At 71.8% G+C, this 115,343-nt stretch carries 93 protein-coding genes, 1 pseudogene and 1 riboswitch (2 of these 95 only partly in view); of the genes and pseudogenes, 32 read left to right on the top strand and 62 right to left on the bottom strand.

From position 1 onward, the window contains the following. From ACZ5VD_RS28240 to ACZ5VD_RS28220, 5 genes are all read left to right on the top strand, one after another. On the top strand, positions 1-271 hold the 3' portion of the coding sequence (locus tag ACZ5VD_RS28240; RefSeq protein WP_468547539.1) for a protein kinase domain-containing protein. Its footprint begins 1,418 nt before the window's first position; the window shows 271 of its 1,689 coding nt (coding positions 1,419-1,689); its start codon lies beyond the left edge, outside the window; its stop codon occupies positions 269-271. A gap of 202 nt (positions 272-473) precedes the next feature. Continuing rightward, positions 474-1,217 (top strand): FHA domain-containing protein, encoded by a 744-nt coding sequence (locus ACZ5VD_RS28235; protein WP_468547540.1) that lies wholly within the window; start codon positions 474-476, stop codon positions 1,215-1,217. After that, positions 1,214-2,620, top strand: coding sequence for a protein kinase domain-containing protein (locus ACZ5VD_RS28230; RefSeq protein WP_468547541.1), 1,407 nt, complete (start codon positions 1,214-1,216; stop codon positions 2,618-2,620). The genes ACZ5VD_RS28235 and ACZ5VD_RS28230 overlap by 4 nt, the downstream gene beginning before the upstream one ends. 106 nt (positions 2,621-2,726) lie before the next feature. Continuing rightward, on the top strand, positions 2,727-3,347 hold the full coding sequence (locus ACZ5VD_RS28225) for a M23 family metallopeptidase (protein ID WP_468547542.1): 621 nt from the start codon (positions 2,727-2,729) through the stop codon (positions 3,345-3,347). A 264-nt stretch (positions 3,348-3,611) separates the two neighbouring features. Then, positions 3,612-5,462, top strand: a complete 1,851-nt coding sequence (locus tag ACZ5VD_RS28220) for a protein kinase domain-containing protein (RefSeq protein WP_468683687.1) — start codon at positions 3,612-3,614, stop codon at positions 5,460-5,462. 58 nt (positions 5,463-5,520) lie between these two features. Here ACZ5VD_RS28220 and purH read toward each other — a convergent pair whose 3' ends face one another. Continuing rightward, the gene (gene purH, locus ACZ5VD_RS28215; RefSeq protein WP_468547544.1) at positions 5,521-7,083 is read right to left on the bottom strand and encodes a bifunctional phosphoribosylaminoimidazolecarboxamide formyltransferase/IMP cyclohydrolase; all 1,563 of its coding nucleotides are present in this window, start codon (positions 7,081-7,083) and stop codon (positions 5,521-5,523) included. Next, positions 7,080-7,718, bottom strand: coding sequence for a phosphoribosylglycinamide formyltransferase (gene purN / locus ACZ5VD_RS28210; RefSeq protein ID WP_468547545.1), 639 nt, complete (start codon positions 7,716-7,718; stop codon positions 7,080-7,082). The genes purH and purN overlap by 4 nt, the downstream gene beginning before the upstream one ends. Positions 7,719-7,972: 254 nt before the next feature. Between purN and ACZ5VD_RS28205 the strand changes: the two genes are divergently transcribed. Beyond that, positions 7,973-8,827: a hypothetical protein gene (locus ACZ5VD_RS28205; protein ID WP_468547546.1), complete on the top strand. Its 855-nt coding sequence runs from the start codon at positions 7,973-7,975 to the stop codon at positions 8,825-8,827. Positions 8,828-8,840: 13 nt separating this feature from the next. On the opposite strand, the gene ACZ5VD_RS28200 is transcribed toward ACZ5VD_RS28205, so the two are convergent. Continuing rightward, positions 8,841-10,697: a cell division protein PerM gene (locus ACZ5VD_RS28200; RefSeq protein WP_468547547.1), complete on the bottom strand. Its 1,857-nt coding sequence runs from the start codon at positions 10,695-10,697 to the stop codon at positions 8,841-8,843. A 96-nt stretch (positions 10,698-10,793) separates the two neighbouring features. Here ACZ5VD_RS28200 and ACZ5VD_RS28195 point away from each other — a divergent pair, with 96 nt between their 5' ends. Beyond that, positions 10,794-11,888, top strand: a complete 1,095-nt coding sequence (locus ACZ5VD_RS28195) for a sigma factor-like helix-turn-helix DNA-binding protein (RefSeq protein WP_468547548.1) — start codon at positions 10,794-10,796, stop codon at positions 11,886-11,888. A 276-nt stretch (positions 11,889-12,164) separates the two neighbouring features. Here the strand turns inward: ACZ5VD_RS28195 and sucD are convergent, their stop codons facing one another. The 8 genes from sucD to ACZ5VD_RS28155 all read right to left on the bottom strand — a co-directional run bounded on the left by sucD (position 12,165) and on the right by ACZ5VD_RS28155 (position 21,313). Next, a complete protein-coding gene (gene sucD, locus ACZ5VD_RS28190; RefSeq protein WP_468547549.1) occupies positions 12,165-13,049 on the bottom strand; it encodes a succinate--CoA ligase subunit alpha in 885 nt (294 codons plus the stop codon). 22 nt (positions 13,050-13,071) lie between these two features. After that, positions 13,072-14,250, bottom strand: coding sequence for an ADP-forming succinate--CoA ligase subunit beta (sucC, locus tag ACZ5VD_RS28185; RefSeq protein ID WP_468547550.1), 1,179 nt, complete (start codon positions 14,248-14,250; stop codon positions 13,072-13,074). A 533-nt stretch (positions 14,251-14,783) separates the two neighbouring features. Further along, positions 14,784-14,930 (bottom strand): hypothetical protein, encoded by a 147-nt coding sequence (locus tag ACZ5VD_RS28180; protein ID WP_468547551.1) that lies wholly within the window; start codon positions 14,928-14,930, stop codon positions 14,784-14,786. Between the two features lie 189 nt (positions 14,931-15,119). Beyond that, positions 15,120-16,073, bottom strand: coding sequence for a hypothetical protein (locus ACZ5VD_RS28175; RefSeq protein ID WP_468683686.1), 954 nt, complete (start codon positions 16,071-16,073; stop codon positions 15,120-15,122). A gap of 234 nt (positions 16,074-16,307) precedes the next feature. Next, positions 16,308-17,471 (bottom strand): VWA domain-containing protein, encoded by a 1,164-nt coding sequence (locus ACZ5VD_RS28170; RefSeq protein ID WP_468683684.1) that lies wholly within the window; start codon positions 17,469-17,471, stop codon positions 16,308-16,310. Next, the gene (locus ACZ5VD_RS28165) at positions 17,468-17,641 is read right to left on the bottom strand and encodes a hypothetical protein (RefSeq protein ID WP_468683683.1); all 174 of its coding nucleotides are present in this window, start codon (positions 17,639-17,641) and stop codon (positions 17,468-17,470) included. The genes ACZ5VD_RS28170 and ACZ5VD_RS28165 overlap by 4 nt, the downstream gene beginning before the upstream one ends. After that, a complete protein-coding gene (locus ACZ5VD_RS28160; protein ID WP_468683709.1) occupies positions 17,638-20,028 on the bottom strand; it encodes a DUF5682 family protein in 2,391 nt (796 codons plus the stop codon). Before ACZ5VD_RS28160 ends, ACZ5VD_RS28165 begins: the two co-directional genes overlap by 4 nt. A gap of 154 nt (positions 20,029-20,182) precedes the next feature. Continuing rightward, the gene (locus tag ACZ5VD_RS28155; protein WP_468547555.1) at positions 20,183-21,313 is read right to left on the bottom strand and encodes an ATP-binding protein; all 1,131 of its coding nucleotides are present in this window, start codon (positions 21,311-21,313) and stop codon (positions 20,183-20,185) included. A gap of 144 nt (positions 21,314-21,457) precedes the next feature. Between ACZ5VD_RS28155 and ACZ5VD_RS28150 the strand changes: the two genes are divergently transcribed. Both ACZ5VD_RS28150 and ACZ5VD_RS28145 read left to right on the top strand, forming a co-directional pair. Beyond that, entirely contained in the window at positions 21,458-22,813 is a 1,356-nt protein-coding gene (locus tag ACZ5VD_RS28150; RefSeq protein WP_468683682.1) for an SWIM zinc finger family protein, read from the top strand. 199 nt (positions 22,814-23,012) lie between these two features. Then, on the top strand, positions 23,013-24,740 hold the full coding sequence (locus ACZ5VD_RS28145; protein WP_468683680.1) for a DUF5691 domain-containing protein: 1,728 nt from the start codon (positions 23,013-23,015) through the stop codon (positions 24,738-24,740). Positions 24,741-24,808: 68 nt separating this feature from the next. Here ACZ5VD_RS28145 and ACZ5VD_RS28140 read toward each other — a convergent pair whose 3' ends face one another. Further along, the gene (locus ACZ5VD_RS28140; protein ID WP_468547841.1) at positions 24,809-25,225 is read right to left on the bottom strand and encodes a cobalamin B12-binding domain-containing protein; all 417 of its coding nucleotides are present in this window, start codon (positions 25,223-25,225) and stop codon (positions 24,809-24,811) included. A 129-nt stretch (positions 25,226-25,354) separates the two neighbouring features. On the opposite strand from ACZ5VD_RS28140, the gene ACZ5VD_RS28135 reads away from it, so the two are divergent. The 3 genes from ACZ5VD_RS28135 (at position 25,355) to ACZ5VD_RS28125 (ending at position 28,458) form a co-directional block, all read left to right on the top strand. After that, the gene (locus ACZ5VD_RS28135) at positions 25,355-25,537 is read left to right on the top strand and encodes a hypothetical protein (protein ID WP_468547558.1); all 183 of its coding nucleotides are present in this window, start codon (positions 25,355-25,357) and stop codon (positions 25,535-25,537) included. Between the two features lie 140 nt (positions 25,538-25,677). Then, complete coding sequence (locus ACZ5VD_RS28130; protein WP_468547559.1) at positions 25,678-26,622, top strand: lipase family alpha/beta hydrolase; 945 nt, start codon at positions 25,678-25,680, stop codon at positions 26,620-26,622. A gap of 291 nt (positions 26,623-26,913) precedes the next feature. Beyond that, positions 26,914-28,458 (top strand): M23 family metallopeptidase, encoded by a 1,545-nt coding sequence (locus ACZ5VD_RS28125; protein ID WP_468683707.1) that lies wholly within the window; start codon positions 26,914-26,916, stop codon positions 28,456-28,458. 127 nt (positions 28,459-28,585) lie between these two features. On the opposite strand, the gene pcrA is transcribed toward ACZ5VD_RS28125, so the two are convergent. Continuing rightward, positions 28,586-31,093 carry a DNA helicase PcrA gene (gene pcrA, locus ACZ5VD_RS28120; RefSeq protein ID WP_468547560.1) on the bottom strand — a complete coding sequence of 836 codons (2,508 nt, stop codon included), beginning with the start codon at positions 31,091-31,093 and terminating at the stop codon, positions 28,586-28,588. A 262-nt stretch (positions 31,094-31,355) separates the two neighbouring features. Beyond that, a riboswitch (cyclic di-AMP (ydaO/yuaA leader) is annotated at positions 31,356-31,525 on the top strand. A gap of 8 nt (positions 31,526-31,533) precedes the next feature. Between pcrA and ACZ5VD_RS28115 the strand changes: the two genes are divergently transcribed. After that, positions 31,534-32,697: a C40 family peptidase gene (locus ACZ5VD_RS28115; protein WP_468547561.1), complete on the top strand. Its 1,164-nt coding sequence runs from the start codon at positions 31,534-31,536 to the stop codon at positions 32,695-32,697. 203 nt (positions 32,698-32,900) lie between these two features. On the opposite strand, the gene ACZ5VD_RS28110 is transcribed toward ACZ5VD_RS28115, so the two are convergent. Further along, positions 32,901-33,254 (bottom strand): hypothetical protein, encoded by a 354-nt coding sequence (locus ACZ5VD_RS28110; RefSeq protein WP_468547562.1) that lies wholly within the window; start codon positions 33,252-33,254, stop codon positions 32,901-32,903. A gap of 513 nt (positions 33,255-33,767) precedes the next feature. On the opposite strand from ACZ5VD_RS28110, the gene ACZ5VD_RS28105 reads away from it, so the two are divergent. From ACZ5VD_RS28105 to ACZ5VD_RS28095, 3 genes are read left to right on the top strand one after another with little or no spacing between them, the layout of a single operon-like run. Then, positions 33,768-34,835, top strand: a complete 1,068-nt coding sequence (locus ACZ5VD_RS28105; RefSeq protein ID WP_468683678.1) for a C40 family peptidase — start codon at positions 33,768-33,770, stop codon at positions 34,833-34,835. Between the two features lie 49 nt (positions 34,836-34,884). Next, positions 34,885-36,618, top strand: a complete 1,734-nt coding sequence (locus ACZ5VD_RS28100) for a DUF4062 domain-containing protein (protein ID WP_468683677.1) — start codon at positions 34,885-34,887, stop codon at positions 36,616-36,618. Then, positions 36,615-39,539, top strand: coding sequence for an nSTAND1 domain-containing NTPase (locus ACZ5VD_RS28095; protein ID WP_468683676.1), 2,925 nt, complete (start codon positions 36,615-36,617; stop codon positions 39,537-39,539). The genes ACZ5VD_RS28100 and ACZ5VD_RS28095 overlap by 4 nt, the downstream gene beginning before the upstream one ends. 2 nt (positions 39,540-39,541) lie before the next feature. On the opposite strand, the gene ACZ5VD_RS28090 is transcribed toward ACZ5VD_RS28095, so the two are convergent. Together ACZ5VD_RS28090 and ACZ5VD_RS28085 are read right to left on the bottom strand one after the other, a co-directional pair. Next, positions 39,542-40,069 (bottom strand): hypothetical protein, encoded by a 528-nt coding sequence (locus ACZ5VD_RS28090; protein ID WP_468683675.1) that lies wholly within the window; start codon positions 40,067-40,069, stop codon positions 39,542-39,544. Between the two features lie 77 nt (positions 40,070-40,146). Further along, positions 40,147-41,454 (bottom strand): RNA-guided endonuclease InsQ/TnpB family protein, encoded by a 1,308-nt coding sequence (locus ACZ5VD_RS28085; RefSeq protein WP_468683674.1) that lies wholly within the window; start codon positions 41,452-41,454, stop codon positions 40,147-40,149. A gap of 28 nt (positions 41,455-41,482) precedes the next feature. On the opposite strand from ACZ5VD_RS28085, the gene ACZ5VD_RS28080 reads away from it, so the two are divergent. Next, complete coding sequence (locus tag ACZ5VD_RS28080; protein WP_468683673.1) at positions 41,483-41,632, top strand: Arc family DNA-binding protein; 150 nt, start codon at positions 41,483-41,485, stop codon at positions 41,630-41,632. Positions 41,633-42,528: 896 nt separating this feature from the next. Here ACZ5VD_RS28080 and ACZ5VD_RS28075 read toward each other — a convergent pair. From ACZ5VD_RS28075 to ACZ5VD_RS28065, 3 genes are read right to left on the bottom strand one after another with little or no spacing between them, the layout of a single operon-like run. Continuing rightward, entirely contained in the window at positions 42,529-43,182 is a 654-nt protein-coding gene (locus ACZ5VD_RS28075; RefSeq protein WP_468683672.1) for a dihydrofolate reductase family protein, read from the bottom strand. Between the two features lie 54 nt (positions 43,183-43,236). Further along, a complete protein-coding gene (locus ACZ5VD_RS28070) occupies positions 43,237-43,962 on the bottom strand; it encodes a LuxR C-terminal-related transcriptional regulator (RefSeq protein WP_468547569.1) in 726 nt (241 codons plus the stop codon). Further along, a complete protein-coding gene (locus ACZ5VD_RS28065; RefSeq protein WP_468547570.1) occupies positions 43,959-45,251 on the bottom strand; it encodes an ATP-binding protein in 1,293 nt (430 codons plus the stop codon). Before ACZ5VD_RS28065 ends, ACZ5VD_RS28070 begins: the two co-directional genes overlap by 4 nt. Before the next feature lie 179 nt (positions 45,252-45,430). Here ACZ5VD_RS28065 and ACZ5VD_RS28060 point away from each other — a divergent pair, with 179 nt between their 5' ends. Then, positions 45,431-46,957 carry a PspC domain-containing protein gene (locus tag ACZ5VD_RS28060; protein WP_468547571.1) on the top strand — a complete coding sequence of 509 codons (1,527 nt, stop codon included), beginning with the start codon at positions 45,431-45,433 and terminating at the stop codon, positions 46,955-46,957. Further along, positions 46,944-47,192: a hypothetical protein gene (locus tag ACZ5VD_RS28055; protein WP_468547572.1), complete on the top strand. Its 249-nt coding sequence runs from the start codon at positions 46,944-46,946 to the stop codon at positions 47,190-47,192. The genes ACZ5VD_RS28060 and ACZ5VD_RS28055 overlap by 14 nt, the downstream gene beginning before the upstream one ends. A 92-nt stretch (positions 47,193-47,284) precedes the next feature. Here the strand turns inward: ACZ5VD_RS28055 and ACZ5VD_RS28050 are convergent, their stop codons facing one another. Together ACZ5VD_RS28050 and ACZ5VD_RS28045 are read right to left on the bottom strand one after the other, a co-directional pair. Further along, positions 47,285-47,815: a DoxX family protein gene (locus ACZ5VD_RS28050; RefSeq protein WP_468547573.1), complete on the bottom strand. Its 531-nt coding sequence runs from the start codon at positions 47,813-47,815 to the stop codon at positions 47,285-47,287. A gap of 195 nt (positions 47,816-48,010) precedes the next feature. After that, on the bottom strand, positions 48,011-49,300 hold the full coding sequence (locus ACZ5VD_RS28045) for a hypothetical protein (RefSeq protein WP_468547574.1): 1,290 nt from the start codon (positions 49,298-49,300) through the stop codon (positions 48,011-48,013). Between the two features lie 154 nt (positions 49,301-49,454). Between ACZ5VD_RS28045 and ACZ5VD_RS28040 the strand changes: the two genes are divergently transcribed. Further along, positions 49,455-50,342 (top strand): DUF4429 domain-containing protein, encoded by an 888-nt coding sequence (locus ACZ5VD_RS28040; RefSeq protein ID WP_468547575.1) that lies wholly within the window; start codon positions 49,455-49,457, stop codon positions 50,340-50,342. A gap of 76 nt (positions 50,343-50,418) precedes the next feature. On the opposite strand, the gene ACZ5VD_RS28035 is transcribed toward ACZ5VD_RS28040, so the two are convergent. Further along, entirely contained in the window at positions 50,419-51,228 is an 810-nt protein-coding gene (locus ACZ5VD_RS28035) for a class II aldolase/adducin family protein (protein WP_468547576.1), read from the bottom strand. Positions 51,229-51,366: 138 nt separating this feature from the next. Here ACZ5VD_RS28035 and ACZ5VD_RS28030 point away from each other — a divergent pair, with 138 nt between their 5' ends. Beyond that, positions 51,367-51,834, top strand: a complete 468-nt coding sequence (locus tag ACZ5VD_RS28030; protein WP_468547577.1) for a pyridoxamine 5'-phosphate oxidase family protein — start codon at positions 51,367-51,369, stop codon at positions 51,832-51,834. A gap of 16 nt (positions 51,835-51,850) precedes the next feature. On the opposite strand, the gene guaA is transcribed toward ACZ5VD_RS28030, so the two are convergent. Further along, the gene (guaA, locus tag ACZ5VD_RS28025) at positions 51,851-53,431 is read right to left on the bottom strand and encodes a glutamine-hydrolyzing GMP synthase (RefSeq protein WP_468547578.1); all 1,581 of its coding nucleotides are present in this window, start codon (positions 53,429-53,431) and stop codon (positions 51,851-51,853) included. 381 nt (positions 53,432-53,812) lie between these two features. Between guaA and ACZ5VD_RS28020 the strand changes: the two genes are divergently transcribed. Next, positions 53,813-54,094, top strand: coding sequence for a chorismate mutase (locus ACZ5VD_RS28020; protein ID WP_468547579.1), 282 nt, complete (start codon positions 53,813-53,815; stop codon positions 54,092-54,094). A 601-nt stretch (positions 54,095-54,695) separates the two neighbouring features. Here the strand turns inward: ACZ5VD_RS28020 and ACZ5VD_RS28015 are convergent. Continuing rightward, a complete protein-coding gene (locus ACZ5VD_RS28015) occupies positions 54,696-55,856 on the bottom strand; it encodes a hypothetical protein (protein ID WP_468547580.1) in 1,161 nt (386 codons plus the stop codon). A 229-nt stretch (positions 55,857-56,085) separates the two neighbouring features. Between ACZ5VD_RS28015 and ACZ5VD_RS28010 the strand changes: the two genes are divergently transcribed. Then, positions 56,086-57,126 (top strand): LAETG motif-containing sortase-dependent surface protein, encoded by a 1,041-nt coding sequence (locus tag ACZ5VD_RS28010; RefSeq protein ID WP_468547843.1) that lies wholly within the window; start codon positions 56,086-56,088, stop codon positions 57,124-57,126. An 83-nt stretch (positions 57,127-57,209) separates the two neighbouring features. Here the strand turns inward: ACZ5VD_RS28010 and ACZ5VD_RS28005 are convergent, their stop codons facing one another. From ACZ5VD_RS28005 to ACZ5VD_RS27990, 4 genes are all read right to left on the bottom strand, one after another. After that, positions 57,210-59,024: a GMC family oxidoreductase N-terminal domain-containing protein gene (locus ACZ5VD_RS28005; protein WP_468547581.1), complete on the bottom strand. Its 1,815-nt coding sequence runs from the start codon at positions 59,022-59,024 to the stop codon at positions 57,210-57,212. Between the two features lie 98 nt (positions 59,025-59,122). Further along, positions 59,123-60,763: a succinic semialdehyde dehydrogenase gene (locus tag ACZ5VD_RS28000; RefSeq protein ID WP_468547582.1), complete on the bottom strand. Its 1,641-nt coding sequence runs from the start codon at positions 60,761-60,763 to the stop codon at positions 59,123-59,125. A gap of 152 nt (positions 60,764-60,915) precedes the next feature. After that, complete coding sequence (locus tag ACZ5VD_RS27995; RefSeq protein WP_468547583.1) at positions 60,916-62,679, bottom strand: serine/threonine-protein kinase; 1,764 nt, start codon at positions 62,677-62,679, stop codon at positions 60,916-60,918. 127 nt (positions 62,680-62,806) lie between these two features. After that, positions 62,807-64,474 carry a LamG domain-containing protein gene (locus tag ACZ5VD_RS27990; RefSeq protein WP_468547584.1) on the bottom strand — a complete coding sequence of 556 codons (1,668 nt, stop codon included), beginning with the start codon at positions 64,472-64,474 and terminating at the stop codon, positions 62,807-62,809. Positions 64,475-64,887: 413 nt separating this feature from the next. Here ACZ5VD_RS27990 and ACZ5VD_RS27985 point away from each other — a divergent pair, with 413 nt between their 5' ends. Beyond that, positions 64,888-66,930: a glycosyltransferase family 2 protein gene (locus ACZ5VD_RS27985; RefSeq protein ID WP_468683670.1), complete on the top strand. Its 2,043-nt coding sequence runs from the start codon at positions 64,888-64,890 to the stop codon at positions 66,928-66,930. 7 nt (positions 66,931-66,937) lie between these two features. On the opposite strand, the gene ACZ5VD_RS27980 is transcribed toward ACZ5VD_RS27985, so the two are convergent. From ACZ5VD_RS27980 to ACZ5VD_RS27960, 5 genes are all read right to left on the bottom strand, one after another. Then, on the bottom strand, positions 66,938-68,611 hold the full coding sequence (locus ACZ5VD_RS27980) for a serine/threonine-protein kinase (RefSeq protein ID WP_468683668.1): 1,674 nt from the start codon (positions 68,609-68,611) through the stop codon (positions 66,938-66,940). Between the two features lie 93 nt (positions 68,612-68,704). After that, entirely contained in the window at positions 68,705-69,868 is a 1,164-nt protein-coding gene (locus ACZ5VD_RS27975; RefSeq protein WP_468683667.1) for a serine/threonine-protein kinase, read from the bottom strand. A 181-nt stretch (positions 69,869-70,049) separates the two neighbouring features. After that, positions 70,050-71,771 (bottom strand): protein kinase domain-containing protein, encoded by a 1,722-nt coding sequence (locus ACZ5VD_RS27970; RefSeq protein WP_468683665.1) that lies wholly within the window; start codon positions 71,769-71,771, stop codon positions 70,050-70,052. A 237-nt stretch (positions 71,772-72,008) separates the two neighbouring features. Further along, positions 72,009-74,840 (bottom strand): protein kinase, encoded by a 2,832-nt coding sequence (locus ACZ5VD_RS27965; RefSeq protein WP_468547589.1) that lies wholly within the window; start codon positions 74,838-74,840, stop codon positions 72,009-72,011. A 185-nt stretch (positions 74,841-75,025) separates the two neighbouring features. After that, positions 75,026-77,320 (bottom strand): serine/threonine-protein kinase, encoded by a 2,295-nt coding sequence (locus tag ACZ5VD_RS27960; RefSeq protein WP_468683664.1) that lies wholly within the window; start codon positions 77,318-77,320, stop codon positions 75,026-75,028. Positions 77,321-77,488: 168 nt separating this feature from the next. Here ACZ5VD_RS27960 and ACZ5VD_RS27955 point away from each other — a divergent pair, with 168 nt between their 5' ends. Next, entirely contained in the window at positions 77,489-78,532 is a 1,044-nt protein-coding gene (locus ACZ5VD_RS27955; RefSeq protein ID WP_468547590.1) for a serine hydrolase domain-containing protein, read from the top strand. 125 nt (positions 78,533-78,657) lie between these two features. On the opposite strand, the gene ACZ5VD_RS27950 is transcribed toward ACZ5VD_RS27955, so the two are convergent. After that, the gene (locus tag ACZ5VD_RS27950; protein ID WP_468547591.1) at positions 78,658-80,394 is read right to left on the bottom strand and encodes a glycerol-3-phosphate dehydrogenase/oxidase; all 1,737 of its coding nucleotides are present in this window, start codon (positions 80,392-80,394) and stop codon (positions 78,658-78,660) included. 301 nt (positions 80,395-80,695) lie between these two features. Here ACZ5VD_RS27950 and ACZ5VD_RS27945 point away from each other — a divergent pair, with 301 nt between their 5' ends. After that, complete coding sequence (locus tag ACZ5VD_RS27945) at positions 80,696-81,904, top strand: nucleotide sugar dehydrogenase (protein ID WP_468547592.1); 1,209 nt, start codon at positions 80,696-80,698, stop codon at positions 81,902-81,904. A 565-nt stretch (positions 81,905-82,469) separates the two neighbouring features. Here ACZ5VD_RS27945 and ACZ5VD_RS27940 read toward each other — a convergent pair. The 4 genes from ACZ5VD_RS27940 to ACZ5VD_RS27925 all read right to left on the bottom strand — a co-directional run bounded on the left by ACZ5VD_RS27940 (position 82,470) and on the right by ACZ5VD_RS27925 (position 86,886). Beyond that, positions 82,470-83,594, bottom strand: coding sequence for a GuaB3 family IMP dehydrogenase-related protein (locus ACZ5VD_RS27940; protein WP_468547593.1), 1,125 nt, complete (start codon positions 83,592-83,594; stop codon positions 82,470-82,472). Positions 83,595-83,719: 125 nt separating this feature from the next. Then, on the bottom strand, positions 83,720-85,228 hold the full coding sequence (gene guaB, locus ACZ5VD_RS27935) for an IMP dehydrogenase (protein WP_468547594.1): 1,509 nt from the start codon (positions 85,226-85,228) through the stop codon (positions 83,720-83,722). Between the two features lie 192 nt (positions 85,229-85,420). Beyond that, on the bottom strand, positions 85,421-86,008 hold the full coding sequence (locus ACZ5VD_RS27930; RefSeq protein WP_468683662.1) for a sigma-70 family RNA polymerase sigma factor: 588 nt from the start codon (positions 86,006-86,008) through the stop codon (positions 85,421-85,423). A gap of 266 nt (positions 86,009-86,274) precedes the next feature. Next, positions 86,275-86,886, bottom strand: a complete 612-nt coding sequence (locus tag ACZ5VD_RS27925) for a response regulator transcription factor (RefSeq protein WP_003948568.1) — start codon at positions 86,884-86,886, stop codon at positions 86,275-86,277. Positions 86,887-87,267: 381 nt separating this feature from the next. Here ACZ5VD_RS27925 and ACZ5VD_RS27920 point away from each other — a divergent pair, with 381 nt between their 5' ends. Next, on the top strand, positions 87,268-87,588 hold the full coding sequence (locus tag ACZ5VD_RS27920; protein ID WP_468547596.1) for a WhiB family transcriptional regulator: 321 nt from the start codon (positions 87,268-87,270) through the stop codon (positions 87,586-87,588). Positions 87,589-87,655: 67 nt separating this feature from the next. Here the strand turns inward: ACZ5VD_RS27920 and ACZ5VD_RS27915 are convergent, their stop codons facing one another. After that, entirely contained in the window at positions 87,656-88,555 is a 900-nt protein-coding gene (locus ACZ5VD_RS27915) for a LysR family transcriptional regulator (protein ID WP_468547597.1), read from the bottom strand. A gap of 80 nt (positions 88,556-88,635) precedes the next feature. On the opposite strand from ACZ5VD_RS27915, the gene ACZ5VD_RS27910 reads away from it, so the two are divergent. Continuing rightward, the gene (locus tag ACZ5VD_RS27910; protein ID WP_468547598.1) at positions 88,636-89,304 is read left to right on the top strand and encodes an MOSC domain-containing protein; all 669 of its coding nucleotides are present in this window, start codon (positions 88,636-88,638) and stop codon (positions 89,302-89,304) included. Between the two features lie 134 nt (positions 89,305-89,438). Further along, on the top strand, positions 89,439-90,212 hold the full coding sequence (locus ACZ5VD_RS27905; protein ID WP_468683661.1) for an SDR family NAD(P)-dependent oxidoreductase: 774 nt from the start codon (positions 89,439-89,441) through the stop codon (positions 90,210-90,212). 575 nt (positions 90,213-90,787) lie between these two features. Here the strand turns inward: ACZ5VD_RS27905 and ACZ5VD_RS27900 are convergent. The 6 genes from ACZ5VD_RS27900 to ACZ5VD_RS27875 form a co-directional block, all read right to left on the bottom strand. After that, positions 90,788-91,540, bottom strand: a complete 753-nt coding sequence (locus tag ACZ5VD_RS27900; protein ID WP_468547600.1) for a hypothetical protein — start codon at positions 91,538-91,540, stop codon at positions 90,788-90,790. A 45-nt stretch (positions 91,541-91,585) separates the two neighbouring features. Further along, a complete protein-coding gene (locus ACZ5VD_RS27895; protein ID WP_468547601.1) occupies positions 91,586-91,753 on the bottom strand; it encodes a hypothetical protein in 168 nt (55 codons plus the stop codon). A gap of 202 nt (positions 91,754-91,955) precedes the next feature. Continuing rightward, positions 91,956-93,581 (bottom strand): chaperonin GroEL, encoded by a 1,626-nt coding sequence (groL, locus tag ACZ5VD_RS27890; protein WP_468547602.1) that lies wholly within the window; start codon positions 93,579-93,581, stop codon positions 91,956-91,958. Between the two features lie 118 nt (positions 93,582-93,699). Then, positions 93,700-94,008: a co-chaperone GroES gene (gene groES / locus ACZ5VD_RS27885; RefSeq protein ID WP_171145943.1), complete on the bottom strand. Its 309-nt coding sequence runs from the start codon at positions 94,006-94,008 to the stop codon at positions 93,700-93,702. 221 nt (positions 94,009-94,229) lie between these two features. Further along, positions 94,230-95,084 carry a polysaccharide deacetylase family protein gene (locus ACZ5VD_RS27880; protein ID WP_468547845.1) on the bottom strand — a complete coding sequence of 285 codons (855 nt, stop codon included), beginning with the start codon at positions 95,082-95,084 and terminating at the stop codon, positions 94,230-94,232. Positions 95,085-95,110: 26 nt separating this feature from the next. Beyond that, positions 95,111-96,025, bottom strand: coding sequence for a polysaccharide deacetylase family protein (locus ACZ5VD_RS27875; RefSeq protein WP_468683659.1), 915 nt, complete (start codon positions 96,023-96,025; stop codon positions 95,111-95,113). 90 nt (positions 96,026-96,115) lie between these two features. Between ACZ5VD_RS27875 and ACZ5VD_RS27870 the strand changes: the two genes are divergently transcribed. Further along, the gene (locus ACZ5VD_RS27870; RefSeq protein ID WP_468547604.1) at positions 96,116-97,291 is read left to right on the top strand and encodes a THUMP-like domain-containing protein; all 1,176 of its coding nucleotides are present in this window, start codon (positions 96,116-96,118) and stop codon (positions 97,289-97,291) included. Here ACZ5VD_RS27870 and ACZ5VD_RS27865 read toward each other — a convergent pair whose 3' ends face one another. The 6 genes from ACZ5VD_RS27865 to ACZ5VD_RS27840 form a co-directional block, all read right to left on the bottom strand. Then, a complete protein-coding gene (locus ACZ5VD_RS27865; protein ID WP_468547605.1) occupies positions 97,292-98,548 on the bottom strand; it encodes an RNA polymerase sigma factor in 1,257 nt (418 codons plus the stop codon). It lies immediately after the preceding gene. Between the two features lie 44 nt (positions 98,549-98,592). Then, a complete protein-coding gene (locus ACZ5VD_RS27860) occupies positions 98,593-98,949 on the bottom strand; it encodes a YciI family protein (protein ID WP_468547606.1) in 357 nt (118 codons plus the stop codon). 160 nt (positions 98,950-99,109) lie between these two features. Then, a complete protein-coding gene (locus tag ACZ5VD_RS27855) occupies positions 99,110-100,513 on the bottom strand; it encodes a VCBS repeat-containing protein (RefSeq protein ID WP_468683658.1) in 1,404 nt (467 codons plus the stop codon). A gap of 67 nt (positions 100,514-100,580) precedes the next feature. Next, entirely contained in the window at positions 100,581-101,621 is a 1,041-nt protein-coding gene (locus tag ACZ5VD_RS27850) for an LCP family protein (protein ID WP_468683706.1), read from the bottom strand. A 118-nt stretch (positions 101,622-101,739) separates the two neighbouring features. Next, the gene (locus ACZ5VD_RS27845) at positions 101,740-103,080 is read right to left on the bottom strand and encodes a glycoside hydrolase family 10 protein (protein ID WP_468683657.1); all 1,341 of its coding nucleotides are present in this window, start codon (positions 103,078-103,080) and stop codon (positions 101,740-101,742) included. Positions 103,081-103,162: 82 nt separating this feature from the next. Next, positions 103,163-104,224, bottom strand: coding sequence for a LacI family DNA-binding transcriptional regulator (locus tag ACZ5VD_RS27840; RefSeq protein ID WP_468547609.1), 1,062 nt, complete (start codon positions 104,222-104,224; stop codon positions 103,163-103,165). 122 nt (positions 104,225-104,346) lie between these two features. On the opposite strand from ACZ5VD_RS27840, the gene ACZ5VD_RS27835 reads away from it, so the two are divergent. After that, positions 104,347-106,656, top strand: coding sequence for a beta-xylosidase/alpha-l-arabinosidase (locus ACZ5VD_RS27835; protein ID WP_468547610.1), 2,310 nt, complete (start codon positions 104,347-104,349; stop codon positions 106,654-106,656). A gap of 84 nt (positions 106,657-106,740) precedes the next feature. On the opposite strand, the gene ACZ5VD_RS27830 is transcribed toward ACZ5VD_RS27835, so the two are convergent. Genes ACZ5VD_RS27830 through tsaB form a run of 4 tightly spaced genes read right to left on the bottom strand, consistent with a single transcriptional unit; the run spans position 106,741 to position 109,271 of the window. After that, positions 106,741-106,998 (bottom strand): hypothetical protein, encoded by a 258-nt coding sequence (locus ACZ5VD_RS27830; RefSeq protein WP_468683656.1) that lies wholly within the window; start codon positions 106,996-106,998, stop codon positions 106,741-106,743. Then, positions 106,995-108,098 (bottom strand): tRNA (adenosine(37)-N6)-threonylcarbamoyltransferase complex transferase subunit TsaD, encoded by a 1,104-nt coding sequence (gene tsaD, locus ACZ5VD_RS27825; RefSeq protein ID WP_468683655.1) that lies wholly within the window; start codon positions 108,096-108,098, stop codon positions 106,995-106,997. The genes ACZ5VD_RS27830 and tsaD overlap by 4 nt, the downstream gene beginning before the upstream one ends. Then, a complete protein-coding gene (gene rimI / locus ACZ5VD_RS27820) occupies positions 108,091-108,573 on the bottom strand; it encodes a ribosomal protein S18-alanine N-acetyltransferase (protein ID WP_468683705.1) in 483 nt (160 codons plus the stop codon). Before rimI ends, tsaD begins: the two co-directional genes overlap by 8 nt. A gap of 41 nt (positions 108,574-108,614) precedes the next feature. After that, positions 108,615-109,271, bottom strand: coding sequence for a tRNA (adenosine(37)-N6)-threonylcarbamoyltransferase complex dimerization subunit type 1 TsaB (gene tsaB / locus ACZ5VD_RS27815; protein ID WP_468547613.1), 657 nt, complete (start codon positions 109,269-109,271; stop codon positions 108,615-108,617). Positions 109,272-109,394: 123 nt separating this feature from the next. Between tsaB and ACZ5VD_RS27810 the strand changes: the two genes are divergently transcribed. Continuing rightward, on the top strand, positions 109,395-109,949 hold the full coding sequence (locus ACZ5VD_RS27810; protein ID WP_468547614.1) for a hypothetical protein: 555 nt from the start codon (positions 109,395-109,397) through the stop codon (positions 109,947-109,949). Between the two features lie 16 nt (positions 109,950-109,965). On the opposite strand, the gene ACZ5VD_RS27805 is transcribed toward ACZ5VD_RS27810, so the two are convergent. The 7 genes and pseudogenes from ACZ5VD_RS27805 to ACZ5VD_RS27775 form a co-directional block, all read right to left on the bottom strand. Next, positions 109,966-110,145, bottom strand: a complete 180-nt coding sequence (locus ACZ5VD_RS27805) for a hypothetical protein (RefSeq protein WP_468683654.1) — start codon at positions 110,143-110,145, stop codon at positions 109,966-109,968. 152 nt (positions 110,146-110,297) lie between these two features. Further along, positions 110,298-110,810: a tRNA (adenosine(37)-N6)-threonylcarbamoyltransferase complex ATPase subunit type 1 TsaE gene (tsaE, locus tag ACZ5VD_RS27800; RefSeq protein WP_468547616.1), complete on the bottom strand. Its 513-nt coding sequence runs from the start codon at positions 110,808-110,810 to the stop codon at positions 110,298-110,300. Beyond that, positions 110,776-112,020 (bottom strand): alpha/beta fold hydrolase, encoded by a 1,245-nt coding sequence (locus tag ACZ5VD_RS27795; RefSeq protein WP_468547617.1) that lies wholly within the window; start codon positions 112,018-112,020, stop codon positions 110,776-110,778. Before ACZ5VD_RS27795 ends, tsaE begins: the two co-directional genes overlap by 35 nt. Then, a complete protein-coding gene (gene alr / locus ACZ5VD_RS27790; RefSeq protein WP_468683652.1) occupies positions 112,017-113,204 on the bottom strand; it encodes an alanine racemase in 1,188 nt (395 codons plus the stop codon). The genes ACZ5VD_RS27795 and alr overlap by 4 nt, the downstream gene beginning before the upstream one ends. 45 nt (positions 113,205-113,249) lie before the next feature. Further along, complete coding sequence (locus tag ACZ5VD_RS27785; protein ID WP_468683650.1) at positions 113,250-114,095, bottom strand: L,D-transpeptidase family protein; 846 nt, start codon at positions 114,093-114,095, stop codon at positions 113,250-113,252. 254 nt (positions 114,096-114,349) lie between these two features. After that, positions 114,350-114,535: pseudogene (locus tag ACZ5VD_RS27780) on the bottom strand (hypothetical protein); the annotation flags it as partial. Beyond that, positions 114,495-115,343: the 3' portion of an NAD(P)H-hydrate epimerase gene (locus tag ACZ5VD_RS27775; RefSeq protein ID WP_468683649.1), read on the bottom strand. Its footprint extends 633 nt past the window's final position; 849 of the gene's 1,482 nt are visible here — the last part of the coding sequence; its start codon lies off the right edge, out of view; its stop codon occupies positions 114,495-114,497. The gene ACZ5VD_RS27775 and the pseudogene ACZ5VD_RS27780, both read right to left, overlap by 41 nt.

The raw sequence follows: 115,343 nt of genomic DNA, 5'->3' as shown, positions 1-115,343 counted from the left end.
GATGCACGAGGACGGCACCCCCGGCGAGACCGTCCCCGAGCCGCCCTTCCCGCCCGCCGAGTCCATCCCCGCGATGGCCCGCTACCTGTGCTGGATCACCCCGCGCCTGGACGACGAACTCCCCGGCGACCGCCGGGTCCTGATCGCCGCCGCGTACCGGACCTCGTACGACACGGTGAACGACGCGGCCGGAGTTCCCCCGAAGAACCGCTCGTACGCCGCCCGCGTCGCCCACTACCTCAAGGAGTACACGCCTCCCGGGAAGAAGTGACCCTGAGAGTTCCGAGGTACCGGTCGGCGGGCGCCACCGGCATGGTGGGGCCCGCCCTCCGCCGTCATGGCGGAAACGACGGCCTTTATCGCACAGCCCCTGCGCATTCGTTCACGACACGCCGATTTTGCGTGCTCTTGGGGGACCTGTGCGCTTCCTTCCTACCCTGAGGCCAGTTCCTTGCCGGGGGAGGGAAGCAGTCATGCACAGCATCATTGTCGTGCCCATGCACAGCACGTGCCCTGACGATCACATCCACCTGGAGCCGGGCGATTCCCTGTCGTTCGGCCGTACGGCCCGATCGCGCGGCCCACATCTGACCATCCCGCACGAGGGCGTCTCCCGTGAGGCCGGGGAGATCACGACCGCGGGCGCCTACTGGCGGCTCAGCAACCTGAGCAGCGCGCAGACCTACGTGGTCGAGAACCCGGAGGGCGCGGGCGAGCACATCAAGGTCGCGCCGGGGCGGCTCGACGCCCCGGTGCCCTTCGAGTTCACCCGCGTGGTCCTGCCCGCCGGAAGCGAACTGCTGAGTTTCGACGTCTGGGCGCCGCGCCACGACTTCCTGGACCGCACCGGCCCGAGAGACGGCGCGCCCACCTCGTGCGCCTTCCCGCTCGACCGCGGCAAACGGTACTTCCAGGTCCTGGTCGCCCTGTGCGCCGCGCGTCTGCGCGGCGAGCCGCACGCCCCGCCACCCACCGCCGAGGAGCTGATCGAGCAACTGCGCCCGCAGTGGCCGACGGTCACCCGTGCGTCGGTGGCGTGGAACATCGACTACCTCGCGGTGAAGCTGCGCCTCAAACCGGCTCCGGACACGGTGCCGGGCGGCGGCCCCCGCTTCAACGGCAAGAAGGAGCGCCTGGTCTCCCTGGCGCTGCGCTTCGATCTCGTACGGGAGACCGACCTGGCCGTGCTGAGCGGGAACGGGGGCGCCGCCCGATGAGCGTCCAGCCGTCCTCGCACGCCGTGCAGGTCCCCCGGGGGTACCGCGTCGGCGCCTGGGAGGTGCGCGACCCCATCGCGTCCGGGGCCTTCGGCAGTGTGTACGCCGCCCGGTGCGCCGAGCCCGCCGAGGGCCTGCCGGCCGAGGCCGCGCTGAAGTTCCTGCCCACGGGCACCCAGACTCCACGCCAACTGCGCCACCTGCGGGAACTCGCCGAGCGGGAGACCGAGTTGCTGCGCAGGCTGCGGCGCCCGCGTCTCGTCCGCATGTACGAGGCGCTGACCGTGGACGACCCCGCCCGCCCCACCCTCGACGGCGCCACCGTCCTCGTACTGGAACGCGCCGAGGGCTCCCTGGACCACCTGCTCGACCAGCTGCCGACGCGGTTGCCGACCCGGTCGCGGGGCCGAGGGAACGACCCGGCCTACCGTGCCGTCGCCGTCCCCGGCGGGCCCTCCCTGGTCGCCCAGATCTGTGAGGGGGTGGCCCATCTGCACCACGCGGGCTGGGTCCACGGCGACCTCAAGCCCGCCAACGTGCTGCTGATGGCGGACGGTTCGGTCCGGCTCGCGGACTTCAACCTGGCCGCCGAGCTGCACGGCACCCACGCCTACTCCCCCGCGTTCACGACCGCCGACTACACCCCGCCCGAACTCCTGTGGGCCGAGGTGGGCGAGCGCGGCCACGTCACCCGCCCCACGGCCGATATCTGGGCCTTCGGCATCATCACCCACCTGGTACTGACCGGCTGTCTGCCGTTCCCCGGAGCGAATCCGGGCGCCCGCCGGGAAGCGGTCCAGCGCTATGCCAAGGGCCGTGACGAACTCCGCCTCTCACCGGAACTCCCGGACGCCTGGCGGCAGATCGTCACCGACTGCCTCGCCCCCACCCACGCCGAACGGGCCCCGCACTCCGCGCAGTCGCTGCTCCGCCGGGTCGAGGCCGTGGCCGGGGCCGCCCGTTCCCCGCGGCTGCCCCGGCTGAAGCCGAGGCGTGGGCCGCATCCGGCCGTCCTCGGCTCGCTCGCGGCGGTGACCGCGGTGTCGCTGGCCGGCGCCGGCCTCCTCGCCCTGCGCGAGCCGGCGCCCCAGGGGTACGAGCGCTGCGACCAGGGCGACGTCTGCTTCTTCACGAAACCGGACGGACAGGGCGAGATGTGCGCCTGGTACGAGTACGACGACGACTGGATCGGCGGCATCGTCGTCTGCGACTGGGCGAAGACCACCAGGCCGAGGTCGGCCTTCAACAACGGCTACACCGGGGACCCGCACGCCGATGTCGAGCTCTTCCGCGAGGCCGACCGGAAGAAGCCGTTCGGCTGCCTCCAGGAACTCCAGAAGATCAATTTCCCCGACCCCGGTGGCCTGGTGATCCGCTCCCACGAGTGGGTGGCGAGCTGCTGAACCCTGCAACGTTCGAGGTACCGCGTTCGCGGCCGGCACCGGATGCTCGACATGCCCTCGCCGAACGACGGACGAGCGGCGGAAGAACCGCAACGGGGAGACACAGATGCAGACAACAGACATGGCCCGACGCCGCACCGCGGCCGTGGCCCTCGCGGCCGGCGCCCTCGCGCTCTCGTTCGGCCTGGGATCCGCCGGTACGGCCACGGCGACACCGGCCCAGGCTCCGGCGGCCGACGTGGTCGCGGCGGCGGCCAAGCCCAAGTTCCAGATGCCGTTCGCCTGCAACACGCACTGGCGGCTCGACGCCTACGGCAGCGGTCACAACCCGGCCCTGGACATCGTGGTGAAGGGCAACACGGGGTCGTCGGGCAAGGCGGTGTATCCCGGCTACAAGGGCACGGTGGCCCGCACTTTCTGGGACCGCGGCGCCGGCAACGTCATCATCGTCAAGCACGGCGGCGGCTGGTACACGGCCTACTACCACCTCAAGGACAAGCACGACAAGTACGTCCAGAAGGGCGACAACGTCACCGCGAAGACGAAGATCGGCCGCGTCGGCGCCACCGGCAGCAACAGCGGCAACTGGGCGCACCTGCACTACGAGCAGCGCTACAAGGCGAGCGGCATCCCGACCGAGGCCCACCGCAAGCCCGTCCACTTCAACGGCAAGAAGTACACCGGGACGGGCAACACCTGGAAGGACGTCACCAGCAAGAACTGCTAGGACGCCCGGAGCAGGTCGAGAAGGAGGGCCCGGCCCTGGTGGGGGACACCAGGGCCGGGCCCTCGGCGTTCTCCGCATGCCCACGCCCCTCCTACGGCCCGCCGGTCTTCCGGCGGGCCGTTCGTCCCGTGGGCCGTTCGTCCGGTGGTGACGGGTGCGGTGGCCGGCCGGCACACCGGGGGGCACCCGCCGCGGGACGGTAGCCTCTCGTCAACTGGCGGGACACAAGCGCGCGTTGTGACAGAGCAGCACATCGGGGGACCCATGTCAGACCACCGGCCGGCGCCGCACTCTCCGGCGTCCGAAGGCGCCGCGTTGAAGCAGGCCGGCGCGAGTCCGCTCCGGCCCACGGACCCGGTGCCGATCGGCCCTTACACGCCCCTCGGGCTGCTCGGCAGCGGCGGCATGGGCCGGGTCTACCTCGCCCGCCCCGCCGACGACGCTCCGGGACTCGCCGCCGTCAAGGTGATCCGGCCCGAGTACGCCGAGGACCCGGACTTCCGGCGCCGGTTCCAGCGGGAGGCCGCCGTTCACGCGCGCGTCGTCACTCCGCACGCGCCGCGCCTGCTCGGCACCGGGTTCGAGGACGAACTGCTGTGGATGGCCACCCAGTACCTGCCCGGCCTCAGCCTCGCCGACGCCGTCCGCGCGGGCGGCCCCCTGGAACCGGCCGGGGTGTGGCGGCTGGTGGCTGAGCTGGGGAAGGCACTGTCGGCGCTGGCCGCCGCCGGCGTCGTACACCGCGATCTCAAGCCGTCCAACGTCATCCTGTCGCTGTCGAGCGCTCACGTCATCGACTTCGGCATCTCGCGGGCCGCGGACAGCAGCGCGATCACCACGACCGGCAACCGGGTCGGCACGCCCGCCTACATGTCCCCCGAGTACCTGCGCGAGGGCCGCTGCGACACCGCCTCCGACGTCTTCTCCCTCGCGTGCGCGATCGTCTACGCCGCCACCGGACACGCCCCGTTCGGCGACGGCACGGGCGTGGATGTCATGCACCGGGTCGCCTTCGAGGAGCCCAAGCACGAGCTCATGGCCGAACTGACGGCCGCCGACCCCCCGTTGGCCGCCCTGCTGTCCTCCTGCCTCGCCAAGGACCCCGTCGGACGGCCGACACCGAAGCAGCTGATCGACGCGGCCACGGACGCCGGTCACGACCACACCTCGTCCTGGCACGAACCGCTGACCACAGCCCTGCTCGCCCGCCAGCAGGGCTGTGAGCTGCTGGAAGGGGACTCCGCCGAGGAGAGCGGCCACTTCCGTCCGCCGACGTGGCAGGTGGCGGCTCCCGAGTTCGGCCCGGCACCCGGTCCCACGACACCGCCGCAGGCGTACGGGGCGCCGACGCCACCGATGCCGTCGGCGCGGCACGGCGGTCCCGGGACGCCCGTGCCATTCGACCCCGCCACCACCCACTCCTCCGGCGCGCACCCGCCCACCGTGCACCCGTCCGGTGAGCACGGCGAGCGCCGCGGGCGGAAGGCGCGCTTCCTCGCCCTCGCGGCCGGTATCGCCGTGGCCGCCGTGGCCGCGGGCGCCTTCTTCCTCACCCGCCCCGGCCTCGACGCGACCGCCTCCGCCTCCCCCACCGCCTCCTCCGCGTCGCCCTCCGGCGTCGAAGCGGCCCCGGCACGTCCCGGTCCCTCCGGCTCGCCTTCCGCCACCGGGGCGAAGGAGACCGCCGACGAGGAGGAGGAGCAGCAGAACGTGACGGACGAGGAGTCGGAGAACGCCGACAGCGCCCCGCCCGGATCCACCGGCGCAGCACAAGCCACCCCCGACGACGACCCGACCGCCCCCTCCGGCGGCGGCAGCACCCCGACCCCCACCGCCACCAGGACCGCGACCGAACCCGTCACCCCGCCCTGGATCTCCCAGTGCACCTACTACTCCGGCACCGAACTCACCAACCAGGGCGACAAGGGCCAACGTGTCGTCCAGGTGCAGTGCATGCTCACCCAGCGCGGCTACAGCGTCGGCGGCGCGGGCGTGGACGGCCGGTTCGGCCGGGACACCACGTCCGCGGTCAAGCTGTTCCAGAGCGACAAGGGGTTGGACGTCGACGGCGACGTGGGCCCCAAGACCTGGGCGGCGCTGCGGAGTTCCAGCTAGCGGAGAGGGCCCGCCGGTCACGACCGGCGGGCCCTCGTAGTTCACAGCGGCGACGGCGTCAGTGGAAGAAGTGCCGCGTCCCCGTGAAGTACATCGTCACGCCCGCCTTCTTCGCCGCCTCGACGACCTGCTCGTCACGGACCGAACCGCCGGGCTGGACAACCGCCTTGACGCCGGCCCCGGTGAGGATCTCCAGGCCGTCGGGGAAGGGGAAGAACGCGTCCGAGGCGGCGTAGGAGCCGGTGGCACGGTCGGTGCCCGCGCGTTCCACCGCCAGCTTCGCGGAGTCGACGCGGTTGACCTGGCCCATGCCGACGCCGACCGAGGCGCCGTCCTTGGCGAGGAGGATCGCGTTGGACTTGACGGCCCGGCACGCCCTCCAGGCGAAGGAGAGCTGAGCGAGCTCGTCGGCGCTCAGCGCCTCGCCCGTCGCCAGCGTCCAGTGCGCCGGGTCGTCGCCCTCGGCCTGGAGACGGTCGGTGACCTGGAGCAGGGCGCCGCCGTCGATCGGCTTCACATCGACGGGGTGGCCGGGGCCGTCCGGGACGCGCAGCACGCGGATGTTCTTCTTCTTGGTGAGGGCCTCCAGCGCGCCGTCCTCGTAGCCGGGCGCGACGATGACCTCGGTGAAGATCTCGGCGACCTGCTCGGCCAGCTCCTTGGACACCGGACGGTTGACCGCGATCACACCGCCGAACGCGGACAGCGGGTCACAGGCGTGCGCCTTGCGGTGCGCCTCGGCGACGTCCGCGCCGATCGCGATACCGCACGGGTTGGCGTGCTTGATGATCGCGACGGCCGGCTCGGTGTGGTCGTACGCGGCACGGCGGGCGGCGTCCGTGTCCGTGAAGTTGTTGAACGACATCTCCTTGCCGTGCAACTGTTCGGCCTCCGCGAGGCCGCCGGTGCCCGCGGTGTAGAGGGCGGCGGGCTGGTGCGGGTTCTCGCCGTAGCGCAGGGTGTGCGAGCGCTCCAGGCTGGTGGCGAGGAAGGAGGGGAACGCGGAGTCGTCGGCCGGCGCGTAGGCGGAGGCGAACCAGGAGGAGACCGCGATGTCGTACTCGGCGGTGTGCCGGAAGGCCTCCGCGGCCAGCCGCTTGCGGGTGGCGAGGTCGAAGCCGCCGTCCTTCACCGCGGCCAGGACGTCGGGGTAGCGGGCCGGGCTGGTGACGACCGCGACCGAGGGGTGGTTCTTGGCGGCGGCGCGGACCATCGACGGGCCGCCGATGTCGATCTGCTCCACGCACTCGTCGGGGGTGGCGCCGGAGGCGACCGTCTCGCGGAACGGGTAGAGGTTGACCACGACCAGGTCGAACGGCTCGACGCCGAGCTCGGCGAGCTGGTTCCGGTGGTCCTCCAGGCGCAGGTCCGCGAGGATGCCCGCGTGGACCTTCGGGTGCAGCGTCTTGACGCGGCCGTCCAGGCACTCGGGGAAGCCGGTGAGCTCCTCGACCTTGGTGACGGGGACGCCCGCGGCGGCGATGCGGGAGGCGGTGGACCCGGTGGAGACGAGCTCCACGCCCGCCTCGTGCAGGCCGCGCGCGAGGTCTTCGAGGCCCGTCTTGTCGTAGACGCTGACGAGCGCCCGTCGGATGGCCCGCTTGTTGCTCTCGGCGGTCACTGGATAACTACCTTTCGTCCCTCGATGCGATAGCCGTTGCGGGCGAGCCGCCCCACGACATCGACGAGCAGCTTTCGCTCGACTTCCTTGATGCGCTCGTGCAGAGCGGCACCCTCGTCCTCGTAGTCCGCCTCCCGGACCTCCACCACGCCCTGAGCGATGATCGGTCCGGTGTCGACGCCGTCGTCGACGAAGTGGACGGTGCAGCCGGTGACCCGGGCGCCGTACGCGAGCGCGTCGCGGACGCCGTGGGCGCCGGGAAAACTGGGGAGGAGGGCGGGGTGCGTGTTCACGACCCGTCCTCCGAAGCGGGCCAGGAACTCCTTGCCCACGATCTTCATGAACCCGGCGGACACCACGAGGTCGGGCTCGTACGCGGCGACGGCCCCGGCGAGGGCCGCGTCCCACTCCTCGCGGGTGCCGTGGTCCTTCACCCGGCACACGAAGGCGGGGATCCCGGCGCGCTCGGCGCGGGCCAGTCCCTCGACGCCCGTGCGGTCCGCGCCGACGGCCACGATCTCCGCGCCGTAGGCCTCGGGGCCGGCGGTCTCGATGGCGTCGAGCAGCGCCTGCAGGTTCGTACCGGAACCGGAGACCAGCACGACGAGGCGCTTGGCCACGGGCTTGGCGGCCACGGTGAGGCCCTTTCTCGGGGGTGCGTTTGTACGGTCGTACGAATGCATCGCGCCCCGGGATACGGGGAAGTCTACGAAGCGGCCGACCGTCAGCAACGATACCGGCACACCGGGCGGCCCCCACGGGACGGGGGCGTGGCCGGAAGGTAGCGTCTGGGGCGAGTGGACTCGGGAACGCGGTCGTTGTGCGGTGCGTTCTCCTCATGACAGCTCAGAACAGCCAGCCGTATCACCTAGGGGAAGACGCTCACTTGATGCCGGACCGCAGTCTGCGACTCCTTTCGCTCCCCCCGCAGTCATCGCAGGGAGGGGAGCGCGGCGGCGTGCTGCTGCGGGAGCGCCCCGCCTCACCGCCCGACGCGCCCTCGGACCAGCAGAGCGGCACCTCGAAACCCACGTCCGCCCCCGCTCCGGGCTCCTCCGACGACAATCCGTTCGCTCCGCCTCCCGAGGGCACCCCGGACCAGCCGTGGCAGCCGCGCCACCCGGCGAACGGCGAGGACGGGCAGGACGGGCGGAGCGCTCAGGGCGGCCCGGGATCCGACGGCTCCCAGGGCGACACCGGCGACGGTCCCGGCGGCGGTCGTTGGGGCAGTCAGTGGAGCGACCGGCAGCCCGGCCGCTCCCCCGGGGGCTTCGGCGAACGCCCCGGTGCCGGCCCCGAAGGACCGAGCGGCGGCGGCCAGGGCCCGGGCCCGGGGATGCGCTGGGATCCGACGGACCCGAGCCAGCGCCGCGCGCGGTACGCCCTGCTGTGCGGCATGTGGGCCTTCTTCTTCGCCCTGTTCAGCTGGCCCTACGTGGCGCTGATGCTCGGTGCGCTGGCCCTGTACTGGGCCATCAGCGCGCTGCGCGCCCAGCCCGGCGCGAGCCCCGACCCGAACACCCAGGCACCCGTGCAGAGCGGTCGCCCGCAGCGGACCGCCGCGGTGAGCGGCCTGGTCACCGCGTCCCTGGCCATCGCCCTGGTCGCCGCGGGCTTCACCGTGAAGCTGGTCTACAGCGACTACTACACCTGCACGAACGACGCCCTCACCAACTCGGCCAAGCAGTCCTGCGCGGACCTCCTGCCGGAGAAGCTGCGGGGAGTGCTGGAAACCAGCAGCTGACGACCGCCCTCCGCTAGGGAGTGGCCGGGGGCTGCTGGGGTTCCACCGACTCCGCCACCGTTTCCGACGCCGATTCCGAGGCTGATTCCGTCACCGAATGCGTCGCCGACGCCACCGGCGACTCCTCCGCCACGGACTCCGCCGAGGCCGCCGACGCCTGCTTCAGCGCCGCCCAGCGTGCCTCGCGCGCCGCGTCCCCGACGTGCCAGAGCGGCTGCGCGGGCCCGGTCGACTCCGCAGGCTTCATGGGCCTCATCGGCTCTGCGGACCGCATCGGCTCCGTGGGCAGGAAGTCGTACGCCTCGAAGGTGCTGTCGTCGGCCGTCACCACGTCCTTCGGCACGTCCTTCGGGATCTCCGCCCGCGGCTTCCCGATCGTCGCGCCACGTTCCCCGGACTCGCCGGCCGCCTCCCGCACCGGTCGCTTCCGGCACCGCCACGCGCGCAGCCCCAGTGCCGTGGGAACCCCCAGCACCGAGGTCCACAGCAGAGCCGCCGCTCCCGTCTGCCACCACACCGGCCCGAAGCGGGCCAGCGCGCCGTCGCCCAGCGGGCCACCGGCGAGCGCCGCGAGGACGGCGACCAGGGCCGCGCACAGGACGGCCGCCAGCCCGGCGGTCTTCGCGGTCCGCCCGTTCGACCAGGCGGCGACCACCGGCCCGCGCTCCACGTCCCCGTCGGCAGCCACTCCGTCGCCGCCTCCCCCGCCCGCCGCCCGCCCCACGAACCACCCCACCGTCACCCCGACCAGCACCGGCACCGCGCCCGCCGCCCAGTGCAGCGGGGTACCGGCGCCGGTCTCCGGCACCGCCGCCAGCAGCGGAAACGGCGGGAGCAGCGGCGCGGGAGCGGACGCGATCGGCGTCACGGCCTGGCCGACACCGAGGGTGAACCCGGGGCCGAGGGCGTAGGCCCCGGCCCACACCACCGCGTTCGGGACCAGGGCGAGGCAGAGCAGCAGAACCGCGAACCGGCCCGACCAGCTCTCCGTGAGCTGAAGGAACGACGCCCGCGCCGCCCCGCCGTGCCACACCAGTGAGGTGGCCAGCAGGACCGCCCCGCCTCCGACGAGCACCGCCGTCCCGGCGCCCGCGGCCCGCGCCGCCGTACCGAGACGGGTCCGGGCGTCGGGGCCGAGGACGAGCCGGCGCGGGCCCGCCGGCAGCAGGATCAGCACGCTGTCGAACACCGCGGGCGGGCGGCCGTACGCCGCCCACACCCCCGTGCCCGCCGCCACCGTCACGACCAGCGGCACGCACACGCTCGTCCAGGCCCACGCCGGCCGCAGGTCGCCGCCCGTGGCGTAGAGCGCGGCGGCGGTGCCGACGGCGAGATAGCCGAGCACGACACCGGACCAGGCCGTCAGCCCCGAGACGGCGGTCCGCGCGGGGACCGCGGTCCGGCTTCCGGGGACGGCGGTCCGCCCCGCGAGGTCGGCGGTCCGGCCCGCGAGGCCTTGGAAGCCTTGGATGCCTTGGCGTCCCGTCGGCCGCTCTTCCTCCTCGCCTCCGTCCGTCGCGTCCCGGGCCGCCCGGTGCGCCAGCCACAGCGGCAGCGCGAGCAGGAGCAGCGGGGTGACGCCGACGGGCGCGGGGACGCCGGAGAGCGTGTCGGTGCGGACGAGTTCGGTGCCGTGGGCCAGCAGCCACAGGGCCGCGGCGACGTGCAGCGCGCCGCCGGGACCGCTGTCGGGGTAGGGCGAGCTGATCCACAGCACCATCACCAGGACGGCGAACGAGCCGAGCCCGAGCCCGGCCGCGACCGCGCCGGCCAGGAGGCCGGCGGCCAGTCCGGGCGATCGGTCGCGCACCCGGGTGAGCAGGGACGACAACAACGGTCGACGTACGGTCATCTGGATCACGACCGTCATGCTCCCAACGACACGCGCTTTCTCGTCGTAACAGGCGAACCTCCGAAGTGTCGCCCAATATACGTTTATGTACTTTTTCGCACGAAAGGGCGGCCGGTGACGCAGAGCTCCGCAACCCCGCTCCCACCGCCGAAGGAGCGCCGACGCCTGCGCGAGGCCGGGGCCCTGACGCAGGATCAGGTCGCGACCCGGGTGGGCGTCACCCGCGAGACGGTACGTGCGTGGGAGACCGGCCGTACGACACCGCGCGGCCGGAAGCGGGAGGCGTACGTGCACCTGCTGGCCGAACTGGTGACCGCCGCCGCCGAGAACCCCGTACCGGCGGAGGACCCCCCGGCACCCGAGCCCGCCCCCGCCCGGAACCCCACTCCCGATGCCCCCTCCCTCACCCGGCCCCTGACGCCCGCTCAGGCCTTCGACGCGCTGTACGCGTTCTGCGCGCCGACCCTGGTGCGGCAGGCCTATCTGCTCACCGGGCGGCGCGAACTCGCGCGCGAGTCGGTCGAGCGGGCCTTCCAACTCGCCTGGCAGCGCTGGCCGGAGGTGGCGGTCGACCGGGATCCGGCGGGCTGGGTGCGGGCGACGGCGTACGAGTACGCGCTCTCCCCCTGGCACCGCTTCCGCCCGCGCTGCCGGCACCCCGAGGCGCCACCCGCGGACGCGTCCGACCGCGTACTGATGAACGTCCTGCTGAAGCTCCCGCCCCCGCAGCGCCGCACCCTCCTGCTGTACGACGGTGTCGGCCTCGACCTGCCGGACACGGCCGCGGAGACGGAGGCGAGCACCCCGGCCGCCGCGAACCGGCTGCTGCGCGCGCGGCACGCGGTCGCCGCGCGGCTGCCGGAACTGTCCGAGCCGACGGAGCTCAACCGGCGACTGGCCGAACTCGCCTCCACGGAACGGCTGCGGGCCGCCAAGCCGCCGACGGTACGGACGGGCAGTGAGCGGCGGGCCCGGTTCTGGACGCGGGCGGCCATCGCCTTCACGGTCGCCCTGATCGGGACGACGGCACTGACGGTACGGACGGCTCCCACCCACTACGAGCCTCCGGTCGCTCCGGGTGCGGAGGTTCAGGGGGTGCCGCCGCGGGTGGCGCCGGGTTCCCTGTCGGAAGCGGAACTCGCCCTGCGGGAGCGGTTGCGCGAGGAGACGGCGAGCGGACCGGAGCGGCTGGTACCGCTGAGCCATTGAGGCGTTGCGGCGTTGAGGCTGCTGAGCTGATGCGTCGTCGGCCGCGGGTCGGTGGGGGCTGGTCGCGCAGTTCCCCGCGCCCCTGAAAAAGCAGGCCCTCCCGGACGCGCCCAGCTTCAAGGGGCGCGGGGAACTGCGCGACCGGCCACGACGTACCCGCCAGCCGCCCGACAACCCGACCCGGCACCTCCGTAACGCGCCGGTGGGCCCGCCCCGGTCTACGGAGCGAGCCCACCAGTGTTCAAGCCGGGTGCTGTTCAGCCGGCCGGGCTGTGCTTAGTTGCCAAGAATGGCGCGGGCCAGCTGCGCCGTCTCGGTCGGCGTCTTGCCGACCTTGACGCCGGCGGCCTCAAGGGCCTCCTTCTTCGCGGCGGCCGTGCCGGAGGAGCCGGAGACGATGGCGCCGGCGTGGCCCATGGTCTTGCCCTCGGGCGCGGTGAAGCCCGCGACGTAACCGACGACCGGCTTCGTCACGTTCTTCGCGATGAAGTCCGCCGCACGCTCCTCGGCGTCGCCGCCGATCTCGCCGATCATGACGATCAGGTCGGTGTCGGGGTCGGCCTCGAAGGCGGCCAGAGCGTCGATGTGCGTGGTGCCGATGACGGGGTCGCCACCGATGCCCACCGCCGACGAGAAGCCGATGTCACGCAGCTCGTACATCATCTGGTACGTCAGCGTGCCGGACTTCGAGACCAGGCCGATACGGCCCGGCTTGGTGATGTCGCCCGGGATGATGCCGGCGTTCGACTGGCCCGGCGTGATGAGACCGGGGCAGTTCGGGCCGATGATCCGGGTCTTGTTGCCCTTCGACACCGCGTACGCGTAGAACGCGGCGGAGTCGTGGACCGCGATGCCCTCGGTGATGACGACCGCGAGGGGGATCTCGGCGTCGATCGCCTCGACCACGGCGGCCTTGGAGAAGGCCGGCGGTACGAAGAGGACGGACACGTTCGCGCCCGTCTTCTCGATCGCCTCGGCGACCGTGCCGAAGACCGGGATCTCGGTGCCGTCGACGTCGACCGTCGTGCCCGCCTTGCGCGGGTTCACTCCACCGACGATGTTGGTGCCGTCGGCGAGCATGAGCTTGGTGTGCTTCATGCCCGTGGAGCCGGTCATGCCCTGGACGATGACCTTGCTGTCCTTGGTGAGGAAGATAGCCATGGCTGTGTCTGTCCCTCTTCCCTTACTTCGCAGCCGCGAGCTCGGCGGCCTTGTCGGCCGCGCCGTCCATGGTGTCCACGCGCTGGACCAGCGGGTGGTTGGCGTCGGAGAGGATCTTGCGACCCAGCTCGGCGTTGTTGCCGTCGAGGCGGACGACGAGGGGCTTGGTGACCGCCTCGCCCTTGTCCGCGAGCAGCTGCAGCGCCTGGACGATGCCGTTGGCGACCTCGTCGCAGGCGGTGATGCCGCCGAAGACGTTGACGAAGACGGACTTGACGTCCGGGTCGCCGAGGATGATCTCCAGGCCGTTCGCCATGACGGCGGCGGAGGCGCCACCGCCGATGTCGAGGAAGTTGGCGGGCTTGACCCCACCGTGCGCCTCACCGGCGTACGCGACGACGTCGAGGGTGCTCATGACGAGACCCGCGCCGTTGCCGATGATGCCGACCTCGCCGTCGAGCTTGACGTAGTTGAGGTTCTTGGCCTTGGCCGCGGCCTCCAGCGGGTTGGCCGCGTCCTTGTCCTCGAGCGCGGCGTGGTCCGGCTGGCGGAACTCCGCGTTCTCGTCCAGGGAGACCTTGCCGTCGAGGGCGATGACCTTGCCGGAGGCGACCTTGGCGAGGGGGTTGACCTCGACGAGGAGGGCGTCCTCCTTGATGAAGGTGTCCCACAGCGTCACGAGGATCTCGGCGACCTGCTCGGCGACCTCGGCCGGGAACTTGGCCTGGGCGACGATCTCGCGGGCCTTCTCGATCGAGACGCCCTCGTTGGCGTCGACCGGGACCTTCGCGAGGGCCTCGGGGTTCTCCTCCGCGACGACCTCGATCTCCACGCCGCCCTGGACGGACGCCATGGCGAGGAAGGTGCGGTTGGTGCGGTCGAGGAGGTACGAGACGTAGTACTCCTCGACGATCTCGGGCGCGGTCTCGGCGATCATCACCTTGTGGACCGTGTGGCCCTTGATGTCCATGCCGAGGATGTCCGTCGCGCGGGCGACGGCCTCGTCCGGGGTGGCGGCGAGCTTCACGCCACCGGCCTTGCCACGGCCGCCGACCTTCACCTGGGCCTTGACGACGGACTTGCCACCGAGACGCTCAGTGGCTGCGCGGGCCGCCTCAGGCGTGTCGATGACTTCACCGGCCAGCACCGGTACATCGTGCTTGGCGAAGAGGTCCCTCGCCTGGTACTCGAACAGGTCCACGCGCTTCCGTCCCTATCAGTGATCTCGCGGTTCGTTGGATGCGTGGGCGTGCCGCGAAGGGCAACGTGACGTCCGCTAGTCACAGGGGATGCGCACACGGTGTCCGAGCACGCGGCATGTCCGTCTCGCAGGTTATCTCTGCTTGCAGGAGGCCCCTAAATCGAGGGTCACACCTGAGCGGTGATACCTGTCACATGATGCCGAGATCACTGGCACCGAGTGCCGGATGTGAGGACGCGCGAGGGCCTGCGCGGACCCGTTGTGGACCCGGGCGGGACAAGGGGAAGGGCCTCACCGGGTTGGGGTTGACCCGGTGAGGCCCCTTGAGCAGCCCCTGAGGGGCGCGAGGCGGACGGTCCCCACCCCAATGGGAACCACCCGGCCTCATCCATGAGGTTCCGGCCGGACAGTCCGACGGCTTTCGGCCGTCCGGGGCCCATGTCCTCATGGAGTCCGGTGGTGGCCGCCGTACCGCCGCCTCGCCGGATGACGTCGTACGACGTCGGTGGCGACGGCGGCGCCGGCGGCCGGGATCAGACGCGGTGGGCGCTGCCGGGGCGCGGGGTCCGGTGCGCCGCGAAGAGCGCGGCGGCATCCGGCACGGAGGGGGAGAGGGAGGGCCCGGGCAGTTCGTCGGCGTCGGCGGCCAGGACGAGGGAACGGCGGGTGGTCGTGGTCATGGGTACGTCAGATCCTTGGGCAGGCTGAGGGACGGTTCCGGAAGCGGAGAAGGGATTCCGGGGGCCGTCGTCCGGAGTCCGGACTCCGGAGACTGAAGACCGGGGAGATCGGAACGGTGTCCGGACGGTCGGGCGGACAGACCTGTTCCACCCCCGCGCGGCAGGTCTACAGCGGGGGAAGTGCCGGCCCTAGCCGGGGAATACGGGAATGTCCCGGTGCTCGTCCCGGGTGCCGTCCGCCGCGGCGGACGCGGCGACGCCGACCACGAGCCGCGGCGCGGCCCGGTTGTCGCCGGTGACGGCATGTGCGTCACCGTGCCGTGGCGTGCCGCTGTCGGCCGCCGACTTGCCGTTCAGCCCACCACCCGGACCAGCGGGGGGCGCGTGACGCACGGGCGCCTGCCCGGCCCTCACGACGTGATGCGCGGGCGTGGCCGCCACCCGATCGGCCGCTACGGCGCCGGCGACGCCCCTCGGTCCATACGTCACACGCGTCGCCGCGGCGGAACGCGCCTGCGGGTGCGGTTCCTTCGTGTCGTTCGTCGCCGTCGGTGTGGTGGTCGATGGTGCCGTCGTCGGTGTCGTCGGTGCCGTCGCGCCCGGCTGGGGCGTGGAGGTGACCGGCGCGGGCAACGTCTGTCCCGGAAGCGCGGGCATTCCGGGTACGGCCGGCCCACTGGGCAGAGACGGCAGTTCGGAGAAACCCGGCAGGTCCGAGAGCTCCGGCAACTCGGAGAGACCGGGCAGGTCCGAGAGCTCCGGCAGGCTCGGTAACACGGGGGATTCAGGCAGCGACGGCAGCTTCGTCTCCGCCTCCGCCAGTCCCGTGACCACGCTGTCCACCGTGTCGACGGCGTGCACGGCGTCCACGGTGCCCACGAGTCGGCCGACCGGCCGTACGTCCTTCGCCCCTTCGACCGGGGCCGACGTCCCCGATGCCGTCGATGCCGTCGATGCCGTCGATGCCACCAATGCCGTCGACGTCACGGAGGGCACACCGTCCGCCGCCTGCGCCTGCTCCCCGCAGAGAAACCCGAGTGCAAACAACCCGCCCACCAGCAGCGCCAGTTGCAGCGCATGCCGCCCGGCCACCGTGCGCATCACGCGCAGAGCGGCACCGGAGAGAGCGGCGGGCGAGGTCAAGAGGGGGAAGGTCCTCCCGTGCGGAACAAGCGACGCGCGACGCGCCGCTGACGGGCGCGACGATCCTGCACGGGACTCCCGAAGTCGCGCAAGCCCCGCGTTACCGATGCGCACTCATGTCCGGTTTGCCACCGAGGCGCAGTCGACAATGCAGGTCAGCGGGTCGACAAATCACCGGTGTACCGCCGGGGTGGGGCAGGGGGACCGCCGGGCCGCACGCCCTTCAACTCCCGCTCACGCACGGTCCGGTATCGGCAGCGGCCGCTTCTCGATCGCCGCCGCCATCACCTCAGGAAACAGATCGGGCGTACAGGCGAAGGCGGGCGCCCCCAGCCCGGCGAGTGCGGCGGCGTGCTCCCGGTCGTAGGCGGGCGTCCCTTCGTCCGACAGCGCCAGCAGCGTCACGAACTGCACCCCCGACGCCTTCATCGCCGCGACCCGCTTGAGCATCTCGTTGCGTATGCCCCCTTCGTAGAGGTCGCTGATCAGCACGACCACCGTCTCCGCGGGCCGGGTAATCTGCGACTGGCAGTACGCCAGCGCCCGGTTGATGTCGGTGCCGCCGCCGAGCTGGGTGCCGAACAGGACGTCGACCGGGTCGTCGAGCTGGTCGGTGAGGTCGACGACCGCCGTGTCGAAGACCACGAGCCGCGTGTTGATCGACCGCATGGACGCCAGCACCGCCCCGAACACGGACGCGTAGACGACGGACGCCGCCATCGACCCCGACTGGTCGATACAGAGGACGACTTCCTTCTTCACGGACTGGGACGCCCGCCCGTACCCGATGAGCCGCTCCGGCACGATCGTCCGCTGCTCCGGCAGGTAGTGCTTGAGGTTGGCCGCGATCGTGCGGTTCCAGTCGATGTCGTGGTGGCGGGGCCGGTTGACCCGCGCGCTGCGGTCCAGGGCCCCGGTGAGGGTGGCCCGGGTCCGGCCGGCGAGCCGCTTCTCCAGATCCTCGACGACCTTGCGCACCACCGCGCGTGCCGTCTCCTTCGTGGTCTCCGGCATCGCCTTGTTGAGGGAGAGCAGCGTGCCGACGAGGTGCACGTCGGCCTCCACCGCCTCCAGCATCTCCGGTTCCAGCAGCAGCGTGGACAGCCCGAGCCGGTCGATGGCGTCGCGCTGCATGACCTGGACGACGGAGGACGGGAAGTACGTCCGGATGTCGCCGAGCCAGCGCGCCACGGCCGGTGCCGACGCCCCGAGCCCCGCCGAACGCTCCCGCCCCGCCTGCCCCTTGTCCCCTTTTCCGTAGAGCGCGGCCAGCGTCCCGTCCATCGCCGCGTCCTGTCCGGACAGCGCGCATCCGGTGCCGTCGGCCGCGTCGCCCCCGAGGACGAGCCGCCAGCGCCGCAGCCGCTCCGTCGCCGGGTCGGTGAGCTCCGTCGTCATCGTGTCGCTCCCCGTCCGCCGCCTGCTTCCCCGTGCCGCTCCCAGAGCGGCACCACCATCGCGGTCGTCGTGACAGCGCTCGTCACCGTCGTCGGGCCGTCCTCCGCCCTGCGGGCCGCTTCCCCCGCCTCGCTCAGCCGGTCCGTCGTCATGATCGTCATGGCTGTCATCCCGCCACCCCCACAAGGTCGTTGTCGCCCGTGTTCCCCGCCGCGCCGCCGTCCAGTCCCAGCAGCAGTCGCACCACCGGCAGCACCGCGTCCGCGCGCCCGCTGTCGAGGTCGGACGCGAAGCCGGGTGTTCCGGCTCCGGCCGCCGCTCCGCTCCCGCGCTGTCCCGGCCCGCGCCGGACCAGCTCGCCCAGGGTTCGGCGTACCCCCGGTTCGTACGCCGAGAACGTCCGCCGCAGCAGGGGCAGTACGTCCGTGAAGGCCTCCGTGGGCACGCCCGTCAGCCATACGTCGACCAGCGCGAGCAGCCGCTCGTCGTGCACGAGCAGCATCCCGCCGCCGGAGCCCCCGCCGACGAAGCCCTCGATCCACGCGGCCGCGTCCCCCGGTGGTGTTCCGGGCGACAGCACGAGCCCCATCAGCCGTGCCGCCTCGTCCTGCGCCAACTCCCCTTCGTCCAGCAGTAGTCGCACGGTCCGCCCGCGGACGACGCCGGGCACGGTGTCCCGCGCGGACAGCACCCGCAGCACTCCGTACCAGCGCGCGCGCAGGTCGCCGTGGGCCGCCTCGGCGGCGACCGCCTCGCCGAGCAGTCCCACCGCGCCGTGCACCGCGTCGACATGGCGCCGCATCTGCTCGGCCGCGTCGGCGTCGAGCGCGGCGCAGGCCGGGGGCAGGCCGACGAATATCCGTTGGGCGAGGCCCGCGGCGACCTCGGTCAGCGCGCCGGTGTCGGTGCCGCGTACGTCGCCGTAGCGGAGGGAGCGGACCAGGGCCGGCAGGGCCTGGGCAAGGTGGCCGACGTCCGCGTCGAGCGCCGCGCGGTCGGCGAGGACCTGCATCACCACGGGCAACGCCTGGGGCAGTTCGGCCAGCAGGCAGCGTTCGGCGAGGGCGGTGACGTCGGCGAGGGCCGGTGCGGAGACGGCGTCCGTCTCGGCCTTGGCGGTCGCGGCGGCGAGTACGGTCGTGCCCCACACCCCGGCTTCGGCGACCCGCACGGCCAGCTCCGGTTCCCACCGCAGCCGCCACGTCTCCCGGAACGTGCCCGTGCTCCCGCGCGACGCCGACGGCTCGCCCCATCCCACGCCCAGCAGGCGCAGCCGGTGCAGCAGCCTGCTGCGCTCCGCGTCGTTGTCCTTGCGCAGGTCGAGCTCCAACTCCCGCTCCAGGGCCTCCGGCTTGAGCCGCAGTCTGCGCTGGAGCCGGTCGAGGTCCCGCTGCAACGGCACCGCGGGCGCGGTCCGCGGCACCTCCCCCAGCACGTCCCCCACGACCAGCCGGTCGTGCACCAGGCTCAGCGGCACGTCCGAGCCCTCGCACATCACCGCCCGCACGGCGTCGGTCGTCTCGCTCAGTCCGGGCAGCGGGCGCCCGCGCATCGCGGCGAGGGTCTCCGCGAGCCGTACCGCCTCGATGACGTGCGCCGAGGACACGAGCCGGTCCTCGTCCCGCAGCAGGCCCGCCACCTTGGTGAGCCACCGCTCGACGGGCCGGTCCGGCACGCCGAACAGATGGCCGTACCAGCCCGGCGAGTCGATGCCCGCGCCGTATCCGCTGTGGCGCGACAGCCTGCGGTACGTCCAGGGCACCCAGGTCATGTCGACCTTGACCTTGGGCAGCCCCTTCACCAGCGCCCGGTCGGCGGCGACGGCGCCCTTCGGCCGCAGCGCGGGCACGTGCCAGGCCCCGCACACCACGGCCACGCTCTCCCCGAACTCCCGCTGTGCCGCCCGCAGCTGGAGCCGCATGTAGGCCTCCCGCACGAGGTCCCGGTCGCGTCCCCCGCTCCCGTACGTCTCCCGCAGCGCCCCCATGGCCTCTTCGAGCGCGAAGAACGGCGCGAACGCGTCCCCGGCTCCGGCTCCCCGGTGCTCGACGACGTCCTCCCACCAGCGCTCCGGGTCGTCATAGCCGGCCGCCTCGGCCAGCACCCCGAGCGGATCGACCCGAACGTCGTCGACGGGCTCCGCGTCCGCCCCGCCCTTGCCGGCCTCGTCCTCCCCGTCCTCTCCGTCCTCACCATCCCTCCCCCACGCCAGCGTGTGGGTGGCCGGCAGGTCGACGAAGCGGGCCGGGACGTCGTGTTCCAGCGCCCAGCGGATCGCGACCCATTCCGGGGAGAACTCGGCCAGCGGCCAGAACGCCGAGCGGCCGGGCTCGTCCACGGCGTGGGCGAGGAGCGCGACCGGTGGCCGCATGTCCTCCTCCGCGGCGAGCGGGATCAACGCGTCGGCCTCGGGCGGCCCTTCGATCAGCACGACCCGCGGCCGGGCCGCCGCCAGCGCCGCCCGCACGGCCCGCGCGGAACCTGGCCCGTGGTGCCGCACCCCCAGCAGCAACGGCCCCGCCACGGGCCACCCGCTCCCCGCTCCCTCGGCACCCACTCCGACGCCCGCCCCCGCACCCACCTCAGCCCCCGTCACACCGTCCCCCTCCCTTCCGATCCCTTCCCAGTCCCAGTCCCAGTCAGGGTCCGAGTGCGGGTCCACCGCGAGTCGTCGTCGGCCGGTCCCGCCTCCCCCGCGCGCCTCGCGATGCTCACGCGCTCACCTCCCGGCAGGCCCGGTAGAAGTCCTTCCAGCCGTCGCGCTCCCGGACGACCGCCTCCAGGTACTCCTGCCAGATGACCCGGTCGGCCGCGGGATCGCGGACGACGGCGCCGAGGATGCCTGCGGCGACGTCCCCGGCCCGCAGCACGCCGTCGCCGAAGTGGGCTGCCAGGGCAAGGCCGTTGGTGACGACGGAGATCGCCTCGGCCGTCGAGAGGGTGCCGCTCGGCGACTTCAGTTTGGTACGGCCGTCGGCCGTGACGCCGTCGCGCAGTTCGCGGAAGACGGTCACCACCCGGCGGATCTCGTCGATGCCGTCGGGCGCGGCCGGCAGGTCGAGGGAGCGGCCCATCTGGTCGACGCGGCGCGACACGATGTCGACCTCGGCCTCGACGCTCTCCGGCAGCGGCAGCACGACCGTGTTGAAGCGGCGGCGCAGGGCGCTGGAGAGGTCGTTGACCCCGCGGTCGCGGTCGTTGGCGGTCGCGATCAGGTTGAAACCGCGGACCGCCTGCACCTCCTGGCCCAGTTCCGGTATCGGCAGCGTCTTCTCCGACAGGATCGTGATGAGCGTGTCCTGTACGTCGGCCGGGATCCGGGTCAGTTCCTCGACCCGGGCGGTCATTCCCTCCGCCATGGCCCGCATGACCGGGCTGGGCACGAGGGCGTCGCGGCTCGGACCGTGCGCGAGCAACTGCGCGTAGTTCCAGCCGTACCGGATCGCCTCCTCCGGCGTACCGGCCGTGCCCTGCACCAGGAGCGTCGAGTCGCCGCTGACCGCGGCGGCCAGGTGCTCGGACACCCAGGTCTTGGCGGTACCGGGCACGCCGAGCAGGAGCAGGGCGCGGTCGGTGGCGAGCGTGGTGACGGCGACCTCGACGAGCCGGCGCGGGCCCACGTACTTCGGTGTGATCACCGTGCCGTCCGGCAGTGTGCCGCCGAGCAGATAGGTGGCCACGGCCCACGGCGAGAGTTTCCAGCGCTCGGGGCGCGGTCGGTCGTCCTGTGCGGCGAGCGCGGCGAGTTCGTCCGCGAAGGCGTCCTCGGCATGCGCCCGCAACGCCACCGGCGGCTTCTCGTCCGGTACTTCCACAGACATCGGTTCCACGGACACAGTCATGGCTGAGGCCCCCTCCAGCTCGGCCGGTTCGGATCTGGTACCACCGTGCACCACGCCACTGACAATGCGTTGTGACCTGCGAAAACGCAGTCGCCCGTCCGCCGCCCGGCCCGATTGTCAGTGCTGGGATCTACCTTCGATGTCATGACTCAGCAGGGGGTGCGCTGGAGCGCGGATCAGGTGCTGGCACTGGCGCCTGACGCCGCATCACGCAAAGCGGGAAGCAAACTCGGCGCGGCCGGGCCGTGGTCCGGGGCGGGGAGTGCCGACGAGGGGACGGTGTGGGGGCAGTGCAAAGGCAGTGGCAGCAGGCCGTATCAGACGGTCGTCGACATCGCGGACGCGTCCGGTCCGGCGTACAAGTGCAGTTGTCCGAGCCGGAAGTTCCCGTGCAAGCACGCGCTCGGGCTGCTGCTGCTCTGGGCGGGCGCGGACGACGCGGTGCCGTCCGCGCAGCCGCCGGACTGGGCCGGGGAGTGGATAGCGGGAAGAAAGAGTCGCGCGACGGAGAAACGGTCGGCGGGCGCGGCCGGTTCCCCGTCCGGCTCCGCTGATCCGGAGGCGGCGCGCCGCAGGGCGGAGCGCCGGGCCGAGCGCGTCACCGCGGGGGCGACGGAGCTGGAGCAGCGGCTGACGGATCTGCTGCGCGGCGGCCTCGCGGGCGCGGAACAGGCGGGGTACGGGCTGTGGGAGGAGACGGCGGCCCGTATGGTGGACGCCCAGGCCTCCGGACTGGCCGCGCGGGTGCGGGAGTTGGGGGCGATCCCGGCGTCCGGTCCCGGCTGGCCGGTGCGGCTGCTGGAGGAGTGTGCTCTCCTCCACCTCCTCGACCAGGGCTGGCTGCGCCGGGAGCGGCTGCCCGACGGCCTCGCGGCGACGGTCCGTTCGCGGATCGGCCTGCCCGCCTCGGCCGACGGCCCGCCGGTGCGGGACCGCTGGCTGGTCCTCGCGCAGTACGACACGGCGGACACACGTCTGACGACCCGCCGGATATGGCTGTACGGCGCCCAGTCGGGCCGTTCGGCGCTGCTCCTCTCCTACGGCGCCGCCGGCCGCGCACCCGACCTGGCGCTGCCGGTGGGGCTGAGCCTGGACGCGGAGGTGTCCGCCTACCCGGGTACCGGGCAGCTGCGGGCGGCCCTGGGTGAGCAGTTCAGCCCGCCGGCTCCCGCGGCGATCCGGCCGCCGGGAGTGACACCGGCCCGGGCGGCCGACCGTTACGGCGAGGCGTTGCGGGACGATCCCTGGCTGGACTCCGTCCCGGTGACGCTGGACCGGGTCGTCCCGGTGCCGGACGGTGACTCCGTGCAACTGGCGTCCGCCGACGAGGACGAGGCGCTGCCGCTCACCCCGGCCGCCCGCGCCCGACCGGGCCTGTGGCGCCTGGTCGCCCTCTCGGGCGGGGCCCCCGTCAAGGTCTTCGGCGAGTGCGGCCACCGGGGCTTCACTCCGCTGACCGCCTGGCCGGAGGGGCCCGGCGAGGCGGTCTCCCTGTGCTGAACCGAAGGGCTTCCCACCAAGGGGACTTCCGCCCAAGGGGCTTCTCCCGAAGGAGCCTCCACCGAATCCGCTTCCGCCGAGCGGTCTTCCAGAAGCGCACCGCACGCCTCACCGGCACCCCATGCCCCGCACACGTCACACCCGTCGTATCCGGCGCACACCTCGTACGTCTCACCCGCCTCGCACGGAAGGGAACCGCATGAACAGGACCTCCGCTGCCCCGGACTCGCCCTCGGACTCGACCACGTCGTCCCCCTCAGCCACCCCCACACCCACGCCGGCTCCCGGCAACTGGGAGGAGCTCGTCACGGCGGCGCTCCTAGGCACCGAGCGGCGCACCCCTCCGGGTTCCGCGCCGGGCCGGGAGGCGCCGGTGGCGCTGCTGGACGCGGCGGCCGTCGAGACCGTACGGCGGCGGGCGGGCCTGCGGCCGGGGCGGGTGGCCCGGCGGCCGGAACCGGCGGCCAAGGATCCGCGCCCGGCGCTGCCCCCGGCGGCGGCCCGCAGGCTGGCGATGCTCCTGGCCGACCGCCCCGGCACGGGCGGCGGTGGCCGCCGGGGTACGGCACCGGATCTGATGGAGCTGCTGCCGCAGTGGCTGGCGGCGGCGAACGCCCGTGGTTTCGCGGCACCCCCCGAGATGCTGCCGGCCGTCCTGGACGCGGCCCGGGGCCGTACGGACCTGCGTCCCGCGGCACTGGCCTTCGCGGGGCCGCGGGCCATGTGGCTGGCCCGGCTGAACCCGGACTGGCGGTTCGCGCTGCGGGCGACACCGGGCGGGGGCGCGGCGCTGCCGTCCTCCGAGGACACCGAGTCGATCCACCGCTTGTGGCAGGAGGGGCTGTTCGCGGAGCGGGTCGCGCTGCTCTCCGCGATCCGCGCTCGCGACCCCGCCGCCGCCCGTGAGCTGCTGACGACGACCTGGGCGACGGAACGGGCCGAGGACCGGCTGATGTTCCTCGACTCGCTGCGCTCGGGCCTGGCCGCGGCGGACGAGCCGTTCCTCGAACAGGCGTTGGCGGACCGGAGCCGCAATGTGCGGGCCACAGCGGCCGAGTTGCTGTCGGCCCTGCCGGGTTCGGCACTCGCGGCGCGGATGGCGGTCCGGGCCGGCTCGTGCGTGGCCGTCGACCACACGGGGGATGCGCCGGCCCTCGCCGTCGAGGCGCCGCACGAGTGCGACGCGGGAATGGAGCGTGACGGGGTCGTCCTCAAGCCACCGGCGGGTCGGGGTGAGCGATCGTGGTGGCTGGGTCAGTTGGTGGAGGCGACACCGCTCGCCTCCTGGTCGGCGCGGCTCGGTGGCCGTACTCCCGGGGAGATCGTGGCTCTGCCGGTCGCGGACGACTGGCAGGGCGAACTGCATGCCGCGTGGTGCCGGGCGGCGGTGCGGCAGCGGGACGCCGCGTGGGCGCGGGCACTGCTCGGGGCGCCCCAGGCACCCGAGGCCGGTGGCCCCGGTGCCGTGTCACTGGCCGAGCGTTCCAAGCTGCTCGGCACGCTGGGCTCCGCCGAACGGGCCGAGTGGGTGGCCGGATTCATCTCCACCCACGGCCTGTCCGAGGCGTTCCAGCTGCTCGGGGTGTGCGCGGTGCCGTGGACGACGCCTCTGGGGCGGGCCGTCGTGGACGCGCTCGACATCGCGCGGGACGCGGGGAGTTACCCATGGAGCTTCAGCGGAGTGATGGGGCTGGCCGAGCGGTGCCTGGACCCCTACGAGGCGAGCCGCCTCGACGGCCTGCAGGCGGTGCCGGACGAGACGGAGGACGCGTCGCCGGGAGCCGGAGGCTACTGGGCGGAGGCCTTCCAACGTCTGGTGACCACACTGCGGTTGCGGGCGGCGATGACCGAGGAACTGACCGCACCGCACACCGCGATACCCCCGGTTCCCGTCCACACCCAAACCCAGCCCCAAGCCCCGGCATAGCTTCGAGCCCAGACCCCTGCCCCAGCCGAGATCCGTGCCCACGCCCCGTCCCGTGCCCAGTCCCAGGTCTAGGCCCCGGCAGGGTGCCGCACGTTCGCGCGGACCCAGTCCACGATCGACTGGGTCGTCGCCCCCGGCGTGAAGATCTCCGCGACCCCCTTCTCCTTCAGGGGTGCGATGTCCGCCTCGGGGATGATCCCGCCGCCGAAGACGAGGATGTCCTCCGCCTCACGCTCCTTGAGCAGGGCGATCACCGCCGCGAAGAGGGTGTTGTGCGCCCCGGAGAGGATCGAGAGACCGATCGCGTCGGCGTCCTCCTGGATCGCGGTGTCGACGACCTGCTCCGGGGTCTGGTGGAGCCCGGTGTAGATCACCTCCATGCCGGCGTCCCGCAGGGCCCGCGCGATCACCTTGGCTCCGCGATCGTGGCCGTCGAGCCCCGGTTTGGCGACCACCACGCGGATCGGACCGGCTGCCACACCCATCACTGCCTCCATGAAGCGACTGCATCCATCCGTACCGCATCCGTACGTACCTACCGAATCCACACGCGCCGAATTCAGACGTACCGAACTGCGTCCCTCCGTACCGACCGGTACCGCATCGACCGGGAAGTGAACGAACGTTATCGCCAGCATCCCGCAACCGGCAGTTTCGCGGTGGATACCGAGGGGGAAATCACACGATGGGACACGTTCGGGAGCCGCAACGAGGTCGTCGCACCGCCGCGCCACAGGCCGCACGGCGTGGCGGTGGGACGCTTCGGCAAGGGCACGAAGAGCACGCAGGGCGAGTAGGGCACGACAGCGGGAGCCTCGTCGCACCACCCTCACCCCCCATGCTCCACTCGTTCTCTGTCGGAGACCTCCGCCGCGTCTCCCCATGAGGGCACACGGGGGACAGAGTTGTCCTTCCGCGTGCCGACAGGAGGTCGGCCATGAAGGTCACCGGGGCAGGCTTGCCCTTTCTCCCCATCTGCCGACGCGTCCTCCAGGGCGTGGTCCCGGACGGCATCCCGGACAGAATCGCGGAAGGCATCGCGAACAGCGTCCCGGAGAAGCTGGCGGGCATGTCCCTGGCACTCCTGAAGGCGACGGCCCTGGAGATCGCGATCCTCGCGGGCCATCTGCTCCTCTACCCCTCCGGTATCACCCAGGAGCGCCGCCCCTCCGTGTCCCCGCTTCCGGCACCGGACGACGCCGACACGCCACAGCTGCCGACGGAGTCGAAGCCCCCGGTCGTCCTGCTGCACGGCTTCATCGACAACCGCTCGATCTTCGTCCTGCTGCGCCGCAGCCTCGCCGGGCACGGCAGGCAGCAGATCGAGTCGCTCAACTACTCGCCGCTGACCTGCGACGTCCGTACCGCGGCGGAGCTGCTCGGCCGGCACATAGAGGAGATCTGCGAGCGCACGGGCAGCAGCCAGGTCGACGTCGTCGGGCACAGTCTCGGCGGGCTGATCGCGCGGTACTACGTCCAGCGGCTCGGCGGCGACCTGCGCGTGCGGACGCTGGTGACCCTCGGCACGCCGCACTCCGGCACCCGGGTGGTGCCGCTGGCGAACGCGCACCCGATCGTGCGCCAGATGCGCCCCGGTTCGGAGTTGCTGGAGGAGCTGACCCGGCCCGCGCCGGGCTGCCGTACGCACTTCGTCAGTTTCTGGAGCGACCTCGACCACCTGATGGACCCGCTGGAGACCGCCTGTATCGACCACCCCGACCTGACCGTGCAGAACGTGCGGGTGAGCGGTGTCGGGCATCTCGCCCTGCCGGTGCACCCCGCCGTCGCGACGGGAATACGGCAGGCGCTCGACACGCCACGGACAGCGACGCATTCCGACTCGCACGTCGGCTCCCACACCGGCGGCCTGACGGTGGCATGACGGCGGTGCGACGGCGGTGCGACCATCGGCGGACTTCCCTCGAAGCAGCGTCTGAGTACCGCCGGAGTACCGCCGGAGCACCGACCAATGTCGAACACTCTTCGAACACAGGGCCAAACCCTCGCCCGCAGTCCCCCGAAACACAGCCGAATGCCCGTTTCCTTCGGACGCGAAACCCGACGAAGATTGTCGTGCCCGCATACCGCCGGGTACAGTCACCGCACTGCTCTGGCAGCCCCTGTTGTCGAGGCGAAAGAGAAGTTGGTGAACGATCGTCACCCGTCGGGGACCATGACCACCCCGGCTTCGGCTTCCGACGCCGCTTCGTCGCCCCATGCGTCGTACGGCACCCAGGAAGCCCAGTACGGCGACTTCACCACGTACGGCGCCTATGACGCCACCGGTTTCGACGGCACGTCGGGCAGCGGTTTCGACACCGCGGGCCACGCTCCCCAGTCCTTCGAGGCCGACCCTCTCTTCGGCAACCTTCCCGGCGACGGCACGGGCTCGTACGACGCCTCGACCTGGTCGACGGGCAGTCACCAGACCCTGAACTACGACGGGTACGCGGCCCAGCACCACGCCGCCTACGACACCGGCGCGTACGACAGCACCGCCTGGACCGGCGAGCACCAGCAGCTCTCCGCGATCCCGCCGCAGGCCACCGGCACCGACACCAGCGGCCAGTGGGACGCGAGCGCCTGGCTCCAGCCCGACGCGCCGGGCTGCCCGGCCGACCAGACCCAGCACTGGGAATGGGGCACGCAGACCTTCGACACGGGCGCCTACGACGCCACGCAGTGGAACTCCGACGGCGGCGGCACCCCGTCCGCGACGGGCCACGAGGAGTACGAGCAGCACCCGACGGCCGCCTTCGAGCAGTCGGCGTACGACGGCACGTACGACGAGGGCGCCGCGCACACCGGAACCTACGACGAAGGCGCCACGCACGACGGCGAGTTGGCCGCCACGGGCGTCATGTCCACCGTGACCGACGGGCTTCTCCTCGACGACCAGGAAGAGGTCACCCCGGCGCCCGCCCCCGAACCGGCCGCGGCCTCCGCCCCGTCCTCGCGTGCCGCCGCCCGCGGCGCCTCCCGCTCCCGCCGCCGTCCGCCGCCCAGGCGTTCCGCCCTGCTGACGGTGGCCGTGCCCTCGGCCTGTGTCATGGGGGTCGCGGGAATCGCCGCCGCGTCCGTCGGCACGCTGAGCGACGACACCGCGGACGCGAGGACGACGTCCGCGTCGGACGCGACCGCCGTCAAGCCGTCCGCCGCGAACAACAAGTTGGACACCCAGCTGGAGAGCCTCTCCGCCGGAGCCGACGACTTCGCCGACCGGGCCAGCCGTACGCAGGAACGTATCGACCTCAAGGCTCAGCAGCTCGCGGAGAAGAAGAGGGCCGCCGCGGAGGCCGCGCGCAAGGAGCGGCTGCGCCCCAAGTACGCGATGCCGGTCGCGCAGCACGGCCTCAGCGCCTACTTCGGCCAGGGCGGCGTCAACTGGATGTCCGTGCACACCGGCATCGACTTCCCGGTCTCCTACGGCACGACCGTGATGGCCGCGACCGACGGCACCGTGCGGACGCAGTGGAACAGCGCCTACGGCAACATGATGATCGTGACCGCGAAGGACGGCACGGAGACGTGGTACTGCCACCTCTCCAGCTACCGCGTCGCCTCCGGTACGACCGTCAAGGCCGGTGACCCGATCGCGTACTCCGGGAACTCCGGCAACTCGACCGGCCCGCACCTGCACTTCGAGGTACGGCCCGGTGGCGGCTCGGCCATCGACCCGCTCCCGTGGCTGCGCAGCCACAGCATCGACCCGACGTAGGTCGCAGACCTCAGGAAGCAGGGCTCAGAGGCTTTACCCAAGCCCCTGAGCCCCGGACCCCGAAGTCCGTGCCCGTGAAGCCCCCGCCCGACTCCTGAGCCCTCGGGCCCCTTCCCGGGGTCGCCTCCTACAGCTTCTCCACCGGTGCGTACCGCAGCAGCAGCCGCTTCGGCTTGGTGTCGCCGAAGTCGACGGTCGCCTCGGCGTTGCCGCCCGTGCCCCCCACGCCCACGACCGTGCCGAGCCCGAACTGGTCGTGCGTCACCCGGTCCCCGACCGCCAGCGAGACGACCGGCTTCTCCGAGGTCCGGCGGGTGGCGAAGCCGGCCGCGCCCGACGCGGCGGAGCGGGAGCGGGACGAGGACAGCGAGGCGGCCACCCCGGACGCCGGACCGGAGGGCATCGGCGCGGTGGCACCGGTCCGCTTCCAGTCGACGTGCTGGGCCGGGATCTCCTCCAGGAACCGCGAGGGCGGGTTGTACGACGGCTGCCCCCACGCGCTGCGCATCGAGGACCGCGTCAGATACAGCCGCTCCCGCGCGCGCGTGATGCCGACGTACGCCAGGCGCCGCTCCTCCTCCAGTTCCTTGGTCTGGCCGAGGGCGCGCATGTGCGGGAAGACGCCGTCCTCCATGCCGGTCAGGAAGACGACGGGGAACTCCAGGCCCTTGGCGGTGTGCAGGGTCATCAGGGTGATGACGCCCGAACCGTCGTCCTCCTCGTCGGGGATCTGGTCGGAGTCGGCGACGAGCGCGACCCGCTCCAGGAAGGCGGCCAGCCCTGCCGGTGTCTCGGTCTCGGCCGCTTCACGGCTCTCCTGCTCGAACTCCAGGGCCACCGCGGCGAGTTCCTGGAGGTTCTCGATCCGGGTCTCGTCCTGCGGGTCGGTGGAGGCCTGCAACTCGGCGAGGTAGCCGGTGCGTTCGAGGACCGCTTCCAGGACGGTCGCCGGGCCCGCGCCGGACTCGACGATCGTACGGAGGTCCTCCATCAGCGTGTTGAACTTCTTGACGGCGTTGGTCGAACGCGACGCCATGCCGTACGCCTCGTCCACGCGCCGCAGCGCCTGCGGGAAGCTGATCTTCTCCCGCTGGGACAGGGCGTCGATCATCGCCTCGGCGCGCTCCCCGATGCCCCGCTTGGGGACGTTCAGGATCCGCCGCATCGGGACGGAGTCCTCCGGGTTGGCCAGCACCCGCAGGTAGGCCAGGACGTCCCGGACCTCCTTGCGCTCGTAGAAGCGGACACCGCCGACGACCTTGTAGGGCAGGCCTACGCGGATGAAGATCTCCTCGAAGACACGGGACTGGGCGTTCGTGCGGTAGAAGACGGCGACGTCGCCGGCCTTCGCGTCGCCCGCGTCGGTCAGTCGGTCTATCTCCTCGGCGACGAACTGTGCCTCGTCGTGCTCGGTGTCGGCGACATAGCCGGTGATGCGCGCGCCCGCGCCCGCGTTGGTCCACAGGTTCTTGGGGCGGCGGGACTCGTTGCGCTCGATGACCGCGTTGGCGGCGGTCAGGATGGTCTGCGTGGAGCGGTAGTTCTGCTCCAGGAGGATCGTCGTCGCGTCCGGGTAGTCCTCCTCGAACTGGAGGATGTTGCGGATGGTCGCGCCGCGGAAGGCGTAGATCGACTGGTCGGCGTCGCCCACGACGCAGAGTTCGGCGGGCGGCAGGTCGTGCTCGCTCGGCGGTACGTCCACCGGGTGCTCGGAGGTGCCCACGAGCTCCTTGACCAGCGCGTACTGGGCGTGGTTGGTGTCCTGGTACTCGTCGACCATGACGTGCCGGAAGCGGCGGCGGTAGTGCTGGGCGACCTCCGGGAAGGCGCGCAGCAGGTTGACCGTCGTCATGATCAGGTCGTCGAAGTCGAGGGCGTTGGCCTCGCGGAGACGGGACTGGTACATGGCGTAGGCCTGGGCGAGGGTCTTCTCGAAGCCGTCGGCGGCCTGGGCGGCGAAGTCCTCCTCGTCGATCAGCTCGTTCTTCAGGTTGCTGATCTTGGCGCTGAAGGACTTGGGCGGGAAGCGCTTGGGGTCGAGGTCCAGGTCGCGGCAGACCAGGGCCATGAGGCGCTTGGAGTCGGCGCCGTCGTAGATCGAGAACGACGAGGTGAAGCCGAGCTGCTTGGACTCCCGCCGCAGGATGCGCACGCACGCGCTGTGGAAGGTCATCACCCACATCGCGTTCGCGCGCGGGCCGACGAGCTGCTCGACGCGCTCCTTCATCTCGCCCGCGGCCTTGTTGGTGAAGGTGATCGCGAGGATCTGTCCCGGATGCACGTTCCGCGCGCCCAGCAGGTGGGCGATGCGGTGGGTGAGCACCCGGGTCTTGCCGGAGCCGGCGCCGGCCACGATGAGCAGCGGGGTGCCGTGGTGCACGACCGCGGCCCTCTGGTTCTCGTTCAGCCCGTCCAGGAGCGCGGCCGGGTCGATCGCCGGGCGTGGGGCGCCGTCGCGGTAGTAGGCGTCCCGGTCCGGGGGCACGTCGAACTTCCCGCCGAACAGATCGTCCGGAACCGGCTCCGGAACGTGATCGTCCTCGGGCGGTGGCGGGTGTTCTTCCTCGTGCTCACCGGAGTGGGTCCGAGGGGCCTGGAGGTTCGCCAGGAAGCTGTCGTCAAAGAGGCTGCTCATCGCTCTCCGAGTCTAGGGCTCCCCACTGACACCCCACCCCCGCCCCGGGAAAACCGTCCGCCCGACGCACCCCTCACCCTTCGGAACGCGCCCCTCACGTTCGGCGACCGACCAGGGCGGACGGGTCGCGACACCCGGCGACCTGACCGAAGGTCACGAAAATGTATCGGGCATATCGAACATCATCCTTCACAGGGACCACACCCGTTGGCTACCGTTCGAGGCAGGCCGTACGACCCCTCCCGGCGAACGTCGCCGGGCCGCACGGCCTCCGCCGAGTCCGACGCGCCGCCGTGCGCCCGGAGCCGGGGACCCACCGAACTTGGGGTGAATCGGCCCGACTTCCCTTCAGGGAACGGCCGTAGGGCACACCTTCCCGACCAATCCGCCCGAACCCGACAGCTAACTCGGTAGGCGGAACGTGGAAGGAGTCGCCTCCCTTGGCGTCGCACCGCAAGTCGCGTCCTTCGGGTACGCGCGTAGCAGGCATACGGACCCCGGCCCTCGCCACGGCCGCCCTCACCTCCGTTGCCCTGCTGTCCCAGACGGCCAACGCCGCCCCGGCCGCCGATGACAAACCGAGCCTCGAAGAGGTCGAGAAGAAGGTCGGCGACCTGTACCGCCAGGCGGAGTCGGCGACCGACAAGTACAACGCGGCCCAGGAGAAGACCGCGAAGCAGCGCAAGCGCGTCGACACCCTCCTCGACGACGTCGCCGAACGCACCCAGGGTCTCAACGAGGCGCGTGAGGAACTCGGTTCGTTCGCCGCGGCCCAGTACCGCAACGGTGCCTCCACCCCCGACACGGCGACCTTCCTGCTCGCGGACTCCCCTCAGGACTACTTCGACCAGACCCAGCTGATGGGCCGGCTGACCAATCGTCAGAAGGGCGCGGTCGACGACTACGTCACCGAGCGGTCCGCGACGATGGAGAAGCGCCGGGAGGCCACGGAGAGCCTGGAGACGCTCACCAAGGCGCAGGGCGACCTGAAGACCTCCAAGGCCACCGTCCAGAAGAAGCTCGCCGACGCCCGCGCGCTGCTGTCTCAGCTGACCGCCGAGGAGAAGGCCCGGCTCGCGGCGATCGAGCAGGAGAAGCAGCGGGAGGCCACGCGCAAGGCGGCCGAGCTGGCGCGGCAGCAGGCGGCGGACCAGAAGGCCCGGGAGCAGGCGGCCACCGCCCGGCAGGACACCGGTACCGGCTCGTCGAGCTCGTCGTCCGACACGGTCCCGGACGCCTCGTACGCCGCCAAGGCCGCGAAGACGCTCGCCTACGCCCGCGCCCAGATCGGCAAGCCGTACGTCTGGGGCGCCACCGGCCCCGGCTCGTACGACTGCTCCGGCCTCACCCAGGCCGCCTGGAAGGCCGCCGGCGTCACCCTCCCCCGCACCACCTACGACCAGGTCGACGCCGGCACCACGGTCTCCCTCTCCGCCGCCCGGCCCGGCGACCTCGTCTTCTTCTACGACGACATCAGCCATGTCGGCATCTACATCGGCAACGGCATGATGATCCACGCCCCGAAGCCGGGCACGTACGTCCGCGAGGAGTCGGTCTACTACGACGGGGAGTCCTCGATCTACCGGGTGGTACGGCCGGCCTGAGGCGGGGCCGGGGACGCGAGGCGCGCGCGTAGGCACGCAAGACGCAGCCACGCGCGCGTAGGGACGAAAAAGCCGGCACGCGCGCGTGCGCGTCCTCCTCGGGGGACGCACGGCGCTCCCTGGCATCGCCCCATGAGCGTGCGAGGGCGGTCACCCTGCTCGTGCTCGACCTGGCCTGGCCTGGGCGGTCGCCGCGGCCGGGGTCAGGTCCACAGCACGGCGATGAAGATGTTCGCCGTGGTCAGCAGACCCACCAGGCCGAACAGGCCCTTGTCCACTTTCTCGTCGTCCCGCTTCACGTAGACGAGCCCGAGGACCACGATCAGCAGGGCCAGCTTCACGCCGATCTTGATGTTGTCGACGGGCTGGTCGTCGGCCTGGTTGAGGCCGACCAGGATCGCGCCGGTGACCAGCATCGTCAGCGCGCCGTGCAGCATCGCCGGGACGAAGCGGGCGGTGCCGCGGCCCATCGCCTTCATCTGGGTGAGGAATCCGCCGAGCAGCGAGGCGATGCCGACGATGTGCAGGCCGACGAAGAGATGGATGAGTACGTCCATGAGGCCGGAGCCTAGTCAGACGGGCCCGCCCCCCTGACACCGACCCACTCCACCGCGCCCCACCCTTGCTCGCTCCACCCGCTTCCCCCGCTCGCTCGGATCTTGCATATATGCGGCCCCTAGCACCCCACTGCCCCCAGGGGTGAGGATTCGGCACATCGGTCATCCCCCTGCACGAAGCCGACGGCTCCGGCGACGGATCACGATCACATGCGGTCACGCGGTGGCCAGCTGGAGGAACTTCCGCACATCGCGTTACCGCACCGTCACCGTCAGGTTTAGCGTCCTCGTCAGGTGACCGGCTCCCCACCGCCGCCCGGGCCAGGGGCGGCAGTCGGCCACCACCGCCGAAAAGATCCGGCGGCGGTCCGCTCCCCTGTGCGGGCCGCCGCCGGACGTGTGACCGCCTCCGGGCGGCCGTACGCCCGCTCCCCGACTTGGCGTTCGTACGGACACGACGAGCATGACGGACATGCCGAACACGGCGGTCGTACGAAAGGACGTGCAGTCCACGTGGCAGCGCACCGCAAACCCCGGCTACGCCCGGTCGTCGGTACCAGGGCCCGCACGGCGGCGACGATCGCCCTCGCGGGCGCGGCGACCGCGACCGGCTTCGACGGGATCGGACACGCCGAGCCGCAGCTCACCCCGGCCCAGGTCAAGGCCAAGGTGGACAAGCTCTACCAGGAGGCGGAGGTCGCCACCGAGCGGTACAACGGCGCGAAGGAGAAGGCGGAGGGGGCCGAGACCCGGCTCGCGACCCTGCGGGACCAGGCGGCACGCAAGACGGAGAACCTCAACTCGGCGCGGGACGCGCTGGGTTCGATGGCGGCGGCGCAGTACCGTGACGGCGGTCTCGACCCCGCGCTGCACCTCGCCCTCTCCCAGGACCCCGACCGGTACCTGGACGGTGCCGAGTTCGCCGAACGGGCCGGCAACCGCCAGGCCTCGTCGGTCGCCCGGGTCCGTAAAGAGCTGCGGGAGATCGAGCAGTTGCGCGGCGCCGCACACATCGAGCTGGCCTCCCTGAAGTCCCACCAGGCGGAGCTGAAGCGCCACAAGAAGACGATCAACGGCAAACTGGACGCGGCCCGCCGACTGCTGACCCGGCTGCCGGCGGAGGACCAGTCGCGACTCGGGGCGACCGGCGACCCGTACCGCGCCTCACGCTCGTCGACGGCGGACCGGGACGGCCTCGCACCCTCCGGCTCCGGCGCCTCCCAGGCCCTCAACTCCCGTGCCGGGGCGGCCGTCTCCTACGCGTACGCCAAACTCGGCAGCCCCTACGTCTGGGGCGCGACCGGCCCGAACGCCTTCGACTGCTCGGGCCTCATGCAGGCCGCGTACCGCTCCGCGGGCGTCTCCCTCCCCCGCACCACCTACGCCCAGATCGACACCGGCAGACGCGTCTCCCGCTCCGAACTCGCCCCCGGTGACCTGGTCTTCTTCTACTCCGCGATCAGCCACGTCGGCCTGTACATCGGCAATGGCCAGATGATCCACGCCCCGAACCCGTCGGCGCCGGTACGGATCGCGCCGATCAGCGAGATGCCGTTCGCGGGGGCCGCGCGGGTGGTGTGAGAAGTACACCCCCACTCCTGTCGGCCGCCTGTACCTTGTTCTGCACCGTGTGAGGAGCGAGGTACGCAGGGTGAAGGTCTATCTGTCGTCCACGGTGTCCGACCTGGAGGCATACAGGACGGCGGTGCTCGCCGCACTGCGCCGGCTCCCGCTGGACGTGGTCGCCATGGAGGACTACGCCGCCTTCGACGAACGCCCGTTGGAGAAGTGCCTGGCCGATGTGGAGAGTTGCGACCTCTACATCGGGCTCTTCGCCTTCCGCTACGGCTTCGTGCCGGAGCGGGGGCCGTTGAACCCGGAGGGGCGGTCGATCACCGAGCTGGAGTACCGCAGGGCGGGTGCGGCGGACCGTAAGCGGCTGATCTTCCTCGTCAAGGACGGCGCTCCCTGGTCGACCGATCACATCGATGCCCTGACCGGCTCCGGCGAGCACCCCGGTGACAGCATCAGGCAACTGCGTGCGGAACTGGCGAAGGACCACGGCGTCGGCTGGTTCAGCAACCCCGACCAGCTCGCGGCAGCGGTGGTGGCGGCCGTGGCGGCCCACCCGCGGCTTCCCGTGGGTGGTGCCGATCCGCCCCGACCCGTCGCGGAACCACCGCACCCCCGACGGCTGACCGGTGACCTGCATCTGCTGCACGCCCCCAAGGACCGGGCCGCCGCCGACCAGTTGGCCGGCGCGCTCCGAGGCCTGTGGAACATCACCACCTCGACCACGGACCTGTTGGCGTCCACCCCCGAGGAGATACTGGCGCTGGACCGTGCGGTGACGTCGGCCCGCACGTTCGGCCTGCTGCTGTCCCCCGCACTGCTCACCCTCCTAGGCGAGAACCCCGGACGCTCCGGCCGGATCCTGGACATGGCCCGAGCGCGCACTCCGGGCCCCCTGTTCGCCGTCACCGCACCGGGCTACGACGACTGGGAGCCACCCGACTTCGCACCCTCGGCGCCGGTCGAGGTCATCGCCGGCTCACCGGCACACCCCTTGCAGAACCACTTGCACGCGGCGCTCTCCAAAGCCGTCGGCCTCTCCCGTCCGGAACCCGAGATCGGCCTTCCCGTCGTCGTGGTGGCCATGACCGACACGGAGGCGGACGGCCTGATCGGTACGCCGGCCGGGCCGGTGGCGGACATCGTGCGGGGCTTCGGCATGTCCCCGCGGTCGGCCCGTGCCCGGTACGGCACGTCCCGGGCGGACTGGAGACCCTTCGGCGAGCAGGGCCGGACCATCGGGCAGGTCCTGGAGAACGCGGTGACCGGGGTGAACGATCCCGACCTGCTCCTGCGCGGCCGGAAGATCAGGCTCCAGCCCTACCTCTTCGATGACCTGCTCTCCTACGACCCGGCCCACTCCCTCGTCTTCAGGGACATAGCCCGCAACGGCTGCCTGGTCGTCGCCGACGAACTCTCCCTCCTCCACCAGGACTTGGAGTCCGCCTTCCTCGCGTCCCCGCTCTACCAGGGCGCCCAGGTCTCCCTGATCACCCTCTCCCCGGGCGACCCGGCCGCCGGCACCCCGCACGAACTGATCCGGCGCGAACTGGCCGGCCGTCTCCGCCACACCGACCACCGCTTCGGCCACCAACTCGACCCGCTCTGCGAGATGAACGTCGCCAGCAGACCCCACCTCGACCGGTGGCTGCGCGCCAGCCTGCCCCAGACCCTGGACGCCTACCGCAACGCCCGCCCCAGCGCCGACAAGGCCCGGCTCCTCGAAGCCGAACTGGGCACCCGCCCCAGCGTTTCGATGGCCCGCCTCATCACGGAAGGCGGAGCGACATGATCGTCACCTTCTACTCCTACAAGGGCGGTGTCGGCCGTTCCATGGCACTCGCCAACATCGCCGACCAACTCGCCCGGAGCGGAATGCGGGTGCTGATGGTCGACTTCGACCTCGAAGCACCCGGCCTGGAGCACTTCTTCCCCATCGACCACGCACGGGTACGCGGCCGGGAAGGCCTGCTCGACCTGCTGCTCGCCTTCAAGTACGCGATGTCCGTGGCCGCTTCGGACGCCGTCGAGGCCGAGGACGACGCCTTCCGCGACCTCGACCGCTACCTCTCCACCATCTACCCGCGGCGCTCCGACGGCGGCTGCCTCGACCTGCTCCCGGCGGGCCGACGCCTGACGGACGAACAGATCAGCCGCTACGGAGCCGAGTTGCGGCGCTTCGACTGGCAGGACTTCTACTACGTCTGGTCGGGCGAGCTGTTCTTCGAATGGTTCCGCCGCACCTGCGCCGAACGGTACGACGTCGTCCTCGTCGACAGCCGTACCGGCGTCACCGAGCTGGGCGGCGTCTGCGCCTACCAACTGGCCGACGTGATCGTCGCGTTGTCCGCGCCCAACCTCCAGAACATCGAGGGCACGGCGATGATGGTCCGGCACTTCCTCTCCCCCCAGGTCCGCGCCGTACGCGGCGACCGCCCCCTGGAAGCCCTGGTCGTCCCCGCCCGCGTCGACCAGAACGACGCCGCCCCCCTCAACACCTTCGCCGAGCGCTTCCGTACCGCCTTCGACCCCTTCACCCCCGCCGCTGTCGCACGAGCGGGCCTGGCGTTCTGGGAACTCCAGGTGCCGTACGTACCGGCGTACGCCTTCGACGAACAGGTCATCACGGACCCGGGCCGTTCGGAGGAACGCCGGGAACTGGCGGACGCCTACGCCAGTTTGCGCAAGGCCATCGCCTTGCTGGCCCCGGCCGACAACCCTCTGGCGGCGCTACGGCCCGTCCCCGCGCCTGCGGCCGCGTCCATGCAAGAGACCAGTGGCTCGTGGAGACAGGTCCCGGTCGAGACGCGCTACGACCCCACCACGCGGTTCGCCTCGGCGGACGTGCTGCTGTCGTACCGCAGCACCGACAGGGAAACAGCGGAGCAGATCCGAGAGTTGCTGACCGTGCGCGGCAGCTTCCAGGTCGCCGAGACACTGCAGGGCCAACGGCTCAAAGAGGCCCTCCGGGCCAAGGTCAGCCTGGTGCTTGTCAGCCCACCGGGCCTGAGCCTTCACCAACGGCACGAACTCGACACCATGGCCGCCCGGCAGGACTCCCGCCTGCTGCCCGTGCTGCTGCCCGACGTCGACGAGGTACCGGAGGAGCTGCGCAGATACACGTATCTCGATTTCCGGGAGGGGCTGGACGAGCAGGGGCTGTTGGACACCGTTCGGGCGGCTCTGAGGCCGCCGGTCCCCCCCGACCCCGAGCCGGCTGGGTCTGAGCGTTGTCCCTATCCGGGGTCGGCGCCCTTCTCCGAGGCCGACGCGGACCTGTTCTTCGGGCGGCGTGAGCTGGTCCGGCAGGTCCTGTACTCCGTGGAGGAGCGCCGGATGTGCACGATCATCGGTGACGCGGGCGTCGGCAAGACGAGCTTCGTCAACGCGGGGGTACTGCCGGCGTTGCGCACGGGCATGCTGCCCGGCAGCCATCTCTGGCCGACCGTCAAGATCCACGGGTCCGGCGGTGCCGCGCAACTGCTGGAGGGGCTGCGTACGCTGCTGGACCGCCCGGCGGACGGCGGACAGATCGGGCCGGAGGACGGCGGACAGATCAGCCCGGAGCACCTGAACCAGGCACTCGGGGAGCGCTTCCGTCGCGTGGTCGTCGTGATCGACCATGTCGAGGAGCTGTTCACGGTGGCCGACGCCCCCGAGCGCGATGCCTTTGCCACCCTGCTGCGGACACTGGTCAGCACGCAGGATTCGGTGGTCGTCGCCATCGCCGTCCTGCGCGCCGATTTCTATGTCCAGGCCCTCGAATACATGCCCTTCCTGATGGAACACCCCACCCATGTCCCACCCATGTCCGAGGCGGGCCTGCGGGAATCGGTGGAGAGGCCGGCTCGGGCCGTCGGACTCCAACTGGAGCCCGGTCTCACCGACCGGCTGATGCGGGACCTGGCCGAAGCGCCGGGCGCTCTTCCCCTCCTGCAACACGCCCTCCAAGAGGCATGGCGTCTACGGGAGGACGGCTACCTCACCCACCAGGCATACGCGTCGAGCGGGGCAATTCAGCTCAGCCTGGCGTACACCGCCGACAGGTTGCTCGCCTCCCTGTCACCGGACGAACGTCGCCAGGCTCGTCAGCTCCTTCTGAGTCTGGTCTCGGTCGACTCCGATGGTCAGCACACGGGACAGGCGATTTCCCTGGCGACCATCGCCGCGATAGGAGCCGGGGACGTGTGTGAGCTCCTGGTCAACGGCCGCCTGCTCGTCATCACCACCGATCCCGTGAGCGAGCCATCCGTGCGGCTCGCTCACCACGCGCTCATGGATTCATGGCCGACGTTCCAGAACTGGATCACGGAGGCCAGAACCGAACTCGAACTCCGCCAACGGCTGTCCGTGGCCGCCGAGGACTGGCACCGCTCCGGCCGGGAACGGGAGGGACTGCTCGGCGAGCGCAGCCTGAGCTTCGTCGAAGGTCGGGCATCGGACATGCAGATCGCGTTCGGGGCGCTTGAGAAGAACTACCTGGCAGCGTCGAGGGCTGATGCCAAAAGGACACGCACCACGAATTACCTGGCCTACGCCACGGCGGGCATCGTCATAGCGGGAGTCCTCTTCTCCTTTTTCGCCATGCTTCGGGGCTACTCGATGCCGACGGCAACCACTCAGGTGCTGACCGGTGTCGCCGGTGCCATGATGACCGGGGCAGGCCTGTTCCTACGCCGCCGCGAACGTCGCTCCCTGACCCCATTGCCCTGACTTCAGACACGCTGAGGCGCACGCAAGGCGGCACGCACCTGCGCCACCACGTCCCGCACCGCCACGCTCTGCGTCCCGGTCGACTCCCGGCTCGCCCTCGTCCCCCGGCTGCCACACGCCCGGCACAGCCCTCCGGGCAGGGCCTCCGGCCGCCCGGGTACGCCGCAGTCGGTGCACTCCATCAGGGCTCGGGGCGCTCGGCCCACCGGGGCGGCGGCGGGTGGCGCGGGCGGCAGCTTGTCGACGAGCCTGCGCCTGACGAACGCCCGGGGCGCGTGCACCTGGTCCGGAAGCCCGGCGGCGAGGATCCTGGACCACTGGTCCGGCGTCACACCCCGGTCCAGCCAGTCGGCGGCCAGCGGTTCGAGGGCGGTGCAGTCGGCGGAGGAGAGCGCCAGGCGCGGGTCCTGGAGGCCGAGTTGGGCGAGGACGACGTAGGCGGCGGGCGGCGCGGGCGCGTCGGCCCGGGGTTCGACGGGCTCGACGGGCACAGGTGCCGCTTCGGCGGGCGTCTCGGACGACGACGTCACGTCACCCGCGAGGACCCCGGCCCACCATTCGTCGTCACGTGCGGTACGGGACCAGTACGTTTGACATCCTCCCCCTCTTAAAAGAGGGGGATTCCAGCCCATTCAGGCTGAGGTTCACGGACGTTCGACCGCTGTGTGGGCGGTGTCGTCCCTCCGGCACCGGCTGTTCGCCGGGGGCGGGGGATCCCGCCCTGTCCTGCCGCGACGTTGATACTGGCGTTGGTGTCCGCGTTGCAGGTGAAGCCGCAGGAGGAGCAACAGAATTCGGCTTGGTTCTTGCGCGAGTTCTTGTCGATCCATCCGCAGGCACTGCATCGCAGACTCGTGTACGGGGCGGGGACGTCTTCGACCCGGCCGGTGGCCTTGTGCTCGGTGCGCTGCCGCAGCAGGCCCCACCCTTGGGCGAGGATCGCCCGGTTCAGTCCGGCCTTGGCCGCGCGGCCGTTCTTGAGGTACTGGCCGGGCTGGTCGGGGTCGGGCTTGGCCTTTGCCCTGGCGGTCATGTTCTTGATGTTCAGCTTCTCGAACCGCACCAGGTCGTAGGTGCGGGCGACCATGGTGCTGGTCTTCTCGCACCAGTCCTTGCGCCGGTCGGCTTCGCGGGCCTTGAGGCGGGCGGCCTTGGCGTACTCGGCGGTCTTGCGGTCGCTGCCCTTGGGTGCGCGGGCGGCGCGGCGTTGGTGCTTGCGGATCTGCGCGCGCTCTTTGGTGGTGAGCTGGGGGCAGTTGAGGGTGCGGCCGTCGGAGAGGGCGGCCGTGATGGTCACGCCCCGGTCGATGCCGATGGCCTCGCCCGTGGCGGGCGCGTCGATGGGGTTGGGGATGACGGCGAACGCCGCGTGCCACTGCCCGTTGCGGAAGGTGACTCGGAACGTCTTCGCCGCAGGGAGCTTTGGGCGGGTGAGGCGGAAGCGGACCCAGCCGCAGCCGGGCACCTTGACCTGCGCCCATCGCTTGTTGAGCTTCTGTACCACGACGGAGCGGCCCATGACCTGCTTGCCGGTCTTCGCGTTCAGCTTCGGCGTGCTGTCCTCGTTGTACTCGGGTGTGCGGTCGGTGCCGATGCCCCGGAAGCCCTCGTGCCGGAACTTCCTGCGCCAGGTCGGCTCGCCGAACCCCGAGGTGAAGCGGGCGTTCTTGGCTTTGGCGAAGTCCTTCAGGGCCTGCTGCTGCACGTCGGCGTTCCCGGCGCCGAGCCATTCGTTGTCGCGTCGGGCTTCGGTGAGCTGGCGGCACTGCTCGGCGAAGCCGGGTGCGGACTTGCGCCACCTGCGCCAGTGCGAGTGCTGCTCAACGGCGAGGTTCCAGACGTACCGGGCGTGCGCGCAGTGCAAGAGCAGCTGCTCTTCCTGCTCGCGCGTCGGGTACATCCGGAAACGTGACATGCCGCCACCATAGTGGCAGGATGGCGGCATGGTCAAAGTTACCGTTCGCATCCCCGATGAGCTTCACGCCCGACTGGTCTCGCAAGCAGAGACCGACCGGCGGTCCCTCAACTCCGAGATCCTGCATCTGCTTGAGGTCGCCCTCACCGCCGTGGACGGCGACGACCCATCGCCCTGAAGGCGACTGGTCTATCCCATGCCCCGCTACGCGGGAGCGGACATTCACCCCGGCCCTGAAGGACCGGGCACCCCGCCCGGCAAGATCGGTGGAAGACCCACCGCATGCCGGTGTCACCCTGCTCCGGCCGGATACGGCGGCGTACGCGGCGCAGATGTCCGGCCCGGCCGAGTTCGTTGAGCGCGGAGCGGACGGCCTGTTGGCCATAGAGGGGTTGTGCCTTGGCGAGGGTCTTGGCGTCCATCGCCGCGTTGTCGGGGAGCCGGTCGAGGAGGCTCGCGAGATACGCCTCACGGGGAGGGAGATGGCCGAAGTCGCCCCGCCCCGGTGGCGACTGGTCCGGCGCGGAGCGTTTGCCGTAACCGGGCTTGGCCATGGGATGCGCTGCGGGTGCGGACAGGGCAGCGCTAGAGTTTTCGTAAGCCACGAGATCGTCCTGTTCGATCTTGGGGTGAGACCCCGGCGGGTGTTGGTAGCACCCGACCGGGGTTGTTTGTTGTCGCGAACGCTAGAGGGTCGCGACGGTGTGTCGCAAGCCGATCACGAAAAGTCATCTGCGCGGGTGGGCGGCGCAGTTGTGCGCGCGGGGAGGGCGGGAGGGTGGGTTCAATCTTCCCGACCATTCCTTGAAAAAAGGGGCTCGAATCCCGAACCTCGAAGCCCGAACCCCGAAGCCCGGGGCTCAGACCTCGCGGGAAGGGGAGCGGGATATGTACCCGCCGAAGGTTGCCCAGGCGTCCACGCCCGCCTCGAAGCTCGAAGCGGGGGCTCCGAGCGCCGAGCTCCGAGTCACGGACATGGGTGGCGTGTGGACGGCGGCGGCTTCGAGGCCTTCGCCGCCTTGGTCATCGCTGTAGCCGGACTTGAATTACGTCGGCTCGGAGGCCCAATGCTGGCTATGCTGCCGGTCCCCCGCGGGTGAACGTCACATGGGTGACCCCGCTGGGCGAGGCCGTGGACTCGACCTCGTAGTCCTTCTCGACACCCTCCAGCCCGTCCCAGAGACGTACGCCTCGGCCGAGCAGGATCGGGACCACCACGACGTGCAGGCGATCGATGAGCCCGGCGGCGAAGAAGTCGCGGACGACGGTGGGGCCCCCGCCGATCCGTACGTCCTGGTCGCCCGCCGCCTCGCGGGCCGTCTCCAGCGCCTTGGCGGGCGAGGTGTCGAGGAAGTGGAACGTCGTGCCGCCCTCCATCTCGATCGACGGGCGCGGGTGATGGGTGAGGATGAAGGTCGGTGTGTGGAACGGCGGGTTGGGGCCCCACCACCCCTTCCACTCCGGGTCCTCGTGCCATCCGGGCGGGCCGAACTTCCCGGCGCCCATGATCTCGGCGCCGATGCCGGGCTCGAACTGCCGCGCGAAGGCGTCGTCGAGGCCGCCGGTCCCTCCGGGCCGGCCGGTCATCTCGTGCCAGAACCGGGTGGCGAACATCCACTCGTGCAGCCTTTCGCCGGCGTGGCCGAACGGCGCGTCAAGGCTCTGGACGTCACCGGTGCCGAAGCCGTCGAGCGAGATGGAGAAGTTGTGTACGCGGGCGTGTGACATGGCTGGGGACTCCCTTCCTGATGTCATGACCTCTCATACCGATCCCCTCAGGTGTCAGACGAGCCTCCGCGCCGTCGCCCACCGAGTCAGCTCATGCCGGTTCGACAGTTGGAGCTTCCGCAGTACCGCCGACACATGGGACTCCACCGTCTTCACGGAGATGAAGAGCTGCTTGGCGATCTCTTTGTAGGCGTAGCCCCGGGCGATCAGCCGCAGCACCTCCCGCTCCCGCTGGGTGAGGCGGTCCATGTCCTCGTCCACCGGTGGTGCGTCCGTGGAGGCGAAGGCGTCCAGGACGAAACCGGCGAGCCTCGGCGAGAAGACCGCGTCGCCCTCCTGGACCCGGAAGACCGAGTTGACGAGATCCGTGCCCGTGATCGTCTTGGTGACATAGCCCCGCGCGCCACCGCGGATCACACCGATCACGTCCTCCGCCGCGTCCGACACGGACAGGGCGAGGAAGCGGACGGGCTGCTCGGCGTCGGCCATCAACGGAGCGCAGCGGCGCAGGACTTCGACGCCGCCGCCGCCCGGGAGATGGACGTCGAGGAGGACCACCTCGGGGCGGGTCGCGGTGATGACGGTGACCGCCTGGTCGACGTCCGCCGCCTCGCCGACGACCTCGACCCCGGTCTGCTCGGTCTGGCCGATCTCGGCCTGGACGCCCGTACGGAACATGCGGTGGTCGTCGACGAGGACCACGCGCACATGGCGCCCGGTCTCACCGCCGGAGGCCTCCGCCGCTCCCGCCGTGCCGGTCCCCTCGGTCGGGTCGCTCATGACGTCTTCTCCGCCCTCTCCATCTCCAGCTCGACCTCCGTGCCGCCGTCCGGCACCGCGCGCAGCCGCGCCGTGCCGCCGTAACGCTCCATGCGGCCGATGATCGATTCTCTGACGCCCATGCGGTCGGCGGGTATCGAGTCGAGGTCGAAGCCGGGGCCGCGGTCCCGGACGGACACGAACACCGTCTTTCCCTCGACTTCGGCGAAGACCTGCACCGCGCCGCCCTCGCCACCGTACTTGGCGGCGTTCACCATCGCCTCGCGTGCGGCCTGCATCTGTGCCCCGATTCTCTCGTCGAGCGGGCAGTCGCCGACGACGACCACCTCGATGGGGACGCCGTGCTTGTCCTCGACCTCCGCGGCGTTGCGCCGGACCGCGTCGGCGAGGGTGGTGGGTTCGTCGGCCTCGTCCTTGCCGGTGCCCTCGGGCTTGTAGAGCCAGGTGCGCAGGTCGCGCTCCTGGGCGCGGGCGAGGCGGCGCACCTCGTTCGCGTTCTCCGCGTTGCGCTGGATCAGGGTCAGGGTGTGCAGCACCGAGTCGTGGACATGGGCGGCGACCTCGGCGCGCTCCTGGGCACGGATGCGCATGAGGCGCTCCTCGGAGAGGTCCTGGGTCATGCGGACCAGGTAGGGACCGGCCAGCAGCGTTATCCCGACGAGGACCGCGAGGGCGGCCTGGAGGACCGAGCCGAGGTGGGCGGTGGAGCCCTGGAGGACGAAGACGCCGGAGACGCCCGCGGTGACCAGGAGGACGCCGGCCACGGCGCGCAGCAGGGTGAGCGTGCGCCGACGGCGGCCGGCCTCGACCCAGCGGGCCCGGCGGGCGTTGTCCGCCTGGCGCCAGACGAGGGCGACGCCCGCGCCGGCCAGGACCACGGGCCAGAGGTAGGCCTTCGCGCCGTTGCCGAGGTTCACATTGCCGACGAAGACCATGGCCACGACGACCATGAGCAGCAGGGCCACGATCTGGCCCTTGTCGGGCCTGCGCGCGACGAGTCTGCGGCGGCCGTCCGCGGAGGTCTCGGTGGCGACGAGGGAGGGGGGCTTCTGACCGGCGACGCCGCCGATGCCGAGCGGGACGAAGAACCAGAACGCCGCATACAGCAGGGCACCGAGGCCGTCCGCCATGAACAGGCCGACGAAGACGAGCCGCACCCAGATCACGGGCAGGCCGAGATGCCCGGCGAGCCCCCGCGCCACGCCACCGAGCCAGCGTCCGTCACTGCTGCGGTAGAGCTTGCGCGGCGGCCGCGGTTCGACGAGTGGCGCTGTTGCGGCTTCCGGCATGCCATCGATGTTCACACGGTGGCGGAGCCGGAGCATCAGGGTTGTCCCCGGAGACTCCCCTGATCTTCGGCGGGCGGGTCCGTCGAACGCTTCCCCGGCGCCGGCTCAGGGCAGATATCAGGGTCCGGCCAGGGTCGTCCCGACTGCCGCGGCGGCGGTGCGCCCGGCACCATGGAGCCATGACCGATCACGAGCATGCCGCGACGGGTCCGGGACCCGGCTCCGGCCCGCGTCCCCGACCGGGCGCCGGGCCGCAGGACGCCGTGCCCGCCACGGCTGCCGCGGACGCTGTGGACGCCGCTCACGCCTCGCGTTCCGCGGGGGCGCGGAACGAAGGAGAGGCGGCCCCGCCGGGAACAGGTGCGGCGGGAGCGGGTACGACGGGAGTAGGCGCGGCGGGAGCAGGTGCGGCCGAACCGGCTCCGGCCGACCTGCCGCAGAAGTTCCGGCGCGACCGGCGGCACAAGTTGCTCGCCGGGGTGTGCGCGGGGCTGGGGCGCCAGTGCGACATGGACCCGGTGATCTTCCGCATCACCCTCGCGGTGCTCTCCGCGACCGGCGGCATCGGTCTCCTCTTCTACGGCTTCGCCTGGCTCTTCGTCCCGTACGACGACGAGGACGAGAACGAGGTGCGCAAGCTGCTGACCGGCCGGGTGGACGGCCAGGCGCTGACCGCCGTGGTGTTCGCGCTGGTCGGCTGCGGGGTGTTCCTGACCCTGTTGAACAACGGCGGGGTGCTGACCTTCGCCGTGGTCCTCTCCCTGCTCCTCGCGGGCGCCGGGTACTGGTCGCGGCAGCGCGGCGCCCCCGACACCGACCCACTGTCCGCCCAGGCCGTCGCGGACGCCCCGCCCGAGGCCCAGGCGCCGCCCGTGCCGGCCTCCTACGCGTCCTGGTGGCGCGACCCGATCGTCAAGGACGGCACACACGAGGGCGGCACGGGCTATCTGTGGGGCCCCCAGGACTCCCGGGTCCGGGACATGGCCGCCGCCGTCAACATCGGCCCGGGCAACTCCTGGCGCAGCCGCGTGGACATCCGCGTCCCGGCCCTCCACCGGCCGCCCCGGCTGCGCGGCCCCCGCTGGATCGGCGGCTGGGTGTTCCTGACGGCCCTGCTCGTGGGCGGTCTGGCCACGCGGCTGACGTGGGACGACCACACCCTCGGCACCAGCCTGCAGATCGGCCTGGCATGCGCGCTGATCGTGCTCGGCTTGGGCATAGCGGTCAGCGCGTTCCTGGGGCGCACGGGCGCGGGGTCGATCTTCCTGGCGATCGTCACGGCGGGCCTGCTCGCCGGTGCGTCGGTCCTGCCCGCGGACATCACCACGCACTGGGAGCGCACGAGCTGGCGGCCCACGGCGGTGGCGGGCGTCAGCCAGGAGTACGAGCTCGGCACCGGCGTCGGCACCCTGGACCTGAGCCGGCTGGACCTGGCGAAGGGGCAGACCGTGGTCACGCAGGCCGACGTGGGCATGGGCCGGCTGCTGGTCATCGTGCCCGCGCACGTGGCGGTGAAGCTGAGCATCGACGTGGGGGTGGGCGACATCCAGTTGCCGGGCGACGACGAGAAGGATGTGGACGTGGCACCGGGCAAGCACAGGGAGGTGACCCTGACACCGGCCGCCGGCGGCAAGGGCACCGGCACGCTCGACCTCGATGTGAGGGTCGGCATAGGACAGGCGGAGGTGCGCCGTGCTGCGTCATGAGTTCCAGCCCGGAAAGCTGGTCGCCGGATGTTTCCTGATCCTCGCGGGCGTCATCTACGCCGGTGACGCGGGCGGCCTCTGGGAAACCCCGTGGTTCGTGATCATCCCCGTCGTCACGGGCGGCCTCTGTCTGGCGGGTGCGGTCGGGGGCCTGACCCGGTCCCTTCGCAGACGCGCACGCCGTCGAGCGGGCCGCACGGACCCGGCCGGTCCACAGCCGGTGGACCAGCACTGACGAGTACCGCGCGGCAAGCGCTTCGCCCCGCCGGTGGTCGACGGGGCGAAGTCTGCGCACCTGGTGGCTCTGTCGGTCGGAGGCCTCCGCAGCTAGCGGTACTCCCCCGTTCGCCGTCGCCGTCGTGCCCGTAGGGCGGCGTCGAGGGAGAGGACGGAGGCGCCGGCGAGGACCAGGGGGATCCAGGCCATGAGGTAGGCGAGGTCGTTGCCGTAGTAGTAGGGCTCCGCGGACCAGCTCACGGTCAGCCACAGGCTGAGTGAGATCAGCGCGCCGCCGAGCGCGGCGATGCGGGTGAGGAGACCGATGAGGGTGCCGATACCGACGGCGAGTTCACCGAAGGCGATGGCGTAGCCGAAGCCGACGGGGTTCTTCAGTGCCTGGTCGACCAGGGCCGGGATGGCGGAGGAGTCGCGCACGGTGCGCATCAGGTCGCCGACCGACCCGGAGCCGGAGTCCTTCATGAAGGCGCTGTCGGTGAGTTTGTCCAGACCGGCGTAGATGAAGGTGACGCCGAGGAAGACGCGGAGCGGGAGGAGGGCGTATCGGGTGGCGGTGTCCCGCCAGTCCGCACCACCGTTCGAATAGGGGGAGTGCGTGTCCATACGAATGCCGTGAGTCATAGCTCCTAGCCGCCTCTCGCCCGCCGTGCCGTGACCCCTCAACTGACGATACGTACGACAGGGAGGACCCGCTCAATGCCGTCGCAGCCAGTCGCGACCCTGTCCCGACCAGTTTCTCCGAGTCGAGCGGCTTCGGCCATGCCCATGACGCCGAACGGCCCCCGGGCGGAAGAGCGCGCCGGGGGACGCCCCGGCTCAGTCCGTGACGTCGATCGCGTACCGGTTCGTCTCCACGCCCGCCGCGGTCACCACCTGGACGTCCACCCGGCCGGGCTCCACGTCGGCGGGGACCGGCACGGTCAGTACCGCGTCCGCGGGGTTGCTGAAGCCTCCCGAGACCGGGATCAGGGGGACGTGGACGTTGACCGGACCGATGCGGACGACCATGCGGGACAGCCGGTCCGCGCCCTGGGCGCCCGGGGGCACGAAACCGGCGCCGCGGATCTCGATGTCGTCGCCGGTGCGGATCGGGCCGTCCAGGTCGCCGGCCTCGCGGGCCCGCACGACGGAGAGGATGACGGGCCGCCCGCCCTCGGCGTACTTCCCGGCCAGGTAGGTCGCGGCGGACACCAGGACCACCACCGCGAGCCCCCAGGGCAGGTCCGGCAGCTGGTCGGGGCGGCGGGCGAGGCGTACGGCGGCGAAGAGGAGGGCGACCGCGCTGATGACGACGTACTGGATGTCGGCGAAGGTGCCCCGGCCGGCGTCGTCGGTCAGCAGGTCGGCCGCCCTCGGCCGGTCCGCCCGTACCTTCTGCAGCCGCTGCCCGAGAACCCGCAGCCCGACCACGCGCCGGACCAGGACGGCGATGGCGCACACCACGGCGAGTACGGTCACCACGCCCGCGGCCCTGGCGAGTTCGAAGCCGGAGATCAGGGTGTCGCGCTCCGCGGGTTCGGAGGCCGCGGCGAGCCGGCCCACCAGCACCAGCACGGCGTAGGCGACGAACAGCACCCAGCCGACGGCGACCGCCCGCGAGGTGGAGAGCCGGTTGTCCTCGCCGATCAGCGGCGCCAGCGCGCCGCCGCGCGTCCGGTGGAACCACGAGGCCGCGGTCAGGGCGCCGGCCACCACCAGGGCGGCCAGCAGTCCGGCGGTGCGGGCCGCGGTCCAGCCCGTGCCGATCGCCGTGAGCGCCTGCACGAGAAGGAGCAGAACGACCAGTGCCCACACGGCCACCGCCGTACGGCGCCACAGTCGCGCCAGCCAGGCCTCGCCCTCGGCCCGGCCGCGTTCGGCGACGAGTTCCGCGGACTGGGTGAGTTCCTCCGAGACCCACTGCCGGGAGGCGGAGGCCGAGTGCGCCACCCCCGCCGGCAGCCCCTGCCCGGCCGCGAACTCGTCCCGCTTCAGCAGGAACGCGGCCACCGCCCTGCGGTGTCCCGCCCGCGCCCCGTGCGGACAGTCCCCGCAGGTGCAGCCGCCTGCGTGCGCACTCCCGTGCGCGCCCGAGTCCGCGCTCTGTCTGGCCTCCTGGACCGCCACGCCCTGTGCCTGCCTTCCCCGCTTTTGTGTGCCTTGCAACTCCCGTGCGATGACTGCGAATTGTGCCCTACGGAACACGCCCCGTGGCGGGCAGGTCCGGTCCGGGCGGGGGAAGGGCCCGTCGCCGTGTTGACCCGGCTGCGAGAATTTCTCCATGGCCGAGATCATCCAGCGCGACGGGACCTGGGCCTTCGACGGGAGCACGGTCAGGATCACGCCGGGACTCCACCGCTCGGTGCCGCTGTTCCGGCAGACGTACGGCGAGATCGCCGTGCCCCTGGAGGCCATCTCGGGTGTCGTCTTCGAGCCCGAACGCAAGCGCGGCCGGCTGCGGATGCGGCTGCGCGAGGGCGCCGACCCGCTGCTGCACGCGACCGGGGGCCGGCTGCCCGACCCCGCCGATCCGTACCGGCTGCTGGTGGAGGTGGACCGGGCGGGGGTCGCCGAGTACGTGGCGGAGGAGATCCGCCGCTCGCTGCTCCTGGACCAGATACCCGCCGAGCCCGCCAAGGCCTATCTGCTGCCCGGCCCGCCGGTCCCGGTCTCGGTCCGCTCCTCCGACGGCACGGTCTCCTTCGACGGCACCCGGGTCCGTATCGACTGGGCCGACACCTCGGACCGGGTCAAGCGGGCGACCGGCGCTCGCGTCATCGACCTCGGCGATCTCGTCCAGGTCGAGTGGCTGCCCAACTCCGGTTACACGGACGGTTTCCTGCGCTTCGTGACCCACGGGACGACGCTGTCCAAACTGCCGCCCGAGAAGGATCCGTACGCCCTGGATCTGTGGGGCAGTACCCGCCGCGACCTGCTCACCGCCCTCGTCGCCACCGCCGTGACGGCCCGGCTGCCGCACCCCTCCACCCGCACCGGCGTCGAGGACGGCGAGCGGCGACGCCCGCTGACGGCGACCGTGCCGGCCAAGACCGCCCATCACGACGTACTCCTGCGGCGGCTGCGGGAGTTGGGCGAGCTGCACCGGGACGGGGTGCTCACGGACGAGGAGTTCGCGATGACGAAGGCGGCGGTACTGCGCGGGTTCTGAAGCCCACCGCCCAGCCCGCCCCCCAGGTCACCGTTCAGCCCACCGCCCAGCCCGCCGTCTCCACCACGGGCACCGCTCACGACAGCAGGTCCGGCTCGCTCCGGCTGATGTCCTGCCACATCGGCTGGTAGTTGATCCACGCCACCAGGTCGCCGCCCAACTGCTCCCGGGTGGCCACCGCCATCCGGTGGTCGATGAGGACGGGCCGTCCGGCCGCCTTCGCGGTGAGCTGCACCTGGGAGGAGCGTTCCAGGGAGACGAACCACCAGGCCGCCGCGTCCACCGAGTCGCCGACCGTCAGCAGGCCGTGGTTGCGCAGCACGAGTGCCTTGCGGGTGCCGAGGGCGGCGGCGACGCGACGGCCCTCGTCGGCGTCGACGGCGACGCCGGTGTAGGCGTCGTACAGCGCGTGGTCCTCGTAGAAGGCGCAGCTCTCCTGGGTGATCGGGTCCAGGAGGTCGCCGAGGGTGGAGAGGGCGCGGCCGTTCAGCGAGTGGCAGTGGGCGACGGCGACGACGTCGGGGCGCGCGGCGTGCACCTGGGCGTGCACGGTGAAGGCGGCCTGGTTGACGTGGTAGCGGCCCTCGATGACCTGGCCGTCGGAGTTGGCGAGGACCAGGTCGCTCACGGTGACGTGCTTGAACGGCATCCCGAACGGATTGACCCAGAAACAGTCGCTGTACTCCGGATCACGTGCGGTGATGTGCCCCGACACCCCGTCCTCGAAGCCGAGCCGCCCGAAGATCCGCAGGGCGCCTGCGAGCCGTTCCTTGCGGTGCCGGCGTTCGTCGTCCACCGAGTCGTGCATCGGCGGCATGGCGAACCGGAGCCGGTCCGTGGGGAGCGGCTGGGGTGGAGTGGGCCCGGCTTCGGGCGTCCCGTGCATCTGTCCTCCAGCACTGGGTTGCTTACGAGGCGGAAGTTACCGTCGGTCAGCGCAAGAGAACAGCGCTGAGGTGTAAAGATGACGCACGCAATCGATACACGACAGAAGATGTCGGGTATCGGCGCGAGACTGGCACATATGAACTGGGCAGCTTTCTCCGCCGCGGAACCCGATCTCGCCAGGACCGTCGAGGCACGCTTCGGCGCCTTCACCCACCATGTCCTGGCGACCCTCCGCAGGGACGGGTCGCCGCGCACCACCGGCCTGGAGGTGCGGTTCCTCCGCGGCGAGCTGTGGTTCGGCATGATGCCCGACTCGCTCAAGGCCCTCGACCTGCGCCGGGACCCGCGCTTCGCGCTCCAGGCCAATCCGGGGAGCGGCACCGGGACGGGCGGCGGTGACGTGCGGATCGGCGGCCGGGCGATCGAGGTCGACGATCCGCAGACCCGGGCCCGATACGTCGAAGAGGTGGAACCGCCCGAGCCGTTCCACCTCTTCCGCACCGAGCTGACGGAGGTCGTGCGGACCTTCGTCGAGGACGACACCTACCTCGTCGCCCAGGTCTGGAAGCCCGGAGAGCCGGTGCGCACTCTCAAGCGGACCTGAGCCCCGGGAAGGAGGCTCACTCCCACTCGATGGTGCCCGGCGGCTTCGACGTCACGTCGAGGACGACCCGGTTGACGTCCGCGACCTCGTTGGTGATCCGCGTCGAGATCTTCGCGAGGACGTCGTACGGCAGACGCGACCAGTCGGCCGTCATGGCGTCCTCGGAGGAGACCGGGCGCAGGACGATGGGGTGGCCGTAGGTGCGGCCGTCGCCCTGGACGCCGACGCTGCGGACGTCCGCGAGCAGGACCACCGGGCACTGCCAGATGTCCCGGTCCAGGCCGGCCGCGGTGAGCTCCTCGCGGGCGATGGCGTCGGCCTCCCGGAGCAGGTCGAGCCGTTCCTTGGTCACCTCGCCGACGATGCGGATGCCCAGGCCGGGGCCGGGGAACGGCTGGCGCTGGACGATCTCGTCCGGCAGGCCCAGCTCGTGGCCGACCATCCGGACCTCGTCCTTGAACAGCTGGCGCAGCGGCTCGATCAGCTTGAATTCGAGGTCTTCCGGCAGTCCGCCCACGTTGTGGTGGGACTTGATGTTGGCGGTGCCGGTGCCGCCACCGGACTCGACGACGTCCGGGTAGAGCGTGCCCTGGACCAGGAAGGCGACCTCGGGGCCGTCGTCCGCGATGATCTCCACCTGCGCCTGCTCGAAGACCCGGATGAACTCGCGTCCGATGATCTTCCGCTTCTCCTCGGGGTCGGAGACCCCGGCCAGCGCCTTGAGGAAGCGCTCCTCCGCGTCCACGACCTTCAGCTGTACGCCGGTCGCGGCGACGAAGTCCTTCTCGACCTGCTCGGTCTCGCCCTTGCGCATCAGGCCGTGGTCGACGTACACACAGGTCAGCTGGGAGCCGATGGCCTTCTGGACGAGGGCGGCAGCCACGGCCGAGTCCACGCCACCGGACAGACCGCAGATGGCGCGCTTGTCGCCGACCTGCTCGCGGATGGCGGCGACCTGCTCCTCGATCACGTTGCCCGTGGTCCAGGAGGGGGTGATGCCGGCACCGCGGTACAGGAAGTGCTCCAGGACCTGCTGGCCGTGCGTGGAGTGCATGACCTCGGGGTGGTACTGGACGCCGTACAGCTTCTTCTCGTCGTTCTCGAAGGCGGCGACCGGGACGACGTCCGTGGACGCGGTCACCGTGAAGCCCTCGGGGGCGGCGGAGCAGGCGTCGCCGTGCGACATCCACACCGACTGCTCGCCCGGGGTGCCCTCGAAGAGGGTGGAGCCGGCCCCGGACTGCGAGACGTGCAGTTCCGTACGGCCGTACTCGCGGGCGCCGGTGTTGTCGACCGTGCCGCCGAGGGTCGTGGCCATCAGCTGGAAGCCGTAGCACATGCCGAAGACGGGGACGCCGGCGTCGAAGAGCGCGCGGTCCAGGCGCGGGGCGCCCTGCGCGTACACCGAGGACGGGCCGCCGGAGAGGATGATCGCCGCCGGGTTCTTGGCGAGCATCTCCGCGACCGGCATGGTGCTCGGCACGATCTCGCTGTAGACCCGGGCCTCACGGACGCGGCGGGCGATGAGCTGGGCGTACTGCGCGCCGAAGTCGACGACCAGGACGGTGTCGGGGGCGGCGTTGGTCGCTGATGACACGGGGTGCCTTCCGGCGGTGGGGCGGGGGTCTGTGTCGGCGATTCTACCGGGGGCGGGCGCAGGCGCCGCCGCCGTCCTGAGGGCTCCGCCCCGGACCCCCGGCCTTCGCCCACCCTCCCCCTCGCCCGGCCGCTCGCGCGCGGGGGCTCCCGTCCCGACCCGGTGCGTCCCAAGGGTCCTGTGGCATACTCGCCCCCATGCTCACGCACCCGACCTTCCTCTTTACCTATGGCACCCGGCCCGCCGGCTGCCATGGTCGAGCTGCTTGAGCTACTGACAAGCGACTTCCCAGGCGCCCCGGGCCGACAAGGTCCGGGGCGCCTGGTGTTTTCCGGATCCTGTCGCTCCGGGGCACCTCACCCATCCCGATGAGGAGCCCCCATGACCGCCATCGACGTGACCGGCGCCCGTACCACCGAGGCCGCCGACGTGATCACCGGCGCCCGTGAGCGCATCGACGCGCTCGACGACCGGATCATCGGGCTGATCCAGGAACGGATGGCCGTGTCCGCCGTGATCCAGGAGGCGCGGATCACCTCCGGCGGGCGGCGGGTGAACCTCTCCCGCGAGATGGACGTCCTCCACCACTACAGCGAGGCGCTGGGCAGGCCCGGTACGTCGCTGGCGATGACGCTCCTCGAACTGTGCCGGGGTCGCATCTGAGTTCGGGCCCGCCCTCACCCGTACGGCGCGTGACCGCGAAGCGAAGCACCTCGTTGGTCGGGGTGTCCGTGCCAGCCAGGGGCGGGCGCGAACGAACCACGCGTGGCTCGCTGGGGCGATGAGACGTACGGATCGTGCCGTGCGTCGTGGGACCTCGCTCCAGGTAAGTGACCGGACGGCAGGGGACAGCAGCCCGGTCACCCAAGAGAACGGTCGGCTCCGGGGACGCTCGGAGCCGACCGGCGGGACGTCCAAGTCAAAATGTCCGGGTCAAAATGTCCAAGTCTGGGTCAAACGGTTGCGGTGGCGGCGTCCATCGAGCACGATGCCTGGAAAGCCCTTCCCAAGTCCCGCCGTATACAACTGCATTGACGTGCGCTGCCGTACCGACGGGTACCGGCGCACCTCTGTACCGAGGTACTGCCACAGGTCGAGACCAACCGTGCGCCCCATATGCGCCGGGGCGCCGACCCGGAACGCAAGGCAAGCGGCGCAACCCCCCGGCGCCGCTCCCCAGGCACCGACGCTGCCCTGACGTCGGTGCTGACGAAAGAAGGGCCCCGCGGCTCCGGCCGGCGGGGCCCTTCTTCTGTCCGGCGCGTCAGATCCGGGACGCCGTCCCGCAGCCTCCCGCGGCGTCGCTTCCGATCTCGCGGCTGCGGTCGTACGGATCCGCCGTCGGGCCGGTCGCCGGTTCGCCCGAGGGGGTGGACGACGGGAACTCCGGGTGGAGGTAGCCGTCGTGGATCCCGCAGGTGGAGTTGCCGACGTCCCGGCCCCACTCGACGACGTTCAGACGGTCGGCGGTGGCGTGGTAGCGGGCGGGGTCGAGGAGTTCCACGTCGAGGACGCGGCGCACGATGGTGCGGGTGACCTCGGTGGAGCCGTCGGTGCGGACGACCGGGTACACGAAGGTGTAGTCGGCGTGCACGGCGACACCGCCCTGCCCGCCCTTCGCGAACGTCATCCGGCCGCGCGTCTTGACCACGTCGCCGACCAGCCGGACGTCGTCCGGGTCGAAGCGGGTGAGCAGGACCAGCGGGTCGTTCTCCTCGCCGGGGGTGCTCAGGGACCGGTTCAGGTCGTCGAACAGTTTCGGCTGCTTCGGGTCGAGGACCGCGAGGGCGGCCCCGGGGCGTCCGCCGCGCAGGGTCTTCGGGTCCAGGTTCGCTCCGACCAGCAGCTTCTTGGTCAGCTGGAGCGTCTTCTCGACCCGGTCCTCGGGTATCCCGCCGACGGCCTTCGCGTCCGGCAGGGTGATGCCGGAGGCGCCGTCGGCCCAGCGCAGCGCGGGGGAACCGGCGAACGGCTCGTCCAGGGTGGGGGTTTCGGGGTCCCCGGCGGCGGGGGGTGCGGTCGGGGCCGCGGTCTCCTCGCCGAGGGGTGAGGCCTCGGCGGTGTCCGGGCTCCCGGTGCCGAAGGGGTCGCCCGGCAGCAGCGAGGGTTTCATCGCCACGACGACCGCGGCGGCGGCGAGCGGGATGCCGATGACGGCCCACAGGCGACGGCGCCGCGCGGCCCGCCCCTCCCTCTCCTGCCAGGTGGGTCCCGTACGCCAGCCCTCGGGCCGCTCGCCCCGGGCATCCTGCTCCCGCAGCCGCTCGGTCACCATGCGGGCCCGGGCGGACGGCTCCTTCGCGGCGGAGCCACGGATGTCCCCCTCGCTGTCCTGGAGGAACTTCTGCCACACGTCGTCGGGCAGGGAGGAGTCGCCCCCCTCACCCGAACCGGGTCTCGGTTCTTCGGACGATCTGTCGGCCACGACGCCATGCACCTTCCTGCGAGCGGGCTGGGAGGCAGTTGAGCGTACGTCAGCTCCGATCACACCGGTCAGGTGATCCAGCTCACATAAGAATCCTGTGAAGGCGAGGGCAACCATTCGCAGGGTTCGCGGATCAAACCATGCGAACCAAGGGCCACACCCGCGCCCCACTCGCGGAGGCCTCCCAAGTGTGCTGCCGCTCGCGGCGCACCGGAACTTCGAGGTCTTCATGAAGCTTCGCCGCGCCATGGCCGCAGCGGCCGCGACGGCCGTCATAGCCCCGCTCGCCCTGCTCTCCGCGCCCGCCGCGTTCGCGACCGGCGACACCCCGGACACGTCGACGAGCAGCCCGGCCGCCGAGACCACTCCCGGCACCGACACCACCAGCCCGGCCGCCGAGGACACCACTCCTCCCGCGGACGCGAGCACGCCGGCCACCGACACCAGCAGCCCCGCCGCGAACACCAGCAGCCCGGCCGCGGACGCGAGCACTCCCGCCGCCGGCACCAGCAGCCCGGCGGCCGACGAGAGTTCCCCGGCCGCCTCCCCGTCGCCGAGCGCGAGCACCCCGGAGGACCCCGAGCTCTGCGTCGACGAGGACGGCAACAGCACCGCCGAACTCAGCGACGACGTGACCAGCGGCTTGACCGGACTGCCCGAGACGATCGTCGCCGGCAGCGGCTGGACCCCGTTCTCGTTCAACGTGTCCAACCACGGGGACGACGAGATCAAGGACATCAAGCCGCTCATCGGCGTCGCCGCGATCGGCTGGGAGGACGTCGAGGACTACTCCGGCGAGATCAAGGTCCAGGTCTTCGACACGGCCACCCGCTCGTGGGACACGGTCGCGAACGCCGCGGGCGACGGCGGCACCTTCCCGTCGTTCTCGCTCGGCGCGGGCCACTCGGTGTCGTTCAAGCTGCGGCTGAGCGTCAGCGGCAAGGTGCCGGACTCGCTCGGTCTGACCGGCGGCCTCGCCCAGTACGCGGACGACGAGGGCTGCTGGGTCGCCGACGACCCGAACGGCTGGATCTACTTCTTCGACATCCTGGCCGCCGGCTCCGACGCCGGTGACCCGAACGAGGCCAAGCCGCAGGGCGGCAAGACCGACCTCGACAACGTCGACGAGGTCTCCGCCACCGGCACCCTCGCCGAGACCGGCTCCAGCTCCGCGCTGCCGGTGATCGGCCTGGTGGGCGGCGTCGCGGTGGTCGCCGGTGCGGGCGCGGTGTTCGTGGTGCGGCGCCGGAAGGCCGGCACCGCCGCATAAGGCTTACCGCAAGAAACAGAGAAGGACCTGCGCTCGGAGGGGGGCGCAGGTCCTTCTCCTCGTGTACGGCGGTCCACTCGGGGCTACTTCTTCGGCGGGACCGCCGGCATCCCCAGGAACGGCAGCTTCAGCGCGCCGAAGGCGTCCGCCGGGACCGCCGGTGAACGCGGCTCGACCGCGTCGAGGCGCTCGTACGTCTCGCCCTGGGCCGGACGCGGGTCGTCCTCGCCCTTGTTGGGCCAGTACGACATCGCCCGCTCGGCCTGCGCGGTGATGGTGAGGGAGGGGTTCACGCCGAGGTTCGCGGAGACCGCGGCTCCGTCGACGACCGAGATGCCGGGATGGCCGTAGAGCCGGTGGTAGGGGTCGATGACGCCGGTCTCGCGGGAGGCGCCGATCGGGCAGCCGCCGAGGAAGTGCGCGGTCAGGGGCATGCCCATCAGCTCGCCCACGTTGGAGCCGGCGAAGCCGTTGATCTCGGCGGCGATGGCGGACGCGCCCTCCGAGGCGGCCCTGATCTGCTTGGGGTTGGGGGCGCCGTGGCCCTGGCGGGCGGTCAGCAGGCCCTTTCCGACGCCGTCCGGTTTCAGGTACGTCGTCAGGGAGTTGTCCAGCGACTGCATCACCAGGCCGATGATGGTCCGCTCCGACCAGCGGTGGTTGGAGAGGGACCGCAGCACCTGGAGGGGGTGGCGGGCCGCGTTCCGCAGCCAGGCCAGGGCCAGCGACGAGCCCTCGGCGTACGGCACCTGGAGGATCGAGAGGCCGCCCATCGAGTTGGAGCCCCTGCCGTAGCGGACCGGCTCGATGTGGGTGTTGGCGTCCGGGTGGACGGACGAGGTGATGGCCACCCCGCGGGTGAAGTCGACCTTCGGCTCACCCGTCGCCTTGCGGTAGCGGCGGTTGTTGGTCTGCGCACCGACCAGCGCCTCGGAGTTGGTACGGGTCAGCTCGCCCAACTTCTCGGAGAGATACGGCAGTTGGCCACCGGACTTCATCCGGTGCAGCAGGGTCTGGGTGCCGTAGGTGCCGGCCGCGACGACGACCCGGCGGGCCGTAAAGGTGCGGCCGTTCGCCTGGCCGCGCCCCCTCGCCCTGCGGCTGCCCTTCGCCTTGCGGCGCTCGTCGGTGGGGAGGGTGGCTATCGCGTAGCCGCCGCGTGAGTCGTCGGTGACCGAGACGACCGTCGTCAGCGGGTGCACGACCGCGCCCGCCTGCTCGGCGAGGTACAGGTAGTTCTCGTTCAGGGTGTTCTTCGCGCCGTGCCGGCAGCCGGTCATGCACTCGCCGCACTCGTTGCACGCCTTGCGGGCCGGGCCCGCGCCGCCGAAGTAGGGGTCGTCGGCCTGCTCGCCGGGCTTGGCCTTCGTCGCACCGTCGGCGTCCTCGCCGTCCCCGAAGAACACGCCGACCGGCGCCATGTGGAAGCTGTCGCCCACGCCCATCCGCTCGGCGGCGGCCTTCAAGTGCACGTCGGAGGGGGTCATCGTCGGGTTGAGCCGGACGCCGAGCATGCGCCGGGCCTGGTCGTAGTACGGCGCCAACTCCTCCTGCCAGTCCGTGATGTCCCGCCACTGCGGGTCGTCGAAGAACGGCTTCGGCGGGATGTAGAGGGTGTTGGCGTAGTTGAGGGAGCCACCGCCCACGCCGGCCCCGGCGAGCACCATGACGTTGCCCAGCAGGTGGATGCGCTGGATGCCGTACATGCCGAGCTTCGGCGCCCAGAGGTAGTTCTTCAGGTCCCAGGAGTTCTTGGGGAGGGTGCCGGAGGTGAAACGGCGACCGGCCTCCAGGACGCCTACGCGGTAGCCCTTTTCCGTGAGGCGCAGGGCGGTGACGGAGCCGCCGAAGCCGGATCCGACGACGATGACGTCGTAGTCGTAGGTGTCCTGAGGCACGGGTTCTCCTCGTCGAGTGTCGCGTGCGAGTGGTTCGGGGCCGGTCGCGCCCGGGCGGCGGAGCCGCACATGGTCACGGCCCCGCGCCCCTGGGTCGCCTACCGGAAACGGAAGGCCTTCATGAGCCGGAGGCTGCGGCTCATGAACTGGGCGTACGCCTCGTCGGTCATGCCCAGCGACGGGGCCATCGGCAGCAGTCGCTGCTGGGCCACCGTCTGGGACTCGGTGTACTTGAGGATGCCCTCGGAGCCGTGGCGGCGGCCGAGACCGGAGTCCTTCATGCCGCCCATCGGGGACTGGACGCTGCCGTAGGCGGAGGCGTAGCCCTCGTTGACGTTCACGGTTCCCGTGCGCAACCGGGCGGCGACCGCGTGGCCACGCCGGCCGTCCTTCGTCCAGACCGACGAATTGAGGCCGTACGCCGTCGAGTTGGCCTGCTCGACCGCGTCGTCCTCGGAGGTGAAGCGGTAGATGGAGACGACCGGACCGAAGGTCTCCTCGGCGCACACGGACATCGGGGCCTCGACGCCGTCGAGGATCGTCGGCTCGAAGAAGTACGGGCCGATGTCGGGGCGGGCCACCCCGCCGGCGAGGACCTTCGCGCCCTTGGCGACGGCCTCGTCCACATGCCGGCTGACGGTCTCCAGTTGGTCTGCGCCGACCAGGGAGCCCATGTCGGCTCCGTACGCGAGGGACGTGCCGAGGCGCATCGACTTGGTGCGGGCGGCGAAGCGCTCCAGGAAGGCGTCGGCGATCGACTCGTGGACGTACAACCGCTCGATGGAGACGCAGAGTTGGCCGGCCGAGGAGAAGCAGGAGCGGACCGCGCCGGCGGCAGCCTTCTCGATGTCGGCGTCCTCCAGGACCAGCATGGCGTTCTTGCCGCCGAGTTCGAGGGAGACGCCGACCAGGCGGGCGGCGGCGCCCTGGGCGACCTCGCGGCCGGTGCGGGTGGAGCCGGTGAAGGTGACGTAGTCGGCGTGCCTGACGACCTCGGGGCCGACGACCGGGCCCTCGCCGAGGACGACCTGGAAGACGTCGGCGGGCAGACCGGCCTCGATGAGGAGGTCGCGGGCCCAGAGCGCGGTGAGGCAGGACTCCGTGTCGGGCTTCATCACGACCGCGTTGCCCGCGACGAAGGCGGGGATCGCGTCGCCGACGGAGAGTTCGAGGGGGTAGTTCCAGGGGGCGATCTGGCCCACGACTCCCCGCGCATGGCGCAGTTCGGTGACCTTGGTGAGGACCGGGACGGCGCCGGCGTGCCGCTTGGGCCGCAGATAGGAGGAGGCCTTACGGCCGTAGTGCCGGGCCACGACGGCGACGGCCTGCACCTCCTCGTGGGCGTGCAGGCGGGCCTTGCCGGTCTCCAGCTGGATCAGGTCCAGGACCTCGGCCTGGCGTTCCAGGACCAGGTCGTGGAAGCGCAGGAACACCGCGGCACGCTGCCGTACCGGCGTCCTCTCCCACACCGCCTGCGCCTTGCGGGCCGCCTCGAAGGCCTGCCGCACGTCCTCGGGGGTGGACTCGGGCAGGTCGGCCAGCTTCTCCCCGGTGAACGGGGTGTGGTTCGCGGTCCGGCCGGAGCCGACCACGCCCTTGGTGAGCTGGGCGACCAGCTCGGGCGTCACCACGTCGGCGGCGGTGCGGGCGCCCTCGGGTGCGGGGGCGAGAGGGTTCGTGCCGGTCGTTGCCGTACCGGTCTTTTCCGTGGCCTGCTCCGGGGCCTGCGCGTCCGTCATGAGCCGCAGGGTATGACGCCTGGAAGGCTTTGGGTACCCGTCGGTAATCGGGATTCACCGACCACACACATGGCGCCAGCGGTCACTGGCGGGGAATGCCCTGATCAGGGCATTGGCCGGGTGCCGGACATCGGCTGCGGACGGTGTCCCGGTTATTTTCCGATCTTGAGGCGGTCACGGGCCGCCTTGAACACCGCCGTGCCCTTCCTCTCGTCCTTCGTGCCCTTGGGCATGTCCACGCGCAGCTCGTACATCCGCCGGTCCGCGGTCAGGATGATCAACTGCATGACCCGGGTCGGACGCTCCTCCAGGTCGTACGCCGTGTCCACGAGGACGGCGTCGTCGCCGTGGAAGCTGGTGGAGGTCGTCTGCGTACGCGCGTCCCCGTGGTAGCTGTCCCAGGAGTCGTGCGCGGCCCGCGCCTGCGCCCCCGGGGAACGGGGCGCCTTGTCCCACTGGGTGAGGCGGACCTGGACGGTGTCGCCGAGGTCGTAGACGACCAGCCGGGGCGGGTCCGCGGCGGTGCCCTCCCGGGCGGCTTCCTTGTAGGTGGCGGGGAGGGTGAGGGTGGCGTTCATGGCCGGTTCGGGGTGAGGTGTCCAGCGGGTGGGACCCGGACCGGGGGTGAGTTCCGCCGCGGAGCCGGTCTCGGCGTCCGTACCGAAGGAGGAGGTACCGAGCCATATGCCTCCTATGAGGAGGGCACCGAGGAGAGCGCAGTAGCGGAGGACGCGGTGCTTGGGGGGTGGGGGCTGCGTGGGGGTGGAGGCGGAGGCGGAGGCGGGAGTTGGGCCGGTGGTGGGGTTCGGCGTGGGGACCTGCTCGGGTTCCGGTTCGGCTGCGGGTTCGGCTTCGGGTCGGGGTGCCGGTTCGGGTTCCGGATCACGTTCCGGATCACGTTCCGGTTCGGGCGGTCGTACGGCTTGTACGGCTTGTACGGCGTCCCCCAACCGCACCGTCCCGACGTCCTCCGCCAACTCCCTGAGCGCCAGAGCGTCCTGTGCCACGGCCTCGTCCTCGACATCCCCGAAGGGACCCGGCACCGGCCGGCCCTCCGCCACCGCCTCCAGTACCGCGGCGGCCTCCGACGCCTCCGGGCGCCGCTCGGGATCCTTCTCCAGCAGCCGCACGATGAGCGGCCCGAGCGGCCCGGCCTGTTTCGGCTCGGGGGTGTCGGCGGCGAGGATCGCGGCGAGGGTGGACTCCAGGGTCGTACGGCGGAAGGGCGACCAGCCTTCCACGGCCCCGTACAACAGCACCCCGAGCGACCACAGGTCGGAGGCGGGGCCCGCGGCTCCCCGGCCGGACATCCGCTCGGGTGCGATGAACTCCAGCGAGCCGACGAACTCCCCGCTGACGGTGAGGGACTCCTCGCCCTGGACGTGGGCGATACCGAAGTCGGTGAGGACGACGCGGCGATGCGGGCCCAGCAGGACGTTCGCCGGCTTCACGTCCCGGTGCACGATGCCGACGGCGTGCGCGGCACGCAGGGCGCCGAGGACGGCGAGGCCGATCCGGGCGGACTCGGCGGGTTCGACGGGGCCGCGCCGGAGGACTTCGTGCAGGGACTCGCCGCGGACGAGTTCCATCACGATCCAGGGGAGCCCGCCACTCCCCTCGGCCTGACCCTCGCCCTCTCCCTCGACGACGACGTCATGGATGGAGACGGCGGCGGGGTGATCGACCCGGGCCGCGGCACGGGCCTCGCGATAGAGCCGGTGCGCGGCCCGCTGATGACTCTCGCTCTCCGGATCCCAGGGCAACCGCGGCTGCTTGACGGCGACTTCCCGCCCGACCAGCTCGTCGACGGCCCGCCACACGGTGCCCATCCCCCCGGACCCGATCCGCTCGACCAGCCGGTAACGCCCGCCGACCGTACGGCCCTTGTCGCGTCCGGCGTCCCCGTCGGTACTCATGCACCATGAGTACCGCGCGGAACGGTTCCTTGTCGACGCGCCGATGGGGCGAGTCGACGGAGCGAGTCAATGGGGCAGTCGGCCGGGCGGCCCCGTCAAGTGGCGTGCCGCCCGGCCGGCTCGCGCGTCAGGCGATGTCGCTGCCGCCCAGTCCCAACATGGCGAGCTGCGTGCGGCTGACCACACCGGCGTACGTGTGGATCTCGTCGACCTCTCCCGCCAGGTGGTCCGTGCCGCCGTCCGCGGTGAGGGTGCGACCGACCTGGAGGGCGCCTGTCGGCGTCCAGGTATCGGCGCCCGTCACGCTCGCGGTGTCGGCGGCGTAGACATCGCCGACATAGAGCAGCAGTTGGTCGGTCCTCTCGTCGTAGACCACCGCGAGGAACTGGTCACCCGCCGGAGCGTCCTCCTCGACCGGCGCACTGACCGTCGTGGTCGGCGCGTCGGCCCGGTCCTCGTGGGCCACCACGGCCTGCCAGGTCTGCGAGGCGGCGACGTAGCGCAGGGTGAACAGGTCGGTGTGCTCGCCAGGCTGGGACAGCACCGTCATGTCACGGGTGGCGGAGTCCTCGTCGAGGCGCACATGTGCGGCCACCGAGAAACCGGCGTCGGTCGGGGTGAGGGCGGTGGGCGTGGTGGCGTAGTCGCCGTCGCCGTCGAGGAGCAGGTCGCCGTTGCCCACCAGGGGGTACTTCACCGGCGTGCAGTCCGGGTTCCAGGGGCAGTCGTCGGTGGCGGCGTAGATCGACGCGTCGCCCGCCAGGGTGAGCGGTTCGCCCCCGGCGCGGGCCGGGCTCTTGCCGTCGGTCTCCGTCTCCAGGTCCCAGTAGCCCAGGCGCCGGGCTGTGCGGGTCGCCGCGGCCGTGATCTCCCTGGGCACGAACACGCGGTCCCAGACGTTCACCTCGGTGAGCAGTCCCTGCCAGTGGCCGCCGTTCCCGTCGGCGCCGAGGCGGAGCGCTCCTCCGCCGCCCGCCGCGTCGACGTCCTCGGCCGTGCCGGTGAGCTCTCCGTCGACGTACAGCCGGGCGCTGTCGAGTTCGGCATCGTACACACCGGTGAGGTGCGCCCATTCGCCCTGTTCCGGGGCGCCGCCGGTGAGGCGGACCGTGCCACCGTCCGCGGCCGGGAGCGTGAAGGACCAGACGGGGTCGCCCGTCGAGCCGGCCACCGTGCCCAGCGAGAAGCCCGCCTGGCTCACGGCGGTCGAGCCGGCCGAGAGCGCGTCCGGCCGCACCCAGGCGTCGACCGAGAAGTTCCGCGCGGAGTCCACCGACGAGTCGAGCGTCGCGTACGCCTCCTCCGTGCCGTCGAACACGGCGGCCGAGGCGATGCCGGTGCCGGACGGACCGGAGGCACCGAGGGCGACGCCGGATCCGGTGACCGCGCCGGACTGGTCGTCCGGGTCCCAGTGGGTGACGGCCGCGCGGCCGTCCTGGACCATGACGTAATAGGTCGTTGTGGCGCTGACGTCGCCCGCGGCGTCGACCGCCTGGACCTGCAGATAGGTGGGGCCCTCCTTCTCCGGCATCCACCTCAGGGAGACCGGAGCGCCGGGCTCGGCCGCCGTGAGGGTCCGCGGCGGGCGGCCGAGCCACTCGTAGCGGTAGGTCACCACGTCGTCGGACGCCGAGTCGATCAGAAACGTGCCGTAACTTCCGACGCCGTCATGCCATTTACTGTCGTCCGGATACTCCTGCGACGTGACGACCGGAGCCGACGGCGCCTCGGCCGCGGATGCCGCACCGGTCGTCCCGGCAACACCGAGTGCCGCGACGGCGCACGCTGTCGCCACACGCGCCCCTACGTACTGTTTCAAGGTCCCCCCAAGATCTGTCACGGAAGAGGATGACCTTAATACCGGGCCTTTGCCCGTAGAAGCCCGCCGCTGCTGGTGATCGCGGCGCCGGGCCGCTTCCGTCGGGCGACACCCGGCCCGCACCGGTTCCTCGACGGCATCCGTCCGTGCCAACCGGCCGACGACAACGCCCTGTCGGCCGCCGCAGCCCTCGCCCCTGCCCCGGCCCGAATACGACCGCGCCGTGGGAACGGTCAACACAACATCAGACGTATTAACGGGAAAGGCTCATGGTATCTTCACATTCCGTCCGGCGCCTTCCCCGGAAGGGGCGGAGGCTGCGCAAGCACCACAGCGAAGCCACGCATAAACAGGGGGCGTGCCCCCTTTTTGCTCTGGAGTGCGTGACGATGGCCAGCCCCACCGTTTCGGTAATCATCGCCGCCTATAACGCGATGCCTTATCTGACGCGGTGCGTCACCTCCGTCATCGGCCAGAGCATCGGCCGGAACCAGCTGGAAGTCATCGCGATCGACGACGGCTCCACGGACGGCACGGGTGAGGAACTCGACCGGCTGGCCGACCTGCACCCGAACCTGCTGCGCGTCGTCCACCAGGAGAACTCCGGTGGGCCCGCGGCCCCCCGCAACACCGGCCTCGACCTCGCCCGCGGCACCTTCGTGTTCTTCCTGGACGCCGACGACTACCTGGGGCCCGAGGCGCTGGAGCGCATGGTGGCGATGGCCGAGGCGAACGGCACGGACATCGTCCTCGGCAAGATGGTCGGCGTCGGCGGTCGCAGTGCACCCCAGTCGATGTTCCGGCGCAACCAGCCGAAGACGGACGTCTTCTCCTCACGCGTCTACTGGACGCTCAACCCGATGAAGCTCTTCCGCAGGGAATTGCTGGGGCGACTGGAGCTGCGGTTCCCGACGGACCTCAGCATCGGCGAGGACCAACTCTTCGTCGGACTCGCGTACTTCCACGCCACCGGCATCTCCGTCCTCGCCGACTACGACTGTCTGTTCTGGGTCGAGCGCGAGGACGGCGGCAACATCACGCTGCGGGCAGGTGGCACCGAACCCCGGCTGAAGTTCCTGCCGCGCGTGGTCGACATGATCCTGAAGCACGTCCCGGCCGGCCCCGGCCGCGACCATCTCGCCCACCGCCACCTGACCATCGAGATGCAGCAACTCCTGGCCGAGCTACCGCCGGAGTCCCGCGCCACACAGGAGCAGGCCCTCGACCGGCTCTCCGAGATCATCGCCCCGTTGTGGCACGAGGGCCTGGACGACCGGCTCTCCGCCATGGCCCGGCTTCGACTGCACCTCATCCGGCACCGGATGCTGGACGCACTGCTGGAACTGATCGACTTCGAGAAGGAGTTGGAACAGAGCACGGCCGCCACCCCCGTCCTCTGCGACAACGGCCGCGCCTACGCCCGCTACCCCTTCCTCCGCGACCCCGCCGCCGCCGTCTCCGACAGCTGCTACGACGTCACCGACCAGCTGGCCATCCGCCACCACGTAACCCGCGCCACCCTCCGCGCCACCACCCTCCGCCTGGCCGGCCACGCCTACCTGCACCGCGTGGAGACCCGCGACATCGGCACCGAACTCGTCCTGCGCGAGCGCGACAGCGGCATCGAGTACCGGCTGCCCGTCACCCACACCGCGACCCCGGGGCTCGGCGCCGGTGAGGACGGGGGCCGGTTCCGGTACGACCGGGCGGGGTTCGACGCGGTCGTCGACCTGACCACCGCCGCCGACGGCGCGCCCCTCGCCGACGGCCTGTGGGACATCTCCCTCGCGGTCGGCGCCCAGGGCGTCTCGCGCGAGGTCCGCATCGGCAGCAAGCGGGCGGCCACCGTCTCCCCGGCGGCCCGGACCCGCGTCGTCGCCACACCGGACGGCCTGCGCGCGGTGACGCTCTACACCACCAAGCCGTACGGCAACTTCACCCTCGACCTCGGTGAGAAGAAGCACCGGGCGGCCCCGGGGCTGGCCTTCGACTCGTACCGCTGGTCGGCCAGTCACCCCACCGAGCTGCTGCTCACCGGCCACAGCAAGCTGGACGCGTTCCCGGACGGCGACCTCACCGTCACCCTCACCAGCGACACCGGCGGCACGGCCGTCGTCCCCGGTGTACGCACCCCGCACTGCGACCTCTTCACCGTCCGCATCGAGGTCACCGACCTGCCCGTCGGTGTCTGGAGCGGCGAACTCCGCCTCGGCGACTGGTCGGTGGCGCTCCCCGCCCTGCCGGAGAAGCTCCCCGTCGGCACGTGGCGCAGGCGGGGCACGCCTTGGTACGCGAAGCCCGTGACCGAAACGGCCGTAGCCGCCGATGGCACCGCAGCCGCGGGAACCGCCGAAGTCGCCCACAAGGAGCGGTTCGCGCTGCTCGTCGCGAAGACGGGGCTGGTGAAGGGGGCCGTCGGCAAGCGGAGGTGACGGACCGTCACAGCTTGTCGACGTCCAGGTTCGCGATCGCCGTCCTCGCCACCTCGCGCCCGCGCTCGGTGAAGTCGCCCTTGCCCGGGTAGCCGACGTAGAGCTTGTACATGTCGCCGGTGGCGGCGGACTTGTAGTAGAAGATCCGCAGCTCGCGCGGGCGGGGATTCTCCGTGTCGTCGGTGTCGTAGACGACCGTGTTCTCGGCGGCCATCTTGCCCTGGTACGTCGCGTTGTCGGGCTTGGTCTTCAACCCTTCGGCGGGCATGTCGAGTTCGTAGGCGCCGCTCTGCCTGAACTCGCCGTCGTCGTCGTACATCTCGGCCGCCGCGGACCCGGCGATCTGGCTGTTCGCGTCCTCGGCCTTCTTGTCGAGACTCAGGTGGATCCAGATGACGCCGCTGGCATCGGTGTAGGTCACCCAGTGGGTCTTGTCGGACTCCCGGTCGGGCAGGGACTTCTTGTAGTCGCCGGGCACCGCCAGGGTCGCGGCGACATCCTCGACCTTCGCCGTCCTCCAACCGTCCGGCAGCGGCCCCGCGAACGGATCCGCGAGCACCAGATACGCCGTCAGCGCCGCGACGACGACCGCCGCACCGAGGCCGATCAGGGTCTTGCGGCCGAGGCGGACGCCGCCTGCCGCGGCGGGCGTACCGGTGACCGTGACGACCTGGGTCGGGGCCGGAGCCGGCGGGTTCGCGGTGCGTTCCAGCAGGTCGCGGACGTGCGCGGCGGTCGGGCGGCGGGCCGGGTCCTTCTGGAGGAGACCGTTGATGGCCTCGGCGAGCGGACCCTGTGCCGCGGCGGGCGGCGCCGGGGTCGCGTTGAGGACGGACTGCAGGGTAGCCGGGGTGTTGCTGCGGCGGAACGGGGAGACGCCCTCCGTCGCCGCGTACAGCACCACACCGAGGGACCACAGGTCGCTCGCCGGTCCGGGACGCTGGCCCAACACCCGCTCCGGCGCGATGTATTCGGGCGAACCGACGAAGCCGCCGGTGTCGGTCAGATTGGTCTCACCCTCGATCTGGGCGATGCCGAAGTCGGTGAGGACGACCCGGTCGTGCCGGCCGAGCAGCACGTTGTCCGGCTTGACGTCCCGGTGCAGGATGCCCGCCGCGTGCGCGGCCTCCAGCGCACCCAGCACCTCCAGGCCGATTCTCGCCGCGTCCCGGGCCCCGAGGGTGCCCTCCTGCAAGGCGTCGCCCATCGAACGGCCCTGCACCAGCTCCATCACGATCCACGGCTGGCCGTCCACGACGGCCACATCGTGCACGTTCACCACGGCCGGGTGGTCCAGCCGGGCCGCGGCCCGTGCCTCGCGGCGCATGCGCTCGAAGGCGTTGACACGTTCACGTTCGGGAAGATGATCCGGTACGCGGGGCTCCTTGACGGCGACCTCACGATCCACCGTCTCGTCCTTGGCCCGCCACACCGTGCCCATGCCGCCGTGCCCGAGCTTGGCGAGCAGCCGGTACCGACCGGCGATGACACGGCCGATGCCGGGGTCCTGGGGCGGTGCTTCGTGCGCGGCCCGCTGCGGCACGACCTGTGTCGGTGCCGCGTACGGGTTGTCGGGGTGCGGCACCGCCGCATGCGGGTTCAGCGGGTGCGGGTTCGGCGGTTGCAGACCGAAACTCGTTGGCTCGTCGGCCCCGTAAGGGGCTCCCCCGTTGCTGCTCATGGGTCCATCCATATCGCGCCAAGCCTGTCCGCTTCCACCTCTGACGCTTTCCGGTCACAGACCCGTGACGCGTCTTGCCGCTTATCTCCCTTTTTATCCGAGGTGAGGGGAGAGAGACCCCGAAGGGGAGGGAGATACGGAGGGAGACAGGGAAGGAGATGCGGAGGGGGTGGCCGAGGGGCTGCGCGTGGGGGACGTACGCGAAGGCGTCGGCGGGCTCGGCGTACCGACGGACGTCCCCGGCGCCGAACTCGTCGGCACCACACCCCCGCCCCCACCCCCCTCCGTCAGCAGCGCCGCGGCCGACACGCCCGCCCCCGCCATCGCGACCACCAGCAACGCGGTGACCAGCACACTGCGCGGCGAGTACCGGTACCGCTCCTCCCCCGCACCCCACCTCTCCGCCGTACGGCCCGTGTCCAGAAAGGCCCGCAGCATCCGCTCCGCCTCCCCCGCGTCGAGGCGTCGTACGGGATCACGTTCGAGCAGCCCCCGTACGACGGGCAGGATCGGCGCGGCCTGCGCGGGCGGCCGTATCTCCGCGGAGACGACCGCGTGCAGGATGCCGCCCAACGAGTCGCGCCGGAACGGCGATTCGCCACTCAGGGCGGTGCACAGCAGCGCACCCAGCGACCACACGTCGGACGCCGGCCCGGTCGTCCCCGCCCCGGTCCCGGTCCCGGTCCCCGAGATCCGCTCGGGCGCGGTGTACTCGGGCGAGCCGACGAAGGCCCCGGACTCGGTGAGCGTGGTGGCACCGGCGACCTGGGCGACACCGAAGTCGGTGAGCACGACCCGGCCGTCCTCCAGCAGGACGTTCGCCGGCTTGATGTCACGGTGCAGGACACCCGCCGCATGGGCCGCGCGCAACGCGCCCAGCAGGGCGACGCCGATACGGGCGGCCTCCTCGACGTCGAGTGGGCCGTGCGCGGCGATACGGTCGGCGAGCGAGCCGCCGTGGATCAACTCCATGACGATGTACGGGCGTTCGTCGTCCACGACGACATCGTGGACGACGATGATGTGCGGGTGGCTCAACCGGGCGACCGCACGCGCCTCGCGCAGGGTGCGGTCACGGTGTCGGCGTGCCTCGTCCGCGGAGAGCGCATCGTCCAGCGGGAGTTCCTTGACCGCCACCTGACGGCCGAGGAGTTGGTCGCTCGCCCGCCAGACCACCCCCATGCCACCGCGTCCGAGCCGCGCTTCGAGCCGGTAACGGCCCGCGATCACACGGAGGTTGTCCCCCTCGGTCCCCATGCGCCTCATGATGCCGCACCGGACGGATCCCTTCCGGGGCGGCGACCGGCCATTCCCGTCGACGTCCGCCGACGGGCCGCGGGCGACCGCGGGCGACTTCCGACGCCTTCCGACGACCGGGGGGCCGCGCCGATCGGAGACTCCACCCAGGCCGGGGCGAGGCCTCGACCGGGGCCAGGACTCAGCCGGTCCCCGGCCGCCACCCCTGCAACACCTCGGTGAACTGCTTGCGCGCCGTCGCCCAGTCCTTCGCCGGGGACGACATGTACAGGGCGTACTCGACGCCGTCCCGGGCCAGGTACGTCTCCTCGATGGCCCGGCGCGGGCCCGCCGCCGGGGGCGCGTCCTTGGCCTGCGCGGTCCACGTGTACTCCCACAGGGAGCCTTCGCGGTCGCGGTAGATGTTCTTCTCCAGCGTGACCCGCTCGTAGTCGACCAGCCGCGTGAGCTGCTCCTCCAGATCGAGCTGGTGCGCGTGCGGGTCGTCGAAGTCCGGCGACTCGTCGACGGCGATCCGGAGGAAGTGCTCGCCGTCGTCGGGCGAGTAGTCGATCTGCTCGATGCCGCCCGCGGTGCTGTACACCGACCGCGTCCAGCCCTTGGGCAGGGAGAGGCTGAACCCCGCCGGGTCGTCGACGGGGACCCAGTTGTCCGGAACGGAGCTCCGGGGAGCGGCCGAATCGGTGCCGCCGGTGCCCGTGGGGGGCGTGGCGACCACACCGGACCCGTTCTGCCGCCCCTCGTTCCACTGCTGCAACCACACGGCCGTCCCCCCGCCGACGATCGCGGCGAAGGCGACGACCAGGGCCAGCGTGCGCAGGCGGCGACGCTTGGACGGCGCGGACGGAGCGGCCGGATTGAACTGGCCGGACGGAGCCGTCGGGGTCACCGGCGCGGTGGCAGCGGGGTGCGCCGGACCGGCGCCGAACGTCGGACCGGTGGCCGGCGGGTACGGCGTCCCGGTGACCGGCGTTCCCGCCCCACCGTGCGCCCCGACCCCCGTGTTGCCACCCGTGTGGCTGCCCGTGCCGTACCCGTACCCGGGCCCCACGTTCTGCGTCGGAACGTACATCTGCGCCGCGCTGGGCCGCCGCCCCTCCGCCGCCTCGGCGAGCATCTGCTCGGCCTCGTCCGCACCGGGCCGTACGGCGGGGTCCTTGTGCAGCAGCGCGGCGATGGCGGGCCCGAGCGCGCCGGCGTTCCGCGGCGCGGAGGGCTCCTCGTCGACGACCGCCTGCATGGTGGTCAGGGGCGTGGTGCGGCGGAAGGGCGACCTGCCCTCGACCGCCGTGTACAGCGTGGCGCCGAGCGCCCAGAGGTCGGAGGAGGCCCCCGGATCGGCCCCGCGGATCCGCTCGGGGGCAAGGTAGTCGACCGAACCGACGATCTCTCCCGTGCGGGTGATCGCGGTGTCGCCCTCCACCTGGGCGATGCCGAAGTCGGTGAGCAGGACCCGGCCGTCCCGGCCGAGGAGAACGTTGCCGGGCTTCACGTCACGGTGCAGCACCCCGGCGGAGTGCGCGGCGCGCAGCGCCCGCAGCACCCACAGGCCGATACGGGCGGCCTCCCGCGGCTCGACCCGTCCCTGTTCCTTGACGGCGTCGGCCAGCGAGTGGCCCTCGACCAGTTCCATCACGATCCACGGCCGGCCGTCGTGGTCGAGCACGTCGTGCACGGTGACGACGGCGGAGTGGTTGATCCGGGCGGCGGCGCGCGCCTCCGCCCGGGTGCGCGCGAGAAGGATGCCCTGGTCGCTCTCGGACACATAGAGCGCGGCGGTCAACTCCTTGATCGCGACGGCCCGGTGCAGCACCTCGTCGTGGGCACGCCAGACCCGGCCCATGCCGCCCTTGCCTATCGGCTCGGCGAGCCGATAGCGCCCCGCGAGGAGCTGGCCCTGCATCTGATTCACGTTGCCCCGCAATGCTCTTGACAGGGTCAGACTAGGGACCCGGCCGTGTCGAAAGAAACCAGGGGGGCGTCAAGGAGACCGCACTGTGACGGTTGTCGCTTCTGGAGACGAGAGTGAACCCAGGGGTAACCGGAAGCGTCGCGTCACCGGCGACGTCCCGGCACCGGAGACACCTTGCGGAGAGACGCGAGAGACGTCCCGACGAGCGACCCGTACGGCTGCTTCCGTTCAGCCGGTGACCTGATAGGTCTCCGCCGCCTGCTCGTACAGCCGCGTCACCTCGTCCCGCTCCGCTTCCGGCCCACGCACCTGCACCACGTGGTACTTCCCGTCGATCAGCATCGCGCGATTCCGCACGAACAGCTCGCGCCCGTCGTCCCCGGTCCAGGTGAACTGTCCCTCGGCCATGGTCCGCTCGCCCACCTGGATCGTCTTCAGCCCGGTCGCGGTGGCCCAGCTGGAGTCCCGGTAGGGCTGCAGCTCGGCCTCCTTCTCCCGCTGGTAGACCATGGGATCGCTGCCGTCCTCGGCCGCGCCGTCCCGTCCCGGTACGACGATCAGCTCGAAGTTCCCTTGCGTGTACACGACCTGCCCACGCCCGTTGACCGGCGTACGGTCCCAGCCGTTGGCGACGGCGACCTGGAAGCCCTCCGCGTCCTTGCGCAGGGTGAAGCCGTCGGCGACCTCGGGCCCGCCGGTCTGCGTCTCGGTGGAACCGGCGGACGTCGACGGACCGCTCGGGGACGGGGACGGCCCGGGCGAGGTCTGGTCGGGCCGCGGCTCGCTGCTCGCCTCGGGCGACTGCTCGGGCGCCGAACTCACCTCGCCGGCGGCCCCGGTCCGGTCCCCGGCGCCCTGGTCGTCCGGGTCCGCCTTCGGCATGAAGTACATCGCGTACGCGATCCCCGCGGCCAGCACCAGCAGGATCAGCAGCAGCAGCGTCCGCCCGAGACTCCGCGGCGAACGGGTCTCCTCCCGCGCCCGCTTGTGCCGCCCGTGCGCACTCGTCGCGGGCAGCCCGGCCCGCCGTCTGCGCACCAGCTCGCCCCGCCGCCGTACGACGGGCAGCCGGCTGGTACCGGCGGGCGGCACGGCGACGACATGCGCCCCGGCCTCCGGCTCCGGCGCCGAGCGCACCAACGACCGCAGCCAGCCGCTCAGTTCCTCGAAGTCCAGCCGCTCGGTCGGGTCCTGACGCAGCAGCGACTCGACGACCGGCCGCAGCGGCCCGCACTCCTCGGCGAAGGCCGGCGGCTCCGCGCACACCAGCTGCACCAGCTCGGCCGTCGACTCCTCCGGATAGGGCGCATGCCCCTGCACGGCCCGGAACAGCAGCGCCCCGAGCGCCCACAGGTCGGTCCGCGGCCCGATCGGTGCCGCCAACTGCCAGTTCTCGTGCACCGGTCCGGCCTGCTCCGGCGCCCATCGCTCCGTCACCGGCCCCACCACGGCCATCCGCGCCTGCCGGGCACGCTCCGCGGCCAACGCCGTGGTCGGCCCCCGCCGTACGGGCATCTCGGCGGCCGGCTCGTCCCACCGCCCCGAGCGCGGCGCCGAACCACCGGGCAGCGCGGGAGCGGCGGTTCCGGGCAACGCGGGCGTGGCTCCGGCCGGGGCCGGAACACCGGGTACGGCGGCGCCGAGCCCTGCGGGCGGCACCTCGACACCCGGCGCGGCACCCGGCGCCGCGCCGACCGCACCGGCCCCGCCACGAGGCGCGGCCCCGTGCCACGACGTGGCGCTCACGCCATACGGGTCGTCGATCTGCCCCGGCGGAACACCACCGGCCGAGGACGGACCCTGCCCGCCGCCTGCACCGGGATACGACGACTGCGCCGCCCCGTTGGCCGCGGGGTACGGAGTCTGGGCCTGGTACGGCGGCTGCAGCGCACCGGCGTGGGTGTGTGCGGCCTGGTCTCCCTCGGACGCCGGGCGGGCCCCTGGCAGGGCGGCCCGGCCGCTCTGCTGCGCCTCCTGGACCCGGGCCGCGGCCCGGGCACCCGCGCGATACGCGGCGATCGCCCCGGCCCGCGCCGCCCTGACGTCCGAACCGGCGTCGACGTCCCGACGGACGATCGCGGCCGACGCCCCCGGCACGTTCACGTTCGTGTGCGCCGCTTCCACCCCGACGCTCGGCAGGCCGCCGGCCTCCCGCGCCTCGATGGCGGCCCGCCGAGCGGCCTCCGGATCGCCCCCGCCGAAACCGATGGGACCACTGGAGCCACCGGGGCCACTGTGCCCGCCGGGGCCACCGGAACGCCCGGCACCGGGGCCGCCCGCACCGCCGGTTCCCCGACCGGCGCCGACACTCCCCGCGCGCCCGAGCCCCTCCGGACCCCCGGGCCCACCAGAACCTCCAGGCCCGCCGGGTCCGGGCCCGTCACCGGACTCCCCGCCCCCGGCGCCCCATTCCGCGCTCTCCACGGGCACCGGGTCGTACCCGCACAGTGCCTCCTCCGCCGCGCCCACCGCGAGGCCGGTCAGCATCACGCGGCCGTCGTCGCAGACGAGCACCGTACGGGCGGTGATGTTCCGGTGCACCCAGCCGTGCGCGTGCAGCACCCGCAGCGCCATGAGGACGTCGGCGGCGACCTCGGCCGCCCGGTACGGCGTGAGCGGCTTCTCCACGAGCATCGCCGCCAGCGACCGCGCGGACACCAGCTCGCTGACTATCCACAGCGAACCACCGTCGGCGAACACGTCGAAAACCTGGTCGAGCCGAGGGTGGTCGGGAATCCGGGCAGCGGCCTGCGCGGCCTCGACGGCCCTCCGCACGGCCGGATCCGTCGGCCGCCGCGCCGAGCCACCGGCACCCGCCGGAGCGCGCCGCGCCCCACGGTCCCGGACCCCACGCGGATCCCGCGCCGTGAACCCGTCCGGCAGCCCCTCCGCGTCGAGCACCTCCGCCTCGACGACCTCGGGCAACGGCACCTGCCTGACCAGGACTTCCTGCCCGCTGTAGGTGTCGAAGGCCCGGCTCTCGGTGAGTTCGTACTCGTCGGAGGGCGGCAGCGGCAGGCGGTAGCGGTCGGCGAGTACCCGTCCCGCATAGTCGTCCACGTTGCCTCCCCCGGCCGCCCGGTTGGTCAATTCCGTTCGTACCGCGGCCCGTTCTGTTCGCATACGTGGATGCGTACGGTCCGCAAGCATTCACGATACGTGCCGGAGGCAACCCGCAATGAGGGGATGCCAGATCTCACGCCCCAAACGCGGGATCGAACACGGGGTCGCTCACCCCATGCCCGTCATGACTTCGGTTCGAACGTGTCCGCCAGCGTCTGCCACGTGCCCTCGCGCAGCTCGCTGTCCCAGTTCGCGTCCTTCGCCGTGTACATCAGCGCGTATCCGAGTTGGCCGTTGACGACGAACCCCCGGTCGATCGTCCGGTACTTCGTCCCGCTCTCCGTATAGGTGAACTCCCAGTCAGCCGCGTTCCAGCTGCGGTAGTCCACCTTCTCTATTCGGATCCTCTTGTACTGGGAGCGCGTCATGTAGTTCTCCTGGCTCTTCCAGTCCGCCACCGGGTTGCCCTTCGGCGTGGACGTCCAGGCAACCAGCAGTTTCTGCCCGTCGGGGCCGGTGAAACGGTCTCCCGCCGACCCCGTCGACTGGTACTTCCACCCCGCGGGGAGCCCGATCGAGTACCCCTGACTCCCCTTGTGCGTCGTCTCGGTCTCCTTGCCGGAACCGGACCCCGATCCCGACCCGGACCCGGACCCGGAGGAACCGTCGCCCGAGCCACCGCCGCCCGTCGCGCCGGCCTCCGCGCTCGGCGTGTTCCCTGCCCCGGCCCCTGCGGACTGGGTCGCCGAATCGTCCGAACGCGTACCGCCGCTCGCGTCCTCCTTGGTGCCGGCACTCGCGCTCGCACTGGCCGTCACCTTGCCGCCACCGGACTTGGCCCCGTCGGAGCCGCCGTCGTCACCCAGGGTGAGGGCCAGCACGGTGCCGATCACGGCGAGGACCACGACCACGGCGATGATCACCAACGTCCGCCGCGGCACCACATCGGTCAGCGGCGCCCTCGGCACGGACCGCGGCGGCAGATCCGGCGGCGTCATCACGGGCCACCCGGAACTACGCCCACCGGTCGAGGCGTTGGCACCCGCGCCACCCGAGGCCGAGCCCGCCGTACCCGCGCCCTTCGCTCCCGAGTCCCGAGGCCCAGGCACCCCACCGGACGCCAGACCAGAACCAGAACCAGAACCGGAACTCGGACTCGAACCAGCCGCCCCGCTCGACGCGCCCTTCCCCGCCGAACCGGTGGCACCAACGGCTCCGGCACCGGCCGCACGGGCACCCGAAGCCCCCGCACCACCACCGACGCCCCCGGCCCCGGAAGCAGCCGTACCGCCGCCCCCCGAACCCGAACCCGCACCCGAACTGGAGCCCGCACCCGAGCCCGTCCCAGAAGCCGACTCCAAGCCCGAACCCGAACCCGAATCCGTCGTACCGCCCCCGGACTTGGTCCTGGACGCAGCCGCTGAGGATGCCGCCGCGCCCGCCGCCCCGGCGGCCTTCCGCATGGAACGCATCGCCCCGCGGAACCGCTCGCCCGCCTCTTCGCCCCGCTTGCCGCCGGAGCCCGCCGAACCCCTCCGGGCGGTCTGCTCGTCGGGCTGCGGAGGCAGCGGCACGACCTTCGTCGCGTCCGGCGCCGGCTCGGCCTTCGGCTCGGGCGCGTGGATCACGGCGTTGAGCATCGCCCGCGCACCGGCGTCGTCGAGCCGCTGGGCCGGATCCTTGGTGAGCAGGCCGTAGATGACGTCCTTCAGAGGGCCGGCGTTCTTCGGCTCCTCCAGCGGCTCGGTCATCACCGCGGTCAGGGTCGCGATCGCCGACCCCTTGTCGTACGGGGGCGCACCCTCGACCGACGCGTACAGCAGCCCGCCCAGCGACCACAGGTCGGCCGCCGGTCCCGGCTTGTGGCCGCGGGCCCGCTCCGGGGAGATGTAGGAGGGCGCGCCGACGAGCATGCCCGTCGAGGTGATGGACGGGTCGCCCTCGACCTGGGCGATGCCGAAGTCGGTGAGCACGACCCGGCCGTCCTCGGAGATCAGCACGTTGGACGGCTTCACGTCACGGTGCAGGATCCCCTCACGGTGCGCGGACCGCAGCACGTTGAGGATCGCCAGGCCGACTTCCGCCGCCCGCACCGGCTCCAGAAGGCCGTCCTCCCGGATGGCCTCGGCGAGCGACTTGCCCTCGACGAGCTCCATCACGATCCACGGGCGGTCGTCCTCCTCGACCACGTCGAAGACCGTCACCGCGCTGTTGTTGCGGATCCGCGCAATGGCCTTGGCCTCGCGCAGTGTGCGCGTGATCAGCCGTCGCTTCTCGTCCTCGTCGATGTTGGTCGGGAACCGCAGTTCCTTGACGGCTACCGTCCGCCCCAGGGTCTCGTCCTCGGCACGCCAGACCGTGCCCATGCCGCCGCGGCCGAGCACACCTCCCAGCCGGTACCGCCCGGCGAGAAGACGCTCGCTGTTGTCCTGACGAGTGTCTTGACGGGATGTGCCCGCCCGCTCCGCCTCCGACATGCGTCCCCTCATGCAACCCGCCCTGACAGAGCCTCCATTGTCCCTCACCGAACAAGTGCCCAACGCCCAGGGTGCCTCTGACGGCACCGTGGGCCGCGACGCGGGTCCCGGTGAAGTCGCCGTTCCACCGCCCTGCATGATGGGCCGCGACAAGGGAGGACCCGCGCGATGCCACCGCTTCGGACACTGTCGGTGGTGCTGGTGTGCCTGGTGCTCCTCGCTCAGGCCCCCGCGTCCTCCTCGGCGCTGGGCACCCCGCCCACCGACTCGGTCCTTCCGCTGCTGGTCACACGGGGTGGCGCCCCGGCCGCGGCGCTGCTGGCCCGCGAGGAGACCGGCATCCGCTTCACGCGCAGCGGTCAGGGCGTTTCCCGCGCCGACCACTTCCGGGCCGGCAGCATCACGAAGACCTTCATCGCGACGGTCGTCCTGCAACTGGCCGCCGAACACCGGCTGAAACTCGCCGACAGTGTGGAGCGGTACCTGCCCGGCCTGGTGCGGGAAGCGGGCGGCGACGGCCGTGCGCCGACCCTGCGCGCCCTGCTCACCCACACCAGCGGCCTGTACGACTTCACCGCGGACACCGGCGGCGTCGTCCCCGTCACTCCTCTTCAAGCGGTACGCATCGCACTCACCCACCCCCTGGCCCACCCCGGCCGCTTCTCCTACTCGAACACCAACTACGTCCTGCTCGGCCTGGTCGTCGAGCAGGTCACCGGCCACTCGTACGCCACCGAGGCCGAGCGCCGCGTCATCGCTCCGTTGGGTCTGACGGGCACCTCCTTCCCCGGCTCCCGCACGACTCTCCCCTCCCCGCACGGCCGCGCCTACGCCACCGACGGAACCGACGTCACCGACCTAGACCCGCGGGTGGCCGGCGCCGCGGGCGAGCTGGTGACCACGCTCGCCGATCTGGACCGCTTCTACGCCGCCCTGCTCGGCGGACGGCTGCTGCCCCCGCGCTGGCTGCGCGAGATGCTCGACACCCGCACCGCACACGGCTCGTACGGCATGGGCCTGTTCCCGGTGAAGCTGCCGTGCGGCACGACGGTGTGGGGACACAACGGCCGGATCGACGGCAGCTACGTGCGCAGCGCGGCTGCGGTCGGCGGCCGTCGCGTCCTCACCTTCCGCGTGAACACGACGGCGATGGCAGATCCCGGCCTCGAACCCCGGCTGCTCGCCGCCGAGTTCTGCCCCCGCACCTCGTAGAACGGCCGGGTTCCGAACGAAGATCCCGGTTCGCGACACTCGTTCGAGTGACCTTCGGTCGCCCGGGCCGGAAGGGCCTGCCGCTCGCAAGCCCTACCGCCCGAAAGCCCTGCCGCTCGCAAGCCTTACCGCCCGGGAGACCTATCGCCCGAGTCCTCCAACGGCACGATGTCCGGCGCCCCCAGCCGGGCCGCGTCCGCCGTCAGGTCGTCCGGCTGCCGCTGCGACTCCCGTTCCGCCTCCACCCGCTTCTCGTAGTGCTCGACCTCGCGCTCGATCTGGTCCTTGTCCCAGCCGAGCACCGGCGCCATCAGTTCGGCGGCCTCGCGGGCGCTGCGGGTGCCCCGGTCGAAGGTCTCGATGGAGATGCGGGTGCGGCGGGTCAGGACGTCGTCCAGGTGCCGTGCGCCCTCGTGCGAGGCGGCGTACACGACCTCGGCGCGCAGATAGTCGTCGGCCGCCTGCAGGGGATCACCCAGTGAGCTGTCCGAGGCGATGAGTTCGAGCACCTCCTCCGCCATCGCGCCGTACCGATTCAGCAGATGCTCCACCCGCACCACGTGCAGGCCCGTCCGGGCCGCGATCCGCGCCCGCGCGTTCCACAGTGCCCGGTAGCCCTCGGCGCCGAGGAGCGGGACGTCCTCCGTCACGCACTCGGCGACCCGCATGTCGAGGCCGTGCACCGCCTCGTCCACCGCGTCCTTGGCCATGACCCGGTAGGTCGTGTACTTACCGCCGGCCACCACGACGAGCCCGGGCGCCGGGTGCGCGACGGTGTGCTCGCGCGACAGCTTGCTGGTGGCGTCCGACTCACCGGCCAGCAGGGGCCTCAGTCCGGCGTACACCCCCTGGACGTCGTCCCTGGTCAGCGGCACCGACAGGACGGAGTTGACGTGTTCCAGCAGGTAGTCGATGTCGGCGCTGGACGCGGCCGGGTGCGCCTTGTCGAGGTCCCAGTCGGTGTCGGTCGTGCCGATGATCCAGTGCCGGCCCCAGGGGATGACGAACAGGACGGACTTCTCGGTGCGCAGGATCAGGCCGGTGGAGGCGGTGATCCGGTCCTTGGGTACGACCAGATGGATGCCCTTGGACGCCCGGACGTGGAACTGTCCCCGCTCCCCCACCATCGCCTGGGTGTCGTCGGTCCACACCCCGGTCGCGTTCACGATCTGCTTGGCGCGGATCTCGTACTCCCCGCCCCCTTCGACGTCCTGCACGCGGGCGCCGACCACGCGTTCGCCCTCGCGCAGGAATCCGGTCACGCGCGCGCGGTTGGCGACCTTCGCGCCGTACGACGCCGCCGTACGGACGAGAGTCGCCACGAAGCGGGCGTCGTCCATCTGGGCGTCGTAGTACTGCAACGCCCCGACCAGCGCGTCCTTCTTCAAGGCGGGTGCGACCCGCAGGGCGTGACGGCGGCTCAGATGGCGGTGCATCGGCAGGCCCCGGCCGTGACCTCGGGCCATCGACATGGCGTCGTACAGCGCGACGCCCGATCCGGCGTACAGGCGCTCCCAGCCCTTGTGCTGGAGCGGATACAGGAACGGCACCGGCTTCACCAGGTGCGGCGCGAGCCGCTCCAGGAGCAGGCCGCGCTCCTTCAGTGCCTCACGGACGAGCGCGAAGTCGAGCATCTCCAGATAGCGCAGACCTCCGTGGATCAGCTTGCTGGACCTGCTCGACGTGCCCGACGCCCAGTCACGCGCCTCGACGAGGCCGACGGACAGGCCTCGGGTCACGGCGTCGAGGGCGGTGCCCGCGCCCACCACGCCCGCGCCCACCACCAGCACGTCCAGTTCGCGCTCGGCCATTGATGCGAGTGACTCGGCGCGTTGCGCCGGGCCCAGTGTCGCTGTCCTCACCGCTGCCTCCCGCTGTCGGTCCTACCGGTCGTGCCGGTCCCACCCGTGAAGAGTGGCCCGGTTCGTATCCCCCATGCCCAAATTCTGACCGGCTTGCCCGAGTTCAGCCACCAGTGGCCCCCAGCCTGTGGACAACTTTCACGGACACGCGGCACAACAGCCACGGACTACGACAAGACACACGCCACCAATCCCGCATATCGGTCATATTTACTCCTAGTCTGACATTGCTCTCGCCCATCCTGTCCACAGGGCTTGCGCACCTGTCCCGCTTCGGCTACTGGGAAGGACGGCCTACGACATGCCCGCAGATCTCGCCGTCATCGGACTCGGCCCCTACGGACTGCCCCTGGCCCAGGCCGCCGTCGCCGCCGGCATCTCCACACTCGGTTACCGCACCGGCCCCGAGGCCGGCTCCCTCAGCCCCGCCGAACTGCGCCGCATGCTCGCGGGGGGCTTCCGGCCGACCACCACCCCCGCCGAGCTCGGCCGGGTACGCACCGCCGTCATCTGCGCCCCCACCCCACGGGGCGTGGACGGGGGACTCGACCTCGGCCAGGTGGAGGCAGCCGCCCGCACCCTGGCGGCCCACCTGCGCCCGCACACCACGGTCATCCTGGAGTCGCCCGTCCTCCCCGGCACCACCGAGGACCTCCTGCGCCCGCTCCTCGAAAGGGGCTCGGGACTGCGCGCGGGACGCGACTTCCACCTCGCCTACTCCCCCAGCCGTGTCGATGCCGGCAACCGTGACTTCACGCCCGCCAACACCCCCAAGGTGATCGGCGGCCTCACACCCGCCTGCACCGAATCGGCCGCGGCCTTCTACTCAAGGCTCACCGACAAGGTCGTCCGCGCGCGTGGACCACGCGAAGCGGAGACCGTGCAGCTCCTGGAGACCAACTACCGGCACGTCAACATCGCCCTCGTCAACGAAATGGCCGTCCTGTGCCACGACTTGGGCGTCGACCTCTGGGACGTCATCCGCTGCGCGGAGACCAGGCCGTTCGGCTTCCAGGCCTTCCGCCCCGGCCCCGGCGTCGGCGGCCACGCCGTCCCCCAGGACCTGACCGGCCACGCCGGCCGCACCCTGCGCATGGTGGAACTCGCCCAGCAGGTCAACCACCAGATGCCGCGCTACGTCATCCAGCGCGCCGCCACCCTGCTCAACGAGCACGGCAAATCGGCGCGCGGCGCCCGCGTCCTCCTCCTCGGCGTCACCTACAAACCCGACCTCGCCGACCAGCAGGCCACCCCCGCCCAGGAGATCGCAACCCGCCTGATGGAGCTCGGTGCCTCGGTCAGCTACCACGACCCGCACATCCCGTCGTGGAACGTCCTGGACCGCCCGGTCCCCCGCGCGGACTCCCTCTACGAGGCCGCCGCCGACGCCGACCTGACGATCCTCCTCCAGAACCACCGCACGTACGACCTCCAGGGCCTCTCGGTGAAGGCACAGCTCCTGCTGGACACGCGCGGAGCCACGCCTACGGGGGCGGCGCATCGGTTGTGAGCGGGGGCGCATGGAGTGGGTGGGCGTCCCAGGCTGCGGCGGGAGGCACTCTGCGCCGGTACCTTGGAAACAGGTGGAGCCCACCGCAGCGGGTACTGCGGCAGGCTCCTGACGGGTTACGGGTGTCCGCCCCTACTGTGTATAGGGGCGGCCGCTCACCGTCCGAAAATCCGCAAGATCCACCTCCTCCGGCACTTCACCGTCCGCAGACGGCTCCGGTCCCAGCGGGTGGGCTTGCGGTCGCGACCCGTGGGTGCCCCCTTCCATGACGCCACCCATTGACCCGGTAGGCGGCACATTGGAACTCGGGCCGGGCCCCGACGGCCGGGGTCCGGAACCTTGTTCTTGGAAGGGGGCACCCCGCACAACTGGGGCGCCGACATGAACGCTACCGCCAGCGCACCCCTGACCAGCCCGAACCCGCCCCGAAGGCAACCGCGCGCCTCCACCCCGCACCACACGCCCCCGCAATCCCACCCGGACACGCAAAAGGGGCCGGTCACCTCACCCAAGTGAGACGACCGGCCCCTTCACGTACTACGGGGGACTACCGGGACCGCGCGGGCTACCGCCGATGCACCGAGTCCGCCACCGTCACCTCGACGCGCTGGAACTCCTTCAGCTCGCTGTAACCGGTGGTGGACATGGCCCGCCGCAGCGCGCCGAAGAAGTTCATCGAGCCGTCCGGGGTGTGGGACGGGCCGGTGAGGACCTCCTCGATGGTGCCGACGGTGCCGAGGTCGACCTTCTTGCCGCGCGGCAGCTCCTCGTTCACCGCCTCCATGCCCCAGTGGTGGCCCTTGCCGGGCGCGTCCGTGGCACGGGCCAGCGGGGAGCCCATCATCACGGCGTCGGCGCCGCAGGCGATCGCCTTGGCCAGGTCGCCGGACCAGCCGACACCGCCGTCGGCGATGACGTGCACGTACCGGCCGCCGGACTCGTCCATGTAGTCGCGGCGGGCAGCGGAGACGTCGGCGACCGCCGTGGCCATCGGGACCTGGATGCCCAGCACGTTGCGCGTGGTGTGCGCCGCGCCGCCGCCGAAGCCGACCAGGACGCCGGCCGCGCCGGTGCGCATCAGGTGCAGGGCCGCGGTGTACGTGGCACAGCCGCCGACGATCACCGGGACGTCGAGCTCGTAGATGAACTGCTTCAGGTTCAGCGGCTCGTGCGAACCGGAGACGTGCTCCGCCGAGACCGTCGTACCGCGGATGACGAAGATGTCCACGCCCGCGTCCACGACCGCCTTGGAGAACTGGGCGGTGCGCTGCGGGGAGAGCGCGGCGGCGGTGACCACGCCCGAGTCGCGCACCTCCTTGAGGCGCTGCCCGATCAGCTCCTCCTTGATCGGGGCGGCGTAGATCTCCTGGAGGCGGCGGGTCGCATTGTCCGCGTCCAGTTCGGCGATCTCGTCCAGCAGCGGCTGCGGGTCCTCGTGCCGCGTCCACAGGCCTTCGAGGTTCAGTACGCCGAGGCCGCCGAGCTCACCGATACGGATCGCGGTGGCCGGGGAGACGACCGAGTCCATGGGGGCGGCCAGGAAGGGCAGCTCGAAACGGTAGGCGTCGATCTGCCAGGCGATCGAGACCTCCTTCGGGTCCCGGGTACGGCGGCTGGGGACGACGGCGATGTCGTCGAAGGCGTACGCCCGGCGGCCGCGCTTGCCGCGCCCGATCTCGATCTCAGTCACGTGTGTGGCCTTTCCCTGATGCGTTTCAGCGTCTTCCAGTATCGCCGACGGGCACGACGAGGGCGGCCCCGGATGCTCCGGGGCCGCCCTCGGTACGTCTCACGACGTCTTCACGCGCGCGGGGGTCACTTGCTGCGGCTGTAGTTCGGTGCCTCGACGGTCATCTGGATGTCGTGCGGGTGGCTCTCCTTGAGACCCGCCGAGGTGATCCGGACGAAGCGGCCGTTGTCCTGGAGGTCGGGGACGGTCCGGCCGCCGACGTAGAACATCGACTGGCGCAGACCGCCGACCAGCTGGTGGACGACCGAGGAGAGGGGACCGCGATAGGGCACCTGGCCCTCGATGCCCTCGGGGACGAGCTGCTCGTCGGAGGCGACGCCCTCCTGGAAGTAGCGGTCCTTGGAGAACGACTTGCGGTCGCCGCGGGTCTGCATGGCCCCCAGGGAGCCCATGCCGCGGTACGACTTGAACTGCTTACCGTTGATGAACATCAGCTCGCCCGGCGACTCCTCGCAGCCCGCGAGGAGCGAGCCCAGCATCACCGTGTCGGCGCCCGCGACGAGGGCCTTGGCGATGTCGCCGGAGTACTGGAGGCCGCCGTCGCCGATGACCGGGATACCGGCCGCCTTGGCGGCGAGGGCCGCCTCGTAGATGGCGGTGACCTGCGGAACGCCGATGCCGGCGACGACACGGGTCGTACAGATGGAGCCGGGGCCGACGCCGACCTTGATGCCGTCCACGCCGGCGTCGATGAGGGACTGGGCGCCGTCACGGGTGGCGATGTTGCCGCCGATGACGTCGACGCCCGCCGAGTTCGACTTGATCTTGGCGACCATGTCGCCGACCAGCCGGGAATGGCCGTGCGCGGTGTCGACGACGATGAAGTCGACGCCCGCCTCGATCAGCGCCTGGGCGCGCTCGAAGGCGTCGCCCGCCACACCGACCGCGGCACCGACGAGGAGACGGCCCTCGGCGTCCTTCGCGGCGTTCGGGTACTTCTCCGCCTTGACGAAGTCCTTGACCGTGATCAGGCCCTTGAGGACGCCGTCGTCGTCGACCAGCGGAAGCTTCTCGATCTTGTGCTTGCGCAGCAGCTCCATGGCCTCGACGCCGGAGATGCCGACCTTGCCGGTGACCAGCGGCATGGGCGTCATGACCTCGCGGACCCGGCGGGCGCGGTCGGTCTCGAAGGCCATGTCGCGGTTGGTGACGATGCCGAGCAGCTTCTTGCCCGGGTCGGTCACCGGCACACCGCTGATGCGGAACTTGGCGCACAGCGCGTCGGCCTCGGCGAGCGTGGCGTCCGGGTGCACCGTGATCGGGTCGGCCACCATGCCGGACTCGGAGCGCTTCACCAGGTCGACCTGGTTGGCCTGGTCGTCGATGGAGAGGTTGCGGTGCAGAACGCCGACGCCGCCCTGGCGGGCCATCGCGATCGCCATGCGCGACTCGGTGACCTTGTCCATGGCGGCGGACAGGAGCGGGATGTTGACCCGCACGTTCTTGGACACGTACGAGGCGGTGTCGATCTCGTCCGGTGCCATGTCCGACGCGCCCGGCAGCAGCAGCACGTCGTCGTAGGTCAGCCCGAGTGTCGCGAATTTTCCGGGCACTCCGTCGACGTTCGCAGTCATGACACCTTCCCCAAATGGCCTTGATCGGTGCGGATGTCCATGCTAACGGGAAGCAGGGGCCCCGAATTCCAGGGTTCCCGATGACCGGGGCTTCGTATGTTCGTACGGAGTCGGCGCACCGCCCGTTCAACGCCCCGCCCGTTCGACACCGTGCGGCAAAGGGACCGCTGCGCGGGGACGGCCGCACGGGGACTACTGCTCGGCCAGCGCCCGCAGCCTGCTCAGCGCGCGGTGCTGGGCCACCCGGACCGCTCCGGGTGACATTCCCAACATCTGGCCGGTCTCCTCGGCGGTGAGGCCGACGGCGATCCTCAGCAGCAACAGCTCGCGCTGGTTGTCGGGGAGGTTGGCCAGGAGTTTCTTGGCCCATTCGGCGTCACTGCTGAGCAGGGCGCGCTCCTCCGGGCCGAGTGAGTCGTCCGGCCGCTCGGGCATCTCGTCCGAGGGGACGGCCGTGGAACCCGGGTGGCGCATCGCAGCCCGCTGCAGGTCGGCGACCTTGTGCGCGGCGATGGCGAAGACGAACGCCTCGAAGGGGCGGCCGGTGTCCTTGTAGCGCGGCAGGGCCAGCAGAACCGCCACGCAGACCTCCTGCGCGAGGTCCTCGACGAAGTGCCAGGCATCGCCCGGGAGCCGGGACAGACGGGTGCGGCAGTAGCGCAACGCCAGGGGGTGGACATGGGCGAGCAGGTCGTGCGTGGCCTGCTCGTCCCCCTCCACGGCGTGGTGCACCAGTGCACCGATCGCCCCCGGGGCTGTGCCCGCCTCGTCGTCGCGCATCGGTCCATGGTGCCTTGGCGGCGTCCGATCCGTGGCATTGCGCTGGTCGTTGTGCACTGAAGCGTTATGAGCAGGTGCGCCGGCACTCATCCGCTGCACCCTCCCCTTCCGCTCGACCGACTTGTCCCCGAGGAACTCCACCCCTCAAGGATGCGGCATCCGCGGCGAAACGAGCAGCGGGCACCCGGCGGGCCGCTTTGCCACCCCCGCCCACCGTGAGGTAGGCGGGGGTTCCCGGACCCCCGCTACGACCCATGCGGCCCTGCTCAGCGAACCAGGCCCCAGCGGAAACCGAGCGCCACGGCGTGCGCGCGGTCCGAGGCACCGAGTTTCTTGAACAGCCGTCGGGCGTGGGTCTTGACCGTGTCCTCGGAGAGGAAGAGCTCGCGGCCGATCTCGGCGTTCGAGCGGCCGTGGCTCATGCCTTCGAGGACCTGGATCTCGCGCGCGGTGAGCGTCGGGGCGGCGCCCATCTCGGCGGACCGGAGCCGGCGCGGGGCCAGCCGCCAGGTCGGGTCGGCGAGGGCCTGGGTGACGGTGGCGCGCAGTTCGGCGCGCGAGGCGTCCTTGTGCAGATAGCCCCGGGCACCGGCGGCGACCGCGAGCGCCACGCCGTCGAGGTCCTCGGCGACGGTGAGCATGATGATGCGCGCACCCGGGTCGGCGGACAGCAGCCGCCGGACGGTCTCGACGCCGCCCAGACCGGGCATGCGTACGTCCATCAGAATCAGGTCCGAGCGGTCGGCGCCCCAGCGGCGGAGCACTTCCTCGCCGTTGGCCGCGGTCGTCACGCGCTCGACGCCGGGCACGGTCGCGACCGCGCGGCGGAGCGCTTCTCGGGCAAGCGGGGAGTCGTCGCAGACGAGGACGGATGTCATGGCCGTCCTCCGCAGCTGATGCACGTCACCTTGAGCCTCCAGGCTGGTACGAAATCGTCACCTGTGCGGTCGACCGTCTCGGACGCCTGCCCGAGCCCTTGTTGTTCTCAACCGCCTCCGCACTCCTAACGACGGTCACTCGAAAGAGTTACGGGGCCGTGAGCCATCTTCGGCACTCTACGTGAGGGGGCGGACACGGTGGAGACACGCGCGCGGACCCACAACCTTTCATCACAACCCGTGCCCCATTCAGACCCTTTTCTTCCCATTTCCTGGTGTCTGAGGCTAGATTCGCAATGAGTCATATTTTCATCTCCTTAGATCGTAGATGTACGGTCGTGGACACCGTATCCGCCCAGAACGGCTACAAGGGGTCACGCAATGGCAGATTTCTCCCGCCTTCCCGGACCGAACGCGGACCTGTGGGACTGGCAGCTCCTGGCTGCCTGCCGCGGGGTGGACAGCTCGCTCTTCTTTCATCCGGAGGGCGAGCGCGGCGCGGCCCGGAGCGCTCGCGAGAACTCGGCCAAGGAGGTCTGCATGAGATGCCCGGTCCGCGCGCAGTGCGCGGCGCACGCGCTGGCGGTGAGAGAGCCGTACGGCGTCTGGGGCGGACTGACCGAGGACGAGCGCGAGGAACTCATGGGGCGGGCACGCCACCGGCTGGTGTCAGCGGTGGGGCATGCCGCCTCGAACACCTGAAGGAACGTTTCTCCAATGGTGGGCACCGTGGTGGGCACGCGCATGCGTGCCCTTCCTTCTGATGCCCTTACTTCTGACGGGCCGCCCGCGTCAGCTGCTCCAGCGTCGCCGCGACGGCCGGCACCTGGGCCAGGTCGGGCAGCGTGAGCGCGACGATCTCCCGCCGGACGGCCGGTTCCAGCGCCACCGTGCGCACCCCGCGCGGCCGTACGGACTCGATAGCGAGCTGGGGCAGCACGGCGACGCCGAGACCGGCGCCCACCAGGCCGACGACCGCCGGATAGTCGTCGGTCGCGAAGTCGATGCGAGGGGTGAAGCCGGCGCCCTCGCACACCTCGACGAGCTGACCGCGGCAGCGTGGGCAGCCCGCGATCCAGGGGTCCCGGGCGAGGTCGCCGATGGCGACGGACCCGGCCTTCGCCAGCCGGTGGGCGTCGGGCACGAGGGCGACGAGCCGGTCGGTGAGCAGGGGGCGTACGACGAGGTCGTCCCACTCCTCGGCGCCCGCCGCGCCCTCGTACCGGAAGGCGAGGGCCACGTCGCAGTCGCCCTCGCGCAACAGGCCGACGGACTGCGGCGGTTCGGCCTCCTCCAGGGAGACCCGGGTGCCGGGGTGCGCGGCGCGCAGGGCGGCCAGGGCCGTCGGTACAAGGGCGGAGCTGCCGCTCGGGAAGGAGACCAGACGGACCCGTCCGGCCCGCAGGCCGGCGATGGCGGCGACCTCCTCCTCGGCCGCGGTGAGTCCGGCGAGGATTCCGGCGGCGTGCCGCACCAGCGCCTCGCCCGCCTGGGTCAGGCGCATCTCGCGCCCGGTGCGAATGAGCAGGGGCGTGCCGACGGACGCTTCCAGGGCCTTCATCTGCTGGCTGACGGCGGGCTGGGTGCAGCCCAGTTCGCGCCCCGCCGCCGAGAAGGAGCCGGTGGCGGCGACGGCGCGCAGCACGCGGAGATGACGGGCCTCGATCATCCGTCGAGCATAAGCGGGCCTTGGAGATCTCGCCCAATATTCCGTCGACACTTTGAGGCGTGGTCCCCTACCGTGCGCCCATGAAGCTTCTCTCGGTGAATGTGGGCCGCGCGCGGGCGGTGCCGTACACGAGCCAGCCGGAGGGTCTGACCGGCATCGACAAGCGGCCCGCGGACGGTCCGGTGAGGGTGTCCGCGCCCGGGCCCAAGGGGGTCGGCGGCAGCGGGCTGGCCGGCGACACGGTGTGCCACAGGCGCCACCACGGCGGCGACGACCAGGCCGTGTACGCGGTGGCGCGGGAGGACCTCGACGACTGGGAGCGCGAGCTGGGACGCCCGCTGGCCGACGGCGTCTTCGGGGAGAACCTCACCACGGAGGGCATCGACCTCTCCGGAGCGCTGATCGGCGAGCGCTGGCGCATCGGGTCGGACGTGGTCCTGGAGGTGAGCAGCGGGCGGATTCCGTGCGGCACCTTCCAGGGCCACATGGGCGAGCGGCAGTGGGTGCGGCGCTTCACCGAGAAGGGGGCGTCGGGGGCGTATCTGCGGGTGATCGAACCGGGCGAGATCCGTGCCGGGGACCCCGTCGAGATCGTCCACCGTCCCGGCCACGACGTGACGGTGGCCCTGGTGTTCCGGGCGATCACCACCGAGCGGCACTTGCAGCCGCGGCTGCTGGCGGCCGGCGAGGCACTGCACTCGGAACTGCGGGAGTCGGCGCGGGAGTACGTGGCGAAGCACGGGGCCTGACGGACGGGGCCCGGGGACCGCCCCGCGTGGGGGGACCTGCGCGGGGACCTGCGGAACGGGCCGCTGAAGTGCCCTGGTGAAGAGACCCTGTGGAGGGAGCGGGCGCGTACGGTCCGGGTCACTAACCTTGCGCCATGACAACGGCTCTCATCACGGGTTCCACCGCGGGCATCGGCGCCGCCTTCGCGCGACGGCTGGCGGCGGACGGGCACAACCTCGTTCTCGTCGCCCGCGACACCAAGCGACTGCGGGAACAGGCGACCGAACTGCACGACCGCCACGGCATCGAGGCGGAGGTCCTCACCGCCGACCTCGCCACCGACGACGGCATCGAGTCGGTCGCCGCCCGCCTCGCCGACCGCAAGAACCCGGTCGACCTGCTGATCAACAACGCGGGCTTCGGCAACAAGGGCCGCTATCTCGACGTGTCCATGGCCGACGAGTTGTTGATGCTCAAGGTGCACTGCGAGGCGGTGCTCCGACTGACGTCGGCGGGCGCGGAGGCCATGCGCGAGCGCGGGCGGGGCGGTGTCGTCAACGTCGCGTCCGTCGCCGCCTTCGTACCGCGCGGAACGTACGGCGCGTCCAAGGCGTGGGTCGTGCAGTTCACCCAGGGCGCGGCGAAGGACCTGGCCGGCAGCGGCGTACGCCTGATGGCCCTGTGCCCCGGATTCGTCCGCACGGAGTTCCACCAGCGGGCCGGGATGGGCACCGACAACATCCCGAACTGGATGTGGCTCGACGCGGACAAGCTGGTGGCGGCGGCCCTCAACGACCTCGCGCGGGGGAAGACGCTGTCGATCCCGGATCCGCGGTACAAGGCGTTGATGGGTGCGGTGAAGGTGGTGCCCCGGGGGTTGCTCGGGGGGATCACGTCGAAGACGGGGCGGAAGTACGGGCCGCAGTAGGCGGGGGCCGGAAGGCGTCCACGAGGTGCGGGACGGCTGCGGGTCCGAGGTGCGGCACCGCGGGGAGGGGCTCGATCCGCTCCCCCGGCGCGGCACTCGGACCACGAGGGCGCGGCCATTCGCCGGAGCGGCCAGGGGGACGAGGGCCGACGCGCAGGACGTCCTGATGCCGGACGGACGGGAGGCATCGGAGCGTGCCGGTGGGAGAATGGTGGTGTTCAGCCGTGCCCAGAGGGCCGGAGGCGACGTCATGACGTTCGTACGGCTCATCGGCTGCGGGACCAGCCGGTTCGACGAGATGGACCGGCTGCTGGACCCGGGGTCGAGCGGACCCGGGGGAAGCGGACCGCGACACATGCGGGACGACCTGGCACCGGTTCCGCGGTGGCGGCATCCGCGGGGATGGTGGCGGTACGACCGGGCCGGGCTGAGGGAACGACTGGGAGTACCCGGTCAGTGACCCGCGAAGGGGAAAGCCCCCGCTCCCTGAACGGAGCGGGGGCTTCTTCGTGGATGCCGGGCCCGGCGCCCAGGGCGTCGACCGGTGCGGGAACCTCTCCGGGAACCGTTCCGCCCTACTTCTCGAATCTGCCGTCCCCGACGACGACATGCGGCCGGCTGTTGATCGCGTCCGACGACCATTCCAGGATGGAGACCTCGATCGTGATCAGGCCGGCGCCGGTCACCTTCTCGGACACGTTGTGCACGTCTCCGGATCGGAGCGTGAGGCTGCGGACGGTCGACCCGTCTCGGCGTTTGAAGACGACCTGTGCCACATAGTCGGGCAGTGTGTCCCCGTCGAGTCCGACCGTCGCCTTGAATTCGGTCATGCCGGTCGGAATGGTGAAGGAAAGCGGCTTCACCTCCTTCGCGAAGGCCCCCGGCGAGAACACGATGCTCTTGGTGAGAGGAGCATCGCCGAGTTCGGTGGCCTCGTCTCTTTCGTTGTTCCCGTATCCGCCGATGGGCCCGATCTCGGTCAGATAGCGCACCCGCATGTCCGACCGGGATTCGGCCGCGGTCTCCTCGGAGTCCCCCGAATCGGACTGGTCGGGGGATTCGCCGCTGCCGTCACCGTCACCGCTCGTGACGTCCGGAACGGAATCGTCGGAATCCGCCTGTGCCAGGGGTGAATCGCTCGCGGATTCCGGCGTCCCGGACGGGTCCGAACCGCCCGAACCGTCCGCACACTCGGCACCGTCCACGCACAGCTTGCCGTCCCGTCCGGCGTGCTGGCTGTAGTTGTTGGTCTCACCGCAGGCGGCCGTCACGGACACCAGCAGACACACGAGAGCGGAACCACGGACCGCTCTTCTCCAGATACGCATTTCCCCTGCCTCGATCACCCCGGGCCGCATGAGTGCCGCCATCGCCTAGCACTTCGCATTGACGCAGACAGTGCCGTCCCTGCCGGTCTTCTGGTCCACGCTGGTGCCGTCCGACGCCATCCAGCCGGTGATGAGCGCCGCGGCGATCACGGCCAGCGCTCCGAGCACGGCGACCACGATCGCGACCTTGTGGTCGTTGGTCCAACCCGCCATTCGACCAACCTTCCTATGACAAAGGGAGGTTGATGGTGACACAGGTGTGACGGTGATCACTGGGGAATTCCGGACGTATGTGGTCCTGTGGCACGCTCGTTACAGGGCGGGGCAGGGCAGGACAGACGTCCGGACGCGGCGAGGCCCGGCGCTCCCCCTGCGGGGAGGCCGGGCCTCGGTTACGGCGTACCGACGCGGTGCGTCAGTGGGAGTGCCCGTGGCCGTGACCACCGGCGGCCGGCTCCTCCTCTTCCTTCTTCTCGACGACCAGGGTCTCGGTCGTGAGGAGGAGGGAGGCGATGGAGGCGGCGTTCTCCAGGGCGGAGCGGGTGACCTTGACCGGGTCGATGACACCGGCCTTGACCAGGTCGCCGTACTCGCCGGTCGCGGCGTTGAAGCCCTGGCCCTTGTCGAGCTCGGCGACCTTGGCGGTGATGACGTAGCCCTCGAGGCCGGCGTTCTCGGCGATCCAGCGCAGCGGCTCGACGACCGCGCGACGGACGACGGCGACACCGGTGGCCTCGTCGCCGGTCTTGCCCAGACCGCCTTCGAGGACCTTCGCGGCGTGCACCAGAGCGGAGCCACCACCGGAGACGATGCCCTCCTCGACCGCGGCGCGGGTCGCGGAGATGGCGTCCTCCAGACGGTGCTTCTTCTCCTTCAGCTCCACCTCGGTGGCGGCGCCGACCTTGATCACGCACACGCCGCCGGCCAGCTTCGCGAGGCGCTCCTGGAGCTTCTCGCGGTCCCAGTCGGAGTCCGTGTTCTCGATCTCGGCCTTGATCTGGGCGACGCGGCCGACGACGTCCTCGTGGTTGCCGGAGCCGTCGACGACCGTGGTGTCGTCCTTGGTGACCGTGACGCGGCGGGCGGAGCCCAGCACCTCAAGGCCGACCTGGTCGAGCTTGAGGCCGACCTCCTCGGAGATGACCGTGGCGCCGGTGAGGACGGCCAGGTCCTGGAGCATCGCCTTGCGGCGGTCGCCGAAGCCGGGGGCCTTGACGGCGACCGCGTTGAAGGTGCCGCGGATCTTGTTCACGACCAGGGTCGACAGGGCCTCGCCCTCGACGTCCTCGGCGATGATCAGCAGCGGCTTGGAGGCGCCGGCCTGGATGACCTTCTCCAGCAGCGGCAGCAGGTCCTGGATGGAGGAGACCTTGCCCTGGTTGATGAGGATGTACGGGTCCTCCAGGATGGCCTCCATCCGCTCCTGGTCCGTCACGAAGTACGGCGACAGGTAACCCTTGTCGAAGGCCATGCCCTCGGTGAAGTCCAGCTCCAGGCCGAAGGTGTTGGACTCCTCGACGGTGATGACACCGTCCTTGCCGACCTTGTCCATCGCCTCGGCGATGAGCTCGCCGACCTGCGTGTCCTGGGCGGACAGCCCGGCCACGGCGGCGATGTCGGACTTCTCGTCGATCGGCCGGGCGGTCGCGAGGAGCTCCTCGGAGACCGCGGCGACGGCCGCGTCGATGCCCTTCTTCAGAAGGGCGGGGGAAGCGCCGGCGGCGACGTTCTTCAGGCCCTCGCGTACGAGCGCCTGGGCGAGCACGGTGGCGGTGGTGGTGCCGTCACCCGCGATGTCGTTGGTCTTGGTCGCCACCTCCTTCACCAGCTGGGCACCGAGGTTCTCGTACGGGTCGTCGAGCTCGACCTCGCGGGCGATGGTGACGCCGTCGTTGGTGATGGTGGGTGCGCCGAACTTCTTGTCGATGACGACGTTGCGGCCCTTGGGGCCGATCGTCACCTTGACCGTGTCGGCAAGCTTGTTGACGCCGCGCTCGAGGGCGCGACGGGCGTCCTCGTCGAACTTCAGGATCTTCGCCATGGGAGCGGTTCAGCCCTCTCGGAAAACGTGGGTGAAACGAACTGCGCCCCGGCCGCCCGGCTTCATATGGTCGCGGGAACCCGGGGCGCAGCTCACAAGCAGATGTGCTTGAGGTGAATTACTTCTCGATGATCGCGAGCACGTCGCGGGCCGAGAGGACGAGGTATTCCTCGCCGTTGTACTTCACTTCGGTGCCGCCGTACTTGCTGTACAGCACGATGTCGCCGACGGCGACGTCGAGCGGAAGACGGTTACCGTCCTCGAAGCGGCCCGGGCCCACGGCCAGGACGACGCCCTCCTGGGGCTTCTCCTTGGCCGTGTCCGGAATGACCAGGCCAGAGGCCGTGGTCTGCTCGGCGTCGAGCGGCTGGACCACAATGCGGTCCTCAAGCGGCTTGATGGCAACCTTGGAGCTGGTGGTCGTCACGATCCGACCTCCCCCTTCGGAGATCTCACGGGGTTAACTGTCTGAGGTGGCGACCAGGTGGATCCGTCGTCGCGGGTGCCGGACCTGCCCGTCGCTAGTTGGCACTCTCCTAGGGGGAGTGCCAGACCCGAGACTATGACTGCGATTAGCACTCGGTCAAGCGGAGTGCCAATCCTGTGCGGCGCGGCGACCAGGTTTCCGGCAAGGACCGGAGGCGGAGGCTAGACGTAGTCCTCCAGGCGCCCCACCGTCAGTCCCCTCCGCTGGATCTCCCGCAGCAGCCGCGTCGTGCGCTCGGTGAGGGTGTCGTCGGCCGGCTCACCCGAGGGCACCGAGACGATGTCGCCCGGGCGCAGCCGGGGTTCGCCTCCGGTGAAGGTCAGGTCGCCGTTCTCCGCGGCGGCGCGCCACAGGACGACCGCGGCGAGGCCGCAGTCGCCGGCCGCGCGGCGGGTGGTGGTGTCGTAGGTGCCGTAGGGCGGGCGGAAGAGGCGGGGGCGGATGCCGAAGCGGGAGCGGAGTTTGTCCTGCTGGCCGCAGATCTCGGCGCGCTGGCCGGCGTACGGCAGTCCACGCAGCGCCGGATGGTCGAGGGTGTGGTTCTGGATGCTCGCGCCGACCGACTGGAGGCGCGCGAAGTGGCCGTACCCCGGTCCGACGACGCTGTCGGTGAGGAACATGCTGACCGGGAGCCGCAGTTCGCGGACGAGGTCGACGAACCGGGGGTCCTTCTCGGCGCCGTCGTCGTAGGTGAGGAAGACGACCGGGTCGGGGGTGCGGACGCGGTCGAGGACGGGCGGGAGTCCCCGGCCCGGAGGGCGCGTGGCGGGGGGCCGGGCGGGCGGCTTCGGGGCGACGGCCAGGGGGGCCGTGAGCCCCCAGCGGCGGTACGGCCGCTCGCCCGCGCCCTCCGAGCCGTACGACCCGGGCCGCTCGCCCGCCCCGCTCGGACCGTGCGACACCGCCCGCGCGGCCTTCTTGCCGAGCCGTTCGATGGGGTCGACGGACTGGGCGCAGCCGGCGAGGAGCGCGGTCACGAGGATCAGTTGCAGGGCCGCCGGCGTCCGCCGCCGCAGCCGTACGCACCCGGGCCCCCACCGCCTCACAGGTAGTCCTCCAGGCGGGCCACGGCGTACCCCTCCTGCGTGATCTTGTTCAGGAAGCGGCGGACCATGTCGGGCATCGTGCCCTTCCAGTCCTCCCGGCCCCGGAAGTGGCTGAGGACGATGTCACCGGGGTGGATCTTCCGGTCCCACTCGCGGTACTCCCAGTGGTCGACGAAGACCTCCTCGTTCCACAGGGGCGCGTACCGGACGCCGCAGGACTTCGCGGCGCGCAGGCTGTCCTCGTTGTAGTTGCCGAAGGGCGGGCGGAAGAGGGTGGGGCGGGTGCCGTAGCGCTTCTCGATCACGTCCTGCATGCCACAGATCTCGTGCTTCTGGCGGGCGTACGACAGTCCGGGCAGGTAGGGGTGGCGGAGGGTGTGGTTGTTGAGGGTGACCCCGCCGGCCTGCATCTTCTTGAAGTAGCCGTAGTCCTCCTTGACCAGGTAGTCGCTGAGGAAGGCGGTGTACGGGATCCGTAGCTCGCTCATCATCCGCAGGAACGCGGGGTCCTTCTCGGCACCGTCGTCGATGGTGAGGAAGACGACCTTCTGCCGGGTCGGGATCGTGGTGAAGACCGGTGGGAGGCTCTCGTGGCCGTCCACCTCGAAGCCCTTGCGGGTGGTGATCCTCGGCTTGACGGCAGGAGGGCTCGGCGGGGTGAGCGGCAGGCTCTTCAGGCCCCAGCGTTTCGCGGCCACCACCCTGGCCCTGTGTGCGGCGCGCGCCTCGGCGGCCCTGGCCTCCTTCCGGGCCGCCTCGCGGGGCTGCTGGCCGGCGGCCGGCCGCACCTCGGGGCCGCCGTCCCGCGCACAGCCGGCGAGGAGGGACACCACGGCGAGCAGGGCGACACCGGCACCGCCACACACTGCCGAAAAGGACCGCTTCTTATCTTTTTGTCCTACCGTTCGCATGGTGCCGGATCCTCGCAGGACGCCCCCGCGAACCCCGGCCGACACCGCCACCGGCGGCACACCGTCCACCGACTGGCCCACAATGAGCCGGTGAACGACCTCGCTCCGCTCCTCACCCCCGAAGGCCGCGCCCTCCTCGACGCCGTGCGTGCCACCGCCCCCGCCGACGAACTCGCCGTCGCCACCCGGCTGCGCCGCGAGCATCCCGCCGCCCTGGTCTCCGCGGCGCTCGGGCAGGCCCGGCTGCGGCAGCGGGCGGCGGCGAAGTTCGACGCTCAGGACGCCGGGCGGATGTTCTTCACGCCGAACGGGGTCGAGCAGTCGACGCGGGCGAGCGTGGCGACGTACCGGGCCGGGTGCTTCGCGGCACTGGGGGTGCGGTCCGTCGCCGACCTGTGCTGCGGGATCGGCGGGGACGCCATCGCGCTGGCGCGGGCGGGGATCCGGGTGCTCGCGGTGGACCGGGATCCGGCGACGGTCGCGGTGGCGCGGGCCAACGCCGAGGCGTTGGGGCTCGGCGAGCTGATCGAGGTGCGGGAGGCGGACGTGACGGACGTGGACACCGGCGACTACGACGCCGTGTTCGTCGATCCCGCACGACGCGGCGGACGCGGCCGGATCTTCGACCCCGAGGCGTACTCGCCCCCGCTGTCCTGGGCCGTCCGGGCCGCTCGTACGGCGTCCCGCGCCGCCGCGCTGAAGGTCGCCCCCGGCATCCCGCACGAGGCCGTCCCCGCGGAGGCCGAGGCCGAGTGGATCTCGGACGGCGGAGACGTGAAGGAAGCCGTGCTGTGGTTCGGGACCGGGAGGCCCGCCGGGGGCGTCCGGGCGACCCTGCTGCCGGGCCCGCGGACCCTCCTCGGCCGGGGCCTGCCCGACCCCCGGGTCCGCCCCGTGGGCCGGTACCTGTACGAACCCGACGGCGCCGCCATCCGCGCCCACCTGGTCGCCGAGGTCGCCGAGGAGCTCGACGGCGGGCTCGTCGACGAGACCATCGCGTACATCACGTCCGACGGACTGCGGCCGACCCCGTACGCCTCCGCCTACGAGATCACCGATCAACTCCCTTTCAACGTGAAGAAGTTGAGGGCGCTGCTGCGGGAGCGGCAGGTCGGCATCCTGACCGTGAAGAAGCGGGGGTCGGCGGTCGAGCCGGAGGAGCTGCGGCGGAAGGCGCTGCCCAGATCGAACGGGCCGCACTCGGCGACCGTGTTCCTGACCCGGGTCGCCGGGGCGCCGACCATGCTGCTGGGGCACCCGGCCTGATCAGGACTCCGCCGCGCGCCCGAGCAGCAGCTCCCGTTCCCGCGCGTTGCCCGTCAGCTCCGCCGCCCGGACGAACTCGGCCCGCGCCTCCTGCCCGCGCCCCAGCCTCAGCAGCAGGTCTCCGCGCACGCTCGGCAGCAAGTGGTAGTCGCGCAGGGCCGGTTCGGCGGCCAGGGCGTCCACGATCTCCAGCGCCGGGCCCGGACCGTCCGCCATCGACACGGCGACCGCGCGGTTGAGTTCGACGACCGGGGAGGGCGTGCGGACGGCGAGCAGGCCGTACAGGGTGGCGATGGCCCGCCAGTCGGTGTCCTCGTAGGAGTACGCCGTCGCGTGGCAGGCGGCGATGCCCGCCTGGAGGGCGTACGGGCCCGGGGCGCCGGCCGCCGTGGCGTCGGCGCGGTCGAGGGCGGTGATGCCGCGGGCGATGAGCATGCGGTTCCAGCGGCGGCGGTCCTGGTCCTTGAGGAGGACGGGCTCGCCTGCCGGGCCGGTGCGGCCGGCCGCGCGGGAGGTCTGGAACTCCAACAGGGCGGTCAGGCCGTGGACTTCGGGCTCCTTCGGCATCAGGGCGGACAGCACGCGGGCCAGCCGCAGGGCGTCCTCGCACAGTCCCGGGCGCAGCCAGTCGTCGCCGGCCGTGGCGGCGTACCCCTCGTTGTGGATCAGGTAGATGACGTCGAGGACGGAGCCGAGGCGGGCCTCGCGGTCCGGTCCGTACGGCACTTCGAAGGCGATGTTCTTCGTGGCGAGGGTCCGCTTGGCGCGGACGATGCGCTGGGCGACGGTCGCCTCCGGCACCAGGAACGCGCGGGCGATCTCGGGGGTGGTCAGGCCGCCGAGCAGGCGCAGGGTGAGGGCGGTGCGGGCCTCGGCCGACAGGACCGGGTGGCAGGTGGTGAAGACCAGGCGGAGCAGGTCGTCGTCGATGTCCTCGGGGTCGGCGGGCTCCTGGGGCGGGGCCGTGTCCGACAGGTCGCGGCCGATCTCGGCGAGCTTGCGGGCGTAGTTCTCCTTGCGGCGGATCAGGTCGACGGCACGGTGCCGGGCGGTGGCCGTGAGCCAGGCGCCCGGGTTGTCGGGCACCCCCTCCCGGGGCCACCGTTCCAGGGCGGCGACCAGCGCGTCCTGGGCCAGTTCCTCGGCGATGCCGACGTCCCGGACGATACGGGCGACGCCGGCGATGATGCGGGGCGCCTCGATGCGGAAGACCGTCTCGACGGCCGTGCGCGGGTCGGCGGTGGGCTGTGGGGTCACAGCCCACCATCAGACACCCGCGGGAGGCTGCCGCCAAGGAGGGATCAGCCCTCGGCGATCTCCCGCACCTCGCAGGTCACCGTCCAGTGCTCCTCGTGCACCTTCAGGAACCGCTTGGTCCACTCGACGGCCTCGGCCTGGTCCTTGGCCTGGACGATCGCGTAGCCGCCGACGACCTCCTTGGACTCGGTGAACGGCCCGTCCGTGACCGACAGTTGCCCGCCCGCCCAGTGCACCCGCGTGCCCTGCGCGGCCGGCGTCAGCCCTGCCGTGTCCAGCATGACGCCGGCCTTCGTCATCTCGTCGAGCAGCTCGCCCATCCGCCGCATCAGCTCGGGGCTGGGGCCCTCGGCGGGGGCGGTGGACTCGTCGATCCGGACCAGGGAGAGATAGCGCGGCATGGTGCCCGCCTCCTTGTGCGACGGGGCCGGGCTGTTCCCGGCCTCTCACCCCTGCGTCGATCGGGACGGGCCCGGATCGACAGCCTCGACGGAATCTCTTCGAGATTCTTTCCGCCGCCCCCGTCCGCGCCCCCGACCGGCCCCGGCCTACGTCCCGCCCCTACCGCAGCGCGCCCCCGAACCCCGCCTTCGCCCCGCTCACCCCGAGCGCCTTCCCGCCGAGCATCCGGGCCCCGCCGGTCGCCACCCCCGCGGGCCGCCCCCGCAGGACGTAGACCCGCCCGTCCCCGGCGTTCTCCCCCACCGCGGCGGCAGCCAGGTCGGCGTACCCGTCGTCGTCGGTGTCGAGGAGGCGGAGGGCGCTGCCGAAGGTGTCGCCGGACTCGGCGGTGCCGGGGACGCCCGGGGTGTCCTCGGTGAGGAGCTGGGCGCCGGTGCCGGTCGGGCCCGAGCGGCTGCCGTGCAGGACGACGACCGCGCCCGCCTCGTCCTCGTACCCGAGCTCCTTGCCGGTCGCGCCGACGGCCACGTCGTCGATGCCGTCGCCGGTGAGGTCGCCGACGGCCAGGGTCCGGCCGAAGCCGTCGTTGGTCTCGGCCGTCCCCGGCACGCCCGGGGTGTTCTGGGAGTACGACGTCCAGTCGTCCTCGGGTGTCAGTCCGGCGGCCGAGCCGGGGGCGACGGTGAGCGCCCCGGCGTCGTCGGCGGTGGAGCCGATGAGGAAGTCGTCGTACCCGTCGCCGTTCACGTCGCCGAACGCGACCGCCCCGGACTCGGCGGGGATCGTGTCGGTCGCGTCGGTGAGGCCGGCCGGGGAGCCGGTGTAGAAGCGGGTGCAGGAGCCTCCCTCGCCGCAGTAGAGGTGCAGGGCGAGTTCGTCGCGTCCGTCGCCGTTCACGTCGCCGGTGGCGCCGCCCTGGACGTCGTAGTACTTGAGGTGTGCGGGGTCCAGGGGGGTCTTGCGGGCCGGGGTGCCGGAGCGGGTGAGCGGGCCGGTCCAGACGGTGCCGGTGCTGCCGACGGGGTCGTCGCCCATGGCGCGGTCGGTGCGGAACAGGGCGAGGTCGAGTCCGCCGTCGCCGTCGAAGTCGCCTGTCTGGGTGTTGGTGGCGGGGACGGACGTGCCGCCGGTGAGGCCCTTGCGACCGCCCCAGACGATCGTCGCGTCGCCGTTGCGCCGGGCGAGCCCGACGACGAGGTCCGCGTACCCGTCGCCGTTCAGGTCGCCCTTGGAGAGCTGGGCGCCGAAGCCCTGGTCGGCCACGGGGGCGCCCGGGATGCCGGCCGTGGCGCGGCTGATGACCGTCCGCCGGCTCGCGGCGGAGAGGCCCCGCGGTCCGCCGTGCAGGACCGTCACGTACCCGGCGGCCTTCCGGCCGCCCACGGTGGCCCCGGCGGCACCGATGGCGAGGTCCGGATAGCCGTCGCCGTCGAAGTCGTCATGGACCGGGGCGGACCTGGCGTCCGCCGGGCGGTCCGGCAGCTCCGGCGGGAGCCCGCCCAGCGCGAGCAGGCCCGCGACGAGCGGCACGGTCCAGGGGGTGGACGAACGCAGCAGCACCACGGGAAAACCCCCTCACGACGGCGACGCCCTCACCGGACGAGACCCGCGAACCCCCCTGACGGTTGCCTCAGCGCAGCGATTCCCACAGTTCGCTCGCCTCCGGCTCGTCCGCCACCACCCGGTTCGGGTCCGAGGGGGCCGCCACCACCGGCATGGTCACCGTCTTCACCTGGTCCGACGACAGGCCCTTGAGGCTCTCGCCGAGGCGCGTCAGCTCGGTCAGCGAGTCGAGGCCGGTGTCGGTGGTGAGGCTGCCGGTGACCGCGTCGGCGACCCGGTAGAGCCGGGCCGGGTCGGAGAGCAGGTTCGTCGAGGCGATCTGTTCCAGCAGCGCCTTCACCAGCTTCTGCTGCAGGCCTATGCGGCCCAGGTCGCTGCCGTCGCCTATGCCGTGCCGGGTGCGGGCCAGCGCGAGGGCCTGCTCGCCGTCGAGTTCATGGGTCCCGGCGTCCAGCTTCAGGTGGCTGTCGTCGTCGTCGATGTCCTCCTCGGTGGTGACGGTGACCCCGCCGAGCGCGTCGACGAGCTGCGCGAAGCCCGCGAAGTCGATCTCGATGTAGTGGTCCATGCGGACGTCGGTGATCGCCTCGACCGTCTTGACCGCGCACACCGGCCCGCCCACCGAATAGGCGCTGTTGAACATCGAGTGGTACGACACCGCCGTCGATCCGCCGGACGACAGCGGGCAGGACGGCCGGGTGACGAGCGTGTCGCGCGGGATGCTGACCACGGTGGCCTCGGTGCGGCCGGCGTCGAGGTGCACCACCATCGCGGTGTCGGAGCGGGCGCCGGAGCTGTCGCCGCCGCCGAGGGCCTGGTTCTCCTTGCCGCTGCGCGAGTCCGAGCCGAGGACCAGGATGTTCAGTGCCCCGGTGGGCAGCGGGGAGGCCGACGCGGTACCGGACGGGGCCGGGGCCCTCACGGCCTTCGCCGGGCGGTCGTCACCGAGCGCGTTGTTGATGTCGACGCTCTTGATGTTGCTGTTGAGGTGCCAGTACGCCCAGCCGGCCGCGGCGACACCCAGGACCAGCGCGCCCGCGAGGGTGAGACCGGCGGCCTTGAGCGCTCTCGACCGCCGGTCTCTTCGTCCGCCCTCGCCGTTCTCCATGTCTCCGGTCACGCGAGGAACGTATGTGTGAATTATTAGGAGAATGTTAGGTCGGGGGACGAGAGACGCTTTTCTTCGGAAAATCTCACCTTTCTCAGGCCCCGGTCACTCGCCCCGGTCACCCCAGCGTCACCACCGGCACCGGGTTGCTCCCGCTCCACGACCCGTTGAACCCGAAGGTCACCGACCCGCCGTCCGGCACCGTCCCGTTGTAGGAGGCGTTGGAGCAGCTGACGGCCGACCCGGACTGGGCGCAGGTCGCGTTCCAGGCCTGGGTGAGCCGCTGGCCCGCGCCGTACGTCCAGCCGACCTTCCAGGACGACAGCGCGGCCCTGGAACAGGCGATCGTCACCTGCCCCGTGAAGCCGGTGTTCCACTGGCTGCTCACGCCGTAGCTGGCCGTGCAGGCGCCCGTCGGCGGGGTCGTGGTCCCGCCGAGCGCCACGGCGATGGCGTCGTACGCCGGTTTCGGCGCGAAGTTCTCGTCGTACGGGGTCGCCGCGCCCTGCCCCGGGAAGGTCGAGGGGATCCAGGAGTCGGAGTCGGTGAAGCCCCACACCGTGACGCCGACGCACCGGGCCACCGCCACACAGGCGCCGACGACCGCCTTGTAGTCGGCGGCCTGCTGGGTCAGCTTCGCGCTGTCCGAGGGCAGCTGCATCCGGATGTCCAGCTCGGTGATCGCCACGTCCACGCCGAGGTCGGCGAAGCGCTGGATGTTCTGCTGGAGGGTGGACGGCACCTGGCCGAGGATGAGGTGGGCCTGGAGCCCGACCCCGTCGATCGGGACCCCGCGCTCCTTCAGGGACCTGACCAGGTTGTACAGGGCGGTGCTCTTCGCGTTGACACCCTCGACGTTGTAGTCGTTGATGTACAGCTTGGCGGCCGGGTCGGCGGCGCGGGCGGCGGTCAGGGCCTGGGCGATGTAGTCGGCGCCGAGGCCGTTGTACCAGAGGGTCTGGCGGTAGGTGCCGTCCTCGTTGAACGGCTCGTTGACCACGTCCCAGGTGGCGAGGCGGCCCTTGTAGCGGCCGACCTCCAGCGCGATGTGGTCCTTCATCAGGCCGCTCAGCTCGGCGGCGGTCCAGGTGCCGTTCGCCAGCCAGTCCGGGTTCTGGCTGTGCCAGACCAGGGTGTGGCCGCGCACCTGCTGTGCGTTGGCCTCCGCGAAGGCGACGATCTGGTCGGCCTCGGTCCAGTCGAGACTTCCCCGGCTCGGCTCGACCGAGCCCCACTTCATGGCGTTGCCGGGGGTGAGCGCGTTGAACTCGCGAGCGGCGATCTCGCCGTAGGTGCCGGTGAGTTTGGATCCGGTGACCGCCGTGCCCATGACCTTGCCCTTGGCTTCGGCGAGGTCCCGGAGGGGTTCGTCGGCGGCGCTCGCCACCGGCGCCGCGACCAGCAGTACGAGGCCGCTCAGGAGGGAGACGAGGGACAAGCCGGTTCTCAGAGATCTCATTGCGGGTGCCTCCGAAAGTTTCGGCCGTGCAACCGATTGACTTCGGAGGAGTGTGAGGGTGCTCACCCCACCCGTCAACACCTCATCTTCCGGCCACGGCCGTACTGCTGCGCACCACCAGGCTCGTGGCCAGTTCCACCCGGGTCGCCGCCGAGGTCGCGTCCTGCCGCCCGAGGTCGAGAACCAGCTTGGCGGCGGCCTCCGCCATCTCCGTCAGGGGCTGTCGTACGGTCGTCAGCGGCGGCCCCACCCAGGGCGCGACCGGCAGATCGTCGAAGCCGACCACGCTGAGGTCCTCCGGGATCCGGAGCCCCAGTTCCCGCGCGGCCTCGTACAGTCCGAGCGCCTGGAGGTCGTTGCCGGCGAAGACGGCGGTGGGCCGGTCGGGGCGGCGCAGCAGTTCCAGGCCACGCCGGTAGCCGGCCTCGTGGTGGAAGTCGCCGGCCGTGATCAGCTCGGGGTCGACCGGCAGCCCGGCGGTCTCCAGGGCGGCCCGGTACCCGTCGACGCGGGCGCGGCTGCACATCATCCGGGACGGCCCGCTGATCGCGCCGATCCGGGTGTGGCCCAGCTCGACGAGATGCCGGGTGGCGGCGAGGCCGCCCTGCCAGTTGGTGGCACCGATCGAGGGCACGTCGGCCCCCGGGTCACCGGCCGGGTCCATCACCACGAACGGGATGGAGCGGCTGCCCAGCAGGGCCCGCTGCGACTCGTCGAGCCCGGACAGCACCAGGATCACGCCGTGCGGCCGGCGGGCGGCGACCTGGTCGGCCCAGGTCCGCCCGGGGGTGAGCCGCCCCGCGCTCTCGCTCAGCACGACACTCAGCCCGGCGTCCCGGGCCACGTTCTCCACACCCCGGATGACCTCCATCGCCCAGGCGCTCTCCAGCTCGTGGAAGACCAGGTCGATCAGGGGGGAGCGGCTCGCCTCGGCACGCCGGCGCCGGTAGCCGTGTGCGCGCAGCAGCCCCTCCACCCGGCTGCGGGTCGCCGGGGCGACATCCGCCCGTCCGTTGAGGACCTTCGAAACTGTCGGTGCCGAGACGCCGGCCTCGCGGGCGATCTCGGCGAGGGTCGCGGTCTGCGCGGACCGTCCTGCCGACGGGGATGTCGTCCGTGTTTCACCGGGCTCCGAGGGTGTCATGGCGGCGATCGTATCCCTGCGCGACCTCTTGACGAACCCCTCTCACCGCCCTAGGTTCCCAAAACATTCGAATGACATCTCGAAACATTCGCGAGAGGGCCCTCCACCCCGACAGGAGTTACATGACCACCGCCCCCTGGCGTGACCCCGCCCTGCCCGCCGCGGCCCGCGTCGACGACCTTCTCTCCCGGATGACCCTGGAGGAGAAGACCGCCCAGCTCTACGGCGTATGGGTGGGCGCCACCACGACCGACGGCGGCGAGGTCGCCCCCCTCCAACGCGAGATGACCGCCGACTTCGACTGGGACGAGCTGATCACCCACGGCCTCGGCCAGCTCACCCGTCCCTTCGGCACGGCCCCGGTGGACCCGGCGCTGGGCGCGCAGGCACTGGCCCGCGCCCAGCGCCGTATCACCGCCGCCGGCCGCTTCGGCATCCCCGCCCTCGCCCACGAGGAGTGCCTGGCCGGCTTCACCGCCTGGCGGGCCACCGCCTACCCGGTCCCCCTCGCCTGGGGCGCCACCTTCGACCCCGGCCTCGTGGAGGAGATGGCCCGCCGCATCGGCCACGACCTGCGCTCGGTCGGCGTCCACCAGGGCCTCGCCCCGGTCCTGGACGTCGTACGCGATCCCCGCTGGGGCCGGGTGGAGGAGACCATCGGCGAGGACCCGTACCTGGTCGGCACGGTCGGCGCCGCCTATGTGCGGGGCCTGGAATCGGCCGGGATCATCGCCACGCTCAAGCACTTCGCCGGGTACGCCTCCTCGGCGGGCGCCCGCAATCTGGCCCCCGTGCGGGCCGGTGTCCGCGAGTTCGCCGACGTCACGCTCCCGCCGTTCGAGATGGCCCTGCGGGAGGGCGGTGCCCGCTCGGTGATGGCCGCGTACACCGACACGGACGGTGTGCCGGCCTCGGCGGACCCCGCACTGCTGACCGAACTCCTGCGCGGGCAGTGGGAGTTCACCGGAACGGTGGTCGCCGACTACTTCGGCGTCGGCTTCCTGCAGACCCTGCACCGGGTGGCGGGAAACCCGGCCCAGGCGGCGCACGCGGCGCTGGCGGCGGGCATCGACGTGGAGCTCCCGACCCTCAAGTGCTACGGCGAACCGCTCCTGGAGGCGGTACGGGCGGGCGAGGTCCCGGAGGCCCTGATCGACCGGGCGGCCCACCGCGTCCTGCTCCAGAAGTGCGAACTGGGCCTGCTGGACGAGGACTGGACCCCGGAACCGGCCGGCCGCATCAACCTCGACTCGGTGGCGAACCGCGCACTGGCCCGCCGGCTCGCCGAGGAGTCGGTGGTCCTGCTGGACAACCCAGACGGCCTGCTCCCGCTGGCCCCGGACACCAGGATCGCGGTGGTCGGTCCGAGGGCGGCGGACTCGCTCGCGATGCTCGGCTGCTACTCCTTCCCCTCCCACGTCCTCACCCACCACCCCGAGGTGCCGACGGGCATCGACATCCCCACCCTCCTGGACTCGCTGCGCGCCGAACTCCCGGACGCCAAGGTGACGTTCGCGCAGGGCTGCGGGGTCTCGGACCCCGACACCTCCGGCTTCGAGGAGGCGGTGGCCCGCACGGCCGAGGCGGACCTCTGCGTGGCGGTGCTGGGCGACCGGGCGGGCCTCTTCGGCGGCGGCACCTCGGGCGAGGGCTGCGACGCGAGCGACCTCCGGCTCCCGGGCGTCCAGGCCGAGTTCCTCGACACGCTGGTGGCGACCGGCGTCCCGGTGGTCCTCGTGCTCCTCACCGGCCGCCCCTACGCGCTGGGCCGCTGGGCTGGCCGGCTCGCCGCCGTCGTCCAGGCGTTCTTCCCCGGGGAGGAGGGCGGCCCGGCGGTGGCGGGAGTGCTGTCGGGCCGCGTCAACCCCTCGGGCCGCCTCCCGGTGAGCGTCCCGCGCGACCCCGGCGGCCAGCCGTGGACGTACCTCCAGCCGCCGCTGGGCCTGCGGGCGGAGGTGAGCAACCTGGACCCGACCCCGCTGTACCCCTTCGGACACGGGCGCGCGTACACGGAGTTCGCGTGGGAGGAGTTCGAGGGAACGCCTTCCCGGATCACCACGGACGGCACCCACGACCTCTCGCTCACCGTCCGCAACACGGGCGACCGGGCCGGCGCGGAGGTCGTGCAGCTGTATCTGCACGACCCGGTGGCGTCCGTGACCCGGCCCGACGTCCGCCTGATCGGCTACCGGCGGCTGGCGTTGGAACCCGGCGAGGCCCGCCGCGTCACCTTCCACTTCCACACCGACCACTCGGCCTTCACCGACCGCACCGGCCGCAGGGTCGTCGAACCGGGCGCGCTGGAACTGCGGTTGGGGATGTCGAGCGCGGACATCCGCCACACGGCCCGGCTCGACCTCACCGGCCCGGTAAGGGAGTTGGGCCCGGACCGTCGCCTGCGCTGCGAGACGGAGGTGTCGGAGGTGGGGTGACCGGCACCGGGGGTGCGGAGGCACGGGCGCGCGGAGCACGAGGGGTGCGAGGGCAGGGGCAGGCGCCGCTGTGCCCGCGCGGTGTCAGTCCGCGTCCACCGACTCGAACCGCCACCGATGCACCGCGCGGGCGACCAAGTCGTCGTCCGGCTCGGGCAGTTCGGGCAGTTCGGCGTCGTAGGCCGCGTCCCACCAGGTGATGACCAGCACCCGGTCCCCCGGCGCCCGGAGGGTCTCCCGGCGCAGGGGCTCCCGGGCAAGTTCGCGCGCCCGCGCCCAGGCGAGCAGTTCCCCGCCCCGCCCCTCGACCGCCCGCGCCTCCCACATCAACGCGACCGTCACGAGTAGAGGTTCTCCTTGCCGACCTCGTGCACATGGTCGTGGCCGTGGTCGTGGGAGTGGCCCGGCACGTGCGGTTCGGTCACCGGCAGGGACGAGTCCGCGGACAGGTCCCAGCCGGACGCCGGCCGGTTCCGCGCCACCATCTCCGCGCCCAGCGCGGCCACCATCGCCCCGTTGTCGGTGCACAGCTTCGGCCGCGGTACCCGCAGCCGGATCCCGGCCGCCTCGCAACGCTCCTGGGCCAGCACCCGCAGCCGGGAGTTGGCGGCGACCCCGCCGCCGATCATCAGGTGGTCGACGCCCTCGTCCTTGCAGGCCCGGACCGCCTTGCGGGTCAGCACGTCCACGACCGCCTCCTGGAAGGAGGCCGCCACGTCACGCACCGGCACCTCCTCACCGGCCGCCCGCTTCGCCTCGATCCAGCGGGCCACGGCCGTCTTCAGACCGGAGAAGGAGAAGTCGTACGCCGCGTCGCGCGGGCCGGTCAGACCGCGCGGGAACGCGATGGCCTTCGGGTCGCCCTCCTTCGCGTACCGGTCGATGACCGGGCCGCCCGGGAAGCCCAGGTTCAGCACCCGGGCGATCTTGTCGAAGGCCTCGCCGGCCGCGTCGTCGATGGTCGCGCCCATCGGGCGGACGTCGGAGGTGATGTCGGACGACAGCAGCAGCGAGGAGTGGCCGCCGGACACCAGCAGTGCCATCGTCGGCTCCGGCAGCGCCCCGTGCTCCAGCTGGTCCACGCAGATGTGCGAGGCCAGGTGGTTGACGCCGTACAGCGGCTTGCCCAGCGCGTAGGCGTACGCCTTCGCCGCCGAGACGCCGACCAGCAGCGCGCCCGCGAGCCCCGGACCGGCGGTGACGGCGATGCCGTCCAGGTCCCGCGGGCTCACCCCCGCTTCCTTCAGCGCCCGCTCGATGGTCGGGACCATCGCCTCCAGGTGCGCCCGGGAGGCCACCTCCGGCACGACCCCGCCGAAGCGGGCGTGCTCGTCGACGCTGGACGCGATGGCGTCGGCCAGCAGGGTGGTGCCCCGGACGATGCCGACACCGGTCTCGTCGCAGGAGGTCTCGATCCCCAGGACCAGGGGTTCGTCAGCCATGGATCTCGGTTCCTTGTACGCCGGTGACGGATGGGGCGGGGTCGGTCCGGCGCATCACCAGGGCGTCCACGTTGCCCGGCTGGTAGTAGCCGCGTCGGAAACCGATGGGGACGAAGCCGTAGCGCTCGTAGAGCTTCTGGGCGGGCAGGTTGTCGACCCGGCACTCCAGCATGACCTCGGCGCATTCGAAGGCGGTGGCGGCCCGCAGCAGTTCGGTCAGCAGCCGTCCGCCGAGGCCGGTGCCCTGGCGGTCGCGGGCGACCGCGATGGTCTGGACGTCGGCCAGGTCCCCGGCGGAGGCCAGACCCGCGTATCCCACGAGCCGGTCGCCCTCCTGGGCCACGAGGTATCGCCGGGTCGCCTCCGCGCCGCGCGCGTGGGCCAGCTCGGACCAGAACATCCCGCGCGACCAGGCGTCCTCGGGAAAGAGGTCGCGCTCCAGTTCCAGCACGGGATCGATGTCCCACCAGCGCATCTCGCGCAGTCGGGGCGTCACGGTGTCGGTCGCGGTGTCGGTCACTTGGGGGTGACCACCTTGTAGTTCTTGGGGACCTGGGCATCGGGCCGGCGCAGATACAGCGGCCGGGGCGCGGGGAGTTCCTCGCCGGCGGCCAGTCTCCCGGCGGCCAGGGCCGCGAGGGCGGCGGCGGACACGTGCTCGGGTGCGTGGGCGCGCGGGAAGCTGTCCGGGTAGAGCAGCGCGCCCGCGCCGACGGCCGGCAGCCCGGCCACCCGGTCGGCGATCTCGGCGGGCCGGTCGACGGCCGGCTCGGTGAGCCGGGTGCGGGAGTCGGCGTAGGTCGCCCAGTAGACCTCCTTGCGCCGGGCGTCGGTGGCCACGACGAAGGGGCCCTGCTCGATGTCGGCCGCGTACGCGAGGCCGTCGAGCGTGCACACGCCGTACACCGGGACACCGAGCGCGAGCCCGAACGTGTCGGCGGTCATCAGCCCGACGCGCAGACCCGTGTACGGACCGGGCCCGGTCCCTACGACGATCCCGGTGACGGCGTCGATCTTCAGCCCGGCCTCGGCGAGCACGCGGTCGACGGCCGGCAGCAGCAGCTCGCCGTGCCGGCGCGCGTCCACCTGGCTCGACGAGGCGATGACGTCCGTGCCGTCGTGGAGCGCGACGGTGACGGCGGGGGTGGCGGTATCCAGAGCGAGCAAGAGCACGCAAACAGCCTACGGCTCCCACGCCCCGGGCACGGCCGTCCAGGTCAGGTGGTCGCCTGCTGCTACGGTCGCGGCAAAGCGGGACGTACCGCACGAGCTACACGAGGCATGAGGTGGACGACGGTGGCAAGCAGCAGCTCGGCAATCGTGACCGGGCTCACCGTGGCGGCCGTGGTGACGGTCGGGTTCCTCGGCTACCAGGCCTCGGCGAGCGTCCCGGCCTCGCTCGGCAGGGCGGTCGGCGGCGACTCCCCCACGGCGGCCACCTCCAAGGCACCCCGGAGCACCGTCGACCCCACCGCGCTGCCCGGCGGCTCCGGTACGGGTGAACGGGTCGTGTACTCGGTGGACGACGACCGGGTGTGGCTGGTCGGCCCCGGGAACAAGGTGAGCCGCACCTTCGAGGTCACCCCGGGCACCGTCGACCCGCCCCCGGGGACCTACGCGGTCACGTCCCGCTCGAACACGGTCATGGGCACCGACGGCACCCCCATCGAGCACGTCGTGCGCTTCACCGGCGTGGACGGCGTGGCGATCGGCTTCAGCGCGGCCGTCGGGGGCTCCGCGCCCGCCACGGCCCCGGCCGCCAGGACGGGCGGCATCCGGGAGTCCCGGGCGGACGGCGACGCGATGTGGGACTTCGCGACGATCGGCGAACGGGTCGTGGTGATCCGCTGAGACCGGCGGGACCCGCTCAGGCGGCCTTCCGCGGGCAGGTCTGCTCGGCGTGCGGAAGGCCCGTCCCCGGGTCGGGCAGGCGCGGCGGCGTGGACACGGCGTGGGCGGCGGCGCAGGACGCCAGCAGGTCACGCATCGACACTCCGGCGACGACCGGGCCAGAACGCGGCTCCGGCCTGTTCTCGGTAGCCGACATGGACGCCTCCTGAAGATCGGGGGCGGGCGTGGTTAGGTAGACCTAACCACGATCTGGGTACCATGTGACCACGGCGAAGACGCGAAACGCAATATCTTGCCGACGTCTTGTCGGAACGCGCCCGGGTGAGGTCCACGGACGTCGGTCTCCGTTCACGCCGACAGCACGCTCAGGTCCACCGCCGCCCACCGCTCGCCCAGCCCGGTCAGCGTCACGTGCCGCACCTCGTCCGTGGTGTCGCCGACGGCCCGGTGGATGACGAGCGCCAGCCGGTCCTCGGTCAGCTCCTCGACCTTGCCCTCGCCCCACTCCACGACGATCACCGAGTCGGACAGCGAGACGTCGAGGTCGAGGTCCTCCATCTCGTCGAGACCGCCGCCGAGCCGGTACGCGTCGACATGCACCAGGGGCGGCCCGTCGCCCAGCGACGGATGGACCCGGGCGATCACGAAGGTCGGGGACGTCACGGCCCCCCGGACGCCGAGCCCCTCGCCGAGCCCGCGGGTCAGCGTCGTCTTGCCCGCGCCCAGCTCACCGGTGAGCATCACGAGGTCCCCGGCGCGCAGCAGTGGGGCCAGGCGGCGGCCCACCTCGCGCATCTGCTCGGGGGAGGTGACGGTCAGCTCGGTGTCAGCCGGGTCGTGCGGCGCTGTCGGTGCTTCCATAACCGCCCACGGTAGCTCCTGCCGGTACGGCACCCGCCCTGGTGAGCAGGTCGGCGAGGCGGTCGGTGACGGCCTCCGGGTGTTCCAGCATGACCAGATGCCCGGCGTCCGGCACGAGCACCAGCTCGGCGTCCGGCAGCAGGTCGGCGATGGCCTCGCTGTGCTCGCTGGGCGTGACGAGGTCGCCGACGCCGGCCAGCACGAGCACCGGCAGTTCCCCGAAGTGGGCGAGGGCCTCGGTCTTGTCGTGGTCGTTGAACGCCGGGTAGTACTCGGCGACCACGTCGATCGGTGTGCTCTCGATCATCCGCTCGGCGAACCGGGCGACGGCGGGGTCGACGTCCCGGGACGCGAAGGAGTAGCGCTTGATGACGCCGGCGAACAGGTCGGCGGTGGCCCGGCGCCCCTTCTCCACCAGGGCGGCCTGCTGTCCCAGCGCCTTGAGCACGCCCGGCAGCACCCGCCGTACGGCGTTGACGCCCGCGACCGGGAGCCCGAAGTTGACCTCGCCGAGCCGTCCGGAGGACGTTCCGATCAGCGCGACCGCGACCACCCGTTCACCGATCAGCTCGGGGTACTGGTCGGCGAGGGCCATGACGGTCATGCCGCCCATCGAGTGCCCGACCAGCACCAGCGGGCCGTCCGGCGCGGCGGCGTCGATCACGGCCTTCAGGTCGCGGCCGAGCTGCTCGATGGTGACGGGCACGTCGTCCTGCACCTGGGACACCCCGCGCGCGGACCGGCCGTGGCTGCGCTGGTCCCAGTGCACGGTCCGGACGACACCCCGCAGCGCGGCGCGCTGGAAGTGCCAGGAGTCCTGGTTGAGGCAGTAGCCGTGACTGAAGACGACGGTGACGGGCGCGGGTGCCTTGCGGCCGAAGAGGCGCCGGCGCCGGGGGCCGAGGGAGGCGGCGGCGGTGTCCGGGTCGATGTCGTCGACCTCGTAGTACAGCTCGGTGCCGTCGTCGGCGTACGCCTTGCCGGGGGTGCCGCGCAGTGAGCCGTAGGGGCCGGTCGAGTCGAGCGCGAGCCGTGCCTTCTGCCGTATGCCGCGGCCGACGGTGAGCCGCTCGATGGCCACGCCGGCGGCCGCGCCCGCGGCGACCACCCCTATCGCGGCACCCGCGATGCCGGTCGCCCGCCGCCAGCTGCCGCCCGCCGCCGCGGCGGAGGCGACGGCCGCGACGGCCTCCGCGCTGCTCTCGCTCACGAACCGCTCCTCTCGGCTTGTTCCTCGTTCACATAGACGCGGGGAACGCGCGTTCCGATGCGGGTGACGATTTCGTACGCGATGGTTCCCGCGGCCTGTGCCCAGTCCTCGGCGGTGGGCTCGCCGCGGTCGCCGGGCCCGAAGAGCACGGCCTCGGTGCCCGGTTCGGGCTCGTCGCCCCCGAGGTCGACGACGAACTGGTCCATCGCGACCCGTCCGGCGACCGTGCGCCACTTGCCGGCGACCAGCACCGGGCCGGTGCCGGAGGCGTGGCGGGGGACGCCGTCCGCGTAGCCGACGGGGACGAGGCCGAGGGTGGTCTCGCCGGGGGTGACGTAGTGATGGCCGTAACTGACGCCGTGCCCGCCCGGCACGTGCTTGACCAGGGCGACGGACGCCGACAGCGTCATCACCGGCCGCAGTCCGAGGTCCGCGGGACCGCCGATCTCGGGGCTCGGCGAGATGCCGTAGATCGCGATCCCGGTCCGGACGAGGTCGAAGTGGGAATCGGGAAGGGTGAGCGTGGCCGGCGAGTTGGCGATGTGCCGCACCTCGGGCCGCACGCCCCGCGCCTCCGCGTCCGCCACCATCTCGCGGAAGCGGGTGAGCTGGGCGGCGATGGAGGGGTGCCCGGGCTCGTCGGCGCAGGCGAAGTGCGACCAGAGCCCGGTGACCCGGATCAGCCCGGCCCGCTCGGCGAGCAGTGCCTCGGCCACCAGCTCCGCCCAGTCCTCGCCGGGCTGGCAGCCGTTGCGCCCCAGCCCGGTGTCGGCCTTGAGCTGCACGCGCGCGGGGGCATGCGCCCCGCGGGCCGCCTCGGTGACCTCCCGCAGCGCCCACATCCCGCTGACGGCCACGTCGAGACCGGCGTCGATGGCCGCCCGCCAGGGTCCGCCGGGCGTCCAGAGCCAGCACATGATCCGGACGTGCTCCGGCAGTCCGGCGGCGCGCAGCGCGAGCGCCTCCTCCGGGGTGGCCGTGCCCAGCCAGGTCGCCCCCGCCTCGACGGCGGCCCGGGCACACGGCACCGCCCCGTGCCCGTACCCGTCGGACTTCACCACGGCCATCAGGGCCGCCCCGCCCGCACGGGCCCGCAGGCTCCGCACGTTGGCGCGCAGCGCGGCGAGGTCGATCGCGGCGCGGGCCCGCAGCGGGGCGGTAGGGGCAGGTGCTGTCTCATTCATGGCGCCCCCAGTGTCTCAGAGGGGTCGGACAGTCCACGCGGACGCCTACGTCCCCGCTCTCCGCCCCCACACGAAGACCCGGTCGCCCTTCTTCAGCACACCCCACAGCTTGCGGGCGTCGGCGAGGCGCAGGTTGACGCAGCCCATGGAGCCGACGGTGGTGAAGATGCTGCCGTACACCGCGTGAAACGCCTGCCCGCCGCTGAAGAACTGGGAGTACGGCATGGGCTGGTTGTAGAGCGTCGACACATGGTTCTTGTGCTTCCAGTAGACCTTGTGCCACCCACCCCGGGTCCGGTACCCGGCCCGCCCACTCCTCATGGACACGGGCCCGTACACCACCCGCTTCCCCTTCTGCACCCAGGTCAGCTGCCGCCCGAGATCGACACAGGCAACCCGGTACGACCGCACCGGACACTTCCCGGCGGCGTTCGGGTTCTTCCTGGCGGAGATGAGCCGTATCCGAGCCCAGGTGACGGGCCCGGCAAACCCGATGGCGGGCTTGATCCCCTCCTTCACCTGAAAGGCCCGGATGGCCTTGCAGTCCCCGGCCGACTGTTTCCCGTCGACCTTCCGCTTCAGCCACCGCTCCACCTGCCGCTGGTACGGCCCCCGCGACTTGCTGCACGCCACCCGGGCCACGGCATCGGCCAACGGCACGTACTCCACCAGGTCATACGTCCCGTTGGCGGCGTCCCGCGGCTCCTGGGCGTCCTCCGCGGCGGTCGGCTCGTACACGACCGGCGGCAACACCTGGTCCGGCGTATCGATCTGCCACGGCTGATACGGCCCCGGCGCGACCCCGGGCACCAACTCGGCCCCGGCGGCGGGCGGCACCGGCTCGGCGACGGCGGTCCCGACCGGCAGAGCGATGACACCGACAAGCACCACGGCAACACACCGAAAAGCAATACGTCCACTGATCACACCATCAGAGAAACCCGCCCCCGCCCCCCACAGAAGCTGCCGCGCGGCAACGTCACCCTTATTGCCGAGCCCCTCTCACCCACCACCCAACACCGACCCACCCCTCTCCAGCCCCTCCGGCGTCCGAGGCCGAGACAGCCGTCCCAGCCCCCCACCCACCCCTCTTCAGCCGGCCCGGTGTCCGAGGCCGAGACAGCCATCCCCCTCCCCCACCCACCCCTCTTCAGCCCGTCCGGCGTTTGAGGACGAGGCCCCTTCAGGGCCGAAAGGGGGTCTGGGGCGCAGCCCCAGCGGGCTCGAAGGGGCGGAGCCCCTGGAGACGGGACGGGAAGGGGCGGCGGGGGCGAAGAAAAGCCCCCCACCTCACCCCCGCACGACATCCCGCCACGCCTCCCCCACAGCCCCCGCCACATCCTGCGCCCCCACCGGCGCCCCACCCGCCGCGAACCTCCCCGCCAGCCCATGCAGATACGCCCCCACACTCCCCGCGTCCACCGCCGAAAGCCCCGCCGCGAGCAACGACCCCGCCAGCCCCGACAACACGTCCCCACTCCCCGCAGTGGCCAGCCACGACGTCCCGGTCGGATTCACCCGCACAGCACCACCCCCACCACCCGCACCACTCCCACCACTCCCACCACTCCCAGAGTCGGCGACCAACGTCGTAGACCCCTTCAACAACACCGTCGCCCCATACCGCCCCGCCAACTCCCGCACAGCCCCGAGCCGCCCCCGCTCGACCTCCTCCCGCGCCACCCCGAGCAACGCGGCCGCCTCCCCGGCATGAGGCGTCATCAAGGTCGGCGCGGTACGCGCCCGCACAGCCGCCTCGTCCGCCAACCGCAGCCCGTCCGCGTCGATCAGCACCGGCACGTCCTCGGCGAGCACCTCCGCGACCGTCGCCGCGTCGTCACCGGCGCCCGGCCCGACGACCCACGCCTGCACGCGCCCGGCCTTGCGCGGTCCCTGGTCCGAGACGAGCGTCTCGGGAAAGCGGGCGATGACGGCGTCCGCCGCGGGCCCGACGTACCGCACGGCCCCGGCCCCGCCCCGCAGCGCGCCCGAGACGGCGAGCACGGCCGCGCCGGGATAGCGCGCGGACCCGGCGGCGATCCCGACCACGCCCCGCCGGTACTTGTCGCTCTCGGCCCCCGGCACCGGCAACAGCCGTGCCACGTCCGCGTGTTGCAGGGCCTCCAGCGCGGGCTCGCC

The sequence above is a fragment of the Streptomyces sp. NPDC032822 genome (assembly GCF_055578825.1).
The sequence above is the reverse complement of the archived record's forward strand: the minus strand, read 5'-3'. Positions and strand labels throughout refer to the sequence as shown.

Excerpts from the sequence above, each read along its gene's own strand:
- ACZ5VD_RS28235 (WP_468547540.1), top strand. The coding sequence starts at position 474 with ATGCACAGCATCATTGTCGTGCCCATGCACAGCACGTGCCCTGACGAT.
- ACZ5VD_RS28230 (WP_468547541.1), top strand. The coding sequence starts at position 1,214 with ATGAGCGTCCAGCCGTCCTCGCACGCCGTGCAGGTCCCCCGGGGGTAC.
- ACZ5VD_RS28225 (WP_468547542.1), top strand. The coding sequence starts at position 2,727 with ATGCAGACAACAGACATGGCCCGACGCCGCACCGCGGCCGTGGCCCTC.
- ACZ5VD_RS28220 (WP_468683687.1), top strand. The coding sequence starts at position 3,612 with ATGTCAGACCACCGGCCGGCGCCGCACTCTCCGGCGTCCGAAGGCGCC.
- ACZ5VD_RS28205 (WP_468547546.1), top strand. The coding sequence starts at position 7,973 with ATGCCGGACCGCAGTCTGCGACTCCTTTCGCTCCCCCCGCAGTCATCG.
- ACZ5VD_RS28200 (WP_468547547.1), bottom strand. The coding sequence starts at position 10,697 with ATGACGGTCGTGATCCAGATGACCGTACGTCGACCGTTGTTGTCGTCC.
- sucD (WP_468547549.1), bottom strand. The coding sequence starts at position 13,049 with ATGGCTATCTTCCTCACCAAGGACAGCAAGGTCATCGTCCAGGGCATG.
- ACZ5VD_RS28180 (WP_468547551.1), bottom strand. The coding sequence starts at position 14,930 with ATGACCACGACCACCCGCCGTTCCCTCGTCCTGGCCGCCGACGCCGAC.
- ACZ5VD_RS28170 (WP_468683684.1), bottom strand. The coding sequence starts at position 17,471 with ATGACGACGGAGCTCACCGACCCGGCGACGGAGCGGCTGCGGCGCTGG.
- ACZ5VD_RS28165 (WP_468683683.1), bottom strand. The coding sequence starts at position 17,641 with ATGACAGCCATGACGATCATGACGACGGACCGGCTGAGCGAGGCGGGG.
- ACZ5VD_RS28155 (WP_468547555.1), bottom strand. The coding sequence starts at position 21,313 with ATGACTGTGTCCGTGGAACCGATGTCTGTGGAAGTACCGGACGAGAAG.
- ACZ5VD_RS28150 (WP_468683682.1), top strand. The coding sequence starts at position 21,458 with ATGACTCAGCAGGGGGTGCGCTGGAGCGCGGATCAGGTGCTGGCACTG.
- ACZ5VD_RS28145 (WP_468683680.1), top strand. The coding sequence starts at position 23,013 with ATGAACAGGACCTCCGCTGCCCCGGACTCGCCCTCGGACTCGACCACG.
- ACZ5VD_RS28140 (WP_468547841.1), bottom strand. The coding sequence starts at position 25,225 with ATGGGTGTGGCAGCCGGTCCGATCCGCGTGGTGGTCGCCAAACCGGGG.
- ACZ5VD_RS28130 (WP_468547559.1), top strand. The coding sequence starts at position 25,678 with ATGAAGGTCACCGGGGCAGGCTTGCCCTTTCTCCCCATCTGCCGACGC.
- ACZ5VD_RS28125 (WP_468683707.1), top strand. The coding sequence starts at position 26,914 with ATGACCACCCCGGCTTCGGCTTCCGACGCCGCTTCGTCGCCCCATGCG.
- pcrA (WP_468547560.1), bottom strand. The coding sequence starts at position 31,093 with ATGAGCAGCCTCTTTGACGACAGCTTCCTGGCGAACCTCCAGGCCCCT.
- ACZ5VD_RS28110 (WP_468547562.1), bottom strand. The coding sequence starts at position 33,254 with ATGGACGTACTCATCCATCTCTTCGTCGGCCTGCACATCGTCGGCATC.
- ACZ5VD_RS28095 (WP_468683676.1), top strand. The coding sequence starts at position 36,615 with ATGATCGTCACCTTCTACTCCTACAAGGGCGGTGTCGGCCGTTCCATG.
- ACZ5VD_RS28085 (WP_468683674.1), bottom strand. The coding sequence starts at position 41,454 with ATGTCACGTTTCCGGATGTACCCGACGCGCGAGCAGGAAGAGCAGCTG.
- ACZ5VD_RS28080 (WP_468683673.1), top strand. The coding sequence starts at position 41,483 with ATGGTCAAAGTTACCGTTCGCATCCCCGATGAGCTTCACGCCCGACTG.
- ACZ5VD_RS28075 (WP_468683672.1), bottom strand. The coding sequence starts at position 43,182 with ATGTCACACGCCCGCGTACACAACTTCTCCATCTCGCTCGACGGCTTC.
- ACZ5VD_RS28070 (WP_468547569.1), bottom strand. The coding sequence starts at position 43,962 with ATGAGCGACCCGACCGAGGGGACCGGCACGGCGGGAGCGGCGGAGGCC.
- ACZ5VD_RS28065 (WP_468547570.1), bottom strand. The coding sequence starts at position 45,251 with ATGCCGGAAGCCGCAACAGCGCCACTCGTCGAACCGCGGCCGCCGCGC.
- ACZ5VD_RS28060 (WP_468547571.1), top strand. The coding sequence starts at position 45,431 with ATGACCGATCACGAGCATGCCGCGACGGGTCCGGGACCCGGCTCCGGC.
- ACZ5VD_RS28050 (WP_468547573.1), bottom strand. The coding sequence starts at position 47,815 with ATGACTCACGGCATTCGTATGGACACGCACTCCCCCTATTCGAACGGT.
- ACZ5VD_RS28040 (WP_468547575.1), top strand. The coding sequence starts at position 49,455 with ATGGCCGAGATCATCCAGCGCGACGGGACCTGGGCCTTCGACGGGAGC.
- ACZ5VD_RS28035 (WP_468547576.1), bottom strand. The coding sequence starts at position 51,228 with ATGCACGGGACGCCCGAAGCCGGGCCCACTCCACCCCAGCCGCTCCCC.
- ACZ5VD_RS28030 (WP_468547577.1), top strand. The coding sequence starts at position 51,367 with ATGAACTGGGCAGCTTTCTCCGCCGCGGAACCCGATCTCGCCAGGACC.
- ACZ5VD_RS28020 (WP_468547579.1), top strand. The coding sequence starts at position 53,813 with ATGACCGCCATCGACGTGACCGGCGCCCGTACCACCGAGGCCGCCGAC.
- ACZ5VD_RS28010 (WP_468547843.1), top strand. The coding sequence starts at position 56,086 with ATGAAGCTTCGCCGCGCCATGGCCGCAGCGGCCGCGACGGCCGTCATA.
- ACZ5VD_RS28000 (WP_468547582.1), bottom strand. The coding sequence starts at position 60,763 with ATGACGGACGCGCAGGCCCCGGAGCAGGCCACGGAAAAGACCGGTACG.
- ACZ5VD_RS27995 (WP_468547583.1), bottom strand. The coding sequence starts at position 62,679 with ATGAGTACCGACGGGGACGCCGGACGCGACAAGGGCCGTACGGTCGGC.
- ACZ5VD_RS27985 (WP_468683670.1), top strand. The coding sequence starts at position 64,888 with ATGGCCAGCCCCACCGTTTCGGTAATCATCGCCGCCTATAACGCGATG.
- ACZ5VD_RS27980 (WP_468683668.1), bottom strand. The coding sequence starts at position 68,611 with ATGAGCAGCAACGGGGGAGCCCCTTACGGGGCCGACGAGCCAACGAGT.
- ACZ5VD_RS27975 (WP_468683667.1), bottom strand. The coding sequence starts at position 69,868 with ATGGGGACCGAGGGGGACAACCTCCGTGTGATCGCGGGCCGTTACCGG.
- ACZ5VD_RS27970 (WP_468683665.1), bottom strand. The coding sequence starts at position 71,771 with ATGCAGGGCCAGCTCCTCGCGGGGCGCTATCGGCTCGCCGAGCCGATA.
- ACZ5VD_RS27960 (WP_468683664.1), bottom strand. The coding sequence starts at position 77,320 with ATGTCGGAGGCGGAGCGGGCGGGCACATCCCGTCAAGACACTCGTCAG.
- ACZ5VD_RS27955 (WP_468547590.1), top strand. The coding sequence starts at position 77,489 with ATGCCACCGCTTCGGACACTGTCGGTGGTGCTGGTGTGCCTGGTGCTC.
- ACZ5VD_RS27945 (WP_468547592.1), top strand. The coding sequence starts at position 80,696 with ATGCCCGCAGATCTCGCCGTCATCGGACTCGGCCCCTACGGACTGCCC.
- guaB (WP_468547594.1), bottom strand. The coding sequence starts at position 85,228 with ATGACTGCGAACGTCGACGGAGTGCCCGGAAAATTCGCGACACTCGGG.
- ACZ5VD_RS27930 (WP_468683662.1), bottom strand. The coding sequence starts at position 86,008 with ATGCGCGACGACGAGGCGGGCACAGCCCCGGGGGCGATCGGTGCACTG.
- ACZ5VD_RS27925 (WP_003948568.1), bottom strand. The coding sequence starts at position 86,886 with ATGACATCCGTCCTCGTCTGCGACGACTCCCCGCTTGCCCGAGAAGCG.
- ACZ5VD_RS27920 (WP_468547596.1), top strand. The coding sequence starts at position 87,268 with ATGGCAGATTTCTCCCGCCTTCCCGGACCGAACGCGGACCTGTGGGAC.
- ACZ5VD_RS27915 (WP_468547597.1), bottom strand. The coding sequence starts at position 88,555 with ATGATCGAGGCCCGTCATCTCCGCGTGCTGCGCGCCGTCGCCGCCACC.
- ACZ5VD_RS27910 (WP_468547598.1), top strand. The coding sequence starts at position 88,636 with ATGAAGCTTCTCTCGGTGAATGTGGGCCGCGCGCGGGCGGTGCCGTAC.
- ACZ5VD_RS27905 (WP_468683661.1), top strand. The coding sequence starts at position 89,439 with ATGACAACGGCTCTCATCACGGGTTCCACCGCGGGCATCGGCGCCGCC.
- ACZ5VD_RS27900 (WP_468547600.1), bottom strand. The coding sequence starts at position 91,540 with ATGCGTATCTGGAGAAGAGCGGTCCGTGGTTCCGCTCTCGTGTGTCTG.
- ACZ5VD_RS27895 (WP_468547601.1), bottom strand. The coding sequence starts at position 91,753 with ATGGCGGGTTGGACCAACGACCACAAGGTCGCGATCGTGGTCGCCGTG.
- groL (WP_468547602.1), bottom strand. The coding sequence starts at position 93,581 with ATGGCGAAGATCCTGAAGTTCGACGAGGACGCCCGTCGCGCCCTCGAG.
- ACZ5VD_RS27875 (WP_468683659.1), bottom strand. The coding sequence starts at position 96,025 with ATGCGAACGGTAGGACAAAAAGATAAGAAGCGGTCCTTTTCGGCAGTG.
- ACZ5VD_RS27860 (WP_468547606.1), bottom strand. The coding sequence starts at position 98,949 with ATGCCGCGCTATCTCTCCCTGGTCCGGATCGACGAGTCCACCGCCCCC.
- ACZ5VD_RS27850 (WP_468683706.1), bottom strand. The coding sequence starts at position 101,621 with ATGGAGAACGGCGAGGGCGGACGAAGAGACCGGCGGTCGAGAGCGCTC.
- ACZ5VD_RS27845 (WP_468683657.1), bottom strand. The coding sequence starts at position 103,080 with ATGAGATCTCTGAGAACCGGCTTGTCCCTCGTCTCCCTCCTGAGCGGC.
- ACZ5VD_RS27840 (WP_468547609.1), bottom strand. The coding sequence starts at position 104,224 with ATGACACCCTCGGAGCCCGGTGAAACACGGACGACATCCCCGTCGGCA.
- ACZ5VD_RS27835 (WP_468547610.1), top strand. The coding sequence starts at position 104,347 with ATGACCACCGCCCCCTGGCGTGACCCCGCCCTGCCCGCCGCGGCCCGC.
- tsaD (WP_468683655.1), bottom strand. The coding sequence starts at position 108,098 with ATGGCTGACGAACCCCTGGTCCTGGGGATCGAGACCTCCTGCGACGAG.
- rimI (WP_468683705.1), bottom strand. The coding sequence starts at position 108,573 with ATGCGCTGGTGGGACATCGATCCCGTGCTGGAACTGGAGCGCGACCTC.
- ACZ5VD_RS27805 (WP_468683654.1), bottom strand. The coding sequence starts at position 110,145 with ATGTCGGCTACCGAGAACAGGCCGGAGCCGCGTTCTGGCCCGGTCGTC.
- tsaE (WP_468547616.1), bottom strand. The coding sequence starts at position 110,810 with ATGGAAGCACCGACAGCGCCGCACGACCCGGCTGACACCGAGCTGACC.
- alr (WP_468683652.1), bottom strand. The coding sequence starts at position 113,204 with ATGAATGAGACAGCACCTGCCCCTACCGCCCCGCTGCGGGCCCGCGCC.